Origin of the sequence: Novosphingobium sp. AAP1, from assembly GCF_001295765.1 — a bacterium.
Lineage (GTDB): Bacteria > Pseudomonadota > Alphaproteobacteria > Sphingomonadales > Sphingomonadaceae > Novosphingobium > Novosphingobium capsulatum.
Genome location: NZ_LJHO01000005.1, coordinates 112,761 through 228,103, shown reverse-complemented (window position 1 = coordinate 228,103; position 115,343 = coordinate 112,761). Strand labels below are relative to the sequence as shown.

The 115,343-nt window shown below is 66.2% G+C and carries 92 protein-coding genes (2 of these 92 cut by a window edge); 61 read left to right on the top strand and 31 right to left on the bottom strand.

All coding sequences use genetic code 11. The features are described 5' to 3' along the window. Together pobA and IP65_RS12805 are read left to right on the top strand one after the other, a co-directional pair. A protein-coding gene (pobA, locus tag IP65_RS12810) for a 4-hydroxybenzoate 3-monooxygenase (RefSeq protein ID WP_022677390.1) crosses the window boundary here: on the top strand, nucleotides 1-570 show its final stretch. The gene continues 600 nt to the left of window position 1, outside the view; 570 of the gene's 1,170 nt are visible here — the last part of the coding sequence; its start codon lies beyond the left edge, outside the window; it ends in the stop codon at nucleotides 568-570. A 172-nt stretch (nucleotides 571-742) separates the two neighbouring features. Further along, on the top strand, nucleotides 743-1,414 hold the full coding sequence (locus tag IP65_RS12805) for a response regulator transcription factor (RefSeq protein WP_022677389.1): 672 nt from the start codon (nucleotides 743-745) through the stop codon (nucleotides 1,412-1,414). 159 nt (nucleotides 1,415-1,573) lie between these two features. Here IP65_RS12805 and IP65_RS12800 read toward each other — a convergent pair whose 3' ends face one another. Together IP65_RS12800 and IP65_RS12795 are read right to left on the bottom strand one after the other, a co-directional pair. Further along, nucleotides 1,574-4,120: a TonB-dependent receptor gene (locus IP65_RS12800; protein WP_022677388.1), complete on the bottom strand. Its 2,547-nt coding sequence runs from the start codon at nucleotides 4,118-4,120 to the stop codon at nucleotides 1,574-1,576. 128 nt (nucleotides 4,121-4,248) lie between these two features. After that, nucleotides 4,249-5,850 carry a sulfotransferase gene (locus IP65_RS12795; RefSeq protein WP_054131970.1) on the bottom strand — a complete coding sequence of 534 codons (1,602 nt, stop codon included), beginning with the start codon at nucleotides 5,848-5,850 and terminating at the stop codon, nucleotides 4,249-4,251. An 81-nt stretch (nucleotides 5,851-5,931) separates the two neighbouring features. Here IP65_RS12795 and IP65_RS12790 point away from each other — a divergent pair, with 81 nt between their 5' ends. Next, nucleotides 5,932-7,233, top strand: coding sequence for an APC family permease (locus IP65_RS12790; RefSeq protein WP_028658156.1), 1,302 nt, complete (start codon nucleotides 5,932-5,934; stop codon nucleotides 7,231-7,233). Between the two features lie 91 nt (nucleotides 7,234-7,324). Here the strand turns inward: IP65_RS12790 and IP65_RS12785 are convergent, their stop codons facing one another. Together IP65_RS12785 and IP65_RS12780 are read right to left on the bottom strand one after the other, a co-directional pair. Continuing rightward, nucleotides 7,325-8,935 (bottom strand): NAD(P)/FAD-dependent oxidoreductase, encoded by a 1,611-nt coding sequence (locus IP65_RS12785; RefSeq protein ID WP_022677385.1) that lies wholly within the window; start codon nucleotides 8,933-8,935, stop codon nucleotides 7,325-7,327. 146 nt (nucleotides 8,936-9,081) lie between these two features. Continuing rightward, nucleotides 9,082-10,266, bottom strand: coding sequence for an aromatic ring-hydroxylating dioxygenase subunit alpha (locus IP65_RS12780; RefSeq protein ID WP_054132003.1), 1,185 nt, complete (start codon nucleotides 10,264-10,266; stop codon nucleotides 9,082-9,084). A 100-nt stretch (nucleotides 10,267-10,366) separates the two neighbouring features. On the opposite strand from IP65_RS12780, the gene betI reads away from it, so the two are divergent. Continuing rightward, nucleotides 10,367-11,041: a transcriptional regulator BetI gene (betI, locus tag IP65_RS12775; RefSeq protein ID WP_082350123.1), complete on the top strand. Its 675-nt coding sequence runs from the start codon at nucleotides 10,367-10,369 to the stop codon at nucleotides 11,039-11,041. A 564-nt stretch (nucleotides 11,042-11,605) separates the two neighbouring features. On the opposite strand, the gene IP65_RS12770 is transcribed toward betI, so the two are convergent. From IP65_RS12770 to IP65_RS12760, 3 genes are all read right to left on the bottom strand, one after another. Beyond that, nucleotides 11,606-13,024: a M20/M25/M40 family metallo-hydrolase gene (locus IP65_RS12770; protein WP_054131969.1), complete on the bottom strand. Its 1,419-nt coding sequence runs from the start codon at nucleotides 13,022-13,024 to the stop codon at nucleotides 11,606-11,608. 135 nt (nucleotides 13,025-13,159) lie between these two features. Further along, nucleotides 13,160-14,011, bottom strand: coding sequence for a p-hydroxycinnamoyl CoA hydratase/lyase (locus IP65_RS12765; protein ID WP_054131968.1), 852 nt, complete (start codon nucleotides 14,009-14,011; stop codon nucleotides 13,160-13,162). Nucleotides 14,012-14,163: 152 nt separating this feature from the next. Beyond that, nucleotides 14,164-15,564 carry an aldehyde dehydrogenase gene (locus tag IP65_RS12760; RefSeq protein ID WP_054131967.1) on the bottom strand — a complete coding sequence of 467 codons (1,401 nt, stop codon included), beginning with the start codon at nucleotides 15,562-15,564 and terminating at the stop codon, nucleotides 14,164-14,166. Nucleotides 15,565-16,223: 659 nt separating this feature from the next. On the opposite strand from IP65_RS12760, the gene IP65_RS12755 reads away from it, so the two are divergent. From IP65_RS12755 to glgX, 7 genes are all read left to right on the top strand, one after another. Next, nucleotides 16,224-18,302, top strand: a complete 2,079-nt coding sequence (locus tag IP65_RS12755; protein WP_231627682.1) for a TonB-dependent siderophore receptor — start codon at nucleotides 16,224-16,226, stop codon at nucleotides 18,300-18,302. Nucleotides 18,303-18,866: 564 nt separating this feature from the next. Next, on the top strand, nucleotides 18,867-21,278 hold the full coding sequence (locus IP65_RS12750) for a glycogen/starch/alpha-glucan phosphorylase (protein WP_022677378.1): 2,412 nt from the start codon (nucleotides 18,867-18,869) through the stop codon (nucleotides 21,276-21,278). A 10-nt stretch (nucleotides 21,279-21,288) separates the two neighbouring features. Then, a complete protein-coding gene (glgB, locus tag IP65_RS12745; protein ID WP_054132001.1) occupies nucleotides 21,289-23,475 on the top strand; it encodes a 1,4-alpha-glucan branching protein GlgB in 2,187 nt (728 codons plus the stop codon). A 17-nt stretch (nucleotides 23,476-23,492) separates the two neighbouring features. Further along, entirely contained in the window at nucleotides 23,493-24,752 is a 1,260-nt protein-coding gene (glgC, locus tag IP65_RS12740; protein WP_028658151.1) for a glucose-1-phosphate adenylyltransferase, read from the top strand. Nucleotides 24,753-24,922: 170 nt separating this feature from the next. Continuing rightward, nucleotides 24,923-26,371: a glycogen synthase GlgA gene (gene glgA / locus IP65_RS12735; RefSeq protein WP_022677375.1), complete on the top strand. Its 1,449-nt coding sequence runs from the start codon at nucleotides 24,923-24,925 to the stop codon at nucleotides 26,369-26,371. Continuing rightward, nucleotides 26,368-27,999 (top strand): alpha-D-glucose phosphate-specific phosphoglucomutase, encoded by a 1,632-nt coding sequence (locus tag IP65_RS12730; protein WP_022677374.1) that lies wholly within the window; start codon nucleotides 26,368-26,370, stop codon nucleotides 27,997-27,999. Before glgA ends, IP65_RS12730 begins: the two co-directional genes overlap by 4 nt. Beyond that, nucleotides 27,999-29,780 (top strand): glycogen debranching protein GlgX, encoded by a 1,782-nt coding sequence (gene glgX, locus IP65_RS12725; protein ID WP_054131965.1) that lies wholly within the window; start codon nucleotides 27,999-28,001, stop codon nucleotides 29,778-29,780. Before IP65_RS12730 ends, glgX begins: the two co-directional genes overlap by 1 nt. A 155-nt stretch (nucleotides 29,781-29,935) precedes the next feature. On the opposite strand, the gene IP65_RS12720 is transcribed toward glgX, so the two are convergent. After that, a complete protein-coding gene (locus IP65_RS12720; protein WP_022677372.1) occupies nucleotides 29,936-30,616 on the bottom strand; it encodes an alpha/beta hydrolase in 681 nt (226 codons plus the stop codon). A gap of 234 nt (nucleotides 30,617-30,850) precedes the next feature. Here IP65_RS12720 and IP65_RS12715 point away from each other — a divergent pair, with 234 nt between their 5' ends. The 6 genes from IP65_RS12715 to IP65_RS12695 are packed head-to-tail and all read left to right on the top strand — an operon-like array spanning nucleotide 30,851 to nucleotide 35,491. After that, entirely contained in the window at nucleotides 30,851-31,630 is a 780-nt protein-coding gene (locus tag IP65_RS12715; protein WP_022677371.1) for a DUF2334 domain-containing protein, read from the top strand. Between the two features lie 20 nt (nucleotides 31,631-31,650). Continuing rightward, on the top strand, nucleotides 31,651-32,763 hold the full coding sequence (locus IP65_RS12710) for a glycosyltransferase (protein ID WP_169041255.1): 1,113 nt from the start codon (nucleotides 31,651-31,653) through the stop codon (nucleotides 32,761-32,763). After that, nucleotides 32,756-32,878 carry a hypothetical protein gene (locus IP65_RS22125; RefSeq protein ID WP_255352205.1) on the top strand — a complete coding sequence of 41 codons (123 nt, stop codon included), beginning with the start codon at nucleotides 32,756-32,758 and terminating at the stop codon, nucleotides 32,876-32,878. Before IP65_RS12710 ends, IP65_RS22125 begins: the two co-directional genes overlap by 8 nt. After that, nucleotides 32,875-33,774, top strand: coding sequence for a hypothetical protein (locus IP65_RS12705; protein ID WP_054131963.1), 900 nt, complete (start codon nucleotides 32,875-32,877; stop codon nucleotides 33,772-33,774). Before IP65_RS22125 ends, IP65_RS12705 begins: the two co-directional genes overlap by 4 nt. Next, complete coding sequence (locus tag IP65_RS12700; RefSeq protein ID WP_022677370.1) at nucleotides 33,771-34,319, top strand: DUF2141 domain-containing protein; 549 nt, start codon at nucleotides 33,771-33,773, stop codon at nucleotides 34,317-34,319. Before IP65_RS12705 ends, IP65_RS12700 begins: the two co-directional genes overlap by 4 nt. Continuing rightward, nucleotides 34,319-35,491 carry a glycosyltransferase gene (locus IP65_RS12695; RefSeq protein ID WP_022677369.1) on the top strand — a complete coding sequence of 391 codons (1,173 nt, stop codon included), beginning with the start codon at nucleotides 34,319-34,321 and terminating at the stop codon, nucleotides 35,489-35,491. The genes IP65_RS12700 and IP65_RS12695 overlap by 1 nt, the downstream gene beginning before the upstream one ends. A 184-nt stretch (nucleotides 35,492-35,675) precedes the next feature. Here IP65_RS12695 and IP65_RS12690 read toward each other — a convergent pair whose 3' ends face one another. From IP65_RS12690 to IP65_RS12680, 3 genes are all read right to left on the bottom strand, one after another. Beyond that, nucleotides 35,676-38,090: a TonB-dependent receptor gene (locus tag IP65_RS12690; protein WP_022677368.1), complete on the bottom strand. Its 2,415-nt coding sequence runs from the start codon at nucleotides 38,088-38,090 to the stop codon at nucleotides 35,676-35,678. 268 nt (nucleotides 38,091-38,358) lie between these two features. Further along, complete coding sequence (locus IP65_RS12685) at nucleotides 38,359-40,662, bottom strand: TonB-dependent receptor (protein WP_022677367.1); 2,304 nt, start codon at nucleotides 40,660-40,662, stop codon at nucleotides 38,359-38,361. A 109-nt stretch (nucleotides 40,663-40,771) separates the two neighbouring features. Beyond that, complete coding sequence (locus IP65_RS12680; protein ID WP_054131962.1) at nucleotides 40,772-41,716, bottom strand: LysR family transcriptional regulator; 945 nt, start codon at nucleotides 41,714-41,716, stop codon at nucleotides 40,772-40,774. A 130-nt stretch (nucleotides 41,717-41,846) separates the two neighbouring features. Here IP65_RS12680 and IP65_RS12675 point away from each other — a divergent pair, with 130 nt between their 5' ends. The 11 genes from IP65_RS12675 to IP65_RS12620 all read left to right on the top strand — a co-directional run bounded on the left by IP65_RS12675 (nucleotide 41,847) and on the right by IP65_RS12620 (nucleotide 58,078). After that, complete coding sequence (locus IP65_RS12675) at nucleotides 41,847-42,440, top strand: nitroreductase family protein (RefSeq protein WP_022677365.1); 594 nt, start codon at nucleotides 41,847-41,849, stop codon at nucleotides 42,438-42,440. Nucleotides 42,441-42,598: 158 nt separating this feature from the next. After that, nucleotides 42,599-43,276 carry a murein L,D-transpeptidase catalytic domain-containing protein gene (locus IP65_RS20870; protein ID WP_022677364.1) on the top strand — a complete coding sequence of 226 codons (678 nt, stop codon included), beginning with the start codon at nucleotides 42,599-42,601 and terminating at the stop codon, nucleotides 43,274-43,276. 280 nt (nucleotides 43,277-43,556) lie between these two features. Beyond that, on the top strand, nucleotides 43,557-44,804 hold the full coding sequence (locus IP65_RS12665) for an efflux RND transporter periplasmic adaptor subunit (RefSeq protein WP_054131961.1): 1,248 nt from the start codon (nucleotides 43,557-43,559) through the stop codon (nucleotides 44,802-44,804). Between the two features lie 6 nt (nucleotides 44,805-44,810). Beyond that, nucleotides 44,811-47,966 carry an efflux RND transporter permease subunit gene (locus IP65_RS12660; protein WP_054131960.1) on the top strand — a complete coding sequence of 1,052 codons (3,156 nt, stop codon included), beginning with the start codon at nucleotides 44,811-44,813 and terminating at the stop codon, nucleotides 47,964-47,966. After that, nucleotides 47,963-49,366 (top strand): efflux transporter outer membrane subunit, encoded by a 1,404-nt coding sequence (locus IP65_RS12655; protein WP_054131959.1) that lies wholly within the window; start codon nucleotides 47,963-47,965, stop codon nucleotides 49,364-49,366. The genes IP65_RS12660 and IP65_RS12655 overlap by 4 nt, the downstream gene beginning before the upstream one ends. A 206-nt stretch (nucleotides 49,367-49,572) precedes the next feature. Continuing rightward, nucleotides 49,573-50,952, top strand: coding sequence for a polysaccharide pyruvyl transferase family protein (locus IP65_RS12650; RefSeq protein ID WP_231627681.1), 1,380 nt, complete (start codon nucleotides 49,573-49,575; stop codon nucleotides 50,950-50,952). After that, complete coding sequence (locus IP65_RS12645) at nucleotides 50,952-52,373, top strand: glycosyltransferase family 4 protein (protein WP_082350122.1); 1,422 nt, start codon at nucleotides 50,952-50,954, stop codon at nucleotides 52,371-52,373. Before IP65_RS12650 ends, IP65_RS12645 begins: the two co-directional genes overlap by 1 nt. A 736-nt stretch (nucleotides 52,374-53,109) precedes the next feature. Continuing rightward, complete coding sequence (locus tag IP65_RS12635) at nucleotides 53,110-54,363, top strand: outer membrane beta-barrel protein (protein WP_022677175.1); 1,254 nt, start codon at nucleotides 53,110-53,112, stop codon at nucleotides 54,361-54,363. Between the two features lie 14 nt (nucleotides 54,364-54,377). Continuing rightward, nucleotides 54,378-55,721: a cell wall hydrolase gene (locus IP65_RS12630; RefSeq protein WP_054131958.1), complete on the top strand. Its 1,344-nt coding sequence runs from the start codon at nucleotides 54,378-54,380 to the stop codon at nucleotides 55,719-55,721. A 93-nt stretch (nucleotides 55,722-55,814) separates the two neighbouring features. After that, nucleotides 55,815-57,431 (top strand): SulP family inorganic anion transporter, encoded by a 1,617-nt coding sequence (locus IP65_RS12625; RefSeq protein ID WP_082350121.1) that lies wholly within the window; start codon nucleotides 55,815-55,817, stop codon nucleotides 57,429-57,431. Nucleotides 57,432-57,448: 17 nt separating this feature from the next. Then, the gene (locus tag IP65_RS12620) at nucleotides 57,449-58,078 is read left to right on the top strand and encodes a ParB-like protein (RefSeq protein ID WP_022674855.1); all 630 of its coding nucleotides are present in this window, start codon (nucleotides 57,449-57,451) and stop codon (nucleotides 58,076-58,078) included. Nucleotides 58,079-58,096: 18 nt separating this feature from the next. Here IP65_RS12620 and IP65_RS12615 read toward each other — a convergent pair whose 3' ends face one another. The 3 genes from IP65_RS12615 to IP65_RS12605 all read right to left on the bottom strand — a co-directional run bounded on the left by IP65_RS12615 (nucleotide 58,097) and on the right by IP65_RS12605 (nucleotide 61,990). Next, entirely contained in the window at nucleotides 58,097-58,963 is an 867-nt protein-coding gene (locus tag IP65_RS12615; protein WP_022674854.1) for an SMP-30/gluconolactonase/LRE family protein, read from the bottom strand. 84 nt (nucleotides 58,964-59,047) lie between these two features. Then, nucleotides 59,048-60,844: an IlvD/Edd family dehydratase gene (locus IP65_RS12610; protein WP_022674853.1), complete on the bottom strand. Its 1,797-nt coding sequence runs from the start codon at nucleotides 60,842-60,844 to the stop codon at nucleotides 59,048-59,050. Nucleotides 60,845-60,853: 9 nt separating this feature from the next. After that, complete coding sequence (locus IP65_RS12605) at nucleotides 60,854-61,990, bottom strand: galactose-1-epimerase (RefSeq protein WP_022674852.1); 1,137 nt, start codon at nucleotides 61,988-61,990, stop codon at nucleotides 60,854-60,856. A gap of 192 nt (nucleotides 61,991-62,182) precedes the next feature. On the opposite strand from IP65_RS12605, the gene IP65_RS12600 reads away from it, so the two are divergent. After that, nucleotides 62,183-63,478 (top strand): sugar MFS transporter, encoded by a 1,296-nt coding sequence (locus tag IP65_RS12600; protein WP_028657472.1) that lies wholly within the window; start codon nucleotides 62,183-62,185, stop codon nucleotides 63,476-63,478. A 134-nt stretch (nucleotides 63,479-63,612) separates the two neighbouring features. Here the strand turns inward: IP65_RS12600 and IP65_RS12595 are convergent, their stop codons facing one another. Then, entirely contained in the window at nucleotides 63,613-64,434 is an 822-nt protein-coding gene (locus tag IP65_RS12595; protein WP_022674850.1) for a FadR/GntR family transcriptional regulator, read from the bottom strand. 113 nt (nucleotides 64,435-64,547) lie between these two features. Between IP65_RS12595 and IP65_RS12590 the strand changes: the two genes are divergently transcribed. From IP65_RS12590 to IP65_RS12575, 4 genes are read left to right on the top strand one after another with little or no spacing between them, the layout of a single operon-like run. Beyond that, nucleotides 64,548-66,074 (top strand): aldehyde dehydrogenase (NADP(+)), encoded by a 1,527-nt coding sequence (locus IP65_RS12590; RefSeq protein ID WP_082350120.1) that lies wholly within the window; start codon nucleotides 64,548-64,550, stop codon nucleotides 66,072-66,074. Nucleotides 66,075-66,103: 29 nt separating this feature from the next. Next, on the top strand, nucleotides 66,104-67,102 hold the full coding sequence (araD1, locus tag IP65_RS12585; protein WP_022677876.1) for an AraD1 family protein: 999 nt from the start codon (nucleotides 66,104-66,106) through the stop codon (nucleotides 67,100-67,102). 3 nt (nucleotides 67,103-67,105) lie between these two features. Then, nucleotides 67,106-68,032: a Gfo/Idh/MocA family protein gene (locus IP65_RS12580; protein ID WP_022677875.1), complete on the top strand. Its 927-nt coding sequence runs from the start codon at nucleotides 67,106-67,108 to the stop codon at nucleotides 68,030-68,032. Nucleotides 68,033-68,067: 35 nt separating this feature from the next. Continuing rightward, nucleotides 68,068-69,633 carry an alpha-N-arabinofuranosidase gene (locus tag IP65_RS12575; RefSeq protein ID WP_022677874.1) on the top strand — a complete coding sequence of 522 codons (1,566 nt, stop codon included), beginning with the start codon at nucleotides 68,068-68,070 and terminating at the stop codon, nucleotides 69,631-69,633. 108 nt (nucleotides 69,634-69,741) lie between these two features. Here the strand turns inward: IP65_RS12575 and IP65_RS12570 are convergent, their stop codons facing one another. Next, the gene (locus tag IP65_RS12570) at nucleotides 69,742-71,976 is read right to left on the bottom strand and encodes a TonB-dependent receptor (protein WP_022677873.1); all 2,235 of its coding nucleotides are present in this window, start codon (nucleotides 71,974-71,976) and stop codon (nucleotides 69,742-69,744) included. Nucleotides 71,977-72,414: 438 nt separating this feature from the next. Here IP65_RS12570 and IP65_RS12565 point away from each other — a divergent pair, with 438 nt between their 5' ends. The 6 genes from IP65_RS12565 (at nucleotide 72,415) to IP65_RS12540 (ending at nucleotide 78,501) form a co-directional block, all read left to right on the top strand. Continuing rightward, nucleotides 72,415-73,428 carry a sugar phosphate isomerase/epimerase gene (locus IP65_RS12565; RefSeq protein WP_043610597.1) on the top strand — a complete coding sequence of 338 codons (1,014 nt, stop codon included), beginning with the start codon at nucleotides 72,415-72,417 and terminating at the stop codon, nucleotides 73,426-73,428. Next, nucleotides 73,428-73,817, top strand: coding sequence for a DUF6379 domain-containing protein (locus IP65_RS12560; protein ID WP_022677871.1), 390 nt, complete (start codon nucleotides 73,428-73,430; stop codon nucleotides 73,815-73,817). The genes IP65_RS12565 and IP65_RS12560 overlap by 1 nt, the downstream gene beginning before the upstream one ends. Nucleotides 73,818-73,832: 15 nt before the next feature. After that, nucleotides 73,833-74,333 (top strand): nuclear transport factor 2 family protein, encoded by a 501-nt coding sequence (locus tag IP65_RS12555; RefSeq protein WP_022677870.1) that lies wholly within the window; start codon nucleotides 73,833-73,835, stop codon nucleotides 74,331-74,333. Between the two features lie 171 nt (nucleotides 74,334-74,504). Continuing rightward, entirely contained in the window at nucleotides 74,505-75,608 is a 1,104-nt protein-coding gene (locus IP65_RS12550) for an LLM class flavin-dependent oxidoreductase (RefSeq protein ID WP_022677869.1), read from the top strand. A 5-nt stretch (nucleotides 75,609-75,613) separates the two neighbouring features. Further along, nucleotides 75,614-76,171, top strand: a complete 558-nt coding sequence (locus IP65_RS12545) for an NADPH-dependent FMN reductase (RefSeq protein ID WP_022677868.1) — start codon at nucleotides 75,614-75,616, stop codon at nucleotides 76,169-76,171. Further along, on the top strand, nucleotides 76,168-78,501 hold the full coding sequence (locus IP65_RS12540; RefSeq protein ID WP_054131956.1) for a glycoside hydrolase family 3 C-terminal domain-containing protein: 2,334 nt from the start codon (nucleotides 76,168-76,170) through the stop codon (nucleotides 78,499-78,501). The genes IP65_RS12545 and IP65_RS12540 overlap by 4 nt, the downstream gene beginning before the upstream one ends. 163 nt (nucleotides 78,502-78,664) lie before the next feature. Here IP65_RS12540 and IP65_RS12535 read toward each other — a convergent pair whose 3' ends face one another. The 8 genes from IP65_RS12535 to IP65_RS12500 form a co-directional block, all read right to left on the bottom strand. After that, nucleotides 78,665-79,216 carry an ATP synthase subunit B gene (locus IP65_RS12535; protein ID WP_022677866.1) on the bottom strand — a complete coding sequence of 184 codons (552 nt, stop codon included), beginning with the start codon at nucleotides 79,214-79,216 and terminating at the stop codon, nucleotides 78,665-78,667. Next, nucleotides 79,209-79,703 (bottom strand): H+-transporting two-sector ATPase subunit B/B', encoded by a 495-nt coding sequence (locus IP65_RS12530; protein ID WP_022677865.1) that lies wholly within the window; start codon nucleotides 79,701-79,703, stop codon nucleotides 79,209-79,211. The genes IP65_RS12535 and IP65_RS12530 overlap by 8 nt, the downstream gene beginning before the upstream one ends. Before the next feature lie 86 nt (nucleotides 79,704-79,789). Then, entirely contained in the window at nucleotides 79,790-80,017 is a 228-nt protein-coding gene (locus IP65_RS12525; RefSeq protein WP_022677864.1) for a F0F1 ATP synthase subunit C, read from the bottom strand. 59 nt (nucleotides 80,018-80,076) lie between these two features. Continuing rightward, nucleotides 80,077-80,859 carry a F0F1 ATP synthase subunit A gene (locus IP65_RS12520; RefSeq protein WP_022677863.1) on the bottom strand — a complete coding sequence of 261 codons (783 nt, stop codon included), beginning with the start codon at nucleotides 80,857-80,859 and terminating at the stop codon, nucleotides 80,077-80,079. A 91-nt stretch (nucleotides 80,860-80,950) separates the two neighbouring features. Beyond that, entirely contained in the window at nucleotides 80,951-81,268 is a 318-nt protein-coding gene (locus tag IP65_RS12515; protein WP_022677862.1) for an AtpZ/AtpI family protein, read from the bottom strand. A 209-nt stretch (nucleotides 81,269-81,477) separates the two neighbouring features. After that, a complete protein-coding gene (locus tag IP65_RS12510; RefSeq protein ID WP_022677861.1) occupies nucleotides 81,478-81,870 on the bottom strand; it encodes a YdbL family protein in 393 nt (130 codons plus the stop codon). 1 nt (nucleotide 81,871) lies between these two features. After that, on the bottom strand, nucleotides 81,872-82,060 hold the full coding sequence (locus tag IP65_RS12505) for a YnbE family lipoprotein (RefSeq protein WP_231627680.1): 189 nt from the start codon (nucleotides 82,058-82,060) through the stop codon (nucleotides 81,872-81,874). 86 nt (nucleotides 82,061-82,146) lie between these two features. Continuing rightward, the gene (locus tag IP65_RS12500) at nucleotides 82,147-85,359 is read right to left on the bottom strand and encodes a YdbH domain-containing protein (RefSeq protein WP_054131955.1); all 3,213 of its coding nucleotides are present in this window, start codon (nucleotides 85,357-85,359) and stop codon (nucleotides 82,147-82,149) included. A gap of 128 nt (nucleotides 85,360-85,487) precedes the next feature. On the opposite strand from IP65_RS12500, the gene radC reads away from it, so the two are divergent. Then, nucleotides 85,488-86,237: a DNA repair protein RadC gene (gene radC, locus IP65_RS12495; protein ID WP_054131954.1), complete on the top strand. Its 750-nt coding sequence runs from the start codon at nucleotides 85,488-85,490 to the stop codon at nucleotides 86,235-86,237. Nucleotides 86,238-86,361: 124 nt separating this feature from the next. On the opposite strand, the gene dapA is transcribed toward radC, so the two are convergent. After that, the gene (gene dapA, locus IP65_RS12490; RefSeq protein WP_022674870.1) at nucleotides 86,362-87,243 is read right to left on the bottom strand and encodes a 4-hydroxy-tetrahydrodipicolinate synthase; all 882 of its coding nucleotides are present in this window, start codon (nucleotides 87,241-87,243) and stop codon (nucleotides 86,362-86,364) included. Nucleotides 87,244-87,410: 167 nt separating this feature from the next. Between dapA and IP65_RS12485 the strand changes: the two genes are divergently transcribed. Genes IP65_RS12485 through IP65_RS12460 form a run of 6 tightly spaced genes read left to right on the top strand, consistent with a single transcriptional unit; the run spans nucleotide 87,411 to nucleotide 91,526 of the window. Next, nucleotides 87,411-89,456 carry a lytic transglycosylase domain-containing protein gene (locus IP65_RS12485; protein ID WP_082350119.1) on the top strand — a complete coding sequence of 682 codons (2,046 nt, stop codon included), beginning with the start codon at nucleotides 87,411-87,413 and terminating at the stop codon, nucleotides 89,454-89,456. A gap of 40 nt (nucleotides 89,457-89,496) precedes the next feature. After that, the gene (gene greB / locus IP65_RS12480; RefSeq protein ID WP_022675979.1) at nucleotides 89,497-89,985 is read left to right on the top strand and encodes a transcription elongation factor GreB; all 489 of its coding nucleotides are present in this window, start codon (nucleotides 89,497-89,499) and stop codon (nucleotides 89,983-89,985) included. Then, on the top strand, nucleotides 89,982-90,638 hold the full coding sequence (locus IP65_RS12475; protein ID WP_022675980.1) for a histidine phosphatase family protein: 657 nt from the start codon (nucleotides 89,982-89,984) through the stop codon (nucleotides 90,636-90,638). The genes greB and IP65_RS12475 overlap by 4 nt, the downstream gene beginning before the upstream one ends. Next, nucleotides 90,638-90,838 carry a DUF4169 family protein gene (locus tag IP65_RS12470; protein ID WP_022675981.1) on the top strand — a complete coding sequence of 67 codons (201 nt, stop codon included), beginning with the start codon at nucleotides 90,638-90,640 and terminating at the stop codon, nucleotides 90,836-90,838. Before IP65_RS12475 ends, IP65_RS12470 begins: the two co-directional genes overlap by 1 nt. Further along, complete coding sequence (locus IP65_RS12465) at nucleotides 90,838-91,041, top strand: hypothetical protein (protein ID WP_022675982.1); 204 nt, start codon at nucleotides 90,838-90,840, stop codon at nucleotides 91,039-91,041. Before IP65_RS12470 ends, IP65_RS12465 begins: the two co-directional genes overlap by 1 nt. Beyond that, on the top strand, nucleotides 91,017-91,526 hold the full coding sequence (locus IP65_RS12460; RefSeq protein ID WP_022675983.1) for a hypothetical protein: 510 nt from the start codon (nucleotides 91,017-91,019) through the stop codon (nucleotides 91,524-91,526). Before IP65_RS12465 ends, IP65_RS12460 begins: the two co-directional genes overlap by 25 nt. A 55-nt stretch (nucleotides 91,527-91,581) precedes the next feature. Here IP65_RS12460 and IP65_RS12455 read toward each other — a convergent pair whose 3' ends face one another. Beyond that, nucleotides 91,582-92,259 carry an outer membrane protein gene (locus IP65_RS12455; RefSeq protein WP_022675984.1) on the bottom strand — a complete coding sequence of 226 codons (678 nt, stop codon included), beginning with the start codon at nucleotides 92,257-92,259 and terminating at the stop codon, nucleotides 91,582-91,584. Nucleotides 92,260-92,459: 200 nt separating this feature from the next. Here IP65_RS12455 and IP65_RS12450 point away from each other — a divergent pair, with 200 nt between their 5' ends. Beyond that, the gene (locus IP65_RS12450) at nucleotides 92,460-93,179 is read left to right on the top strand and encodes a 2OG-Fe(II) oxygenase family protein (RefSeq protein ID WP_022675985.1); all 720 of its coding nucleotides are present in this window, start codon (nucleotides 92,460-92,462) and stop codon (nucleotides 93,177-93,179) included. Nucleotides 93,180-93,237: 58 nt separating this feature from the next. Further along, nucleotides 93,238-94,515 (top strand): 23S rRNA (adenine(2503)-C(2))-methyltransferase RlmN, encoded by a 1,278-nt coding sequence (gene rlmN / locus IP65_RS12445; protein ID WP_022675986.1) that lies wholly within the window; start codon nucleotides 93,238-93,240, stop codon nucleotides 94,513-94,515. 117 nt (nucleotides 94,516-94,632) lie between these two features. Here rlmN and IP65_RS12440 read toward each other — a convergent pair whose 3' ends face one another. Beyond that, nucleotides 94,633-95,469: a PhzF family phenazine biosynthesis protein gene (locus tag IP65_RS12440; RefSeq protein WP_022675987.1), complete on the bottom strand. Its 837-nt coding sequence runs from the start codon at nucleotides 95,467-95,469 to the stop codon at nucleotides 94,633-94,635. 181 nt (nucleotides 95,470-95,650) lie between these two features. Between IP65_RS12440 and IP65_RS12435 the strand changes: the two genes are divergently transcribed. Together IP65_RS12435 and IP65_RS12430 are read left to right on the top strand one after the other, a co-directional pair. Then, nucleotides 95,651-96,007, top strand: coding sequence for a glycine zipper 2TM domain-containing protein (locus IP65_RS12435; protein ID WP_022675988.1), 357 nt, complete (start codon nucleotides 95,651-95,653; stop codon nucleotides 96,005-96,007). 121 nt (nucleotides 96,008-96,128) lie between these two features. Further along, nucleotides 96,129-97,448, top strand: a complete 1,320-nt coding sequence (locus IP65_RS12430; protein WP_082350118.1) for a cyclopropane-fatty-acyl-phospholipid synthase family protein — start codon at nucleotides 96,129-96,131, stop codon at nucleotides 97,446-97,448. On the opposite strand, the gene IP65_RS12425 is transcribed toward IP65_RS12430, so the two are convergent. Then, entirely contained in the window at nucleotides 97,406-99,478 is a 2,073-nt protein-coding gene (locus IP65_RS12425; protein WP_022675990.1) for a S46 family peptidase, read from the bottom strand. The genes IP65_RS12430 and IP65_RS12425 overlap by 43 nt on opposite strands. Before the next feature lie 848 nt (nucleotides 99,479-100,326). Beyond that, complete coding sequence (locus IP65_RS12420) at nucleotides 100,327-102,735, bottom strand: TonB-dependent receptor (protein ID WP_054131953.1); 2,409 nt, start codon at nucleotides 102,733-102,735, stop codon at nucleotides 100,327-100,329. A gap of 168 nt (nucleotides 102,736-102,903) precedes the next feature. Here IP65_RS12420 and IP65_RS12415 point away from each other — a divergent pair, with 168 nt between their 5' ends. From IP65_RS12415 to IP65_RS12385, 7 genes are all read left to right on the top strand, one after another. Next, nucleotides 102,904-103,647: a DUF2490 domain-containing protein gene (locus IP65_RS12415; RefSeq protein WP_369801290.1), complete on the top strand. Its 744-nt coding sequence runs from the start codon at nucleotides 102,904-102,906 to the stop codon at nucleotides 103,645-103,647. A gap of 209 nt (nucleotides 103,648-103,856) precedes the next feature. Continuing rightward, nucleotides 103,857-105,170 carry an adenylosuccinate lyase gene (purB, locus tag IP65_RS12410; protein ID WP_054131951.1) on the top strand — a complete coding sequence of 438 codons (1,314 nt, stop codon included), beginning with the start codon at nucleotides 103,857-103,859 and terminating at the stop codon, nucleotides 105,168-105,170. A gap of 87 nt (nucleotides 105,171-105,257) precedes the next feature. Continuing rightward, on the top strand, nucleotides 105,258-105,575 hold the full coding sequence (locus tag IP65_RS12405; protein WP_054131950.1) for a LapA family protein: 318 nt from the start codon (nucleotides 105,258-105,260) through the stop codon (nucleotides 105,573-105,575). Continuing rightward, entirely contained in the window at nucleotides 105,572-106,255 is a 684-nt protein-coding gene (pyrF, locus tag IP65_RS12400) for an orotidine-5'-phosphate decarboxylase (protein ID WP_054131949.1), read from the top strand. The genes IP65_RS12405 and pyrF overlap by 4 nt, the downstream gene beginning before the upstream one ends. 6 nt (nucleotides 106,256-106,261) lie before the next feature. Next, nucleotides 106,262-106,786, top strand: a complete 525-nt coding sequence (locus IP65_RS12395) for a GNAT family N-acetyltransferase (RefSeq protein WP_054131948.1) — start codon at nucleotides 106,262-106,264, stop codon at nucleotides 106,784-106,786. An 80-nt stretch (nucleotides 106,787-106,866) separates the two neighbouring features. Further along, nucleotides 106,867-107,628 (top strand): SIMPL domain-containing protein, encoded by a 762-nt coding sequence (locus IP65_RS12390; protein WP_022675997.1) that lies wholly within the window; start codon nucleotides 106,867-106,869, stop codon nucleotides 107,626-107,628. A 23-nt stretch (nucleotides 107,629-107,651) separates the two neighbouring features. Continuing rightward, nucleotides 107,652-108,296 carry a phosphoribosylanthranilate isomerase gene (locus IP65_RS12385; RefSeq protein ID WP_054131947.1) on the top strand — a complete coding sequence of 215 codons (645 nt, stop codon included), beginning with the start codon at nucleotides 107,652-107,654 and terminating at the stop codon, nucleotides 108,294-108,296. A 118-nt stretch (nucleotides 108,297-108,414) separates the two neighbouring features. Here the strand turns inward: IP65_RS12385 and IP65_RS12380 are convergent, their stop codons facing one another. Then, nucleotides 108,415-108,876: a hypothetical protein gene (locus IP65_RS12380; protein ID WP_022675999.1), complete on the bottom strand. Its 462-nt coding sequence runs from the start codon at nucleotides 108,874-108,876 to the stop codon at nucleotides 108,415-108,417. Nucleotides 108,877-109,322: 446 nt separating this feature from the next. On the opposite strand from IP65_RS12380, the gene trpB reads away from it, so the two are divergent. From trpB to IP65_RS12360, 4 genes are all read left to right on the top strand, one after another. Next, nucleotides 109,323-110,558: a tryptophan synthase subunit beta gene (trpB, locus tag IP65_RS12375; protein WP_022676000.1), complete on the top strand. Its 1,236-nt coding sequence runs from the start codon at nucleotides 109,323-109,325 to the stop codon at nucleotides 110,556-110,558. A 273-nt stretch (nucleotides 110,559-110,831) separates the two neighbouring features. Then, entirely contained in the window at nucleotides 110,832-111,632 is an 801-nt protein-coding gene (trpA, locus tag IP65_RS12370; protein WP_022676001.1) for a tryptophan synthase subunit alpha, read from the top strand. Next, on the top strand, nucleotides 111,629-112,477 hold the full coding sequence (accD, locus tag IP65_RS12365) for an acetyl-CoA carboxylase, carboxyltransferase subunit beta (RefSeq protein WP_022676002.1): 849 nt from the start codon (nucleotides 111,629-111,631) through the stop codon (nucleotides 112,475-112,477). Before trpA ends, accD begins: the two co-directional genes overlap by 4 nt. 57 nt (nucleotides 112,478-112,534) lie before the next feature. Then, entirely contained in the window at nucleotides 112,535-113,857 is a 1,323-nt protein-coding gene (locus tag IP65_RS12360) for a folylpolyglutamate synthase/dihydrofolate synthase family protein (protein WP_054131946.1), read from the top strand. A gap of 64 nt (nucleotides 113,858-113,921) precedes the next feature. On the opposite strand, the gene IP65_RS12355 is transcribed toward IP65_RS12360, so the two are convergent. Further along, nucleotides 113,922-115,343 carry the 3' portion of an MFS transporter gene (locus tag IP65_RS12355; RefSeq protein WP_022675265.1) on the bottom strand. Its footprint extends 291 nt past the window's final position, so 1,422 of the gene's 1,713 nt are visible here — the last part of the coding sequence; its start codon lies beyond the right edge, outside the window — the gene reads right to left on this strand; the stop codon is at nucleotides 113,922-113,924.

Genomic DNA, 115,343 nt, shown 5'->3' with positions numbered 1-115,343 from the left:
GCCAACCACGAGCGCGGCTTTGCCCTGGCCTCGATGCGCAGCCACACCCGCAGCCGCTATTACGTGGACGTGCCGCTGACCGAAAAGATCGAGGACTGGAGCGACGCGCGCATCTGGGACGAACTCGCCATTCGCCTGGGCCCCGATGCCGCCGCGCAGATGACGCGCGGCCCCTCGATCGAAAAGTCGATCGCGCCGCTGCGCTCCTATGTGTTCGAGCCGATGCGCCATGGCAGCCTGCTGCTGTGCGGCGATGCCGCGCACATCGTGCCGCCCACCGGCGCCAAGGGCCTGAACCTGGCGGCGAGCGACGTGCACTATGCCGCCCAGGCCCTGAGCGGCTTTTTCAAGCACAACGATGCCGATGCGATCGCCGGCTATTCGGCCAAGGCGCTGGCGCGGGTGTGGAAATCGGAACGCTTCAGCTGGTCCTTGACCAAGCTGATGCACCGCTTCCCCGAAGACGGCCCGTTTGAGCGGGCAATGCAGGTGGCCGAGCTGGACTATATCTCCACCAGCCGCGCCGCGCAGACCAGCATTGCCGAAAACTATGTAGGCCTGCCGGTCTGACCGAGGTTCCGACGCGGGGTGGCTGGCCTCTCTCCGCCACCCCGCGCCGGACAAACATGACCATCGCGACACGAATTTTCCCCGGAATGTGACAGATCGCCGCCTATCGTCACAAGGCCGTCACATACCATGGACACAAGGCCACTGTTGTTTCCCCCCAACAGGCAGGCCCATGCGCCAGATCGACATTCTGCTGACCAACCCGCTGGACGGCGGCCTTGACCCCTTCGCCCATGGCGATCTCAAGGTGGTGTTTCACCCTTGGCACGGGTCGGGCCCCCTGCCCCTGCTCGACGGGCGGCCATGGGCGTTCGTCGACTGGCTGCTGCCCGAGCTTTCTGGCCTGGAACTGTGCCGCCGCCTGCGCGCCGACATGCAGACCGAAGCCGCCCATGTGACCATGGTGCTGGAAGAAGACGATGCCGAGGCCAAGCGCCGCGCGCTGCGCGCCGGGGCAGATGACTATATCCTCGGCCCGATCGACCGTGGCACCGTGCTGGATCGCGTGCTGTCGGTGCAGTTGCCCGAACGTGAGGCCGTGGCGCGCACGCTGCGCCTGGGCGAACTGAGCCTGGACCTGACAGCCCTACAGGCGCGGTGGAAGGACAAGGCAATTGCCCTGATGCCCAATGAACTGCGCCTGCTGCGCTATCTGATGGAACAGCCGGGCCAGGTGTTTTCGCGCCAGCAGCTGATTGCCGCGCTGGGCAAGCAGGGCCAGCCGATCGACGAGCGCACCGTGGATGCCTGGGTCAGCCGTCTGCGCCGGGCGCTGCGCGATGCCGGCGCGGGCTATCCGCTGCGCACCGTGCGCGCATTGGGATATGTGCTGGACAAGCCGTGATGGTCGGGGGCTTTGCCGCCGGTGAGCGGGGGCGGATTATCTGATCACGCTTCCGTTCGGGCTGAGCTTGTCGAAGCCGCCCGGCACCGCTGTGCAAGGCTTCGCACCACCCCCAAACCCCCTCCTCTGAAGAGGAGGGGGCTTTTTGCGGGGCTTGGCTTAGAACTTCGCGCCGGCGCGGATGCCGATCGTGCGCGGCTGGTTCGGCACGATGTAGACGCGGTTGTAGCACGAACCGCAGGCGACATAGCGTGACAGCTGGCCGCGTTCGTCGAACACGTTGGTCGCGAACAGTTCGAGCGAGTACTTGTCCCACTCGCTGCCGATGGCCAGGTTGAACTGCGTGAACGCATCGAGGCGTCCGAGCAGCTGCGCAGGATTGATGGTTTTGCCTGTGCCAGCCTGGATCACCGCCGTGCGCAGATCGGACGCGGCCGAGCTTTGATAGGTGGCATTGATCTGGCCATAGACCTTGGCTGCACCGACCGGCACGCTGTAGCGCGCCGTGCTGGCCAGCTTCCACTGCGGGGTGATCGGCAGGCGCGTGCCAGCCGGGGCAGCAATCATGTTGCCATCGCCGGTGCAGGTGTAGGTGGGGTCATCGATCGCGCACAGGTTCTTGCGCATCTTGGCGTCGGTGTAAGCGCCGCCGAAGTTGAACGAGAAGCCGCCCTTGACCACGTTGGCATCGAATTCCACGCCGCGAATGCGGGCGTCGGGGCCGTTGTGAATTTCGGTGAAGCTGTTGGCGCCGAGGTACGAGAACTGGAAGTTCTTCCAGTTCTGCTGATAGACCGCCACGTTGAAACGCAGCAGGCCATCGAACAGCGTGGTCTTGAGGCCCAGCTCGAAGTTGGTCAGGTAATCGGGCTTGTAGGCTGCCACGTCGGCGCGGCGGTTGATGCCGCCCGGGCGGAACCCGCGCGAAACCGTGGCATAGGCCGTGATGTCGCGATCGGGCTTCCACGTCAGGTTGAAGCGGTAGGTGCCGCCATCGCCCTTGGCGCGCTTGGGCACGACCGAGCCGTTCACGTAATCACCCAGGTTGGTGCACGGGCTGTCACCCACCGCCGGCGGCAGCAGGGTGATGTTGGTTTCGTCGGCCAGCTGCGCATTGCGCAGAGTGAGACCATCGGAGGTGTAGCAGCCCGCCACGCCAGTGCGGCTGGAGCCGGCGGCGTTGGGCGGCGGGTTGCCATCGGCACCCTGGTAGAACGCCGGATTGCGACCGAAACCGAAGAAGCCGATCAGCGAGTTGTCATACTTGAAATAACGGCCGCCTGCCGTTGCCGTCAGATTGGGCAGAATGTCGTAGCTGACTTCCCCGAACGCGGCATAGTCCTTGTCGACGCGGTGCTGCTGCGTCAGCCACAGCGTGCCGGGCTTGCCATTGACCGAGAGCAGATCGGCCAGACCGGCGACCTGGTAATCCTGGTGGATCAGGTTCGACTGGCGCTGATAGAACAGGCCGCCCACGAAGCGCAGCGGCTCGCTGCTGGGCGAGGCAATGCGCAGTTCCTGGCTCATCTTCTTGAAGTGATCCTGGCCGATCACCTGCTGGATCGGCTTGATCTGGTTGCCGGCATTGTCCTTGTAATAGAAATAGCCGGCCAGGCCGCCGACGCCGGAATAGAGAGAGTCATACGCTTCGGCGTAGTCGGTATAGTCGCTGGACGAGAAGGTCTTGCGATCGAGATAGGCACCGGCATAGGTGAGATCCCAGCTACCGATCTTGCCTTCGATGGTGAGCGAGGCCTGCGCAAAGATATCTCGGCGGTATTCGGGCAGGAAATGCTGCACCTGAAGATCGCCCAGCGAGGTATCATAGCCATAGGAACCGTGGCTGCGCGTGTCCTGGTACATGATCCCGGGCGTGACGGTCCAATTGTCGTCAAGATCGACCTTGAGCAGGGCGCGGCCGCCCGAAATCTCGGTGTCGTTATAGTTCTTCTTGACGAACTGGTTGTTGTTGATGGTGATGCCACCGGGCTGCGGCAGGAAGCTGCGCGTGCCGGGCACGTTGTCGATAAAGCCGGCATCCTTTTCATAGAAGCCGACGATGCGCAGCGCCGCCTTCTGCGACAGCGGGATGTTGACCATCCCTTCCACCTTGCCGCCGGTGCCGCCCTTGTGGACCTTGTTCAGCTCCACATCCATGCGGCCGTAATAGCCCGAGGTATCGGGCTTGTTGGTGATGATGCGGATCGTGCCCGCTTCCGACGAAGCGCCATAAAGCGTGCCCTGCGGGCCGGCGAGGCTTTCGATGCGGGCGATGTCGTAGACATGCACGTCAAGGTTGCCGCCGATCGTGGTCACCGGCTGTTCATCGAGATAGACGCCGACCGAGGGCAGCGAGCCCGAGTGGTTGCCATCCCCGCCCGAAGCGACGCCGCGCATATAGATGATGTTGGTGCCCGGCGTGCCCGAGCTTTGCGCGACGACAGTCGGCAGCTGCTGGGTATAGCCGTTGAAGTTCGAGACGTTGAGCTGGTCAAGCTTTTGCGTGCCCAGTGCCTGGATCGAAATCGGCACGTTCTGCAGGTTTTCCGAACGCTTTTGCGCGGTCACGATGATGACGTTGCCACCGCCTTGATCGGCCGATGCCTGGGGCGCGGCATCCTGCGCCATCGCGATGCTGGCCGGAGCCAGGAGCGCGGTGCTGGTCATCAGCAGAAAACGCGGGAAACCCGCCGTGGCAATACGCATGCTTAACCCACCCTGTTGCAATTCTTGTGCGTTGGGTGTGCGCTGCGACACGATCGTGCGTCAAGCGGTTACAAACTCCACCAATCGATCACAGATGACCGTGGCAGTTTTGCAACGCATTGCCGGTTTCAGACATAAGTTTGCGGCGCGTCAGGATAGGCATCGAGCACCGGCCCCAGCGCGGCCTTGAGCGGATCGAGCCATGGCTCGAACGGCTGCCAGGCCTGGGTGCCTTCGCGGAAAATCGGCTGTCGCACTTGTTCGGAACTGGCGGTGCGCACGGCGCGCTCGGTCTGGTAGAAGGCCAGGCACGCCGGCTCGAACGGCAGGCCGCAGGCGTCGAGCAGCGCGCGCACCTGCGCCTCGGTATCATCGACCATGCGTTCATAGATCACGCGGTGCACGGCGCCGGGCTGCACCGCATCGACATGGGCCATGAGGCGTACGTAATCGGCGTAATAGCGGCCCATGTCCGCCAGATCGTACGAGAAGCCCTGCCCCCGCGCGAAATGCTGCTTGAAGTTGGAAAAGCAGCAACCGAGCGGATGGCGGCGCGCGTCGATGATCCGCGCGCGCGGCAGGATCAGGCGGATCAGCGGCACATGCACCCAGTTGTTGGGCATCTTGTCGATGAACAGCGGCCGGTCGGTGTGGCGCTGGATGCGCGTGCTGTGCAGATAGCTTTCGCCCATCGCGCGCAATTCATCGGGCGCCAGCGTGGCAAGCCCGGCAGGATAATCGGGCACCTTGCGCGCCAGCTGCGCGATATCGGGCAATTCGCTGGTGCCCTCGACCTGGCTGTGGCTGGCCAGGATCTGTTCGACCAGGGTAGAGCCGGCGCGCGGCATGCCCAGGATGAAGATCGGATCGGGCGCATCGCACCCGGCCCCGGCGCGCGCGGCAAACAGGTCTGGCGTGGCCGTGGCGATCATCGCATCGACGGTCGCGGTGGTTTCATCGGCCTTGTAGGGAATGCGGCGGCGGCGCAGCGCATTGCCCGCAGCATAGTGGGCAAAGGCATCGGCCGCCTGCTTGCGATCTTCGAACGCCTTGCCCAGTGCGAAATCGAGGTGCCAGCGATCTTCGGCATCGAGCGCGGGATCGTCGAGCGCCTGCTGCATCGCGACAATATCGGCATCATCAAAGCGCACTGTCTTGAGATTGGCCAGGCTCCACCACGCTTCACCCAGCCCCGGCATCAGCGCCAGGGCACGGCGATAGGCGGCAATGCCATCGGCCTGGCGGCCCACGGTCTTGAGCATGTGCCCATAGCTCATCCAAACGCGCGGCTGATCGGGCGCTTCGGCAAGCACGCGTTCGTAGAGGGCGAGCGCGGCATCGAACGCGCCGATGCGGCCATTGGCGGCGGCAGCGAGATTGGCATGGCCGAGGTTTTCGGGGTCTTCCTGCGTCACTTGCGCCAGCTGATCCAGCGCCTCTGCCGCGCGGTTGGTGCGATAGAGCACCAGCGCCAGATTGGCGCGCGCCGGGGTGAACGCCGGGTCCAGCTCGATCGCGCGGCGCAGCAGGTTTTCCGCATCGGCATAGCGGCCGATGCGGCCGGCCAGTTCGGCAAACAGCCGGATCGCGCGCACATCGAAGGGATCATCCTTGAGCAGCGCACGCAGCAGCGGTTCTGCCCGGGGCAGGTCATTGGCGTTCATCGCTGCGGCGGCAGCGACAAGGCGCGGATCATAGGCGGGGCGCGGGGCCAAGGTCACGGTGCTCATCAGACCGCACAACAAACATGGTGACGCCGCGCGATCAAGCGTTAGTCTCTGTTGCTACCAGACCCCGGAGGATTTTACGGCGTGAACGAGAAAGCAAAACGTGGTCTTGGTTTCTGGATGACGCTGGCCCTGGTGGTGGGCAACCTGATCGGTTCGGGGATTTACCTGCTGCCGGCAACGCTGGCCCCGCTCGGCGCCAACCAGCTGGCTGGATGGATGGTCACGATTGGCGGATCGCTGTGCATGGCCACGGTCTTTGCCCGCCTTTCCGCCCGCCAGCCGCTGCCGGGCGGGCCGTTTGCCTATGTCATGCAGCAATTCGGGCCGGGCGCGGGTTTTGCCGCAGCCTGGGCCTATTGGACGATGCTGTGGGCGGGCAACGGCGCGGTGGCGGTGGCGGTGGTGTCGAACCTCAGCCTGCTGGTGCCGTGGTTGAGCCACACCCCCGGCGCGCCGGCGGCCGTCGCAGTGGGCGCGGTATGGCTGCTGACGGCGGTCAACATTCGCGGCGTGCGCGGCGCGGGCGATGTGCAGGTGATCACCACGGTGCTCAAGCTTGTGCCGCTGGTCGGGCTGATCGGTCTGGCGCTATGGCTGTTCGTCACCGGCACGCCGCATGTGGCGCAGCCGCCCGTGCCGCTTTCGCCCACGCTCATTGCCAGTGCGGCGGGCCTCACCTTCTGGGGGTTCCTCGGGCTGGAATCGGCCACCGTGCCATCGGACAAGGTGGAGAACGCCGGCAGCGTGGTGCCGCGCGCCACCTTGTGGGGCGTGGCGCTGGCCGGCGCGGTGTACCTGGGCATCGCACTGGCGTTCCAGGCCTATATGCCACAGGGCGCAGCGGCGGCCTCCCCCTCGCCCGTCGCGGAATTCCTGGGCCGGCGGCTGGGCGGCGATATTTCGGGCGTAGTGGCGATCTTTGCCGCGATCAGCGCGTTCGGCACGCTCAATGGCTTTATCCTGGTCCAGGGCGAAGTTCCCTGGGCCATGGCGCGCGACGGGCTGTTTCCCGCCTGGTTCGGCAAGGAAACCAAGGCCGGCACGCCGATCAACGCGCATCTGGTGTCGTCGGGCCTGCTGACGGTGATCACGCTGCTCAACTATGGCCGCGACATGGGCAACCTGTTCACCTTCATCGCCTCGATCAGCCTGGCGGCGGGCATGCTGACCTATATCGCCACGATGGCCTCGGCGATGCGCCTGCTACGCGATGAACCCTGGGTGGTAGTGCTGGCCGTGCTGGCCGCAGCATTCAACGTCTGGGCGCTGTGGGGCCTGGGGCTGGAAGCGATTGCCTATGGCCTGGTGCTGGTGGCGCTGGGGCTGCCGGTCTACCTGGCAGTGCGGTGGCGGAAGGGTAAGATGGCGTCAGCCGGGGCTTGATGAGGGGTCCTACTTTTCAATGATTTGCGCGAGACATCTCACCACCCCCAACCCCCTCCTCTGAAGAGGAGGGGGCCTTTTTGTTGCGCGCTTACCGGTGCAGCATTTTCCACAGCAGCGAGCGGTCGCGGATGATTTCGGCCGCAGCATTGTGGCCCGGTGCGCCGGTCACGCCGCCGCCCGGGTGCGTGCCCGATCCGCACATGTAGAGGCCCTTGATCGGGGCGCGATAATCGCCGTGGCCCAGCACCGGGCGCGCGGCCCACAGCTGTTCCAGGCTCATCCGGCCGTGGAAGATATCGCCGCCAATCAGGCCGAATTTGCGTTCCAGATCGAGCGGCGAGTGAATCTGGCGGGCGATGACCGCGTTCTTGAAGTTGGGCGCGTGTTCGGTGATCGTGTTGATCACGTGATCGGCCACGTCCTCGCGCACATCGTCCCAGCTGCGGCCGTCGGGCAACTGCGGGCTGAACTGCTGGCAGAACAGGCTGGCGACATGGGCGCCTTCGGGGGCCAGGGTCTTGTCCACCGTGCTGGGGATCTTGATTTCGACGATCGGCTTTTTCGACCAGCCATGCACGCGCGCATCGTCATAGGCCTGGTCCATATAGTCCATGCCCGGCGCGATGATGATGCCGGCGGTGTGGTGTTCGGCCTGCTGCTTGCCCGGCAGCACGGTGAAATCGGGCAGTTCCGACAGCGCCACGTTCATGCGGAACGTGCCCGAGCCGGTCTTGTACCCGTCCATGGCGCGGGCAAAATCGGGCGCCAGGTCGCTGCGATCGACCAACTGGCGATAGAGCAGCGCGGGGCCGACGTTGGCGGCCACGATCGGGGCATAAAGCTCCTCGCCGCCCGCCAGCTTGACCCCGGCGGCCTTGCCGTTGTTGATCAGAACCTTGTCGACCGGGCTTTCCAGGCTGATTTCCACCCCGGCGAGCGCGCAGGCCTTGGCCATGGCCTGGGTAATCGCGCCCATGCCGCCGACCGCGTGGCCCCAGGCGCCCAGCTTGCCGTTAACCTCGCCAAACACGTGGTGGAGCAGGACATAGGCCGAGCCGGGCGTGGACACGCCGGCAAAATTGCCGACCACGGCATCGAATCCGAAGGCGGACTTGACGTGGTCATCCTCGAACCAGCTATCGAGGAAATCGCGCGCGGAACGGGTGAAGATGTTGAGCAGGTCGCGCTGCGCCACCACGTCCATCTTGGCCAGCGGCCAGCCCTGCTTGGCAGCGGCGGCCAAGGCATGCAGCCCGCCACCCACGTTGGGAGGGCATTGCAGCGAGAGATCGCGCAGCACCTGTGCGACCTTTTCCAGCGCGGCGTCATAGTGCGGGTAGGCCGCCGCATCCTTTTGCGAAAAGCGCGCAAATTCGGCCTGCGTACGCTCCGCGCCGCCACCCAGCTTGAGATAGGTATCGGCAAACGGGAAGAAGTTGCTGATCTGGCGTTCGAGCACGCGATAGCCGTGATCGGCCAGCTTCATGTCGGCAATCACCTGCGGGCGCAGCAGGCTGACGGTGTAGCTGGCGGTGGAATTGCGGAAGCCAGGATGAAATTCCTCGGTCACGCAGGCGCCGCCAACAATGTCGCGCCGCTCCAGCACGCGCACTTTCATGCCGGCCTTGGCGAGGTAGAATGCACAGACCAGGCCGTTGTGGCCGCCGCCGATGATCAGGGCGTCGTAGCGGTTGCTCATCGTGTGGGTTCCTTCGTGGGATCAAAAGATACTGTTGTTGATGGCATCGTCACCCCGGACTTGATCCGGGGTCCAGCTGGAATGCTGGCACAGCGCCGGAAAAGAAGCGGGACCCCGGATCAAGTCCGGGGTGACGACGAAAAGGTTTAGCGCCTGCTCCACCCTTCGGCAGGCTGATGATGCAGCCGTGCCTCGGGAATCAAGGTGCGGATCTTGCGGGCAAAGCTGCGCAGACACACTTCGCTGCGGCCGATCGGACCGGCGCCATAGCGGGCCGATTGCATGCCCTGCTGCACGTTGGTGATCAGCCAGGTATCCTCGGCATTGACCACGCGGTTGATCCGCCAGTTGGCATAGCGCACCAGCTTCATCGTGCGCCGCTGTTCGGGCGGGGTTTCGCTGTCGGGCAAGGCGAAGACCATTTCGCGCAAGGTGCAGGTGGTTGGCGATGTCGGCAGCCACTGCATGAAATCGACCTGATCGGCATAGATGTCGAACGCCATGTTGGGCCACAGCTTGTAATAGAGCCAGCGCCGCTGCGCCACATCGGGCAGATGCGGCACGCGCGGCAGGTGCGTCTGATAGAACCGCTCCCAGAAATGCGGACTGGGCGCATCGACCAGATCGCCCTTCATGCGATCGACCCAGGGCTCTGCCGAAATCTCGTAGGATTTGCCAAAGATGCGCGAGAGGCCGTCGTGCGCCACGGGAATGTGCAGGTTATCCGAATAGTTATCGCCGACGTTCTTCCAGTTCACGGCGCGGCTGCGTTCGCGCACATCGCCCATGCGGCGCATGTCGGCCAGGCGATAGGGCGCCACTTCGGCTTCATAGGGCGCCATCATCTCGGCCACCGAGGGGAAGCCGTGATCCTCCAGCCGCACGAAGACGAAGCCGTGCCACACTTCCAGATCGACCGGCACCAGTCCGTTCTGCGCCAGATCGAGCGCGGGATAATCGCGCTTCATCGGCACACCGGTCAGCCGCCCATCGGTTTCATAGGTCCAGGCGTGATAAGGGCACACCAGCTTGCGCGCGCAGCCCGCTGCGCCATCGACCAGGCGCATGGCGCGGTGGCGGCACAGGTTGTGAAATGCGCGCAGGCCGCCGTCCTCGCCCCGGATGACGATGACGTTCTCGCCGCAATAGGCCAGGCTGCGCCAGGCGCCGGGTTGGTCCAGATCGCTGGCGTGGCACACGATCTGCCATGAGGGGCGAATGATCCGCTCCATCTCCAGCGCGGCAAATTCAGGATCGCGATAGATCCAGCCCGGCAAGCTCCAATCGGCATCGGGATCGGGCGCGGCGCCGTCACCGGCGCATTGCGCCATGGTCAAATGGCGGTGTTCATCAAGGGCAAGATCGGCCATGGGTGACTCCCCGCGTGATTTCTTATTGAACGATCGTACAACAACCATCGGGAAGTGCAAGATGCAAGGTGCCGATCCCCGGCCTGGGCGCGTTCCGCGTGCCGCCACCCCCGCCCGTGCCGCCGCCACAGATCGCGCGCTGCCACGCCGGGCCGAACCCGATGCGCGCCGCCACAGCCTGATCGAGGCGGCGATGCGCGTGCTGGCCCGCGCCGGGGCCAATGGCGCCAGCGTGCGCGCGATTGCACAGGAGGCTGGCGTATCGCCTGGGCTGGTGGGACACTATTTCAGCGGGATCGATGCGCTGATCGCCGAAACCTATACCCACGTCGATGCCATGGTGACGCAGGCACTCAATGCGGCGGTGGCGGCCGCGCCCAGCGATCCACGCGCCCAGCTTGAGGCATTCGTCACCGCCAGCTTTACCGCGCCGATTGCCCAGCCGGCCTTGCTGGCCACGTGGATCGCGTTCTGGAGCCTGGTGACCAGCCAGCCACAGATCGCCCGCCAGCACGACGAGCAATATGCCGGCTATCGCGCCCGGCTGGAGCAGTTGCTGCGCGAGGCCGGCGTGGCCGAGGGTGACTTGCGCCACGCCGCCATTGCGGTGACGGCGTTGGTGGACGGGTTGTGGCTGGAACTGTGCCTGTCGCCGCAGTGCTTTTCCAGCGAGGAAGCCGGGGCGATTGCGCGGCGGTTTCTGGGGACGGTGTGTGGAGATATGGTGGGCGAGTAACGCCCACCAACGTCCAAGCGGGCCCCCGGATCAAGTCCGGGGTGACGTTAAATATCTGCAGTTTAATTATTTCTTCGTCACCCCGGACTTGATCCGGGGTCCCGCTTAGTGTCGTGTCCTAAGTCCTCACCAAAGCGCGCTGAGTTGCTGGGTCAATCTGGCAATTCGTCGGATTTGCTCCCGGCGAGGGAGTTTGCGGATTAATGCCCGCTGCTTTGCTTCTATCGCCATCCTGCGCATGTCTTTCCAAACTTGGAGGACGCGAGGGGAACTGAATGCCCGATAGGTAGGTTGCCCGCCGTTGAGCAACACACGGCGCATCGCCCGAATTTGTGAAATGTGGCGCTGCGCGAACCAATGCGCCTGCGGGCTGTGGCACTTCATAAGTCGCGCGTAGTTCGCTTGCCGGCTAGCCCGGTATTCGTTCCACCTGGGCTCTTGTTCGCGCAACCTCCGGCTCATGTAAATCTTCCTGAGCTACCTCGTTGACAGCTACAGTAGCGCTCTCGCTCCACCATCCCCAACCCCCTCCTCTGAAGAGGAGGGGGCTTTTTGGTCAGATGTTTACTTCGACAGGTCGGTTAACAGGCTGGTGAAGTACACCACGCCGGGCGCGACGTTTGACAGCGGCACGCGTTCATTCAGGCCGTGGGCGAATTCTTCGCTGTCCTTGATCAGCACGGGGCTGGCGCCATAGGCATCCACGCCGTTGACGCGATACCACATCGAGTCCGAGGCGCCCGAGGCCTGGGCCGGGATCACCGCGATGCCGGGATAAGCGAGGTGAATGGCCTTGTTCGCCGCATTGACGAAATCGGGGCGCATCGGGCTGGCCGGTGACGGGGTGGAGCCTTCGGTCACGTCGCTGAACTTGACCACCGGCATGTTAGCCACCTTGGCCAGTTCGGCCATGATGTCTTCGCGCTTGTGGCCGGGGAAGATGCGGCAGTTGATGTTGGCCGTGGCGCGCTGCGGCAGCGCGTTCAAGGCGTGGCCGCCGTTGACCATGGTGGGCACGCAGGTGGTTTCGATGCGGCCAATGAATTCGGGCAAGGACCGCAGCGTGGCGATGGCATCGGCATCGGTGGGGTCGGCCGCGAACGAACGCATCGCGCCGGCAACCTTGGGATCAGGCGTGATCTTGGCGGCGCTTTCGAAGAACGCCTTGGTCAGCGGGCTCTGTTCCGGGGTGAAGTGATAGGCGCCGATATTGACCAGCGCCTGGCTGAGCTGGACAATCGCATTGTCCTTGCGCGGGGCGGAACTGTGGCCGCCGGGGTTGGTCACTTCCAGCTGGAAATCGGCATAGTTCTTTTCCGCGCCGTCCCAGGTCCAGGCCAGCGGCTTGCCGGTATCTTCGGCCAGCATGCCGCCACCACCATCGACGTTGATGACCAGGCCCGCCTGGCCCTTGAGCCGTTCGGCAATCAGGCGGCTGGTCTTCATCGTGGTTTCTTCATCGCCAGAAAAGGCGATGATGATCGTGCGCTTGGGCTTGTAGCCCTTGTGGCGCATCTCGATGAGCGTGGAGACCGCGAGCGCGGCGTTGAACTTCATGTCGAGCGCGCCGCGCCCGAACAGATAGCCGTGTTCGACCACCGGCACGAAGGGATCGCGCTGCCAATCGGCGCGCTTGGCCTCGACCACGTCCATGTGGCCCGACAGCACCAGCGGCTTGAGGCTGGGATCGCTGCCCTTCCAGGTGGCGATCAGATAGGCGGTATCGTCAACGGGCACGATGTCGATGTCGGACGCCGCCCAGCCGGCCTTGACCAGCGCGTCGCGATAGAGTGCCGCCACCTTGGGCGTTTCGTTGCCCGGCCCCTGGACCGAGCGCATGGCGATGCTCTGCTTGGACAGCTCGAGAGTCTGGGCTTCGGCCTCGGCATGGGAATTGCCGGCGGCAAGCGCGGGCGTGCTGGCAAGCGCCACGGCGGCAACGCTCAGAATGGCAGGCGAAACCAGGTGCAACGTCAGTTTCATGTGGGGGGCACTCCTTCTGGGCGCGGAACCTGATACCGATCGGTTTCGCACACAACCTTTTTTGCGATGCCAGATGTGCAAAACCCCGGCGCCCATGGGGCACCGGGGCTTGCGCCTGCCGCAGCAGAGTGTGGATCAGCCCTTGACCTTGGACGTATCGAACGTGCCGAGACCGGGCTTGAAGCTCTTTTCATCGAGGAACTGGCGCGTGGCTTCCTTGCGGGCGGCCACGCCACCATAGCTGTGCAGCGCTTCCTGGGCGCGGATCAGATAGTCTTCGGCGTTTTCATAGGTCATGTCGATCATGCGACGCACGGCCCACTTGGTGGCGCGCAGGGCATGGCCGTCCTTCTTGAGCAGCGCCTCGGCAATCTCGGTCACGCGGGCCTTGAGCTGGGCGTGGGGCACGGATTCGGTAACCAGCCCTTGCGCCGCCGCCTGCGGACCGGTGAGGTTTTCACCCATCATGGCGTGATAGATCGCCTTGCGCAGCGGCATGAGATCGGCCGCCACCTTGGACGCGCCGCCGCCCGGCAGGATGCCCCAGTTGATTTCCGACAGGCCGAACTGCGCATCGTCGGAAGCGACGGCGATATCGCACGCATAGAGCGGGCCATAGCCGCCGCCAAAGCACCAGCCGTTGACCATGGCGATCGTTGGCTTTTCATACCAGCGCAGGCGGTTCCACCAGCGATAGGCTTCGCGCTGCGACTTGCGGATCGCCCACAGGCCCTGCGCTTCGGTTTCGCGGAAGTATTCCTTGAGATCCATGCCGGCCGACCAGGCATCGCCCTCGCCCGACAGCACCAGCACGCCCACGTCATCGCGGAATTCGAGTTCCTCGATCACCTTGAGCATCTGGCGGTTGAGCTTGGGGCTCATGCAGTTGCGCTTTTCCGGGCGATTGAAACGCACCCAGGCGATGCGGTTCTCGATCGTGACGGCAACGGTATCCTCTTCCGCGCGAACGGCCTGTTCGTCTGCCATGCTCTTGTCCTTTCTGGTTATGTTTCGGAAATATGGGAAATTTGAATTTCTCACTTCGTCACCCCGGACTTGATCCGGGGTCCCACTTTGGTGGTCGCAAAGAAAGAAGCGGGATCCCGGGTCAAGCCCGGGATGACGAGGGGATGGAACTGTTAAATCGGGAAGTGACCGGGCTGGGTTTCCATGGTGATCCAGCGCAGTTCGGTGAAGCTGTCGATGCCGGCCTTGCCGCCAAAGCGGCCGTAGCCCGAGGCGCCGACGCCGCCGAAGGGCATCTGTGCTTCATCGTGCACGGTGGGGCCGTTGACGTGGCAGATGCCCGAATGGATCTGGCGCGCCACGCGCAGGCCGCGCGCGGTATCGCGGGTAAAGACCGCGGCCGAGAGGCCATATTCGCTGTCGTTGGCCAGTTCGATGGCATGCGCTTCATCGCGGGCATGGATCACGCCAACCACCGGGCCAAAGCTTTCATCGCGGAACAGCTTCATGTCCTGCGTCACGCCATCGACGACATGGGCGGGCATCAGCACGTTGTGCGTGGTGTCGCCACCGGCCAGCAGCGTGGCGCCATGGTCGAGCGCATCCTGCACCAGGCTTTGGCAGTGGGCCACGGTCTTGGCATCGACCACCGCGCCCAGCGGGGTCTTGCCCTCGCGCGGGTCACCCACGGCCAGGGTTTCGACCTTGGCCTTGAACCGCTTGGCAAATTCGGCGGCGACGGCCTCGACCACGATGATCCGCTCGGTGCTCATGCAGATCTGGCCCTGGTTCATGAAGGCGCCGAACGCAGCGGCCTTGACCGCTTCATCCAGATCAGCATCTTCCAGCACGATCAGGGGCGCCTTGCCGCCCAGTTCGAGCAGGCAGGGCTTGAGATGGCCGGCCGCGCGCGTGGCGATGATCTTGCCCACGGCGGTGGAGCCGGTGAAGTTGATACGCTTGACCTGCGGCGCATCGATCAGCGCGCCAACCACGGCGCCGGCATCGGCCGGGGCATTGGTGACGACCTGCACCACGCCTTCGGGGAAGCCGGCCTCGGCAAAGGCCTCGATGATCAGGGCGTGGGTGCGCGGGCACTGTTCCGATGCCTTGAGGATCACGGCGTTGCCACAGGCCAGCGGCACGGCGATGGCGCGCACGCCCAGGATGATCGGCGCGTTCCACGGGGCGATGCCCAGGATCGTGCCGACCGGTTCGCGCAGCGCCATGGCCAGGCAGCCGGGCTTGTCGGACGGGATCACTTCGCCAGCGATCTGCGTGGTAAGGGCCGCCGCTTCGCGCACCATGCTGGCCGCCAGGCCCAGGTTGAACAGCGCCCAGCCCTTGGTCGCGCCGATTTCGCCCATCATCGCCTCGACAAAGGCATCGGCGCGCGCTTCGAGCGCGCTGGCCGCCTTCATCAGCACGGCGCGGCGGGCATTGGGGCCCAGCGCAGCCCACGCGGGAAAGGCAGCGGCCGCCTTCGCCGTGATCGCGGGAATGTCGGCCGCCTGCATGGCCTGCGCCGAGGAGGCCACCGTACCATCAAGGGGATTGCGCCGTTCGAACTGCATCGTGAGTCTCCCAATTATGTTATGGTTTATAGCAATCATCCCGGGAGCCTGCAACACGGGACTGTCAGCAGTGGCCAAGTCGTGCCCGAAAGGGTAAGCCCCCACCCTGTCATTTCGCCTAGGCGAACGGGCTTAGCAGTTTGCAAATTGCGCATCGCCGCCAACCGGTTGCGGATGTTTCAATCGGCTTTTTCTGTTTATTTCCATAATTTTAACCCTAATCCATGGTTCCATGGGGGAAACAGCGTTTCCTGCAAGCGTGTTAACAATTGCATTCTATGCAACTGTATACCAAATTTTCGCACTTGCGCTTTTGCGCTGCGGCAGACAAAAGGGACGGGCCTTTCAGGCATCCTCTCCCAAACTATCCAAGGGCCGCCCATCTGGTGCGGCCTTTTTTTTCGTCTGGTTTTGCCGAGCAAGGAGCCGCGTATTGTTCCTAGGATCAATGGCGCGCGGGCGGGCAAACGACCATCGTGGCGAGGCCGAGCCGGGGGGCATGTGGCAGCAAAGCCGCATGGTTCAGACCCAAGCCGAAAAAGATAACGAACGCGGATGACGGCGCCATACGGCCCGATCATAAGGGCGACCGGCCCTGGACCGTCACGAGAGGATAAAGCCAAGTGCACGTGAGAGTTGCAAAATCCCGTTCCGTTCTGTTGGCGTCGCTTGCGCCTGCCGCGCTGGTTTCGGCCGCACTCGTGCAGGCCCTGCCGAGTGCAGCCTGGGCGGCCGAGGCACCTGATGCGGGTGATGGCGGCGCGACCATCGTGGTGACGGGTGAAGGCCTGGGGCAAAGCCCGGCGGCTCCGGCCTATGACACCCAGACGATTTCCGCCGCGCAGCTTCAGGCTACGGCATCGGGGCGAATCGATGATGCGCTGCTCTCGGCCGCCGGCGTGCAACAGTTTCGCCGGTCAGACAGCCGCGCGTCCAACCCTTCGGCGCAGGGCATCACGCTGCGCGCGCTGGGTGGCAATGCCACCAGCCGCACGCTGGTGCTGCTCGATGGCGTACCGATGGCCGACCCGTTCTTTGGCTATATCCCGATGACCGCGATCGATCCCGAACGGTTGGCCAGCGTGCGCGTGCAGCGCGGCGGCGGCTCGGGCGCGTTCGGCGCCGGCGCGGTGGCCGGTACCGTGGACATGACCAGTGCGGGGGCGCAGAGCCTGGGCCTGCTCAATGCGCAGGGCATGGTCGATGATCGGGGTGAGACGTCGCTTTCGGCAGCGCTTGCCCCCACGCTCGGCCAGGGCTTTGCCGTCGTCACCGGCCGGTGGGACCGGGGCCAGGGGTTCTGGACCACGCCGGAAAGCCAGCGCGTGCCGGCCAGCGTGCGGGCGCGCTATGACAGTTGGTCAACCGGCGTGCGCGCCGTGGCGCCCTTGACGCCGGACGTCGAATTGCAGGCCCGCGTCGCTGCATTCGAGGACAACCGCACGCTGCGCTTTGCCGGCGCCGACAATGGTATCAGCGGGCAGGACGCCAGCCTGCGCCTGGTGGGCCGTGGGGCGTGGCAGTTCGATGCGCTGGCCTATGTCCAGACGCGCGGTTTCCACGCCGTGACGGTCAGCTCCACCAGCTTCAAGAAGACGCTGGACCAATATGCCACGCCATCCACTGGCCTGGGCGGCAAGCTCGAACTGCGGCCGCCGGTCGGTGGTGGCCACGTGCTCAAGCTCGGCACCGACTGGCGCCGGGCCGAGGGCGAGACCAAGGAAAATGCGCTGTCGGCGGCAACCGGCCTGGTCACCGCGCGGCGCCGCGCCGGCGGGCACACCGACGACGTGGGCTTTTTCATCGAGGACGACTGGACGCTGGGGCCGCTGGTGCTGACCGCCGGCGGGCGCGCCGATCGCTGGGCGATCACCCAGGGCCATTACGAAGAACGCAACGCTGCCGGCACGGTGACCAGCACATCGGCAGCCGATCCGGCCGTTGCCGCGCGCAGCGGCTGGCAGGGCAGCTGGCGCGCTGGCGCGGTGCTCAATGCTGCATCATGGGCGGCGCTGCGCGGCGCGGCCTATACCGGGCTGCGCCTGCCCACGCTCAACGAACTGTATCGTTCGTTCACGCTGGCCGCCCCCAATGGCAATGGCGGCGTGTCGCTGACCACCACCCAGCGCAATCCGACGCTCAGGAACGAGCGCCTGCTGGGCTTTGAAGCAGGCATCGACCTGACCCCGGCCAAGGGCGTGATGCTGTCGGTCACCGCGTTCGACAACAAGGTGAAGGATGCGATCGCCAACGTGACGCTGTCGTCCACCGGCAATACCACGGTGCGCCAGCGCCAGAACGTGGCGGCCGTGCATGCGCGCGGCGTGGAACTGGGCGCCGAGGTGACTGCAGGCACGGTGTCATTCAACGGCAGCCTGGCATGGACCGACGCCAAGGTTGAGGCGCCGGGCACCGCGCTCGATGGCATGCGCCCGGCGCAGACGCCGCGCATTGCCGCCAGCGGCACGCTCGCCTGGCACCCCGCCCCGCACTGGACCGGGGCGCTGACCCTGCGGCACGTGGGCCTGGCCTATGAAGACGATCTGCAAACCGCGCCGCTGCGCGCGGCCACCACGCTCGATGCCTTTGCCCAGGTCCCGCTGACCAGCTGGGCCAGCCTGGTGCTGCGCGGCGAAAACCTGTTCGATACCACGATCGTCACGCGCAATTCGGGCGGCACGATCGATATCGGCACGCCGCGCACGCTGTGGGCCGGCCTGCGAATTGGGATGCGGTAAGCGCGCCGGGCCAGCGCTTTCACGAAAGGCCCTTCGACAGGCTCGGGGCGAACGGGGTTCTGGACTATCAGACCGTTCAGGCTGAGCCTGTCGCAGCCCGGCTGCTGCACATCCAGCCTGCAATCGTATTCTATCCTGCGACGGGCAGACACATGCAGGATTTGCGCCTAGCGTTCCAGCCGTGGGCAGACGCGCAAGGGCAGCGCGCACGGCCTTGGGGGATGGGCTTTTGCACCGGGCGATCATACGCAAGACCAGGGCCGCAGGCGGCCATGACGAAGGCCAGCGGGCCGGCGCGATTTCCACCAATCTGGTGATGGGCAAAACTCTGCGCTTGTCGGCGGGGGCAAGGCTGGCTTACCCCTGGCAACGGGAGGTCGCAGCCGGTGCATGCCAGGCTGCGGCAACAAGCCGCTGGCCGGGGGCCGCGTGTCGCAAGGGGGCGGCGCCGGATCTGCGCGACACGGGGGCAGGAGCCACAGGAAGGCCGGGATAACCGGCCTGGTCCATGTTGCGCCCGCAAGCGCGCAGCACGGCACGGCCCAAGCAGGTGGAGCAATAGCCATGAGCCTCGAAATCACGTCCAAGGTTGCCGAGATCGACGCCCACATCATCGATGTGCTGCGGCACCGCGTGGGCAAGGATGAACGGGCCGCCAAGCCCCACGACTGGTACACCGCCACCTGCCTGGCGCTGCGCGACGTGATCATCGATCGCTGGATGGAATCCACCCGCAAGACCTATGACCAGGGCGGCAAGCGGGTTTACTATCTCAGCCTGGAATTCCTCATCGGCCGGCTGCTGCGCGACGCGCTGTCGAACCTGGGCCTGACGCGCGAAATGGAAAAGGCGCTGGCCAGCCATGGTTTTGACCTGGCCGCGCTGGAAGAGCTGGAACCCGATGCGGCGCTGGGCAACGGCGGCCTTGGCCGCCTGGCTGCCTGCTTCATGGAAAGCCTGGCGAGCCTGGACATAGCCGCCTACGGCTATGGCATCCGCTATGTGAACGGCATGTTCCGCCAGCGCATCGACGATGGCTGGCAGGTGGAACTGCCCGAAACCTGGCTGAGCCACGGCAACCCGTGGGAGTTCGACCGCCGCGAAAGCGCCTATATGATCGGCTTTGGCGGCGAGGTGATCGACAACGGCGATGGCGTGGAATGGCGCCCGCATGAAAAGGTCGAGGCAAGCGCCGTCGATACGCCGGTAGTGGGCTACAAGGGCAAGCGGGTGAACACCCTGCGCCTGTGGACGGCCAACCCGCTCGATCCCATCCGCCTCGACGCGTTCAACGCCGGTGACCACGCTGGCGCACTGGCCGAGCAGGTGCGCGCCGATGCCCTGGTGCGCGTGCTCTATCCGGCCGACAGCACGCCGGCGGGCCAGGAACTGCGCCTGCGCCAGGAATACTTCTTCACCTCCGCCAGTATCCAGGACATCGTGCGCCGCCACGCGCAATACCATGGCGACGTGCGCACCCTGCCCGACAAGGCCGCCATCCAGCTCAACGACACGCACCCCAGCGTGGCCGTGGCCGAGCTGATGCGCATTCTGGTGGATATGTACGGGCTTGAGTTCAACGAGGCCTGGGACGTGACCAAGCGCACGGTGGGCTATACCAACCACACCCTGCTGCCCGAAGCGCTGGAAAGCTGGCCGCTGCCGCTGTTCGAACGCCTGCTGCCGCGCCACATGCAGATCATCTATGCGATCAACAGCCGCGTGTTGCGCGAAGCGCGCAAGGCCGGGCTGGATGACCGTGCGATCGCCGCGATCAGCCTGATCGACGAGGGCGGCGAGCGGCGCGTGCGCATGGCCAACCTGGCCTTCGTGGGCGCGCATTCGATCAACGGCGTGGCCGCGCTGCATACCGAGCTGATGAAGACCACGGTGTTTGCCGATCTTCACGCCCTTTATCCCACGCGCATCAACAACAAGACCAACGGCGTCACCCCGCGCCGCTGGTTGCAGCAGTGCAACCCGCGGCTGGTGGGCGTGATCAAGGACGCAATCGGCGATGCGTTCCTCGACGATGCCGAAAAGCTGTCCGATCTCAACGCGATGGCCGATGACGCGCAGCTTGGCGAACGCATTGCCGAGGTAAAGCGCGCCAACAAGGTGGCGCTGGCCGGGCATATCAAGCAGCTGACCGGCGTCCGTCTCGATCCCGATGCCCTGTTCGACGTGCAGATCAAGCGCATCCACGAATACAAGCGCCAGCTGCTCAACCTGATCGAGACGGTGGCGCTCTATGATCAAATTCGCAGCCACCCGGAACGCGACTGGACCCCGCGCGTAAAGATCTTTGGGGGCAAGGCGGCGTCGAGCTATCACAACGCCAAGCTGGTCATCAAACTGGCCAACGACATTGCCCGCCGCGTCAACTCCGATCCTTCGGTCGGGGGCCTGCTCAAGGTGGTGTTCGTGCCCAACTACAACGTGACCCTGGCCGAACGCATCATCCCTGCCGCCGATCTGTCGGAACAGATTTCCACGGCCGGGATGGAAGCATCGGGCACCGGCAACATGAAGTTCGCGCTTAACGGCGCGCTGACGATCGGCACGCTCGATGGCGCCAACATCGAGATCAAGGACCGGGTCGGCGATGACAACATCGTGATCTTCGGCAAAACCGCCGAGGAAGTGGCGGCGATCCGCGCCGATGGCTATAACCCGCGCGCCGTGATCGAAGGCAGCCGGGAATTGCAGCAGGCGATCTCGGCCATTGCCAGCGGCGTGTTCTCGCCCGACGATCCGCACCGCTATGCCGGGCTGATGGGCGGGCTCTATGACAGCGACTGGTTCCTGGTTGCGGCCGATTTCGACGCCTATCACGCCGCGCAGCGCGGGGTCGACGCGCGCTGGGCCAACCAGCCGGCGTGGCGCGCCAGCGCCATCCGCAACATCGCCAACGTGGGCTGGTTCTCGTCCGATCGCACGATCGGCGAATATGCCCGCGACATCTGGGGAGTGTGACATCCTGAGCCTGCACCCCCCGGCCGAGGCGATTACGGCGCTGCTTGACGGCACCCATGCCGATCCGTTTTCCCTGCTGGGGGTGCATCCCGGCCCGCAAGGTGCCTTTGCCCGCGCCATTCTGCCCGGCGCCGAACGGGCAGAAGCGTTCGCCCTTGACGGCACGCCGCTGGGCGTTCTGAAACGTGTCGATCCGCGCGGCCTGTTCGAAGGGCCAGTGGCCGGGTCACCGCAGCCGGTGCGCTATGCCTGCCAGGCCGGGCAACATAGCTGGCAGGTGACCGATCCCTATTCGTTCGGGCCGGTGCTGGGCCCGGTGGATGATTTCCTGATCGGCCAGGGCACCCACCACCGCCTGTTCGACAAGCTGGGCGCCCACGTGATCGATCACGAAGGCGCACGCGGCGTGCACTTTGCCGTCTGGGCGCCCAATGCCCGGCTGGTGAGCGTGGTGGGCGATTTCAACGATTGGGACGGTGCCCGCCACCCGATGCGTCGCCGCAGCGACACCGGCATCTGGGAACTGTTCCTGCCCGACATCGGCGGTGGGCGGCCCTACAAGTATCGCATCGTGGCGAGCGACGGCACGGTGCAGCCGTACAAGGCCGATCCCTATGCCCTGGCGGCAGAACTGCGCCCGCATACCGCCTCAATCACGCTTGACGCCCCGCCCCACGCCTGGGGCGATGCTGAACACCGCGCGTTCTGGGAAAAGGCCGATCCGCGCCACCAGCCGATCTCGATCTATGAGGTGCACGCCGGATCGTGGCGCAAGCCGGGCGACGGGCGCGAGTTCTACAGCTGGGACGAACTCGCCGACCAGTTGATCCCCTATGCCGTCGACATGGGCTTTACCCATATCGAGTTCCTGCCGGTGTCAGAGCATCCCTATGACCCGAGCTGGGGCTATCAGACCACCGGGCTCTATGCCCCGTCGGCCCGATTTGGCGAGCCGATGGGCTTCGCCCGCTTTGTCGATGGCGCCCACCGCGCCGGGTTGGGCGTGCTGATCGATTGGGTGCCGGCGCATTTTCCCACCGACGCGCATGGCCTGTCGCGGTTCGATGGCACGGCGCTCTATGAACATGAAGACCCGCGCCAAGGGTTCCACCCCGATTGGAACACCGCGATCTACAATTTCGGCCGGCGCGAGGTGCGCGATTTCCTGATCAACAATGCGCTGTTCTGGGCCGAACGCTATCACGTCGACGGGCTGCGCGTGGATGCTGTCGCCTCGATGCTGTACCGCGATTATTCGCGCAAGAGCGGCGAATGGATTCCCAATGCCCAGGGCGGGCGCGAGAACTGGGAAGCGGTCGATTTCCTGCGGGCGATGAACCAGGCGGTCTATGGCACCTGCCCCGGCGTGATGACCATGGCCGAGGAATCGACCAGCTGGCCCGGCGTCACCCAGCCCGCGCTGGACGAAGGCGAGCGGCCGAGCAGCCTGGGCTTCGGCTTCAAGTGGAACATGGGGTTCATGAACGATACCCTGCGCTATATGGCGCGGGACCCGGTGCATCGCCGCTATCACCACAACGAGATCACCTTCGGCCTGGTCTATGCCTTTACCGAAAACTTCGTGCTGCCGATCAGCCATGACGAAGTGGTGCACGGCAAGGGCAGCATGCTGGGCAAGATGGCCGGCGATGACTGGCACAAGTTTGCCAACCTGCGCGCCTATTACGGGATGATGTGGGGCTATCCCGGCAAGAAGCTGTTGTTCATGGGCCAGGAATTTGCCCAGCGCCGCGAATGGAGCGAGGCGCGCGCGCTCGATTGGGACATGCTCGACCATGCTCCCCACGCCGGCATGCAGGCCTGGGTGCGCGATCTGAACCGCGCCTATGCCGCCCTGCCCGCACTGCACGCGCGCGATTGCGAGGGCGAAGGATTTGAATGGCTGGTGGTGGACGATGCGCTGGCCAGCGTGTTTGCCTGGGTGCGCCGCGCGCCCGGCCATGCGCCGGTGGTGGTGGTGGTGGTGTGCAACATGACGCCCGCCTTGCACGACCATTATCGCCTGCCCCTGCCGCACGACGGGGAATGGCGCGAAGTGCTCAACTCTGACGCGGCGCACTATGGCGGCAGCGGCCAGGGCAATGCCGGAAAGATCGTGGCGGAAGACGGGGCGGCGTTTGTCATCCTGCCGCCGCTTTCAACGATGATGTTTGAATATCAGAGCAAGGCCGAATGAACGGCCAGGAGGAACGGATGCGCAAAACCTATGGGCAACCCCTGGCTCGCGATGCCATGGCCTATGTCCTGGCTGGCGGACGCGGCAGCCGGTTGAAGGAACTGACCGACAACCGCGCCAAGCCGGCCGTCTATTTCGGCGGGGTCAGCCGGATCATCGACTTTGCCCTGTCGAACGCGATCAATTCGGGCATTCGCCGCATCGGCGTAGCGACGCAATACAAGGCGCACTCGCTGATCCGGCACATGAACCGCGCGTGGAACTTCATGCGCCCGGAACGCAACGAAAGCTTTGACATCCTGCCCGCCTCGCAGCGCATTTCCGAGCTGTTGTGGTATGAAGGCACGGCCGACGCGGTCTATCAGAACATCGACATCATCCAGGCCCATGCGCCCAAGCACATGGTGATCCTGGCGGGCGACCACATCTACAAGATGGACTACGAATTGATGCTGCAGCAGCACGTCAATTCGGGGGCCGATGTGACCGTGGGCTGCCTGGTGGTGCCCAAGGCCGAGGCGACCGGCTTTGGCGTGATGGGCGTGGACGAAGACAGCGTGATCACCAGCTTTGTCGAAAAGCCGGCCGATCCGCCGACCATCCCCGGCGATCCGGACCATGCCCTGGCATCGATGGGCATCTATGTGTTCGAGACCGAATTCCTGTTCGACCAGTTGCGCCGCGATGCGGCAACGCCAGGCTCGAACCGCGATTTCGGCGGCGATATCATCCCCTACATCGTCAAGCACGGCAAGGCGGTGGCCCACCGCTTCAGTAACAGCTGCATCCGCGCGGCCGACGAGATCGAGGAATACTGGCGCGACGTGGGCACGCTCGACGCCTATTTCGAGGCTAACCTCGACCTGACCGACACGGTGCCCAAGCTCAACATGTACGATCGCGAGTGGCCGATCTGGACCGACCAGATCATCGCCGCCCCGGCCAAGTTCGTGCACGACGAGGAAGGCCGGCGCGGCATGGCGATTTCCTCGCTGATCAGCCAGGATTGCATCGTTTCGGGCGCGCTGGCCAAGCGCAGCCTGCTGTTCACCGGGGTCAAGATGGGGTCATTCTCCAGCGTGGAGGAAGGCGTGATCCTGCCCTATTGCAACATCGGCCGCGGTGCCAAGCTTAGCCGGGTGATCCTGGATTCGGGCGTGCGCATTCCCGAAGGGCTGGTAGTGGGCGAAGATCCCGAACTGGACGCGCGGCGGTTTCGCCGCACCGACAACGGTGTCTGCCTCATCACCAAGGCGATGATCGACAAGCTGGTTTAGCGCCAACAACGGTAACACAACCTGTCGTCGCCCCGAACTTGATCCGGGGCCCCGCTTCTTTCCGCTTGTTCCGGCAAAGGCCGCAAGCTGGACCTCGGAACAGGTCCGGGGGTGACGAAGGACAGGACCAAAGATGCCTTAAGACCGGCTGGCTGGCCGGGGAGACTGGAATGACCTTGCGCGTTCTTTCCATTGCATCCGAAGCGGTGCCACTGATCAAAACCGGGGGGCTGGCCGATGTGGCGGGCGCCCTGCCCGATGCCGTGGCGCCGCATGGCGTGGCGATGACCACGATCCTGCCGGGCTATCCCGCCGTGACCAAGGCGCTGGGCAAGGCCAAGGCGATCCACCAGTGGGACAGCCTGCTGGGCGAGCCGGCCCGGCTGCTGGCGGGCAAGCTGGGCAGCCATCCGCTGCTGGTGGTCGACAGCCCCAACCTGTTTGCCCGCGACGGCGGCCCCTATGCCGATCTCGCCGGGCGCGACTGGGGTGACAACTGGCGCCGCTTTGCCGCGTTTGGCCGCGCGGCTGCCGATGTGGCGGGCGGCGCGGTGAAAGGCCTGGCCTTCGATCTTGCCCACGCGCACGATTGGCAGGCGGCGATGGCCCCGGCCTATATGCGCTTTGCCCCCGCCGGCACGGCGATCCCTTCGGTCATGACCATCCACAACATGGCGTTCCAGGGCTATTATGGCGCCGATATCTTTGCCCTGATGGGGCTGCCCTCGTGGGCCTGGGCGATCGACGGCGTGGAATACCACGGCGGCGTGGGCTTCCTCAAAGCCGGGCTGGAAAGCGCCAGCGCGATCACCACGGTGAGCCCGACCTATGCCCGCGAGATCCGCGATCCTGCCTTTGGCATGGGGCTGGAAGGCCTGATCGCCACCAAGGGCGATCGCGTGCACGGCATCGTCAACGGCATCGATCCGGCGGTGTGGAACCCTGAAACCGACCAGCACCTGCTGCAGACCTATTCCTGGCGCTCGCTCGCCCGGCGTGCCGCCAACAAGCGCGCGCTGGAGCGGGAGTTCCATCTGGAACAGGGCGATGGGCCGCTGTTCGTGTGCGTCACCCGGCTGACCTGGCAGAAGGGCATCGACGTGCTGCTGGAAGTGATCGACCATCTGGTCGGCCTGGGCGGGCGGCTGGCGCTGCTTGGCGCGGGCGATCCGGCGATGGAGGCCGGCCTGCATGCCGCCGCTGCGCGCCATCCCGGGCGCGTCAGCTTGCGCATCGGCTATGACGAGGCGCTATCGCACCGCATGCAGGGCGGCGGCGACGCGATCCTGGTGCCCAGCCGGTTCGAACCTTGCGGCCTCACGCAGCTTTATGGCCTGGCCTATGGCTGCGTGCCGGTGGTGGCGCATACCGGGGGCCTGGCCGATACCGTGGTGGATGCCAACCTGGCGGCGATCAACGGCCAGGCGGCCACTGGGGTGACGTTCCACGGCGTCACCTATCCTTCTTTCGCAGATGCGATAACGCGCACGATTGCCCTTTATGGCCAGCGTGATGTCTGGACGCAGATGCAGCGAACAGGCATGAAGACGGACTTTTCATGGAAGCGCAGCGGGCACGCCTATGCTGCGCTCTATCGCCAACTTGCGGGGGCAGAATGACGATCACCACCCACCAGACCACGCCCTATGCCGGGCAGAAGCCGGGCACATCGGGCCTGCGCAAGAAAGTGCGCGTGTTTGCTCAGCCCAACTATGCCGAAAACTTCATCCAGGCGGTGTTCGATGTGGTGGAGCGTGCGCCCGGCAGCACCTTGGTGATCGGTGGCGACGGGCGCTACCACAACCGCACGGTGATCCAGCAGGCGATCCGCATGGCCGCCGCCAATGGCTATGGCCAGGTGCTGGTCGGCCAGGGCGGCATCCTCTCCACGCCGGCCGCAAGCAACGTGATCCGCCGCTACAAGGCAAGCGGCGGCCTGATCCTTTCGGCCAGCCACAACCCCGGCGGGCCGGACGAGGATTTCGGCATCAAGTACAACATCGCCAATGGCGGCCCGGCGCCCGAAGGCGTGACCGAGGCGATCTATGCCCGCACGCAGACGATCGACCGCTGGCTGGCGGTGGACGCCGCTGACATCGACCTCGACACCTGCGGCAGCGTCGACGTGGGCGGGTGCCAGGTCTCGGTGATCGATCCGGTGGCTGACTATGCCGACCTGATGGAAACGCTGTTCGATTTTGCCGCGATCCGCGCTGCCGTGGCCGATGGCCTGACCATGGCATTCGATGCCATGCATGCCGTGACCGGCCCCTATGCCACGGAAATCCTGGAAAAGCGGCTGGGCTTTGCGCCCGGCACGGTGCGCCACGGCGTGCCGCTGGAGGATTTCGGCGGGCATCACCCTGATCCCAACATGGTCCATGCCAAGGCGCTGTTCGATGCCATGTTCGGCCCCGATGCGCCCGATTTCGGCGCGGCATCGGATGGCGATGGCGATCGCAACCTGATCGTCGGCAAGGGCCGTTTCATCACCCCGTCCGACAGCCTGGCCATGCTGGCCGCCAATGCCCACCTCGCGCCTGGCTATGCCCGGGGCCTGGCCGGGATCGCCCGCTCGATGCCGACCAGCGCGGCGGCCGATCGCGTGGCCGAGGCGCTTGGCATCCCCGCCTATGAGACCCCCACGGGCTGGAAGTTCTTCGGCAACCTGCTCGACGCCGGCATGGCGACGATCTGCGGCGAGGAAAGCGCTGGCACCGGATCGGACCATGTGCGCGAGAAGGACGGCCTGTGGGCCGTGCTGCTGTGGCTCAATATCCTGGCCGTGCGTAAGATCAGCGTGGACGAACTGGCACGCGAGCACTGGGCCAAGTATGGCCGCAACTATTATGCCCGCCACGATTATGAAGGGCTGCCGACCGAGCAGGCCGATGCCCTGATGGCGGCGCTGAACGGCAAGCTCGCCAGCCTGCCGGGGCAAAGCTTTGGCCCGCTGACTGTCGCCACGGCAGACAGCTTTTCCTATCTCGATCCCGTCGATGGCAGCACCAGCGCCAACCAGGGCCTGCGCGTGCTGTTCGAAGGCGGATCGCGCATCGTCTTCCGCCTGTCGGGCACCGGCACCGAAGGGGCGACGCTGCGCGTCTATCTCGAACGCTATGAGCCGGCGGACGGCTATCTTGACCGTGAAACCAGCGACATGCTGGCCGACCTGATTGCCGCAGCCGATGCCGTGGCCGGCATCGTCGCCCACACCGGCCGCACCGCCCCCGACGTGATCACCTGATGGACCACGGCGCGCACCCTGTCCCTGCCGGCACGGCCTGGCGGGTGCGCGCGCCGCTGGCCGATGCGGTGTGGCTGTGCCTGTTCGATGCGCAAGGCGCCGAAACGCGCCATGCCATGGTACGCGCGGGCGACGATTGGACGCTGACCCTGGCGGGCAATCACGCCGGCACGCGCTATGGCTATCGTGCCGATGGGGAATGGGCGCCCGAACGCGGGCTGTGGTTCGATCAAGCCAAGCTGCTGGTTGATCCCCATGCCGTCGAACTGGACCAGCGCTTTGTCTATGATCCGGCCCTTTCCACCTTTGGCGCCGATACCGCCGCGCTGGTGCCAAAGGCGATCGTGACGGGAGACCTGCCTACCGTGCCCCCTGCCCCGCCGCTGTTTGCGCCGGGCGGGCTGATCTATGAACTGAACGTGCGCGCCTTTACCATGCTGCACCCCGATGTGCCGGCGCATCTGCGCGGCACGGTGGCCGCGCTGGCGCAGCCCGCCGTGCTGGCGCACCTCGTCAAGCTGGGCATCAACGCGGTGGAACTGATGCCGATCGTGGCATGGATAGACGAGCGCCACCTGCCCCCACTCGGCCTGCGCAATGCCTGGGGCTATAACCCGGTGGCATTCATGGCGCTCGATCCGGGGCTGTGCCCGGGCGGGATCGCCGAACTGCGCGACACCGTCGCCGCTCTGCGCGCCGCAGGCATCGGCACAATCCTTGACCTGGTGTTCAACCACACTGGCGAAAGCGACGTGGCCGGGCCGATTGTCAGCCTGCGCGGGCTAGACAACGCCGCCTATGGCCATGCTGCGGATGGCAGCCTGATCAACGATACCGGCTGCGGCAACACGCTCGATTTCGCGCAGCCCCACGTCCGCCAGTTGACGATCGATACGCTGCGCCATTTCGTGGCCCATGCCGGCGTCGATGGCTTCCGCTTCGATCTGGCGCCGATCATGGCGCGCGGTCCCGGCTTTGCCGCCGATGCCCCGATCTTTGCCGAGATCGCCGCCGATCCGCTGCTGGCAGACCGCGTGCTGATTGCCGAACCGTGGGACATCGGGCCGGGCGGCTATCAACTCGGCCAGTTTCCGGCCAACTGGCTGGAATGGAACGACCGCTTTCGCGATGATGTGCGGCGGTTCTGGCGCGGCGATGGAACACTGGGCGCCCTCGCCACGCGGCTGGCCGGCTCGGCCGACGTGTTTGGCCCGTGTGAAAGCATGCCGTGCCGCAGCGTCAATTTCCTGGCGGCGCACGATGGCTTTACCCTGGCCGACTGCGTCGCCTTTGCCCACAAGCACAACGAGGCCAACGGCGAAAACAACCGCGACGGGCACGACGACAACTATTCGTGGAACAATGGCGTTGAAGGCCCAAGCGACGATCCCGCCGTGCTGGCGCGGCGCCAGGCGGCCCAGCGCGCGCTGCTGGGCACGCTGTTTGCGTCAACAGGCACGATCATGCTGACCGCCGGTGACGAGTTTGGCCGCAGCCAGCAAGGCAACAACAATGCCTATTCCCAGGACAATCCGCTGTCATGGATCGACTGGCAGGCGCGCGATCGGGATCTTGAGGATTTCGTAGCGCGGCTTTCTGCCGCCAGGCAGGGCGACATGGCGCGCTTTCCCGAAGACGGGCAATGGCTGGCGCTCGACGGCGCGGCGATGGACGGCGGGCGATGGGAAGACCCGGCGACGCCGGGGGGGCAATGGCGTGCGCCCGATCATGCGCGGCCCGGTTTTCGGGTGAGCCGGACCGAGGGGGTAGCGTTGGGCTGAGGGGCCCTTCGACAAGCTCAGGGCGAACGGATCATAGAAATTTGTCCTCCCCATCCTCTTTAGAGGAGGGGGTCGGGGGGTGGTGGACACCTTGCACAAGGCTTCGCACCACCCCCAACCCCTCCTCTGAAGAGGAGGGGAGATTGAACGCCTTGTCAGGCCCCCAGGCGGCGCAAGGCCGGATCGACGAAGCGGCGCGGCGTGGGCACATAAGTGGCCCGGCCATCATCAAGCGACAGCGCGCGGGGCAGCAGGCGGTTGAGCAGCAGGCGGCCGAACGCCCACTCACCCAGGCCCGATTGCGCATTGATATGCCCGGCAGCGCCGGCATCGGCAAAGCGCGCGCCCCAGCGTTGGGCCAGGCGGCGCGTGGCCCCGGGTGTGGCATAGCGATCATCGCGGCTGCCCACCACGATCGCGGGGAACGGCAGTTCGGTTTCGGGCACCGGGGCAAAGCGGGTCAGGCGGCGGTCTTTCACCCCGTCTTCCACATCGGGCGGCGCCACCAGCAAAGCGCCAATCACCGGCATCTGGCGCGGGCCATTGGCCAAGCGTTCATATTCCGCCCACCAGGCCACGGCCAGGCAACCCAGGCTGTGCGCCACCAGCACGACGGGGCGCCCGGCCCCTTCGTGGGCCCGCTGTATCGCCAGGGCCAGCTTGTTGACCCAGGTGTTGCGGTGCGGATCGTTCCACAGCCCGAGGTCAACCCGGTGGCAATCGGGAAGTGTCTGTTCCCAAATGGTTTGCCAGTGATCAGGACCGGAATTGTCCAGCCCCGGCACGGTCAGGATGATCGGATCGGCAGTGCGGCTAAAGGCATGTTCATGGGCCATACAAGTTCTCCCACCAAGGAAGCGGCCGGTCGACTCGGTTTACGTCCCGACATGAACAAGAGATAACTCAATCTTCGCGATAGACAATAACCTGGCGATGAAGCGACAGCGTTTTGCGCCCGGTGGCAAAGCACCGGAACCCGGTTGCATTTTCCCGCCATTTGCGACAGGCCCATGGGCCGGTGCAAGGGGGGCCTTGGCGCCGAGACAAAAGGGATCACGAGCGTTTCCGGCATGACAACACCAGCGATTCCCGATGCGCCGCGCAAGCGCCTGCTGGCCTCGATCCACGATGTCAGCCCGCGTTTCGAAGCGCAGGTCGATGCCCTGGCAGAGCGCCTGTCCGGCCATCTCGGCACGGGCAAGTTTGCCATGCTGGTGATCCCGGATCACTGGCGCAGCGCGCCGCTCGCGGGCAATGCCGCGTTCCAGGCGCGGCTGCGGCAATGGGCCGACATGGGCATCGAGATGTTCCTGCACGGCTGGTGCCACAAGGACGAAACCCCTGCAGAGCAAGGCCTGGCCGGCTTCAAGGGCAAGCACATGACCGCCGGCGAGGGTGAATTCCTCAACCTGCCCTATGCCGAGGCGCTGGCCCGCATGGCGCAGGGCAAGGCTCTGGTCGAAGACATTCTCGGCCGCCCGGTAACCGGCTTCATCGCGCCGGCCTGGCTCTATGGCCCCGGCGCGCACCAGGCCATGGCCGACCTGGGCTTTGCCCTGGCCGAAGACCACATGAAGGTGTGGCGCCCGCAAAGCGGCGAAGTACTGGCCAAGGGGCCCGTGATCACCTGGGCCAGCCGCAGCAAGGCGCGCATCCGCTCTTCGCTGTGGTTTTCCGCCCTGGCCCGCCAGGCACTGCCGCTGACGCGGACGGTGCGCGTGGCGGTGCATCCCGGCGATACTACGGTGCCTGCCCTGCTGCGCTCGATCGATGCCACGCTGGCACGCTTTGCCAAGAGCCACGAACCCGCGCGCTATGCCAGCCTGACCGGCCCGACGAGCCTGTTTTGACCGCGACCACGCAACGACCCTTGCGCGTTCTGACCTTCCTGCACAGCTTCGAGCCGGGCGGGGTGGAGCGCGTGGCGCTGCGCCTGCACCGCGCCTGGCTGGCGCAGGGCGTCGATGCGCGCCTGGTGCTGGGCCGCACTCAGGGCGCGATGCGCGGCGAATGGCCGGGGCTTGAGGCCGATGTGTTCGATAGCCATGGCGTCCCCACCGCCGCCTGGGAAACGCTGTGGATGATGCTGCGCCTGCCGGGCGCGATCCGCCGCCACCGCCCCGATGTGCTGTTTTGCGCGGGCAATTCCTATACCGTGGTGGCCGTGACCATGCGGCTGCTGCTGGGCAAGCGCTGCCCGCCGATCCTGGCCAAGATCAGCAACGATCTGTCGCGGGCCGATCTGCCCGCCCCGGCGCGGCCGTTCTATCGCCTGTGGCTCAAGATCCAGGGCCGCATGCTCGATCGCCTGGTGGGCATGGCCGCGCCGATGCGGGCCGAACTGGAAACGCTGATGCGCGCGCCGCCCGAACGCGTCGCGATCATCGATGACCCCGCGCTCGACGAAGCGCAGATCGCCCACCTCGAAGCCCTGCCCCGCCCGCCGCGCGATGCGGCCGGCGGGCGCCGCTTCCTGGCGATCGGCCGGCTGGCGGCGCAAAAGAACTTTCCGCTGCTGCTGCGCGCCTTTGCCCAGATCGCGCGGGGCGATGATCGGTTGACCATCCTGGGCGAAGGATCGGCGCGCAAGACCCTGGAAGCCCTCGCCCGCAGTCTGGGCATTGCCGATCGGGTCGATCTGCCCGGCCATGTCAATCCGGTGTCCGCCGCGCTGCTTGGCGCCGATGCGCTGGTCATGTCATCCGATTATGAAGGTGTGCCCGCCGTGGTGCCCGAGGCGCTGGCCGCCGGGCTGCCGGTGGTAGCGACGACATGCAGCGTGAGCATGGGCGATCTGCTCGGCCAGGGCCGCTTTGGCCTGCTCGTGCCGGTGCGCGATGCCGCGGCGCTGGCCGCGGCGATGGATCGCATCACCAGCCTGCCGTTCGATTCGGCCGCCGCCCGCGCCCAGGCGCGCCGTTTTACTGTGGAAATTGCCGCCCAAAGCTATGTCGTTGAAATGCAGCGACTGGCCCATGGCTGATCACCCGCTGCCCGGCACGGGCGAACCCGTCGCGCACGCCAACCCGCAGAAAGCGGATAGCGCGGCGACCATGTTCGCTGTAACGCCGCGCCCGGGCCTGAACGAGAAACGATGACGACACCCGCGATTCCCGAGACCGCTCCCCAAGCCAGCGGCCTGCGCAAATGGAGCGCCTATCTGGGCCCCGCCGTTTCGGTGGCGATCCTGTGCGCCGTGCTGTGGCAGCTGCGCCAGCTCAACTGGCTGATGGTGGTATCGATCATCCCGCGCTCCCCGCTGATCTGGCTGGTGCTGGCCGCCAGCTATTTCGCCGGGCCGGTGGCCGACTGGGTGATCTTCCGCAAGCTGTGGGGCATCCCGTTTTCGGGCCTGGCGCCGCTGCTCAAGAAGCTGGTCGGCAACGAACTGCTGCTGGGCTATGTCGGGGAAGTCTATTTCTACGACTGGGCGCGCCGCCATGTGAAGATGGAGGGCTCGCCCTTTGGCGCGGTGAAGGACGTGGCGATCCTTTCGGCGCTGGCCGGCAACATCATCACGATTCTGATGATGGGCATTACCTGGTATGTCAGCGGGCGGGTCGATTTCGGCCAGAACACCTGGCTGATCGTTTCGGCCATCGCCTTTGCCCTGGCGACGTCGCTGGTCATCACGTTCCTGCGCAAGGGCATTTTCAGCCTTTCGGGCCGCTCGTTGTGGTTCGTCTTCATGGTCCACTGCCTGCGCATCGCCGCCGGCATGGGCTTTACCGCCTTGTCCTGGCACCTGATCCTGCCCGAGGTGTCGATCGGCACCTGGATCCTCTTTTCCACCATCCGCCTGCTGGTGGCACGCCTTCCCTTCATCCCCAATAAGGATATCGCGTTTGCCGGCATCACGCCGCTGATCGTGGGCAAGGGAGTTCAGACTGATGTCATGATCGCGATGATATCGATGCTGATCGTTGCCACACACGTGATCCTGTTCATCGGTCTGATGCTGCTGGATCTCGTGCAGAAGGAGAAGAACGCGTGAAGAAGCTGGCCCTGCTGGCACCTGTCGCAGTCATTCCCGCCGCCCTGCTGCTGGGGGGCGCCGGCCCGCTGCCGCCGTCCACCCCCGATCTCGGCAAGGCCGAAGGCCAATGCCGCCCTGGCGAGCATGGCCCCTCGTTCATGGTCGATATCCTGGGCCTGAAGGACCACACCGGCAAGCTCAAGCTGGAAGTCTATCCGGCCAACGACAGCGATTTCCTGGCCGACGACAACGTGCTGGTCGGCGCGGGCAAGACGTTTCGCCGCGTGGAGGTCAACACCCCGGCCGAACCCACGCCACGCCTGTGCGTGCGCCTGCCCGGCCCTGGCCAATACACCGTTTCGGTGCTGCATGACCGCGACGGCAACCGCAAGTTCAACTGGCAGCGCGACGGCATCGGCTTTTCCGGCAACCCCCGCCTGGGCTGGTCCAAGCCCAAGGCGGCCAGCGCCACCGTTTCGGCTGGAAACGGACCGACCACGTTGCGGATCGTGATGAACTACCGTAACGGTCTGATGTCGGTGGGGCCACTCAAGGGCGCGTGATGAAGCTTGTCGATGTTAGCGCATTCTACGCCCCCAAGGGCGGCGGGGTGCGCACCTATGTCGATCGCAAGCTCAAGGCAGCGGCGGCGCTGGGGCATGACATTACCGTCATCGCCCCTGGCCAGCGCGACCATGTCGAAGAGCGCGGCCCCAATGGCCGCATCCGCTGGCTGAAGAGCCAGCTGTTCCCGCTCGATTTCAACTATCGCTGGTTTTCCGACATCCCCGCGCTCTATGCCGCGCTGGACGAGGAAAAGCCGGATTTCGTCGAGGCATCGTCGCCCTGGCGCAGCGCCAGCGTGATTGCCGATTGGCCCGGCCACGCGCCGCGTGCGCTGATCATGCATGCCGATCCGCTCTCGGCCTATGCCTATCGCTGGTTCGATCCGGTGGCCACGCGGCCCACGATCGACAAGGCTTTCGAGCGCTATTGGCGGCATCTGCGCCGCCTGGACGAGCGCTATGACATGATCGTCAGCGCCAGCGCCAGCCTGTCTGACCGGCTCACTGCCGGTGGCCTGACGCGGGTGGTCACCAACCCGATGGGCGTCGACCCCGGCATTTTCTCGCCCGAATTCCGCGATCTGGCGCTGCGCAAGGGCATGCTCGAGCTGTGCGAGCTGCCAGAGGATGCCACGCTGCTGCTGGGCGTCGGGCGCTTTGCCCCGGAAAAGCGCTGGCCCATGCTGGTCGATGCCGTCACCGCCGCGGGAAACCGCCGCCCGGTGGGCATGGTGCTGGCCGGCCAGGGGCGCGAGCGCAAGGCGATCGAGCGGCGCATTGGCGGAAATCCGCATATCCGCGTGCTCGCCCCGATCACCAAGCGCCACGAACTGGCCCGCGTGATGGCCAGCACCGATGCCCTGCTGCATGGCTGTGAGGCCGAGACATTCTGCATGGTCGCCGCCGAAGCCAGAGCGAGCGGCCTGCCGCTGATCGCGCCCGACCAGGGCGGCGCCAGCGACCAGGCGCGCGCGTCGAACGGGTGGATTTACGAATCCGCCAACGCCGCTGCCGCGACCGAAGCCGTGGCGCAATATGCCCTGGCGCGCGAAAGCGGGCTGGATGGCCCCCGCGCCGACCTGCCGCCGCCGCGCACGATGGACGATCACTTCCGCGAGCTGTTCGCCAGCTATGAAGCGGTGCTGGCAGGCGCGCGCCAGGCGGCCTGATCTGGCGGTTTGCGCCGGGTTTGCGCAAGGTTTCCACCACCCCCAACCCCCTCCTCTGAAGAGGAGGGGGCTTTTTTATGCCTGCTCCCCCTCCTGGGGTCGGGGGGTGGTGGAAACCTTGCACCGTAACGAAAAGGGGCGGCAGGTTTCCCCGCCGCCCCTTTTGTTTCGTGTGCTGGCGCGATCAGAAGTTGATCGTGGCATCCAGGCCATAGGTGCGCGGCGCGTTGAAGTTGCCGTAGTCACCCAGCACGCCGCCGATCTTGCCCGTGGTGCCAACCGCGAAGGCAGGCAGCGAGTTCGACGGATCGCGGCGATAGACATAGGCGGTGTTGAACAGGTTGCGACCCCACAGACCCACCGTCAGCTTCTGGCCAGTGCTCGACACCGGAATGTCGGCCAGGGCCAGGCGGCCGTTGAATACCACCGAAGCGTCGTTCTTGGTGGCATACTGGTCAAACGTCTGGGTGGCCTGCGAATAGTTGCCATCCAAGTGCAGGCGCACTTCGGCGCCGTTGGTGCCGATCGGGTGGGCATAGTCGATCGAGCCCGACGCCGCGTTGCGCGGGGTGAACACCACATAGACGTTCTGGGTGATGCCGGTGAACGGGTTCGTCACCTGCGGCAGCTTGGTGTAGGTATAGGCGTAGGAGGCGTTCAGCGTCAGGCCTTCCACCGGCTTGACCGTCAGATCGGCTTCGATGCCGCGGATCTTGGTCACACCGGGGACATTGACCGTTTCCAGCACGTTGACGTTGGACGAACCCGACACGTAGATCGCGTTGAAGTCCACCTGGCTGTTCTTGCGGTCCATGATGTAGCCGGCGATGTTGAACCGGGCGCGGTGATCCCAGAAGTCGCTCTTGAGGCCGACTTCATAGGACTTCACGTTTTCCGGATCGAACCCGCGATACGTGGGCGAGCGCGAGGATGCACCGCCAGCGCGATAGCCGGTGGCATACTTAGCATAGACATGCAGGCCATCGTTCACGTCATAGGCGATGGTCGCCATCGGATTGAACTTGTTCCAGGTCTTGTCCAGCGTGTTGCCATTGGCAGCATTGCGGAACGTGACCAGCGTGCCCTTCTTTTCGTCGTGGGTGTAGCGGCCGCCCACGGTGATGTGCAGTGCCTCGGTCGGGTTGACGGTCGCCTGGGCGTAGCCGGCCAGGCTCTTGGAATTGGCCACCGATGCACGGTCGATCGAGGCGAACGGATTTTGCAACGCGGCGGTGTTGATGGTGTAGCCGGTGCCGTCAGCGTTCCAGATGTTGGAGTTGGGCGTGGCGGCGTTATCCGACACGTGCTCGTTGAAGTAGAACACGCCCGCAACGTAATCGACGATGCCGACCGAGCCGACAGCCTGCAGTTCCTGGCTGAACTGGTGCTGCCACAGGTTGGCCAGCGAATAGCGGCTGAATGGCGCATTGGCGGCATAGACCGGCACGCGGTGCGCGCCGCCCGAGTTATCCCACTGTTCGCTGGTCACGCCGCGCCATGCGGTGATCGAGCGCAGTTCGAGTTCGGGCGATACCTTCCACTTCAGGGTGTTGGTAAAGCCGTGGGTGCGGTCGATGCTGGGCTGCTGCGGCACGCCGATATCGGCCACCTTCATGCGCGTCTGGCCGTTGACCACGACAATGCTGGGCGGCTGCACGACGGTGCCCGTCAGCGTGGTGAACGCCGTGCCGGGCGCCACGCACTTGCTGTTGGCGGCAACCGGGCCGGCAACGCAGCCGTTGGGGTTCTTGTTGAGCAGCTGGCTGTAGAATGGCGAGTTGCTGTCCCAGCCGTTGTCATAGCTGAAATCGTTGGTGATATCGCTTGTCGGCTTCCAGCGCACGGCGATGCGGCCACCGCGACGGTCGAAATAGTTCCAGCCGGTCTGGCCCGCCAGCGGGTTCTTGACCGTGGCGCCCTGGTACTGGGCCACGCCATCGAGCTTGACCGAGAAGTTGTGGTATTCGGGCAGGTCGAGGTGGATTTCACCGTTGTACGAGCCGTAGTTGCCAAAGCCGCCGCTGATGCGGCCACCGAACTGGCCCGAGGGCGCCTTGGACACGAGGCTGAGCGCGCCGCCTTCGGTGTTGCGGCCGAACAGGGTGCCCTGCGGGCCCTTGAGCACTTCGACGCGTTCCATGTCGAACAGCGCGGCGTTGAGGCCATGCTGGCGGCCCATGTAGACGCCATCGATATAGACGCCCACGCCCTGCTCGCGCGCCGGCTGGTTGGCGTCGAGCGGCACGATGCCGCGAATGCCGATAGTCAGCGCGGTCTGGCGCGCTTCGAAGGTGGCCACGCGCAGCGACGGCACGGCGCCATCGGCCAGGTCGAGCAGGCTCTGGACGTGGCGGTCCTTGATCGTTTCAGCCGAAACGACGTTGATCGAGATCGGCGTCTTCTGAAGGTTGGTTTCCCGCTTGGTGGCGGTGACCACGATTTCGGTCAGGCCCTTTTCACCCGCAGAAGCATCGCTTGCCGGTGCTTCTGCCGCAGCATCGGCAGCCGGTGCAGTGTCGGCCGCGAAAGCCGGCATGGCGTTCAGCGCAAGCGCGCCCGCCCCGGCCAGAAGGCCGGCACGAACAGTGTTCTTCAACATCGGATTTCCCTCACTGGTGAGGCTCAAACGCCCCTTCGCGCCACCCCCTAGGTGGGCATGGCTGCACTTTTGTGACGCGCGCATGTCAGGAATTGTCACATTTGACCAAAACCTGACATTTTCCGCAGCAAAATCGGCGGATTACCGCGATTTCCTGCAGTTCATGGCAAAATGTGTCCGCACAAAAAAAGCCCCGCTCCGGGCAAACCGAAGCGGGGCCGATCAGGCGAATCGCGCGGGGGCACACGGCCCCCGCGCGCAGGGTGGATCAGAAGCCGGCCTTGAGCGTCACGAAGACCTGACGCGGCGCACCGGCCAGCAGGGTCTGGTTGTCGCCCGAGAAGCCGAAGCCGTTGGAACCAATCGTGGCGATGTAGCTCTTGTCGAACAGGTTGGTGCCATTGACCTGGATTTCGAGCGGCGTGCGCTGGCCCACGTCGATGCGATAGCCCAGCGTGGCATCGACCAGGGCACGGCCCGGCACCGACTGGTCGTTGAGGTAGGTGAAATAGCGCTTGGACATATAGTTGACCGCAACGCGCCCGAAGAACGAATTGCTGTCATACGAGATTTCGCCGCGCGCCAGGTGCTTGGGCGTGTCGACCACGGTCTTGCCGGCGGTGAGCGCCGTCCCGTTGGCGGTCACCACGTTGTCGCGATAGGTGTTGTTGTTGTAGCTGTAGGAAGCGAACAGCGCGAAGCCGTAGGGCAGCTTGTAGTTCACCACCGCTTCCAGGCCATAGGCGCGGACGTTGCCCACGTTCTGCACGAGGTTGGCCGCGCCGACGATGCCGACCGAGGTGGGGATCGTCAGCAGGCGATTGCGGAAGTTGACGAGGTAACCGCCGAGCACGGCGTTGAGCGGCCCGTTGTTGACGCGCAGGCCGCCTTCATAGGTATCGGACTGTTCGGGCTTGAGGCCATTGGCGGCGATCTGGTTGAAGCCGGCCTGGGTGGTGGAGAACGGGCTGGAGGTGGCGTCTGCCGTGAAGGCCCGCGTCACCTGGGTGAAGCCGGCAAAGACTTCGGCGCCGCCGCCCAGCTTGTAGGTGAGGCCAGCGTGCGGCTGGAACCAGTCGCGCGCTTCGAGGCGGCCCACCGCTAGGTTGCTCTGCGCCGCCAGCTTGGACGCGCGATTGATCACGTCAAAGCCCTTCCAGCCGAGATTGATCTTTAGCGCGCCCAGATCGATATCGTCCATCACGTAGTACTGCACCGTGGTGGTGTTGTACGCCATGTACCACTGCGTGGCGAACGGATCGGTCAGGAAGTGGTGGAAGTCGATCCCGGGAACGGTGCGGCTGGTCAGCCCATAAAACCGGCGTGCCTGGTTGAAATCGTTGTTTTCGGCCCAGCCACCCACGGTGAGCTTGTTCTTGTTCAGATCGACCACGAAATCGCCGAACACGCCTTCGCGCTTGATGTCGTATTCGGTGGTGCGCACCGACATCGGCACGCCGCTGGGGCTGGCGAGATAGGGCGTGCCCCACAGGCCCTGGCCGCGATTGTGGTGATAGTAGGACTTGATGTTGAACGAGATCGTATCGTTCAGCGGGCCGCTGGCGCCAAAGGCATAGACCCAGTCACGGCGCAGGCCGGCAGCGTCGTAATAGGCATCATCGGCGTTGATCATGTTGTCGGGATAGGTGGTGCCGGCGGCCGGGTTGGTCGGCTTGACGCCGGTATAGCCGGTGTTGGCGCCAACGTCGGCGGCAAGCACGGCCGTGGCATACTGGTGCGGGCCGAAGTTGTCCCAGTTGTAGCCATGGCGCGCGATCAGCGCGAGCGAGAGATCCTGGTAGTCCTGCTCGACGCGGTCGGAATAGCTGTACCAGCCTTCCAGGTTGATGCGGCCGGCAGGCGCAATGAACTTGAAGTTGGTCATCAGCGTGCGCTGCTGGCCATCGCCCTTCCACTTGTTGCCGTTCTGGTACTGCAACGACCCGAACGCGCGCACGCCATCGGGCGTGCCCACGGCCAGACGGCCGAAGCCGCGCCAGGTTTCCGACGAACCATAGGAACCGCTGGCATCGATGGCGACGTGGTGATCGCGCAGCAGTTCGGCCGGATCGATCGACTTGAATTCCAGCGTGCCGCCCAGGTTGCTGGTCGACTGCGTGTCGATCGCGCCCGAACCCTGGCTGACGGCGGTGACGCCGATGTTTTCCGGGCTGATCGCGCGGCTGACATGCAGGCCGTTGTTGTTGCCATAGCTCATGTTGCCGAGCGGGATGCCGTCGAGCGTGAAGCCCAGCTGGTTCTGGTTGAAACCGCGAATGGTGACGCGGGTGGACCATTCATAGTTACCGAACGCGTCAGCCGACTGGAAGTTGACGCTGGGCAGCTTTTCAATGGCCTTGAGCGGGCTGGTGCCCGACGCCAGGATCGCCAGGTCGGCGGCCTTGATTTCCTGCGTCTGGCGGGTCTGCCCGGTGCCCAGCACCACGATTTCCGGGCCATTGGCGGCGGCATCGGGCGCGGATTCAGGCGCGGGCGCGGCAGCGTCGGCGGCAAAGGCGGGGCAGGAGAAAAGCACGGCGCAGCCGGCAAGCAGGGCAGAAACGCGACGCATGGTAATCCCTCATGGATTTTGCCCCCGTGCAAAAGGGGGAATGGTGCGACGCGCCGGCTAGCCCCGTGCGGTTTCAGATTGATGCCGTTTCGATGACAGTTTGGCGGCACTACCCCAGATTATGCGTCATCAAACCGTCATGGATGGCGCCGGCCTGCCGCGCGCAGTCGAGCGCCAGCAGCCGTTCCAGCAACCAGCTGCGCGCCGGCCCGGCCGGGCTGTCACGCCGCCATTGCGCGTGGATCGGATAGGTGATGCAATCGCCTTCCGGCATGGCGAGGTGGACCAGACGGCCACTGGCCAGGTCATCGGCCACGACATGGCGGGGCATGTTGCCCCAGCCGATGCCCTGGCGCAGCAGGGCATGCTTGGCGCCCAGATCGCCCAGCCGCCAGGTGCGCGCCGCCAGGACCGAGAAATCGCGTCCCTGGGTCAGCGCGGAACGATCGGTGAGGACGAGCTGGAGATATTGCCGCCCCGTGCCCGGCGCCACCGCGCTCATCCTTGCCAGCGCGTGGCCGGGGGCGGCCACCGGCACCAGCTCGACCGCGCCGATGGCGATGCGATCGAGTGCGGGATCATCGACCAGCACCGCGCCGGTGATCGCCAGGTCTGCCTGGCCATCGAGCAGTTGCCCGGGCACGGCCCCGAGTGCCTCGACGTGCAGGCGCAGATCGACGGTGGGGAACGCCACCAGGAATTCCTGCAACAGATGGGCCAAGGCCTCGGTCGGGAACATGACGTCCACCGCCAGGGTCAATTCGGCCTCGAGCCCCTGGTTATGCCCGCGCACGCGGGCCATCAGCGCATCGACATCGTCGGCCACGGCACGCGCGCTGGCCAGCACGGCGCGGCCGGCATCGGTCAACTGCGGCTTGCGCGATCCCTCGCGGTCGAACAACACGACACCCAACTGCGCCTCAAGATTGGCAATGCCATAGCTGACCACCGAGATCGCCCGGCCCAGCCGGCGCGCGGCGCCGTTGAACGTCCCCTCATCGACAACCGCCAGAAAGATGCGGATCTGGTCAATGCTGGGCTGGCCCACATCCATGCCGCGCTACTCCATTCAACGAAACTGAACATTCTTATCCGAAATATGGGGATTTTAGAAAAGGACAAAAGCCGCCAGACAGCACGCGACGCATTCCCCCACCGCTTTTGCCCCAGAAGGATTCGATCCCATGACCACCCGCACTGCCGATCCCCGCGTACTGCCCCTGATCGTGGACCGCTGGTCGCCGCGCGCGTTTGACGGCGCCGCCGTTCCGGCTGAAGACCTTGCGGTGATATTCGAGGCAGCGGGCCTGGCGCCTTCGGCATTCAACTATCAGCCCTGGCGGTTTCTCTATGCCGTGCCCGGTGATGCCAACTGGGCCGCGTTCCTCGACATCCTGATCCCGTTCAACCAGGGCTGGGCCAAGGATGCCGGCGCACTGGTGTTCATCGTGTCGGACGAATCGATGCGCAAGGACGATGGTACCGCCAATCCCAATCACAGCCACAGCTTTGACGCTGGCGCGGCCTGGGCCATGCTGGCGTTGCAGGCCACTGCGCTGGGCTATCACACCCATGGCATGACCGGGATCGATTTTGCCAAGGCACGCGACGTGCTGGGCGTGCCCGAAGGCTGGCGCGTGGAAGCGGCCGTGGCCATCGGCCGCCAGGATAGCCCGGAAAAGCTGCCCGATTTCCTCAAGGAACGCGAAGCGCCGAGCGGGCGCAAGCCGGTGGCCGAAGTGGCCGTTGCCGGAACCTTCGCCAGCCTGCCCGCCTGATACGCCAAGGCGAAACGGTTCCCGCTGCGGCAACGGCCAGTGGGATGTAGAGCACATTTCGTCGCATTGGCCGGGGCGCGCCCTTGGCAGCGGCGGGAACCGACGCCACGTTGGACCCCATAGCATAACGCAATTGTTTGTTTCGGGGTCTCGCAATCATGACATTTGGCAGGCGCCAGTTCCTTGGCGCACTTGCCGGATCGGCGGCCTCGGCGCTGTTTCCGCGCGCGGCGGCAGAAGCGATTGCGCCTATCCAGGGTTCGAACGGTGCCTGGGCACCCGGCCTTGGCCCCGGCGCAGCCACGCTTCCTCCCCCCTCGCCCGCGGCAGACAGCCCGGCTCTGCTGACCCGCGCTCTTGGTGCACTGCGCGAACATGGCAACCATGTTGCCGCGCAAGACGTGATCGGCATCGTCGATTTTTCCGCCCCCTCGCGGGAGGCGCGCTTCCAACTGGTCGATGTGGCCAGCGGCCGGGTCTTGTCCTCCCACCTCGTGGCGCATGGCCGGGGTTCCGATCCTGCCAACAAAGGCTGGGTGGAACGGCTTTCGAACGAATACGGTTCGGAAGCATCGTGCAGCGGCAGCTTCCTGACCGGCGACACCTATTACGGGCGGCATGGTCGTTCGCGCCGGCTGATCGGCCTCGATCCGGAAAACAATCTGGCGCAGATGCGCGGTATCGTGATCCACGCCGCCAGCTATGTTGGCCCCGACATTGCCAACATGCAGGGCCGCGTTGGCCGCAGCCAGGGCTGCTTTGCCGTGTCGAACACCGATATCGATCGTGTGCTGGGGCTGCTCGGCCCTGGCCGGCTGCTCTACGCCGCGCGCTGAGCCAGCGCGTGGCGGTGCCGCGAATTGCCGCCTGCGCCACGACCAGAACAACCCACCAAAACGCGGCACACGCGCATCGGTTCCCATGATCACCCGAAAGGGCTCTAACGTGGGTTAATGCTTGCCTCGCAAGCCTTTCTGTGATCCCGACAGACATTCTCCCGCGGGTTGCTGCTACTTGTCACAAAGTGTCGCAGGGCGTTGCCAAATCGGCTTTCGTCCACTTTGGCCGACAAGGCTGTGCTACGCGGCCCTGCGAATCATACATGTCGGTGAAATAATGTTGCACAGTCTTCCGGTTGCTCCCTCCTTCCGGTTCCCGGCCCTTCGCCTGGCGGCCACACGCGCGCTCACGCCCCTCGCCCTGGCTGCCTTGCCCCTGGGTGCCACGCTGATGCTGGGTGGTTGCGGCAAGGGCCAGGAAGGCCCGCCCAAGCAAGACGCGCAGGTTGGCTATATCGTGGCCACGCCCACGGCCGTGCCGGTGTCCACCGAACTGTCCGGCCGCACCGTGGCCAGCCAGATCGCCGAGGTGCGCCCGCAGGTGACCGGCATCATCATGGACCGCCTGTTCACCGAAGGCAGCATGGTGCGCGCCGGCCAGCCGCTCTACCAGATCGACTCCCGCAGCTATGCCGCCACGGCAAGCCAGGCCGCCGGCAACCTCGCTGCCACCCGCGCGACGGTGGAATCGCTGCGCCTCAAGGCCGAACGCTATAAAGTGCTGGCTGACCAGGGCGGCATTTCCCGCCAGGACGCCGCCGATGCCCTGGCTGCCTACAACCAGGCGCGCGGCCAGGTCATGGCCTATCAAGGCGCGTTGCAGGCCGCCAAGGTCAACCTGGGCTTTACCCGCATTCTCGCGCCGATCAGCGGCCGCATCGGTGTGTCCAGCGTGACCAAGGGCGCGCTCGTCACCTCCAGCCAGACCGATGCGCTGGCCAAGATTCAAAAGCTGGACCCGATGTGGGTCAACATCCAGCAATCGAGCAACGATTACATGGCGCTGCGCCGCGCGCTGCAGTCGGGCAAGCTGTCGGCCGATGGATCGGCCCCGGTCAAGGTGATCCTGGCCGATGGAACCGAGTGGCCGGTGGAAGGCCGCCTCAACTTTGCCGACGTCGATGTCAACAGCCAGACCGGCACGGTGATTCTGCGCGTGACGGTGCCCAATCCCAAGGGTGACCTGCTGCCCGGCCTGTTCGTCAAGGCGCGGCTGGTCCAGGGCATCGTGCCCAACGGCATCCTGGTGCCGCAGGGCGCGGTCAGCCGCACCCCGCGTGGCACGGCCACGGTTCTGGTGATCAACGCCAAGGGCCAGGCGGAAACCCGCGACGTGACCGCCGAAACGCCCGTGGGCAACAACTGGCTGGTGACCAGCGGCCTGGCCGCCGGTGACAAGGTGATCACCGAAGGGCTGATCAAGGCCAAGCCAGGCGCCAAGGTCAAGGGCACGCCTGCGACGGCTCCTGCCGCTGCGCCTGCTGCTGATGCCACCCCCGCCCCGGCCAGCGCGGGGGCAAAGTAACGCTCCATGCTGTCGCGCTTCTTTGCCAATCGCCCGATCTTTGCCTGGGTCATCGCTATTGTGGTGATGGCTGCGGGCGCCTTTTCCATCACCACCATGGGGGTGGAACAATACCCCGACATTGCCCCGCCAACCGTTTCGATCAGCGCCACCTACAACGGGGCTGATGCGCAGGCGGTGGAAAACAGCGTGACGCAGGTGCTTGAGCAGCAGCTCAAGGGCATCGACGGCATGCTCTATTTCACCTCGACCAGCAGCAATGGCTCGGCCAACATCACCACCACGTTCGAGAAGGGCACCAACCCCGATACGGCGCAGGTGCAGGTGCAGAACGCCATTTCGCGCGCGACCAGCCGCCTGCCCACCGTGGTGCAGCAGCAGGGCGTGACGGTGACCAAGGCGCAGAATGACCAGCTCTTGGTCATGGCGCTTTATGACACCACCGGCCGCAGCACCAATGCCGACATCGCCGACTATCTGACCACGCGCATCCAGGACCCGCTCTCGCGCGTCGAAGGCGTGGGCTCGGCCGACGTCTATGGTTCGTCCTATGCCATGCGCATCTGGCTCGATCCGGCCAAGCTTGCCGCGGTCAACCTGATGCCGTCCGACGTGAACGCCGCGCTGACCGCGCAGAACACCCAGGTCGCCGCCGGCGAAGTGGGTGCCCTGCCCGCGCCGCAAGGCCAACGTCTGGACGCTACGGTCACCGCGCGTTCGCGCCTGCAGACGGTGGATGATTTCAAGAAGGTCATTCTCAAAACCAGCGCCGATGGCGGCGAAGTGCGTCTGTCCGACGTGGCGCGCGTGGAGATGGGCCAGGAAAGCTATTCCTCGATCAATACGCTCAATGGCAGTGCGGCCACCGGGATCGCGGTCAGCCTTGCCTCGGGCGCGAACGCGATGAAGACGGCACAGCTGGTCAAGGCCAAGATCGACGAGCTGGCCAAGTCCATGCCCGAAGGCTACCAGATCTCCTACCCGCGCGATTCCAGCACCTTCGTCAAAATCTCGATCGAGGAAGTGGTCAAGGCCCTGCTCGAAGCGATCGCGCTGGTCGTGGTCGTGATGTTCCTGTTCCTGCAGAACTGGCGCGCCACGCTGATTCCGGCGATCGCGGTTCCGGTGGTGCTGCTCGGCACGTTCGGCATCCTGGCGCTGCTGGGCTATACCATCAACACGCTGACCATGTTCGGCTTGGTGCTGGCGATCGGCCTGCTGGTCGACGATGCCATTGTCGTGGTCGAAAACGTCGAGCGTGTGATGCACGAGGAGCATCTTTCGCCGCTCGATGCCACGGTCAAGTCGATGGGCGAAATCACCTCGGCCCTGATCGGCATCACCCTGGTGCTGACCGCCGTGTTCATCCCCATGGCGTTCTTTGGCGGATCGACTGGTGCGATCTATCGCCAGTTCTCGATCACCATCGTTTCGGCGATGGGGCTTTCGGTGCTGGTTGCACTGATCCTGACCCCGGCACTGTGCGCCACGCTGCTCAAGGCGGAGGAAAAGCCGCACGGCCGCTTCTTCACCGGCTTCAACCGTCGCTATGATCGGTTGCAGGAAGGCTATCAGAACCGCCTGGGCGGGATCGTGGGCCGCCCCTTGCCATGGATGCTCGCCTTCGTGGCGATCATCGGCGCGATGGTGTTCCTCTATACCCGCCTGCCCACCAGCTTCCTGCCCGACGAGGACCAGGGCCAGCTGATGATGAGCTACACCCTGCCGGTCGGCTCCACCATGGAGCAGACCCAGGCCGTGGCCAAGCAGGCGCAGGACATTATCCAGCAGACCGAAGGCAACAATATCCGCGCGGTGTTCATCATCGCCGGGCGCGGCCAGGGTGGCTCGGGCCAGAATACCGGCCAGGGCTTCATCCTGCTCAAGGATTGGGACGAGCGCGCCGGCAGCGACAACAGCGCTGCGGGCATTTCCGCCCGCCTCAACAAGCTGTTTGCCCAGAAGCTGGGCAGCAAGGCGCAGATCTTCGTGCTGTCGCCGCCGGCTATTCGCGGCTTGGGCAACTCGGCCGGGTTCGACATGTATCTCCAGGACAGCGCCGGCCAAGGCCGCACCGCGCTGACCGCAGCGCGCAAGCAGCTGGTCGACGATGCCAACGGTAGTGGCCGCGTGGCGCAAGCCCGCCTGCAGGGCCTGGAAGATACGCCGCAGCTCAACGTGGCGCTCAACGACGAGGCGATCACCGCCTTCCAGATCGCGCCGGCAGACGTGAACTCCACGCTGTCGACTGCCTGGGGCGGCACCTATGTCAACGACTTCGTCGACCGTGGCCGCGTGAAGAAGGTATTCGTCCAGGGCGATGCACCCTATCGCAGCAAGCCGCAGGATCTGGGCCAGTGGTATGTGCGCGGGTCTGACGGGCAGATGGCGCCGTTTGCCGCCTTTGCCCAGACCAACTGGACGGTTGGTGCCCCGGTGCTGCCGCGCTTCAACGGCATCGCGGCGCAGGAAGTGGTGGGCAACCCGGCGGGCGGCATCAGTTCGGGCCAGGCGATGCAGACCATGGAAGACCTCGCCGGCAAGCTCAATGGCGGCTATAGCGTGGCGTGGGCGGGCCTGTCGTATCAGGAACGCGCCGCCAGCAGCCAGACCGGCCTGCTCTATGGCGCGTCGATCTTCTTCATCTTCCTGTGCCTGGCGGCGCTTTATGAAAGCTGGTCGGTGCCGGTGTCGGTGCTGCTGGTCATTCCGCTCGGCGTGATCGGCGCCGTGCTGGCCGTGACGCTGCGCGGGTTCAACAACGACATCTATTTCCAGGTGGCGCTGCTCACCACCATCGGGCTGTCGGCCAAGAACGCGATCCTGATCGTGGAATTTGCCGAGGCGGCGCTGCATCGTGGCGTTGCCCCGATGGAAGCCGCTCTGGAAGCGGCACGGCTGCGTTTCCGCCCGATCATCATGACTTCGGTGGCGTTTATCGCCGGCGTCATTCCGCTGGCGGTGGCGAGTGGGGCCGGCGCCAATGGTCGCCGCGCGATCGGCACCGGCGTGCTGGGCGGCATGCTGTCTGCCACGCTGCTGGCGATCTTCCTGGTGCCGCTGTTCTTCGTGCTGGTGAAGCGCGTCTTCGCTCGCGGCAAGAACGGCAAGGACACTCCCCCGGCCGATAGCCACGCCATGGAAAAGGAGCCGCAGGCATGACCGCGCCCATCGTGAAAACCGCCCGGGCCGCGCTGTGCGGCGTGGCCGTGATGGCGCTTGGCGCCTGCAACCTGGCGCCCAAGTACGTGCGCCCCGATCTGCCGGTGGCGCCCAGCCTGCCGCAGGGCGCCAGCTATCCGACGCTGGCCGATGGCGCCGGCGGGGTGGATGCGATCGGCTGGCAGGCGTTCTTTACCGATCAACAGCTGCGCGACACGATTGCCCTGGCGCTGTCGAGCAACCGCGACCTGCGCAGCGCGGTAGCTGCCGTGGCGCAGGCGCGCGCGACCTATCGCGTGGACCGTGCCGCGCTGGTGCCCACGGTCACTGCCGGCCCCAGCGCCTCGATCTCGCGCAACAGCACGATCCGCAGCGAAAACTACGAGGTAAGCGGCAACGTGTCGGCCTATCAGGTCGATCTGTTCGGCAAGCTGCGCAACACCAGCAAGGCCGCGTTCGAGGCCTATCTGGCCAGCGACGAAGGGCGCAAGGCCACCCAGATCACCGTGGTTTCGGAAACCGCCACGGCCTGGCTGACCCTGGCCGCCGATCGCGACGCGCTCGCCGTGGCCCAGGCCACGTTCGCCTCGCGCAGCAAGACCCTGCAATTGACCCAGCAACTGGAAGCCAATGGCGTGGGCACCAAGCTGGCCATCGCCCAAGCCCAAACCGCGCTGGACACCGCGCGCGCCGATGTGGCGGACTATACCACCTATGTGGCGCAGGATCGCAACGCGCTGGAACTGCTGGTGGGCGCCCCCGTGCCCGAAACACTGTTGCCCAAGACCCTGGGTGACGGGCGCCAGACCCTGGCCAGCCTGCCGGTGGGCCTGGGGTCTGACGTACTGCTGCGCCGGCCCGATGTGCTGCAGGCAGAGCATACCTTGAAAGCCGCCAACGCGCGCATTGGCGCGGCCCGTGCAGCGTTCTTCCCGTCGATCTCGCTGACCGGCCTGCTCGGCCTCGCCAGTTCGAGCCTGTCGGGGCTGTTCAACGGCGGCACCTTTGCCTGGTCGGCCAGCGGCAGCGCCACGCAGACGCTGTTCGATGGCGGCGCCAATGCCGGCAACCTCGCCTATGCCAAGGCGAGCCGCGATGCGGCGGTGGCGGCCTATGAAAAGTCGATCCAGACCGCATTTCGCGAAGTGGCCGATGCCCTGGCCCGGCGCGGCACGATCGACGACAAGGTGGCCGCGCAGGAAAGCAATCTTGCCAACGCCGAAAAGGCGGCACGCATCACCCAGTCGCTCTATCAGAACGGCATCAACACGTTCCTGGAACCGCTCGATGCCGAACGTACCGCCTACACGGCGCGGCAGGCGCTGGTCACCGCGCGGCTGGCGCGAGCGACCAACATGGTCACGCTGTATGAAGTGCTCGGCGGCGGGCTGACGCCCTGATCGGGGTGCCGATCGGTCCGTAACGGTCGGGTTGTGGCTGCATCGATCCTTGCCGCAGCGCAGCAGGACAGGAACACTAAGGGCATCGGGACAAGGCCGCGCGCGGCCGTTCCGGTGCCCTTTTCTGTTCCGGTCCAAGGACGCTACCCGCGATGCCGCTCTCATCCGCTTCCCCTGCCCCGCTTGCCGCAGACTCACCGGCCGGCATGTCGGCAGCGCGGCGGCCGTTGCGCGTGGCGCTACTCAACGTGAAGTACAGCCCCAACCTGGGCGATGGGCTGCTGGCCGAATGCCTTGAGCGCGAACTGGCCCATGCGCTGGGCGGGGCCGATGTCTATTCGATCGACATTGCCGGGCGCCATGGCTGGTCGGCCGCATCGGCGGGGCGGCGGCGGCGCATGCTGGCCGTGCTGGAAGCGGTGCCGCCGGCGCTGCGCCGCGTGATGGCTGGCGTTGCACTGATGGCGTTGAGCCGGCTGGCGCTGCGCCGGCATGTCGCCCGCGCCCTGCACGGGGCCGATGCCGTGGTGATCGGTGGCGGCAACCTATTGACCGATGCCGATCTCAATTTCCCGATCAAACTGCGCAGCGCCGCCGCAGAGGTTTCCCGGCGTGGGTTGCCGCTGGCGGTCCATGCCGTGGGCGCCAGTGCGCACTGGTCGCCGCGCGGGCGGGCGCTGTTTGCCCGCGCGCTGGCCCGCCGCCCGCTGGCCCATGCCGCCGTTCGCGATGAAGCCAGCCGCCTGGCCTGGGCTGGCCAGTTGGAAAACCGTGGCGCCGTCGCGGCAGAGGTGGTGGGTGATCCTGGCCTGCTCGCCAGCCTGCACTATCCGCGCGGGCCATCTGCCCCTGCCGAGGCAGCCCCGGCCACCGGCGCCCCGCGCGAACGCCGCGTGGGGCTGTGCATCACCGATCCACTGGCGCTGCGCTATCACGTGGGGCAGCATCACGGCGCAGCGGCGCAGGCTGCTGGCGCCTTGCACGATGCGGCGGTGATCGACTGGTACGGCGCGCTCGCCACCGCCCTGGCTCAGCAGGGGCTGCACGTGATCCTGTTCACCAACGGCAGCCCGGAAGACCGCGCTTGCCTTACCCGCCACGCGCCGCGCTGGACGGCAGAACGCGCCGCTGCAGAGTGGCGCGGCGGTGTGCCGCGCCAGGGCCATGGGCGTGTCAGCATAGCCGCACCTTTTGCCGCGCCGGCCGATCTGGCGGGGTTCGTTGCCGGGTGCGACCTGGTCATCGCCCACCGCATGCATGCCTGCATCGCCGCCCATTCGTTTGCCGTGCCCACCATCGGGCTGACCTGGGATGACAAGCTCGCCAGCTTCTTTGCCTTGGCCGGGCGCGCCGCCTATGCCGTCGATGGCCCGGCGATGACGGCGGCCGCGATGGTCAACCTCGCGCACGCAGCCCTGGCCGAAGGGGTGGACCGCGCGGCGCTCGCCAGCCTGATCAGCCGCACTCGCGCCGATGTGGCACGGTTGGCCCGGCGCCTGGCCCATGCAGCGCAGCCTCGCCTTGCCAAGGGCCAAACGCCGCACCCGCGCGCAACGGCAAGTGCCACCGCAGTGGTGCCGGCCTGATGCGCGGGACGACGATCGACCGTATCGTGGTAATCAACGATCTGGCGCGGCCGATGGGCGGCGCCAGTGCGCTGGCGCTGTCCTCGGCCCGCGCATTCCGCGCGCTGGGGCATGACGTGACGCTACTGGTCGGCGATGCCGGCGACGATGGCAGCCTGGCGGCAGAGGGCATCGCATGCGTTGCGCTGGGCCAGGGACGGCTGCTTTCCCGCCCCCGGATGGAAGCCGCGCTGGCCGCCTTGTGGAACCGCAGCGCAGTGCGGATGGTGGCGCGCTGGATTGCGCAGCATGATACGCCGCGCACAGTCTATCACCTGCATGGCTGGCTGCAGATCCTTTCACCCGCCGTGTTCCATGCGCTGGCTCCGGTGCGCGATCGCCTGGTGATTTCCGCGCATGATTTCTTCCTCGCCTGTCCCAACGGGGCCTTTGCCGATCTGCGCACCGGGCAGCCCTGCCCGCTGGTGCCGCTTTCGCGCGCCTGCATCACCGCCAATTGCGACCGCCACAGCCGCAGCCACAAGCTGTTGCGGGTGCTGCGTCATACAATCCAGACGCGGGTGTTCGATCCCGCGCATGCGCCGCCGGTGCTGGCGATCCATGCCGCCATGGCGCCGCTGCTGATGCGCACCGGCATTCCCGCGCAGGCGATCCACGCGCTGCCCAACCCGGTGGTGCCATGGTCGCCCACGCGCATCGCCGCCGAAGCCAACCGCGAGGTGCTGTTCGTCGGCCGGCTGGAGGAAACCAAGGGGCCAGACCTGGCCGCTGCCGCTGCCCGCGCTGCCGGCGTGCCGTTGCGCCTGGTGGGCAGCGGCGCGCTGGAGGCGACGCTGCGCGCCCGCCATCCCGAGGCGCGGTTCAGCGGGCGCCTTTCCCCGGCGGAGATCGCCCGCGTGGCGCAGCGCGCGCGGCTGCTGGTGATGCCCAGCCGCTATCCCGAACCCTATGGCCTGGTGGCGATGGAAGCGGCGCGCTCGGGCATTCCGGTGATCCTGCCGCCCACCGCGCTGCTGGCGGGCGATCTGGTGCGCCATGGCGCGGGCTTGGCCATCGACCCGCGCGATACTCCAGGCTTTGCCGCGCAACTGGCGGCATTGGCGCAAGACCACGCCCGCATCCGCGCGATGAGCGAGGCAGCCTTTGCTCTGCCCGACGACCTCGCGCTATCCCCCGATGCGTGGGTTGCGCGGCTGCTCGATTTCTATGCCGCGCGGCTGGCCGCCCGATCCGTGGCAGAACACGCCCAGACGCAGGGTCAGCCGTGCGACGAGCGGCGCCAGCGTACCGCTGATGGGCCAGACGCATCGCCACCATCGGCCGGTTGGCCCGGCCTTGGCCGCACTGGCCGCACCCGGCCATTGAGCACGGCCGAACTGGCCAGCGGCGCGCGCCGTTCGAGATCGCGCAGTGGCGAATAGGGATGGCTGCGCGCCAGGCTGCGCCAGTGCTGGATCTTGACGGACATCAGCACCACCGCCAGCGCCGCGACCGATACCGCCCAGCGCCACACCTGCATCTGCCCCGATTGCGCGGCAGCCAGGAATTCGGCCACGCTCATCCACACCGCCTGCGCGCCGAGCAATTCCGAACTCGGCTGGTCCGGCACGGCCAAAAGGATCAGCAGCCCTAAAACATAGGCCATGATCGCCGTACTCTCGGCCGATGCCCAGCCGGTGACATAGCCGGCGGTCATCAGCGTGGCCATGGCGAGCGCCAAGGCGCGGCCAAGGCGGACGAGTTGCACAGGAGCAAGGCGGGCAAGCAGGTGGTTCACCCTGCCATGGGTGGCACAGCAGCCCTCAACGAATGCTTGCGCGCGATCGTTAATGGCCAGGCATATGCGCTACGCACAACGCCTGAGGGGGACTATCCCGGCTTTGGCAGCAATCTGCCCCACGCCTTCGGCATACCAGACCGCTGAATCGCTTGGATTTGACCTGATCGCTTGATCCCCAACATGCCGTGACCGCCAGGATGCCGCGCCAAGTGCCTCGGCAATGGGGGCGATTGCTGCCGCGAGGGACGCGCCCCGGTGATACCAGACAGCCCATGGCGATGGTGGCAGGAGGCATGGTGCAACAGCAGCGACAGGGGGGTGGCGCGCTGGCGCGTGGGACGGCGGCCGGTCGGAGGCACCGGGCGCGCTGGGCACGAATGGCGGCGCGGTGGGGTTCGCTCGCTGGGGCGCTGTCGTGGCCGATGCTCGCCGCCGGGCAAAACGCGCCAGAGCGCCGCGCCGGGCCCGAAACCGTGGAGAACCGCATTCGGCCGGGCATGGAGGGCACCGGGCTCGTGGCCGGATCGCTGCGCATCCTGCCCACGGTGGCGTTCGGCGTGGTGGCGACCGACGATCTCTATGCCCGCCGCGTGCCGCGCGTGGCCGATGTCGGGGCCAACCTGGCCCCGGCCGTGACCGTGCAATCGCAATGGAACCGCCATTCCCTGACGCTGCGTGCCGATGGCCTGTTCGAACGCTATGCCCGCCATGGCGCCGAAGGCACCGATCGCTATGGCGCCGGCGCTGCCGGGCGGATCGACATCGGGCGCGATACGCGGGTGAACCTCGACGCTGCGATCGATCGCCGGATCGAGGCGCGCGGCACCACCGGCGACACGCTGTTCGGCGTCAAGCCGATCGCCTATCGCCAGGTAAGCCTGGGCGGCAGCGTGGAGCAAGCCGTGGGCGCCACCCGCCTGGCGTTCGACCTGCGGTTCGATCGCTTCCACTATTTCAACCGGCACGATGGCAACACCACCATCGTGCTTGCCCCGCGCGACTATCAGGCGCTGGCTGGTGGAGCCAAGGTGGTCCGCCCGATCTCCTCGGCGGTGGCGGTGTCGGTCGCCCTGCGCCTCAACAGCACGCGCTATCCCCATGAAGACCGCACGCAGCCCAGCCGGCGCGGCCATGGCTATGCCGTGATGGCCGGCATTGCCTTTGGCCAGGATCGCCTGCTCGAAGGGCAAGTGGCGCTGGGCTATCTGCACCAGCGCTTTGCCAGCCGGGCCTATCCCACCATCGCCGGGCTGGCTTACGATGCCAATGTCCAATGGCACGTCACGCCGCTGACCACCGTGTCGCTCGCGGCCGACAAGACTATCCAGCGCTCCCCAATCATCGATGTCGCCGGGATCGAGCAACAGCAGTTCAGCCTGGGCGCCGCGCACGAATTGCTGCGCACGCTGATCCTGCGCCCGAGCGTGAGCTATACCATCAACCGCTTTCGCGGCGGGGCGCGGGTCGATCGCTATGCCAGTGCCGGGCTTGCGGCGACGTGGCAGGCCGCGCCCCATGTCATGGTGGAAGGGGCGCTGCGCCATGCCCTGGGCCGCACCAGCGCGCCCGTGGCCAAGCCGCGCGAATATGACCAGAACCGCGCGACCATCACTTTGAAATATGTGTTTTGAACGGGCGGAATGCGATGGCCAGCCTGCCGCTTGATCCGCATCTGACGCCCGATCACCACGGCCCTGACGGCGCCGATGATCCCGCAGCGCGGCGCGCCGAACTCGCGCTGCGGGCGGCCATCGCCTTGCTGTTTCTGGTGGCGCTGGCGGCGGCGTTGCGCCTCTTCGCGCCGGGCCCGGATCATGCCGCGCTGCGCCTCGATCTGGCTGGCGCGCCGGCCGCGCTGCATGGCCCACCGCCCCCCGCGCTGCCCGATCCGGCTGCGCTGCTGGACGTAAGCGCCCAGGATGCCCGCGCGTCCAATGCGGCCGTGCCGATTGCGGTAGCGCCAGTGGCCGCCGCGCCCTTTGCAGTGGGCGAGGCAGCGCCCGCAGCACTGGAACGGGCACGAGATTGCCTGGCCGCCGCCGCCTGGTACGAGGCGGGGGATGATCCTTCGGGAGAGCGGGCCGTGGTGCAGGTCGTGCTCAACCGCGCGCGCCATCCCGCCTTTGCCGGCCCCGGCGGCATGGCCAGCGTGTGCGGCGTGGTGTTCCAGGGATCGCAGCGCCAGACCGGTTGCCAGTTTTCCTTCACCTGCGATGGCAGCCTGGCGCGCCGCCATCCCGGTCTTGCCGCCTGGGCGCGCGCACGCGCCATTGCCGGGGCGGCGCTTGCTGGTGCGGTGGACCCGCGCGTGGGCTGGGCAACGCATTACCATGCCGATTACGTCGTGCCGAAATGGCGCGACGGGCTGGCCAAGCTGGCGCAAGTGGGCGCGCACCTGTTCTATCGCTGGCCGGGTTGGTGGGGCACCGGCCCGGCGTTTCGGCTGAGCGGCACCAATCTCGCGGGAGAGCCGGTGGAGCCAAGCCTCGCCGCCCTGTCTCCAGCGCATGACGGCACGCTCGCTGCGGCTGACCCCACCCTCCTCGCCGGCCTGACAGACACTGACGACGCGGTGACGGTCGACACCCGCCTGGCTGCTATAAACCAGTTGCCGGGTACCGCTCTGCGCGATGCCGGCCCCGCGGCAGCGCTGGCGCCCGGCCGCGCCGCGTTGATGGCGCTGCATGGCGGCGGCGATGACACGCCGCTCGACGGCGCGCCGATCCGCATCACCTTTGACGCCGCGCTGTTTCCCGGCCGCTATGCCATCCAGGCGCTGGAGGCCTGTGGGCACCGGCCGCGGTGCACCGTGCTGGGCTGGCGTGGCGCGCCGGGGAGCCTCGATACGCTGGCCTTTGCCTATCGTCGCAATCGCAACAGCGGCGGCGAAGGTGCCTGGTGGGATTGCACCCTCACCCCGCGCACCGATCGCGCGCAGTGCCTGCCGCCCGCTGGACAGCGCCAAGCCCTGCTCTCCAGCGGCGGCTGAGCATACTGGGCGTCGTCAACCCTTGCCCGCCGCGCGGCCCGGCTTCACAAGGCGTTGGGGGCCGCGGCGGCGCAGCTGGCAGGAGAGTGGGCAATGGCGGGACTGGCGCGCAACGCCTTGGCAGGGCTGGCGATGGCCGGGCTCATGCTGCCCGAGGCGGTCGCCTATGCCGGGATTGCCGGGCTGGCACCGGGCCGCGCGCTGATTGCGGCCGTGGTCGGCGGGCTGGCCTATGCCCTGGTCGGGCGCAGCCGCTTTGCCGTGGTTTCGCCCACGTCGTCTTCCGCCGCGATTCTGGCGGCGAGCCTGGCCAGCCTGGCGACGGGCCAGGCCGGAGCAGCGATGCTGGCGGCCAATGCCACGGCGCTGACGCTGCTGGCCGGCGCCCTGTTCCTGGCCCTGGCCGCCGCGCGCCTGGGCAGCCTGGCCGGGTTTGTCGCGCGGCCGGTGCTGCGCGGCTTTGCCCTTGGGCTGGCGCTGACCATCATCATCCGCCAGTTGCCGGCCTTGACCGGGCTGCCCGCGCCGCAAGGCAGCGTGGGTGTGGTTGGCTGGACCATCCTGCGCCAGGCAGGGCAGTGGCACGGCGCCACGCTCGCCTGTGGCCTGGGCGCGCTGGCGCTGCTGTTGCTGCTGCGCCGCTGGCCCGGCGTGCCTGGCGCGCTGATCGTGCTGGTCCTGGGCATTGCCGCGGCCAGCCTGCCGGGCTTTGCCGCGTTGGGCGTAGCGCAGGCCGGCCCCGCCCCCCTGCTGCTCGCCGCGCCAGTGCTGCCCGGTGATCCGGCGCAATGGCTGCGCCTGGTGCCGCTGGCCGCGCCGCTGGTACTGATCCTGTTTGCCGAAAGCTGGGGCACGATGCGCAGCCTGGCCCTGGCGCGCGGCGATACGCTGGATGCCAATCGCGAGCTGGCCGGGCTGGGCCTGGCCAATGCCGCCGCCGCGCTGGCGCAGGGCATGCCGGTGGGTGCGGGCTTTTCCGCCGGATCGGCCAATGCCGCCAGCGGCGCCAACAGCCGCGTGGCCGGCGTGTTTGCCGCGCTGGCCCTGCTTGCCCTGGCACTATGGGCCGGGCCGCTGACCGCGCGCCTGCCGCAGCCGGTGCTGGCCGCTGTGGTCGTCGCGGCGCTGACCCACGCCCTGTCACCCGCGCCGTTGCTGCGCCCGTGGAAAGTGGGGCGCGACCGCTGGACCGCCCCGGCCGCCGCGCTGGGGGTGTTGAGCCTGGGCGTGCTCGATGGGCTGCTGGTGGCCGTGGGCCTCAGCCTGGCGCAACTGCTCTATCGCCTGGCCCATCCCTCGCTCAGCAAGTTGGGGCAACTGGGCACCAGCCACGATTATGTCGACATGGCCGCCCACGATACCGCGCGCGCAGTGGGCGGGCTGGCTATCTTCCGGCCCAATGCCCCCCTGTTCTTTGCCAATGCCGAAACCGTGCTGGGCCTGGTGGCGCGCCGCGCGCAAGGGCTGGGCGTGCCGGTGGTGGTCTTGAGCCTGGAAGAGAGTGACGATCTCGATACCACCGCCGCAGAGGCGATCGGCGAATTGCACGCCACGCTGGCACGGCGCGGCGGACGCCTGATCCTGGCGCGCACGCATGATCGCGCGCGCGCGGTGCTAGCGGCATCGGGCCTGGGTGATCTGGCACGCGATGCCACCTTCAGCGTTGCCGATGCCGTGGCATTGGCGCAGACTGCGCCGCGGCAGGCGTGAAGCATGGAGCGTGAGTCATGGGGCTGGCCGGTCCGATCCAACCGATTCTCAAGACCGTGGCGATTGCCGACCTGCGCCCCACGCAGATGACCGTTGGCCTGCGCGAGGTGGAGCGCAAGCGCCGCGACTGGGCGCGCCGCAACGAAGCCAGCGCCGCCGGCGAATTTCTGGGTGCACACATGATCCCGGCCGTGATCGGTCCCGATGACCAGCTGTGGATGCTCGATCACCATCACCTCGCCCTGGCGCTGCATCTGGAAGGGGTGGAAGAAGTGCTGGTGTCGGTGGTGGCGCGGCTGGCGCACCTGCCGCGCAAGCGGTTCCTGGCGTTTCTCGACGCCAACAACTGGCTGCACCCCTATGATGCGCGCGGCCGCCGCCGCGAATGGAAGGCGCTGCCCCATCAGGTGGGCAAGCTGGAGGACGATCCCTGGCGCTCGCTGGCCGGCGATGTGCGCCGCGCCGGCGGCTATGCCAAGACGACGCGGCCCTATGCCGAATTCCTGTGGGCCGATTTCTTTCGCGATCACATCGGCCCGCGCAAGCTGGCCAACAAGTTTGACCAGGCCCTGCGCGAGGCGATCGAACTGGCCCGTGGCCACGGCGCGCGACACTTGCCCGGCTATGCCGGGGTGGAAAGCGATTAAGCGCGCGGCTGACCTGCGTTAGCCGTAGACACCCGGCGCAAACCCGGTGGCGCCGCTTTCCACCTCGAACAGGGCGCCATCATATTCGCCCGGATCGGCAAGGCCAACGCGCGCGCTGGTCACGAACATGCGATCATGCCGTTCGCCGGCAAAGGCGATGTTGGTGATACGCCGCGCCGGCAGGGCAATCGCGCGGTCGAGCCGGCCATCGGGGGCGAAGCGGCTGATCCGCCCACCATCCCAATGCGCCTGCCACAGAAAACCCTGCGCGTCACAGGTCATGCCATCGGGATAGCCATCATCCTCGGCCAGGCGAACGAACACCTCGCGCGGGCCAACCCCCTCGTCGGTCAGCGCGAAGCGATAGATCACCCGGCGCGCGCTGTCGGCGTGATAGAGCCATTGCCCACATGGCGAGAACGCCGGCCCATTGGGTACGCCATAGCCGCTGTCGATAACCTGGAACGTGCCATCGTGCGCCAGGCGATAGAGCGTGCCGTTGTCCTGCTCTTCGGCCATGTCCATCGTGCCGCACCAGATCGCGCCGTGGGCATCGGCCTTGCCATCGTTCATGCGGTTGCCGGGCAGATGCGGCTCTGGCCCACTGCGCGGCCCGATCACCGGCGCGCCCGACGCGGGATCGAAGGCGATCGAGGCGACGCCGCCGCGAAAACCGCCGATCAGGCCACCCACTTTGGCCTCAGCCACCCAGCCGAGCGGCTCGGGCATGGTCCAGCGGCTGATCGCGCCGCTTGCCAGATCCATGCGGTTGAGCGCGGGGGCGAGGATGTCGGTCCAATAGAGCGCGCCGTCGCGTGGGCACCACAGCGTGCCCTCGCCCAGGATATCGGCCACGTCGCGGTCGATCTTGCGCCACAAAGCCATCGCGCTCCGGTCCTCTCTATCGCGCCAGGTGGGAAAGTGCGGTGTGCGCCACGCTTTCCCATGCCGGTCATTGCCGTGTTCCGATCAATGATTGTCGCGCGGCAGGCCCATGGTCTGGGCAATCCGCTGATACTTCTCCGCGCCTTCCAGAATGGCGCCCGTGTTGAGCTGGCCGACCACGGCGCGCTGGATTTCCTGCCACGGCGTCTGGCTGGCGGGATAGGGATAGCCACCCTTGGCCGCCAGCGCGGCACGGCGCGCTTCCAGTACGTCGTCGGCCACCAGCACGTTGACCGTGCCGGCCTTGAGGTCGATGCGCACGCGATCGCCGGTTTCGAGCAGGGCCAGGCCGCCCATCGCCGCCGCTTCCGGGCTGGCGTTGAGGATCGACGGGCTGCCCGAGGTGCCCGACTGGCGCCCGTCGCCGATGCACGGCAGCGCGCTCACGCCCTCGGTGATGAGGTAGGACGGCGGCCGCATGTTGACCACTTCGGCCGCGCCGGGATAGCCGATCGGCCCGGCGCCGCGCATGAACAGCAGGGTTTCGGGCGTGATCCCGACGGCAGGATCATCGATGCGGTGGTGATAGTCTTCCGGCCCGTCGAACACCACGCAGGGGCCTTCGAATGCTTCGGGATCGGCCGGGTTGGACAGATAGCGCGCGCGGAATTCCTCGCTGATCACGCTGGTCTTCATGATCGCTGCGTCGAACAGGTTGCCCTTGAGCACCAGGAACCCGGCTTCTTCCACCAGCGGCTGGGCGAACGGGCGGATTACGCGTTCGTCCTCGATTTCCACGCCACGGCAGTTTTCGCCCATGGTGCGGCCGTTGACGGTCATCGCGCCTTCGCGGATCAGGCCCTGGCCAATCAACTGGCCCACCACCGCCGGAACCCCACCAGCGCGATAATAATCCTCGCCCAGGTATTCGCCGGCCGGCTGCAGGTTGACCAGCAGCGGCACCTTGTGGCCCAGGCGCTGCCAATCATCGAGCGGCAGGTCCACGCCGACATGGCGGGCGATGGCGGCCAGGTGGATCGGCGCGTTGGTCGATCCGCCAATCGCGGAATTGACGACGATGGCGTTGTGGAACGCATCGAGCGTGAGGATATCAGACGGCTTGAGGTCTTCACGCACCATGTCGACGATGCGCTTGCCGGTGTGATAGGCGCATTCCTGGCGATCGCGATAGGGCGCGGGGATCGCCGCCGAACCAGGCAGCATCATGCCCAGCGCCTCGGCCAGCGAGTTCATCGTCGTGGCCGTGCCCATGGTGTTGCAATAGCCGGTGGACGGCGCCGACGAGGCGACGAGCTTGATGAAGCCATCGGCATCGAGTTCGCCGGCGGCCATCATCTGGCGGCCCTTCCACACGATGGTGCCCGAACCGGTACGCTCGCCCTTGTGCCAGCCATTAAGCATCGGGCCCACCGACAGGGCGATGGCCGGGATGTTGACGGTGGCTGCCGCCATCAGCAGCGCGGGCGTGGTCTTGTCGCAACCAGTGGTCAACACCACGCCATCGATGGGATAGCCATAGAGCGCCTCGACCAGGCCAAGATAGGCCAGATTGCGATCGAGCCCGGCGGTGGGCCGCTTGCCGGTTTCCTGGATCGGGTGCACCGGAAATTCCAGCACGATGCCGCCCGCTTCGCGCACGCCTTCGCGGATGCGCTCGGCCAGCACGAGGTGGTGGCGGTTGCACGGGGAGAGGTCGCTGCCGGTCTGGGCGATGCCGATGATCGGCTTGCCGCTGCGCAGTTCTTCCAGGCTCAACCCGAAGTTCAGATACCGCTCGAGATAGAGCGAGGTCATGTCGATGTTATCGGGATTGTCGAACCAGGCGCGGCTGCGCAGCTTCGGGGTCTGGTGCTCGGTCATAAGGGCCTATCAGCGCGAGGTGGAAACGCGATAGACCATGACATGCCGATAGGGCTTGCCAGGATCGACGCGCGCGGAAACGAACGACGGGTGGTTGGGCGCATCGGGGAACTTCTGTGGTTCCAGCGCGATGCCATCGCCCATGCGATAGAGGTGGCCCTGCTTGCCGACCAGAGTGCCATCGAGGAAATTGCCGGCATAGAACTGCACGCCCGGCTCGGTGGTGAGCACTTCGAGCACGCGGCCCGAGGCAGGATCTTCCAGCCGCGCGGCAAGGCCCGGCTGCGCCGTCACGCCCTTGTCGAGCGCGAAGTTGTGGTCATAGCCACGGCCATAGACGATCTGCTGGTCGCGCCCATCGCGCAGGCCATCGGCGACGCGGCGCGCTTGCGTGAAATCGAACACGGTGCCGGCCACCGGGCGCAATTCACCGGTGGGGATCAGCGTGGCGTCGATGGGCGTAAACGCCTTGGCCGGAATGGTCAGCACATGATCCATCGCGCCCTGCGACGATCCTTCGCCAGCGAGGTTGAAGATGGCGTGGTTGGTCATGTTGATGATCGTGGGCTTGTCGGTGGTCGCTTCGAACGCGATCGTCAGATTGCCCGCCTCGTCCAGCGAATAGGTCACCGTGGCCTTGACCGTGCCGGGATAGCCGGCGTCGCCATCGGGGCTGACATGGCTGAGCACGACGCTGGCCACTGCGCCGGATTTCACCGACACCACTTGCCACACCTGCTTGTCAAAGCCCTTGCCTCCACCATGCAGGCTGGCGGCCTTTTCATTGAGCGGTAGTTGATAGGCCTTGCCATCGAGCGTGAACTTGCCGCCTGCAATGCGGTTGGCATAGCGGCCCACGGTGACCCCGAAATAGTTGGGGTGATCGACATAGCCAGCGAGGTCGTCATAGCCGAGCAGCACGTCGGCCGGCTTGCCGGCGCGATCAGGCACGACCAGCGCCTGCAGCGTGGCGCCATAGCTGAGGATGCGGGCCGAAACGCCATTGGCGGCCTTGAGCGTAACGGCAACAACCTTCTGACCATCGGCCAGCGAACCTGCCGCCTCCTGGCTTGCCTGGGCAGCATGGGCACCGGAAAACGGCACAAGCGCCAGCAGCGCGGCAAGGGAAGCGGCCTTGGTGTTCATCCTGGTCTCCATGGTCGGCCTTTCTTGCCCGCTGGGCGGCACGTGAAAACACGTGCGCAGCCATTGACGTGGCCGTACCCGAGCATATAGTCCGACAAATAGAAAGAGCGCAAGCCGGTTCGCAAGCATCATGACGGGATGGCGAGGCCGCGCATTGCCGTTGCACACACACCCCTTCGAGAGAGGATGGACATGCCCCCAGTTGCTTCTTCGGCTGCGGCTTCCGCTGCCCCTGGCGAGGGCTTGCCGCCCGGCGCCAGCTATGGCCGCGCGCTGGCGCTCCTGGCCACGCTGTTCTTCATGTGGGGCTTCATCACGGTCATCAACAACACCCTGCTGCCGCATTTGCGCGCGGTGTTCGACCTCAACTATACCCAGACCACGCTGATCGAATCCGTGTGGTTCATTGCCTATTTCGTCGCCTCGATCCCCTCGGCCAAGCTGATCGAGAAGATCGGCTACAAGATGGCGATGGTCACCGGCCTGCTGATCATGGCCGCTGGCGCGCTGGGCATGATGGTGGCCGCCTCGATTCCGTCCTATGGCGTCACGCTGGTCATGCTGTTTGTCATCGCCAGCGGCATCACCCTGCTGCAAGTCGCGGCCAATCCCTATGTCGCCGTCGTCGGCCCGGCCGAAACCGCGTCGTCGCGGCTCACCCTGGTGCAGGCGCTCAACTCGGCCGGCACGATGCTGGCCCCGCTGTTCGGCGCCTATCTGATCCTGGGCCGCTCCAAAAGCGGCACGGCCAGCGCCACCACCGTGCTCACCCCGGCCGAGCGCCTGGCCGATGCGCATTCGGTGATCCTGCCTTATGGCCTGGTTGCTGCCGTGCTGGTGGTGCTGGCCGTGGTGATCGCGCGCTATCCCCTGCCCGCCATGGGCAGCGCCACCAGCCGCATGGCGGCAGACGAGCGCAAGCACCATTCGCTGTGGGCACATCGCAACCTGGTGTTCGGCATTCCGGCGATCTTCATCTACCTGATCGCTGAAATCGGCGTGGCCAACCTGTTCGTCAACTTCGTCAGCCAGGGTGATATCGCCAACCTGACGCACGAGGAAGCCGGCCGCTATCTGACCTTCCTGTGGGGCGGGATGATGGTGGGCCGCTTTGCCGGCGGGGCGATCATGCAGAGGGTGCGCGCCGAAACCGTGCTGGCCCTGGCCGCCGTGGGTGCATTCGTGGTGATGATGATTACCGTGTTCACCCACGGGCCCGTGGCGATGTGGGCACTGATCAGCGTGGGGCTGTTCCACTCGATCATGTTCCCCACGATCTTTACCCTCGGGATCAAGGGCCTTGGCCCGCTGACCGAGGAAGCATCGGGCCTGCTGATCATGGCGATTGCCGGCGGCGCGCTGGTGGTGGTGCAGGGCAAGCTGGCCGATGCCTTTGGCCTACAGACCTCGTTCCTGCTGACCGCCGCGTGCGAACTTTACATCATCTTCTACGCGCTGTGGGGTGCGAAGACCAAGGCAACAGACTGATCGGCTCCTCCCCGAAACGGGGAGGGGGACCGCGCGAAGCGTGGTGGAGGGGATTGGCCGCCTGAAACGGCGTGCAAGGCGGAAGCTCCCCTCCACCAGCCTGCGGCTTGTCCCCCTCCCCGTACCGGGGAGGATCAGCGGTTTACGGCAGCTTCGATCGCGCTGGCGGTGTCTTCCAGGGCCAGTTGCACCAGAACGCCCATCGCCTGGGAGGCTGCCTCGCCATCGCCTTCGGCAATCGCGTCATAGACGCGCGCATGATCGGGAATGGGATTGCGCGGCAGTTCCCGGCTGCGCTGCTTGAACCGGGTGGTCCAGTGCACCGCCGCGCCGATGCTGGCTGACAGCACCATGAGCGCGGCATTGTGGCTGGCGCGCAGCACCGCATCGTGGAAATCACGGTCAGCCGCGCGGCCGGCATCGTTGGTCAGCGTGTGCCGCCGCATCGCCGAAAGGGCATCACGGATCGCCTTGAGATCGGCCTTGTCGCGGCGCTGGGCCGCCAGGCGCGCGGCGGCCGGTTCCACCACGGCGCGCAGTTCGAACAGATCGCGCACGAATTGCAGATCGGGTTCGCCGGCAAAGGCCCAGGCGAGCACTTCAGGATCGAGCAGATTCCAGCGGTCGCGCTCCAGCACGCGGGTGCCGGCCTTGGGGCGGCTTGCCACCAGGCCCTTGGCGGTCAGTACCTGGATCGCCTCGCGATAGGCGCTGCGCGACACTTTGAGTTCTTCGGCAAAGGCCACCTCGCCCGACAGGATATCGCCTGGCTGGTATTGGCCCGACAGGATCGCCGTGCCCAGCTTGTGGGCGATGGCCCCATGCAGGCGCCGGCCAGGGCCGCGCGCCGGGCTATCGCGCTCCTCGGCCGCGACACTGTCCGGCGCCGCGCTGTCGGCGGCGCTTTCCATTGCCTTGCCCTTGCGCGATTTGTCCGGGAACTGCCGTTGCGTCACTGTCTCGATCGCCTCCTGTCAAACGTGGGTAGCAGGGAGCGACACGGGGTGAAACGACTATTATTGCGTTTGTCATGCTGGCGGAATATGTCGGAGTAAATAGGGAGAATCCGATGACCGAATTCCGCTCGACCGACGCCCACACCGGGCAGCCCCATGGGCCCGCCCTGACGGTGCACGGCCTTGACGATGTGGCCCGGCTGTGTGCCGCGGCCGAGGCGGCGTTCGACATCTATCGCGCCACGAGCCGCGAAGCGCGTGCCCGCTTCCTCGAAACCATCGCCGAGGAAATCCTTGCCATCGGCGATCCCTTGATCGTGGCCGCCATGCGCGAAAGCGGGTTGCCGCGCGCGCGGCTGGAGGGCGAGCGCGGCCGCACGGTGGGCCAGTTACGCCTGTTTGCCGGCGTGGTGCGTGCAGGCGCATGGCAGCAGTTGCGCATCGACCCGGCCCTGCCCGATCGCCAGCCCCTGCCCCGCCCCGATCTGCGTCTGCGGATGATCCCGCTTGGCCCGGTGGCGGTGTTCGGTGCGTCCAACTTCCCCTTGGCGTTCTCTACCGCCGGGGGTGATACCGCCTCGGCGCTTGCGGCGGGGTGCCCGGTGGTCGTCAAGGGCCACCCGGCCCATCCCGACACCGGCGCGCTGATCGCGGGCGCGATTGCCCGCGCGGTGGCCGCATGCGGCCTGCCCGAGGGCGTGTTCGGCCATCTCGTTGGCCCCGGCAACGAACTGGGCGCAGCGCTGGTGGCCGATCCGCGCATGGCCGCTGTCGGTTTTACCGGATCGCGCGGGGGCGGCCTGGCGCTGGCCCGCATTGCGCAACAGCGCGAGGTGCCGATCCCGGTCTATGCCGAAATGTCGAGCATCAACCCGGTCGTGCTGATGCCGGCAGCGCTCGCTGCACGCGGCGCGGCGCTCGGCCAGGCGTTCGTCGCCTCGCTCACCATGGGCGCCGGGCAGTTCTGCACCAACCCCGGCCTGGTCCTGGCGATCGCCGGCGAGGGCCTCGACGCCTTCCTGGCCGCCGCGCGCGAGGGCGTGGGCCAGGCCCAGCCGCAGACCATGCTGACCAGCGGCATCCACGCTGCCTATGAAGCCGGGGTCAAGGCGCTGGTCACGGCCCCCGGCGTGGAAGCCGTGGCGACCGGCCCAATGGGCGAAGGCCCCTGTGGCCAGGCCGCGCTGTTCGTCACCACGGCCCAGGCCTTCCTGGCCGACAAGGCGCTCGGCCACGAAGTGTTCGGCGCCAGTTCGATCGTGGTGACCTGCGCCGATGCGGCGGAACTGGCCACGGTGCTCAAGGGCTTGGAAGGCCAGCTGACCGCCACCCTGCACATGGACGCTGCTGACGAGGCATTGGCAAGCGAGCTGCTGCCAATCCTGGAACGCAAGGTTGGCCGCATCCTGGCCAATGGCTGGCCCACCGGCGTCGAAGTGTGCCATGCCATGGTGCACGGTGGGCCGTTCCCGGCCACGTCCGATCCGCGCACCACCTCGGTCGGCAGCCTGGCGATCGATCGCTTCCTGCGCCCGGTCAGCTACCAGAACCTGAGCCAGGCGGTGTTGCCAGCCGAACTGACCGATGCCGTACGCGGCGATGGCGCGCCGCGCCTGATCGACGGCACGCTCACGCTCTGATCCCCTTCTCTCGCGAAAGATCCTCTTCCATGGCAACCCGCCTTCTTCAGCATCGCAGCGCCGATGGCACGCGTCGCGTGATCCTGGCCACCGATGACAGCGCCGTGTTCCTCGACAGCCCCGCGACGGTGCGCGAGCTGGCCCAGGCGGCGATCGCCGCCGGGCACAGCCTGGCCGATGCCGCTGCCGCCCGAGCCGGCAGCCAGGCGGTGGACATCGCCGCCGAGCTCGCCGCCGGCACGCTGCTGCCCGCGATCGACCATGATGACACCGCGCGCGTCTGGTTGACTGGCACCGGGCTTACCCATCTTGGTTCAGCCGAAGGGCGCGACAAGATGCACCGCGATGCCGCGCAGGCCGAAAAGCAGACCGATTCCATGCGCATGTTCCTGGAAGGGCTGGAGGGTGGCAAGCCCGCCGCTGGCAGCGAAGGGCAACAACCGGAATGGTTCTACAAGGGCGATGGCACGCAGCTGGTCGGCCCGGGCCAGCCGCTGACGATGCCGGCATTTGCCAAGGATGGCGGCGAGGAACCGGAACTGGCCGGGATCTATCTGATCGGTGCCGATGGCACGCCCTGGCGCCTGGGGCTGGCACTGGCCAACGAGTTTTCCGACCATGTGACCGAGCGCCACAACTATCTGTGGCTGGCCCATTCCAAGCTGCGCCAGGCCGCGCTGGGCGCCGAACTGCTGCTGGGCAACCCGCCCGCCGACGTTCGCGGCACCAGCCGCGTGCTGCGCGATGGCGCCACGCTGTGGGAAAAGCCGTTCCTTTCGGGCGAAGACAACATGTCGCACAGCCTGGCCAACCTGGAACACCATCACTTCAAATACGGGCTGTTCCGCCGGCCTGGCGACATTCACGTGCACTTCTTCGGCACGGCCACGCTTTCATTCAGCGACGGGATCAAGACGCAGGAAGGGGACGCCTTTGAAATCGCGGCTGCGCCCTTTGCCCTGCCGTTGCACAATCCGCTGGCGCGCGCAGCGGCCGGCCCCGTGCCGTTCGCAGTCAAGGCGCTCTAAACCATGGGCCCGATCCGCATTGCCGTGGTCGGCATGGGCAAGATCGCCCATGACCAGCACCTGCCCGCGATTGCCGGCAACCCGGCCTTTACCCTGGCCGCAACGGTCAGCCGCAGCGACAGCGGCGTCGACGGCGTGCCGCATTTCCACACGCTTCAGGCTTTGGTCGATAGCGATGTGGCGATCGATGCCGTGGCGCTCTGCACTCCGCCGCAGGCGCGCTATGATCTGGCGGCGCTGGCGCTGGACAAGGGCCTGCACGTGTTCCTGGAAAAGCCGCCGGGCGCCACCCTGGCCGAAGTCGATGCGCTTGTGGCCCATGCCGCCAAGGCCGGCACCACGCTGTTTGCCTCGTGGCATTCGCGCTATGCCGCAGGGGTGGCGTCGGCGCGCGCCTGGCTCGCCGACCGGCAGATCACCGGCGTCAAGGTGATCTGGCGCGAGGATGTGCGCGTGTGGCATCCGGGCCAGGCGTGGATCTGGGAGCCAGGCGGCCTGGGCGTGTTCGATCCGGGGATCAATGCGCTCTCGATCATCACCCACATCCTGCCTGATCCGTTCTTCCTGGCCGAAGCCACGCTGGAAGTACCGGAAAACCGCGCTGCCCCGATTGCGGCAGACCTGCATTTCCGCGATTCTCGCGGCACGGCCATCCACATGGATCTCGATTGGCGCCAGACCGGCCCGCAGAGCTGGGACATCGTGGTGGAGACCGCCGATGGCACGCTGCGCCTTGCCAACGGCGGTGCGGTCCTGACCCTGCCGGGCGAAACCCTGCGCCACGACGACCACGAATATCCTGGCCTCTATGCCCGCTTTGCCGATCTCGTCGCGCAGGGGCAAAGCGATGTCGACACCCGCCCCCTTACCCTGGTGGCCGATGCATTCTTGCGCGGCAAACGGCTGGTGACAGACGCCTTTTTCGATTGATCCCGCCCCCTTCGCAAACAAGGACGCGCCCTCGCATGATCAAGATGCTTCGTTCCGCCGCCGCCGCGCTGCTCGCCGCCACTGCCCTGGCCACGCCGGCGCTGGCCGATACCGGGGGCACGCCCACCACCGCCACGCTGCACGCTGACAAGCCCGGCCCGACCTATGACCGGCATATCTTCACCCAGTTTGCCGAGCATCTCGGCAACGGCATCTATGGCGGGCTGTGGGTAGGCAACGACAAGTCCATCCCCAACACCAACGGCTTTCGCAACGACGTGGTCGGCGCGCTGCGTGATCTCAAGGTGCCGATGGTGCGCTGGCCGGGCGGCTGCTTTGCCGATGAATATCACTGGCGCGAAGGGATCGGCCCGCAGGCCAAGCGCCCGGTCAAGGTCAATACCAACTGGGGCGGCGTGACCGAGCCCAACAGCGTGGGCACGCACGAATACTTCGAACTGCTCCGCCAGATCGGGGCGGAGGCCTATATCTCGGGCAACGTGGGCAACGGCACCCCGCGCGAAATGGCCGAATGGATCGAATATGTCACCGCGCCAGCCGGCAGCTTGGCCGACGAGCGCGCCCGCAATGGCCACAAGCAGCCTTGGGCCCTGCCCTATTTCGGTATCGGCAACGAGTTGTGGGGTTGTGGCGGCAACATGCGCGCCGAATACGCGGTGGACGAAACGCGCCGCTATTCCGCGTTCATCAAGCCTGTGGCCGGCACGCAGATCCTGCGCGTGGCCTCTGGCGCCAATGCGGATGACACCAACTGGACCGAAACCATGATGCGCGGGGCCCGCGACCAGGTCGATGGTCTGTCACTGCATTATTATACCGTGCCTGGCCGTGGCACCTGGCCGCCCAAGGCGCAGCCGGTTGGTTTTGACGAGCACGACTGGGCCGATGCCCTCGCAGGGGCGCGCCGGATCGACGATCTGCTCGCCCGGCACACGGCGATCATGGACAAGTATGATCCGCAAAAGCGCGTGTTCCTGGCAGTGGACGAATGGGGCGCCTGGTATGCCCAGGATGCCGGCACGCACCCCGGCTTCCTGCGTCAGCAGAACAGCCTGCGCGATGCGCTGATCGCCTCGACCACGCTGGACATCTTTGCCCACTATGCCGATCGCGTGCGGCTTTCGGCGATCGCGCAGATGGTCAACGTGCTGCAGGCCATGATCCTGACCGACGGCAAGAAGATGGTGCTGACGCCCACCTATCATGTCTTCATGATGTACCGCCCGTGGCAGGATGCCACCGTGCTGCCGATCGACATCGTCACGCCATGGTATGCCAAGGACCAGTTCACGATGCCGGCGGTGAGCGGCTCTGCCGTGCGCGACAAGGCTGGCGTGGTGCACGTGGCCCTGTCCAACCGCGATCCATCCCAGGCCAATACGGTGACGATCAAGCTGGATGGCATCGCCGCCGCCAGCGCGAGCGGCCAGGTGCTGACCGGCGCTGCGATCGATGCGCACAATACCTTTGCTGCGCCCGATACCGTGCACCCGATGCCGTTCAGCGCGGCAACGATCCAGAACGGCGTGCTCAGCGTCACGCTGCCCGCCAAGTCGGTCGTGGTGCTCGACCTGCGCTGATCTCCAGCGCGCCTGCTTAAACAAATGGTGCCGGGCCGCTGTCCCGGCCCGGCACCTGGAAGGCCAGCCCGGCATGCGCCGGGCTGGCCTTTTTCCGTTGTGTGGCGATCAGATCTTGAAGCCGAAGCGCACGCCATAGGTGCGCGGCGGCTGGAACTGATAGGTATTGAGGCGCGAGTTGAAGTTCTGCGCCGCGTAGGCGAGCACGACCTTGTCACCCACGTTGCGCACGAACGCCTGGAGCGTCCAGCGCGCCCCCTCGGGAGCATACTGCAGCGACAGGTTGCCGGTCACATAAGGACGCGACTGCGTGTCGTAGGTGTTGAACACCGAGTAGTAGAACGAGGAGCTGTACTTGGCATCGGCGCGCGGGGTCAGCGTGCCACCGAAAGCCGGGATGGCATATTCGATGCCGCCCGAGACAGACAGCTTGGGCGCGTTGGGCAGCTGGTGGCCACCGATGCTCTGCGGCGTGCCACCACCATCGTTGACGGTGATGTTGTCGCCAAACCGGGTGTGCAGCCACGCGGCGTTGAGGTCGATCCGCCCGCCTTGGCCGAACAGGGCCACGGCCTGCGCTTCGGCGCCATAGATCTTGGCCGTACCGACGTTGAACGTGCCGGCCGCGCCATTGAGCGAGTCTGCCGTCTGCGAAGCCTGGTAACCGCGATAGTTGAAGTAGAACGCCGAGGCGTTGAGCTGCAGGCGGTTGCCCATGAAGCGGTTCTTGGTGCCCACTTCGAACGCGTCGAGGGTTTCGGGGCCATAGGGGATCGAGGCTGCCGAACCGTTGGAGTTGAACCCGCCCGACTTGTAGCCGCGATCATACTTGGCATAGACGAGCGAATTGCTGGCGGGGGTATAGTCCAGGCCCACGTGCCAGGTCGGCTGCGACTTGGTCATGCGGCCCGCACCATCGGTGAAACCCTTGGTGAAGGGGAAGACAAAGCCCCATTCCGGGAAAGCCAGCGCCGGATAATTGAGCGTGGCGCCGCCGGTGCGCACCTTTTCATCGCGGGTATAGCGCCCGCCGACGGTGAGCTTCCACTGATCGCCCAGCTTGTAGGCGATCTGGCCGAACACCGCGTCAGACTTGGTCTTGACGTTGTAATCGAAGTGGATGCCGTAGGTGTTGGAAAAATCCAGGAACGACAGCGGGCCGCCGGGCGCATAAGGGCCGGTCATCGCCAGGTTATAGATCCCGGAATTGATCGTGTTGGTTTCCTGGAAGTGGAACAGGCCAACCTGGAAGAACAGCGGGTTGTTCGACCCGTTGGACAGGCGCACTTCATGGTTCCAGGTGGTGGGTGCCTCGTGCTGGATGAAATTGCGGATCGCCGGATAGGCCGGGCCCGTGGCATCGAGCTTGTGCGCCCAGGTCTGCTTGTCCCATCCGCCAGCATAGGTCAGCGTCAGGTCACCGGCAAAGTTGGCCACGGTGCCTTCCCAGCGGATACGATCGCCCTTTACCCGGTTAGACGTGAGCGCCTGGTTGGGAAAGCTGCGCGCGTCGCCGAAATCGGGGCGTGTGCCCAGCGCCGCAACCATCGCCACGTCGCCCACGTTGCGGATGTCGTCATGCTGGTACGACGCCCAGAGCTTGACGTTGTCGGTCGGCTTCCACTGCAGCTGTACGCGGCCGGACGAGGTATTTTCATCATCCCCGTCCAGGTTGATGCCGGTGAGGTGGCGATAGCCGTCGTGCTGGCGATGGATGCCCGAGAAGCGCACGGCCAGCGTGTCGGTCAGCGGCACGTTGCCGCCGGCTTCCACGTTGAGCGCGCGATAGTTGCCAACCTCGAACGAGCCATAGGCGCCCGCGGTGTCGCTGGGCCGGTTGGTGATCAGCGAGATCAGGCCACCGGTGGAGTTACGGCCGTTGAGCGTGCCCTGCGGGCCCTTGAGCACTTCGATGCGGGCGATGTCGTACATCGAGGTGCCGATGGAGAACGAGCGGTTGGTATAGAACCCGTCGCGCGCGATCGGCACGGAAGGATCGCCGATTTCGGTCACGTCGGTCGACGCGATGCCGCGCACGGCGACATAGGCCGAACCCGAGCTGGTGCTGAGATTGACGCTGGGATCGACCGTGGCGAGCGACTGCACGTTGCTGATGCCCTTCTGGGCCAGATCCGCACCGGTATAGACGGTCAAGGCCACAGCAGTCTTCTGCGCCGAGCTCTCGGTGCGGTTGGCCGTGACGACGATTTCAGCAAGGCCATCATTATTGCCGCCCGTGCTGCTGGCAGCATCTTGCGGCGCGGCGCCATCCTGCGCGTGCGCAACCGTGGCAATCGTGGGCATGCTGGCACCGATCAACAGTGCCGCGATCAGGCGGTTCATCCGACGTCCTCCCCTTTTGAGCATAGCGAGATCGTGACTCGCCATTTATAAAATCAAAATGCTGGTTCTTATTATGGCGGATGGAATTTCCGGTCAAGATGGTTTGACGCAGATCAACCGCGCGGCATTTTACCGTTATTTTCCAACAGTTTGATCCATAAAAAACCACATCTTGACAGAGCGGCCGGGGAAAGCGATACGAAGATCAATAAGAACTAAAGTTCTAATTATGGCGTGGCGCCTGCCCGCCGCTGGGGAGAGCCATGATCACCACCGCCTTCGTTCCGCGCCACGCCACCGGGCCGGCCACAACGGCGCCGGCAGTGTCCCGCAGCCGCCAGCGCGCGGGCCTCGCGCCGGCCGCGCCAGTTCCATCCCGTTTCCTTTCCCAGCGTGCAGCCCGTCGCTGCCGCCCCTCCTGACGGAGCCATGAAAGCCATGTCCAAGATCCAACGGGGCGTCAGCCTCTACTCGTTTCAGGAAGAGCTCTTCCTGGGCACCATGAGCGTGGAGGACTGCATCGCGTTTGGCAGTTCGATCGGCGCCAAGGGCATCGAAATCCTGCCCGAGCAGAACATGCCCGAATTCCCCAACCTGAGCGATGCCGACGTGGCGCGCTGGCAGGACATGCTGGCCCGCCATGGCGCGCATTTCACCTGCTATGACATGTTCCTCGATACCAAGCTGCGCAAGGATCGCCCGATGAGCGATGCCGAGCAGGTGGAAAGCATCGTGCGCGACATCAAGCTGGCCAACCGGCTGGGCATTCGCAACATGCGCGTGCTGGTGTTCGTGCGGCCCGATATCCTGGCGGCCTGCGTGCCCTATGCCGAGCAGTATGACGTGCACCTGGGCGTGGAAGTGCACGCGCCGTGGCATCTCGAACATGCCTGGATCCTGCGCACGATCGACGAAGCAGACCGCCTGGGCACCCGTCACCTGGGCATCCTGCCCGATATGGGCATCTTCATGAAGCATTATCCGCCGGCCTTCCGCGCGCGCTTTGAACGCCAAGGCGCGCGGCCCGAGGTGACGCAGTTCATCGTGGACAGCCACGAGGCCAAGATCATGGCCGAATACACGATCTACGAAGTGGCCGTGAAGATGGGCGGCAACAAGGCCGAGGTGGCCATGGCCGAGACCCTGCGCCACGCGCCCTATGCCAACCCCAAGCGGATCGGCAATTACGCCCCCTATTTCCGGCACATCCAGGCCAAGTTCTATGAAATGGACGAGGACTGCACCGACCCGTCGATCGCCTATGACGAGGTCATCCCCGAACTCGTCAAGTGCGGCTGGGAAGGAACCCTGTCGAGCGAATACGAAGGCAATCGCTGGATCCAGGACGTGCACCCGGTGGACAGCCGCGAGCAGGTGCGCCGCCAGCATGTGATGTTCGAGCGCCTGATCGACCAGGCAGAAGCCGCATTCGGCGCCAAGGAGACCGTGTGATGTTCGACAAGTACCTGATCGATGCCGCCACGGTGCGCAACATCGGCCCGGCGGAGGCGCCGACCGGCTTCGCGTTCGAGGCCAAGCTGGGCTATTACCGCGGCCTGACCCTGTCGATGATCGAAGAACTGGCGATCACGCTCGATGGCGTGGAACTGCCGCGTGAAGCGGTGCAGTTCGATGAGGGCCAGGGCCCGATCACGCTGGATGCCATGGAAACCGCCTATGACCGGCGCTGGGCATTCGGCACGCCGGCCACGATCATCGTCAACCATCCCGGCGGCTTGCCGGCGGGCGAACACACCCTCGCGCTGCGTCAAAAGCTGCGCGTGTCCTACCTGCCCTTCCCCGCCTTCAACACCGACGAAAAGACGGTGCAAACGGCCTGAAAGGATAACGACGCCATGCATGCTGCCATCAAATCTGCGCTGGCCCTGGCCCTGTTCACCGGTGCGATGGCAGCATCGCATGCCGTTAACGCCAAGCCCACAGCGCCGCACCACATCGCCACGACCACCGCTGCTGCGCGCGAAACCGCCCGCAACCGGGCGATCATCACTGACTTTGCCCGCCGCTTCTATACCCTGCGGCAAGTACGCACCGCGTTCGAAGCCTATGTCGCGCCGGATTATATCCAGCACAATCCCGGGCTTGGCGATGGGCGCGAGGCGGCCATCGCGGCGCTCACACCGATGTTTTCCGACCCCGGGCACAGCTTTTCGATCCGCCACATCGTGGTCGATGGCGATCTGGCGGCGATCCACATCTTCGTTAAGCCCGACCCGGCAGCGCGCGGCGCGGCCGTTGCCGATTTCTATCGCCTGAAAGATGGAAAGATCGTCGAGCACTGGGACGTGATCCAGCCCATCCCCGAAAAGGCCGCCAACCCTCATCCGATGTTTTAATCGCCAGGCAGGCAAACGCGGCGCCGGCGCACCCCGCGCCGCCCGGAAATGCGGCTAGACAAACAATAATAATAGTTCTAATTCTAAATAGCATCAGCCGCAGCGCGATCGGGGGGCACGGGCGTGTTCCGAAAGTCCACGCCGGCTGCGCCGACTTCTTGGGGAGAGATCATGCGTTTTTCCGTGTTCCTGAATGCCCGTTCGATGAGCCCGGCCGAGGATGGCCGGTTGATCACCGACCTGATCGACCACGCCGAACAGGCCGCCGCCAACGGGTTCGAGGCGATCTTCATGCCCGACCACCACTTCAACGGCTATATGCCGGTGGCGAGCGACAGCTTCATCCTGGCCGGCTATCTCGCCGCGCGCCTGCCGCAGATGCACTTTGGCTTTTCGGTGGTCTCGGTGCCGCTGCACCATCCCGTGCGCTTTACCGAGCGCGTCAACGTGCTCGATCATCTCACCAAGGGCAAGCTGCTGGTCGGCGTCGGTTCGGGCACCACGCCCGAGGAAATGATCGGCTTCAACGTCAACTACAAGGACGCCGGCCCGCTCGCCGAAGCCAATCTTGCCGTGGCCGAGGAGCTGTGGGCCAAGCGCATGGATGATCCTGCGGTGCGGATCGACAACGGGCCCTACCAGGGCCGCGTGCTGCAACGCATCACGCCCTCGCCCTATGGCGAACAGCATGCCCGGCTGATGCCGGTGGCGATGAAGGAAAGCAGTGCCCGACGCGCCGCCCGCCATGGCTGGCCGGCCTTCATCCCCGCGTTCACCCCGCCCAAGATCGGCGGCACCGAACCGTTCACGCATGTGAAAAAGTACTTCGACATCTACAAGGGCCTGCTGCTGGAAGCCGGTCACAGCGATGACGTGGTCAAGGATGCGCTGTCGTGGACGACGCACACCTATCAGGCGGTGCACGTGGCCGAGACCGACGAGCAGGCGCGCGAGGAACTCATGGTGATCCTGCGTTCCTACCAGGACGCGATCGAGCGCGAGGCCGAATTCAACGCCCGCGCCGAAAACGATGAAGCCAATACCAAGACCGACCGCACCCCCAACGCGCTGACCGACGACTGGATCGGCACATGGTGTCTCTATGGCTCGCCCGAAACGGTGATCGAGCATCTGCGCCCCTATGCCGAACTGGGCATCGGCAACGTGCTGTGCGGCACCACCACCGGGCCGCTGACCGCCGAGCGCCTGCGCCTGGGCAAGCAGACGCTTGACCTGATGGGCAGCAAGGTCATCCCGGCCCTCAAGGGAGCGTGAACGCCATGAAGATCGTGGGGATCGGCGGAACCCTGCGCGATGGCTCCAGCACCGAACGCCTGGTGGCGGCGGTGCTGGACGCGTGCGCAAGCATGGGCGCCCAGACGCAGATGTTCGGTGGCAGCGCCTTGAAGGCCCTGCCCCATTTCAACCCGGAAAGCACCGAACGCACCACGGGCGAGCGCGCCCTGGTCGATGCCGTGCGTGATGCCGACGCGGTGGTGATCGGTTCACCCGGCTATCACGGCGGGGTATCGGGCCTGGTCAAGAACGCGATCGACCTGCTCGAAGACTTGGCGCGCGACGCACGCCCCTATTTCGATGGCCGCCCGGTCGGGCTGGTGGTGAGCGCCGCCGGCTGGCAGGCCACTGGCGTGACCCTGGCCGCGCTGCGCGGCATTACCCATGCCATGCGCGGCTGGCCCACCCCATTGGGCATTGCCGTCAACACCGTGGCGCAAAAACCATTCGCCGCCGATGGCAGCCTGGCTGATCCCGAAATCGCCGCAGCTGTTGCCATGCAGGCCCGTCAGATCATGCAATTTGCCAAAGGTGCCGCATGACGCTTTCCCTTGCCGACGCCGCCCGCCTCACGGCCGGCGCCACGATGTGGACCACCGGCGCCGTTCCCGAACGCAACGCCCGCAGCCTGATGCTGGCCGATGGCCCGATGGGCGTGGCCAGCGGCCGGGTGGACGAACGCGACGTTTCCGTGCTCACCCCCGCCCCGGTGGCGCAGGGCGCCAGCTGGGATCTCGATCTCGTGGCGCAGATGGGCGCGCTGGTGGGCAACGATGCCATCACCATGGGTGTCGATGCGCTGCTTGCACCCAACGTCAACATGGCGCGCAGCCCGCTCGCCGGGCGGGCGTTCGAATACTATTCGGAAGATCCGCTGCTTACCGGGCTGTGCGGCGCGGCCTGGGTGCGGGGCATCCAGTCCACCGGCACCGCTGCCGTGGCCAAGCACTTTGTCTGCAACGACAGCGAGACCCAGCGCGACACGATGAACTGCGTGGTGGACGATGCCACGCTGCGCCAGGTCTATCTGCTGCCATTCGAAATGGCCTGCACCGCCGGCTGCGGCGGCATCATGACCGCCTACAACCACGTCAACGGCGATTGGTGTGCCGAGGCTTCGGGCCCGCTGACCATCGTGCGCGATGAATGGGCCTATGGCGGCGTGCTGATGAGCGATTTCTTCGCCACGCATTCCACCGCTGCCACGCTCAACGCCGGGCTGGACCTGGAAATGCCCGGCCCCGCCCGCTTCCTGGGCGCCAAGGCGGAAGATGCCGTGGCCCAAGGCCTGGTCAGTGCAGACCGTGTGCAGGACGCCGCCGAACGGGTGATCCGCTTCAACCAGCGTTTTGGCGGCGCCAAGACACCCGCCACGCTCGATAGCGAGGAACTGCTCACCGCCGGCGCGGCGGCAGGCTTCGTGCTGCTGCGCAACGATGGCCTGCTGCCGCTCGCGCCGACGATCCGCACGCTGGCGGTGATCGGCCCCAATGCCACGGCGCCGTGCTATCAGGGCGGCACCTTTGCCCGCATCGCCGTGACCCCGGATGCGCTCACGCCGCTCGAAGCGATCACCGCCACGCTGGGTCAGCACATGGCGATCGTCCACGAACCGGGCGTCGACCCCCAGCCACGCCTTCCCGCCATGCCGGTGACCCCGGCGCTGGACCTCGGTGATGGCTGCACGACCGGCCTGACCGTGGAATACTTCGCCGGACACGATCTGACGGCGCCGCCACTTTCGCGTGAGACGCGGGCGACCAATTCGCTGGTGTGGTTCCATGGCGTGCACGATCAGGGTCGCTTCAACGAGACCGGCGCCGTGCGTGCCAGCGGCTGGTATGTCGCGTCTGGCGATGGCGCGCATCGCTTCTATGCCGGGGCAACCGGCCCAGTGGTGCTCAAGGTCGATGGCGTCGAAATCATCCGCCGCGATGTCCAGCCGGCGGCGTCCGACATCATGGGCGTGCTCAAGGCCGGCGATGCCGACGAAGGCGTGGTGACGCTCCGCGCCGGGCAGCGCGTGCTGGTCGAAGTGGAACTGCGTTACGCCCCGGCCCGCGTGCAAGGCCTATGGTATGGCGTGCGGGCGCCCGATACGCCCGATGCCATGCTCGCCCGCGCCATTGCCGCGGCAGCCCAGGCCGATGCCGTGGTGCTGATGCTGGGCGAAACCGCCGATGCCAGCGTGGAAAGCAAGGACCGCAGCGATACCCGGCTCGATCCGGCGCAGTTGCACCTGGCCCAGGCCGTGCGCGCGGCCAATCCGCGCACGGCGATCGTTGTCAACGTCGGCCACGCGTTTGACGCCAGCTTTGCCACGGATGCCGCCGCGTTGCTGGTGGCCTGGTATCCGGGGCAGAACTTCGGCAAGGCCCTGGCCGACGTGCTGATCGGCACGCGCGAACCCGGTGGCCGCCTGCCGATGACCCTGGCGGCGCAAGAGGCCGATTATCCCGCCTATGGCCTGACGCCTGATGACGGGGGTGACCTGCGCTATGATGACGGGTTGCTGGTTGGCTATCGCGGCTTCAAGGCGCAGGGCAAGGCCGCGCTGTTTCCGCTTGGTGCCGGCATGGGCTATACCAGCTTTGCCCTGGGCGAGGCCCGCGTCGCCGATGGCCGGATCGTGGTGGAGGTGACCAACACCGGCACCCGCGCCGGCAGCGAGGTGATCCAGGCCTATCTGGCGCAAAGCCCCTATGCCCTGGTCGGCTTTGCCAAGCTGCACCTGGCGCCGGGCGAAAGCGCGACCGCCACGATCGAGCCCAGCCCCTATATCCTGCGCAGCGTGCCGGGCAGCGATGCCGTGCCGCTGGTGATAGGGCGCAACGCACAGGACGCCGCTGTCACGCTACGCCTGCCGCGCTAGGCACAGCCAGCAGCGGCAGCAGATAGGCCCGGAATGCCCATGTGGCGTTCCGGGCCTTTTGCCGTGGTGCCCATCCGCGCCAAGGCGCTTTCAAGGCGGACGCAAAAAGGCCCCGTCCGGTTTCCCGGCGGGGCCTTGTTTGATGCGCCTGGCGCAGGACTGCTTAGTGGGTCAGTCCGGCAATCGCGTTGTCGACCAGCGCGCGGTCAGCATCGGCGCCGTGGCGGGCGGCGATGATCTGGCCAGCCGCCGAAGCAGCAGCGGCAGCGGCCGTGGCGCGCAGATCGTCAACCGCGGCCCGTTCGGCAGCGGCGATCTTGTCCGAAGCCATCTTCTCGCGGCGGGCAATGACCTCGCGGGTATCGGCTTCGGCCTTGGCCACGATCGCGGCGGATTCGGTGCGCGCATGCTCGAGCATGGCGGCCGCGTCCTTTTCCGCGTTGGCGATGCGTGCGGCGTATTCGGCGCGCAGCGCTTCGGCTTCGGCACGCAGCGCCTTGGCATCGGCCAGTTCGCGGCGGATCGCGGCGATCTGGTTGTCGAGGCCCTTGGTGATCGTGCCAGGCACCTTCTTCCACGCCAGGATCAGCAGGAAGACGAACATGGCAGCGGCAACGATCGCGCCGGCACCGATGCCGTGGATGGTGGGTTCGGCTGCTTCATGGCCGCCGGCGTGCTGTTCGACCGTGGCGGTCGTGGCGGTCGCGTTAGCCATGAGCGAGCACTCCCTGCACCGCACCGCGCGCGTCTTCGGCCGAAACCGAAAGGCCCGCCAGGCGGCTGACGATATCCTGCGCGGCCTGGGCGGCCACGTCTTGCACTTCCCCCTGCGCGGCGGCGCGGGCGGCGGCAATGCGCGCCTCTGCTGCGGCAGTGGTTTCCTCGATCCGCGCCGATGCGGCATCGAGAGCAGCCTGCGTGTTGCGGGCAGCCTCGGCCTTGGCGGCGGCGATCAGGTCATGCGCCTGGGCGCGCTGTTTGCCTTCGGCAATGCGCCAGGCCTGTTCTTCGGCGTCGGCGGCGGCCCGGGCGGCTTCTGCCGCGCCAAGATCGTCGGCGATCTGCTTGTTGCGCTGGTCGATCGTCGACACCACGCCCGGGAGCATGCCCCGGCCGATGACGAAGAAGACCAGGCCAAAGCACACCAGCAGCCAGAAGATCTGGCTGGCATAGGTAGCGGCGAGTTGGGCTATCTGGGGCATCGCGTTGGTCCGCGCTTCCTGTCTGTCGTTCTGGCCGGCCGGGGGTCACCCCGGCCGGATGTCAATCAATGGTCCGCTTCGCTGCCTCAGGCAACGAAGATCAGGATCATCGCGACGACGAACGAGAGCAGGCCCAGAAGTTCGGCGGCGGCGAAGCCGATGAACAGACGGCCCTGCTGGCCATCAGCGGCGCCCGGATTGCGCAGCGCGCCTTCGAGGAACTTGGCGAAGACGTTGCCCACGCCCAGCGAGGCCAGACCGGCGCCGATGGCAGCGAGACCAGCGCCGAGAAGCTTTGCGCTCTGTGCGTCCATGATAAAAACTCCCTCTTTGTCGTAAACCGGTGTGAAGCGGTATCAGGTGGTGGTGACGGTCAGTGAAGGTTTTCCGCGTCGTTGAGATAGACGCAGGTAAGCAGGGCAAAAACGTAGGCCTGGATGCCGGCAACCAGCAGTTCCAGGGCGCAGATGCCGATCATCAGCAGGAAGCTGGGCACGCCGGCCAGGAAGAAGGTGCCCACGCCCGCATTGGTGCCCGAGATGACGAAGCCCGAGAGCACTTCGAGGAGCACGTGGCCGGCCATCATCGCGACGAACAGTCGCAGGCCAAGCGAGAACGGGCGCACCAGGAACGAGATCAGCTCGATCGGGAAGATCACCGGCACCATCACCGCCGGCGTGCCATGCGGCACGAACAGCGAGAAGAAGTGGAAGCCGTGCTTGGCAAAGCCCACGATCAGCACGATCGCAAAGCTCATGATCGCCAGCACACCGGTCACGGTAAAGTGGCTGGTGGCGGTAAAGGGATGGATGCCGACCAGGGCCAGCGGCAGCAGGCCGAGCAGGTTGGCAAACAGGATGAACGTGAACAGCGAGAACACGTAAGGCAGGTACTTGCGGCCCGCGTCACCGATGTTGGACTGCAGCAGCGTGTCGACAAAGCCGGTCAGCCCTTCGACAGCCATCTGCCAGCGGCCCGGAACCTGGGCCTTCTTGGCGCCACCACCCACGAACACGATCAGCACCAGGGTGGTGATGACCATCCACAGCGCCGAGTTGGTGAAAGCAATGTTATGACCGGCAATCGCCCAATGATCGGTGCCAAACAGCGGCTCGATCGTAAATTGGTGTACCGGATCGACCTTTCCTTCGGCCACAGTGCTTGTCCCCGTTACGCGCAAAAACACCAAGGCGCCCCCTGCTCCGGCCAGTGTAATGGCCGGAAACCCATCGGATGCAAAGACCCGATCAGGAACGCCCGTTCGAGATCCTGATGATATTGCGGAAGGCCACGCCCATCCCCACAAACAGCATCACCAGAAGCCCCCATGGTCGCGTTCCGGCAAACTGGTCGATGACCCAGCCAATGAACGCGCCGCCCGCAAGCCCGCCGATCAGGTCGGCCAAGACCCGGTTGCCCATGCGATAGTTCGCGTCGGACTTTGCCTGGTCTGGCGTTGGCCTGCGCACCTGTTCCTTCTGGCGTGCAGCATCAAGCCGCGCGTTCAGGTTGGAAAGGCGTGCATCCTCACCGATGGGCTCTGCGTCGGTCTGTTCGTCACTCATGCCATGCTCCGCCAAAGGATCGGACAGGGTATGTCCGTTCACCCAACAGGGCATATCATGCGCAACGGCATCCCGCCGAGGGCGCCTGCCCCTTAGGCGGGGGGTTTTCCCGAGTCAACCGCCGTGCGCCGAACTTGCCACAGTTGCACGCATACGTTTGCGTCAATCTTGCGACATACCAATCGCAAGGCACTGGAAAGACGATGTTTTCACAGACAGCGCGAATCCCGCTGCGGCGGCGCGCTGGTGCGGGTCTGCCAGGTACCATTGGGCGCCTGATACTTCTCGCCAGGCTGGGTCTGGGCAATCAGCAGACAGCCCGAGGTAAAGGCATATTCCTCCACCGTCGCCTTCTGGGCCTGGGCCTTTTCGGAATAGACCGCGCGGCGCTTGAGATTGATATCCTCGACCACCGCCTTGAGCGCGGGGCTCGGCGGGGTGACATAGCCGAGATAGCCATCCATCTTCTCGCCCACCTGGCCGGCGGAACGCGCGGCGGCATAGGCCGGATCGCGCTGCGCCAGCGCGGCCACGGGGGCGATCGCCAGCGGCAAAGCCACGGCGGCGGCAATGAGGGCGGAAAAAGCAGTGGTGCGTGCCATCTCAGAAGATGTCCTTGTTCTTGTCGATCGTCTGGCTGGCATCCCCGGCCAGGCGATAGACGACTTCCTGCTTGATATTGATATTCAGCTCGATGACGATCGGCTTGTCTGGCGCCTTGACCGATATGCATCCGCACAGCGTTGCGGCAAACCCTGCCAGCGCGCCTGCGGCCAGAACCTTGCGCCTCACGTCAGCACCCCCCTTTTGGCCGTTGCACCCGGCAATCGTTGCAGTGCCATGATGCACGGTCAAGAGAGGGCAGTGCGATTTGCGGCTCATGGCATGTTTCCACTTGCTGAAGGCTGAATGGCGGGCTGGCCGGCCGGCGAGGCGGCCGATGCTGGCGTGCGTGGCACGACGCGCCCCTTGGCATCGAGCAGGCCCACGGTGCGGGGATCGGCCACAACCGAGGGGTCATACATCGACTTGTAGGTGCCCAGCAGGCTGTAGAACGGCGCCCGGACGTTGAGATTGAACTGGATCGGCAGACCTTCGATCTGGCGCGTGAAGAAGTTGCGGCTGGCCCCTGCCCCCTGGCTCACCCCGCCGAACTGCACCTGCGTAACGAAATCGCCGGCGATATCGCCGCGCAGCGCTATGGTCATGTGCTTGTAGTTCAACGACCGCAGCGCCTGGAATGCATAGTTGGCCATGAACGAGAGGTCTTTGTAGGTCAGCGCGCCGACATACGAGACATTGCCGCCCCCGCGCGAGGCCAGCGCGCCGCCGACGATGTGCCCGCCCGTGGCATCGAACACCACCGGCAGGCGCCCATCGAACGTGCCGGTGGCCGAAATGTTGGCCATTTCCATGTGCGAGACAAACTGCGCCGCATCCAGCCCTTCGATCACCAGAGCAAAGCGGCGTTCCTCGGCCAGGGCAAAGCGCAGCGTGGTCGGCTCGAGCGACAGGCGCCCGCCCATGAACGGCCACTGCGCGCCGTTGAGCTGCACCACCTGGCCCGCCTTGAGCTGCAGATCGACCTTGCCGTCGGTCACTTCCACACCGGGATTGATCGAGGCCACCTTGAGAATCTGGTGCGGGGCGGTTTCCATCGCCAGCAGGTCGGTAAAGTCCAGCGTGCCGGAAAGGCCCTTCACCGGGCCGAACGCAGCGGCAAAATCCAGGCCCTGGCTGCCGAATCGGCCAGACGAGGTAACCTTGTCGCCCTGCCAGTCGATCCGCCCCTTGCCGGTGATCGCGCCATTGGCATTGGCGATCAGGCCCAGCGCCAGCGGCGTCAACTGCGCGGGCTGGAGATCCTTGTCGAACACCAGCTTGTCCACCACCAGATCGGCATGGCCGGTGGCGCGGGCCAGGTCATGGTCGACATTGACGGTGGTGACCGGGCGGCCGCTGCGTGCATCGCGCAGCACGGCTTGCGCGGCGATTCGCCCGTCGGCCAGGGTCAGCGTGGCATCGCGCGCGGCCAGCTTGGCAAAGCGGGCCGGGCTGGCGCGATCGGTCAGGTCAAACACGGTGTTGGCCAGGGCCAACTTGCCATCGGCAAAGCGCCAGGTTCCGTTGGCGCCCGTGATATCAAGCGGCACGGCGGCCATGCGCGCCTCAACGCCGGCAAAGCTGCCGGTGAAATCCTTGCCCAGCCGCGCGGTAAGGTCGGCCAGGGTCAGGCGGGTGGCGGTGGCCTCTGGTCCCAGCGCCACGTTGACGCCGCGCGCGGTGAGCGTGCCGGGCCAGGCCAGGCCCACGGCCCCGGTTTCCAGGCGCAGCGGGGTTTCGCCCATGCGCCCGGTCATGCGCAAGGCCGATGTGCCCAGCGCCACGCGCAGCGGCGTGCTTCCGGCAGAAACGATCGCCTGCCCGCCCACCGGGCACACCGTGAGCGTCTGCCCGTCGATCGCCATCTGGCCCAGCTCCAGCGAATCGAACGCGGGCTGAATGCAGCGCCGCCACAGCGCCAGCGCGCCATGGCGGCCATAGGCGCCGTTGATCGGCAGGCGCAGGTTCTCCACCCGCCCGCCGGGAATGGCGCCAGTCAGGCGAGTCTGCCCCGAAAAGCCCAGCGCGCCGTCGGGCATCTGCACCACGACCAGTTCCGGCACGGCCAGGTGCCCGCCACCCACGGCATAGTCCGCCATGGTCAGGTGAAACTGCGCGCCGGTGTTGCCCAGCCGCTCCATCGTGCCCGACAGGCGCGGCAGGCCATTGCCTCCGGTCACGAAATTGCCGGCAAAGCGGGGCGTCGCCGCGCTGCTGCCAAACACGCGCACCTTGTTGAGGCCGAGCAGCGCCTGCCCGCTGCCGCCGCGCAACGCGCCTTGAGCCACGACCACGTCCCAGGCGCCATCATGGCCGTGGCGCAGCGTAAGATCGGCGGCAAAGCGGCTGCCGCGCTCTTCCTCGTGCAGGCGGCGGCGCACCTGTGCCACCATCGGGGCGGCCAGCGTGCCAGACACCGCGGCCTGGGCCGAGGCGAGCGCCTGGTCGAGCATCGGCCCACGGCGCAACCCGCGCGCATCGATCGTGCCGCGAAATTCGGCATCGGGCACGCCGCCTGCAGCCGCCGCCGGCCGCGCCTTGACCAGGCCATCCAGTTCCAGCAGGCCCACCCCGCCCTGCGCGGTGCGCACGCCGCCGGCCGTCGCCGCCACGCGCCCGCGCAGCGCGCCGCCGCGCCAGGCCAATGCCGTATCGAGGCCCAATGTTTCGCCAGAGACGGCGCCGGCGCGAAAGGCGCTGGAGCGCAACTGCCCCTTGACGCTCAGCCCGGCAAGATCGCGATCGGCCAGCGCATCGAGATTGAGGTCAGCACCGCGCACCGCCAGGCCGGCGCTGCCACAGGCCAGGTTGGCCACACGCACCGGGCCGACAAAGCGCGGCTGTTCGTTGCGGATCGTCACGCGGCCAAACGCGGTTGCCCGCCCGGTGCTGCAGGCGCCCAGCGCCAGGCGCGGCGCCACCGCCGCCAGCGTGCCGGCAAACCCGTCGCGCAAGGCCCCCGCCCCGTCGGCCTTGAACGCCACCCGCCCCTGATCGGCATCGACCAAGCCGCGCCCATCGATGATCGTCAGCCGCCAATCGGGCAGGCGAAACGGTTGCTTGGAGGAAGACGGCGCATAGATCACCTTGTCGAGCGCGCCAAAGCTCGCGCGCCCACCATGGACCGTGCCATAGAGCCGCGGCCGCACCAGCGTGACCTGGCCAATGCGCGGACCGGTCAGGCTCCACGCCAGGCTCAATTCGGCCCGCTCGATCACCAGATCGGGGCGCGCCGGATCACCCACCACCACATTGGCGAGCACTTCACGGCCAGGCCCGATCGACACGATGGTATAGCGCGCCGGCAGGCCCAGCGCCGCCAGTTCGCGCGCGATTACGCCATCGGCGATGCGGTTGCGCGCCAGCCACAGGCCGCCACCCGCCACCAGCACCGCCGCGCCGGTGGCCCACAGTGCCACACGCCAATGCCGCCGCCGCCCTTTGGGCACCGGACCATCGGGTTCCGCCAAATCGGTCGTATCCGCCATTCGCCCCCTTCTTGCGCATGGCCCGCGCTTGGGCAATGCAAATCGCCGTAACATTCTTCCCGCCAACGCGTGCCGGTCGGTCCGGTGCCGTGCTTTTTGCGCCCACACCTTCTTGCCCGCACGAGGTCATGCCGGACGAACCCCGACTCTTTCCTGAACGATCGGCGCCCACGGCCGATCTCGTGCCGGATCGGGTGCGCGAGGCGGCGCACGATCCATCCGGCCACCGCGCCCGCCTGCGCCGCCGCCTGCTGAGCGGCAGCGACGATGCCCTGGCCGATCACGAGGTGATCGAGGCCCTGCTGATGACCGTGATCCCGCGCATGGACGTAAAGCCGCTGGCGCGCATGCTGCTGCAGCGCTTCGGCTCGTTGCCCGGCGTGTTCAACGCCGATCCGCGCGCGTTGCAGGCGGTGCCCGGCATCAAGGAGGCCGCCGCTGCCGCGCTGCGCATCGCCGGCGTTGCCGCGCGGCGCCTGGCCCGCGCGCAAGTGCAGGAAATGCCCGTGCTTTCCAGCTGGCAGGCACTGATCGACTATCTCACCATCGACATGGCGCACCTGAACCACGAACGCGTGCGCGTGCTCTATCTCAACACCCAGAACCGCCTGCTGCTCGACCAGATCGTGAGTGATGGCACGCTGGACGAAAGCGCGATCTACACGCGCGAGATCATTGCCAAGGCCCTGGCAATCGGCGCGGCCGCGCTGATCCTGGTGCACAACCATCCCTCGGGCAGCACCCAGCCGAGCCGCGCCGACATTCAGATCACCCACAAGATCATGGAGGCCGCGCGGCTTTTGGGCGTGACCGTGCACGATCACGTGATCATCGGCCGCGAAGGCCACACCTCGCTCAAGGCCAAAGGCTTGATCTGAAAAGAAACTCCCCCTCCTCTTCAGAGGAGGGGGTCGGGGGGTGGTGGAAAAATGGCGTAAGGGCCAGCACCACCCCCGGCCCCTCCTCTGACGAGGAGGGGAGAAATTACTTCAATCCAGCCGCTTACACCAGGCCAGCATGCTCCAGCGCGGCATCCACCGCCTGGCGCGCGGCGTCGCTGCACGGAACCATCGGCAGGCGCAGTTCCTCGCCCATCCATTCGTGCACGCGCGACAGCGCATACTTGACCGGCCCCGGCGAGGCATCTTCGAACATGGCGTAGTGCAGCGGATAGAGCTTGTCGTTCAACTCGCGCGCCAGGGCGAGGTCGTTGGCCGCGCAGGCCGCCTGGAATTCGGCGCAGAGCTTGGGCGCGACATTCGCCGTCACCGAAATGCAGCCCACCGCCCCGGCGGCATTGGCCGGCAGGGCCAGTTCATCATCGCCCGAAAGCTGGCAGAAATGCTTGCCGATACCCATGCGGTGGTCGGTCACGCGCGAAAGATCGCCACTGGCGTCCTTGATGCCGACGATCTTGTCGGGATAGCGCTTGGCCAACTCGCACACCGTTTCGGGCAGGATGTCGGTCACCGTGCGGCCCGGAACGTTGTAAAGAATGATCGGCAGGTCGTTGTTTTCCGCCAGATAGCTGAAATGCGCGATCAGGCCGGCCTGGCTCGGGCGGTTGTAATAGGGCGCCACGCACAGCGCCGCCTGGGCGCCGCACTTCTTGGAAAAGGTCATGTGCAGCAGCGCGTTCATCGTGTCGTTGCTGCCGCACCCGGCGATCACCGGCACGCGGCCGGCGGCCTGTTCCACGCACAGCTCGATCACGCGGTGGTGCTCGGCGTTCGACAGGGTCGATGCTTCACCGGTGGTGCCACAGGGCACCAGCGCGGACGAACCGTTTTCGATCTGCCAGTCGACCAGACGGCGAAATGCTTTCTCGTCAACGGCTCCATCGCGAAACGGTGTCACCAATGCCGGAATGGAGCCGGAAAACATGGACATTATCCCTCGTCTTGTCGCACAATGCGGTTCTGGGCAGGTCTCGACGCTTGCCGTGGGGCGCTTACCCCGGCAAATATGGGTCCGTCAAACATCGGCCCAGCAAACTTTGCTTTGCCACGGCAAAAAGACATTCAGCGCCGGATAAGGAGGCCACAACGACGATGTCCACCATGGACATGCCCCGAATCCCCGTCTCCCACGCCCTGCGCAATGGCTTGTGTGGGCTGGCCGCGCTGGTGGCGCTGTCAATGCCCACGCACGCCAGCGATGCCGGGCCCGACACGGATGGCAGCGCCTGGGACCGCGCCCGCGCGCAACTGGTCGCCGGGCAGCAGGGGCCGATGGCCCTGGCCATATCGCGCTGGGAACTGCTCACTTCTTCCAACCGCTTTGCCTTTTCCGATTATGCCGGCTTCCTGCTGACCTACCCGGGTTTCCCCGAGGAAGAGCGCCTGCGCCGCTATGCCGAAGGCGCGCTCGATCGCGAGGTTGGCGCGGGCGGCGGTGGCGACGTGCGCGCCACGGTGGCCTATTTCGATCGGCAGCCGCCGCTGACCAATCCCGGCCGCGCGCGCTATGCCTTGGCGCTCAAGGCGCTAGGCCGGCCCGATGCCGATGCCATGGCCAAGGCCGCCTGGCGCGGCGGGCCGATGAACGATGCCGACGAGGCCGCGATCCAGGCGACCTGGGGCGCCACGTTCACGCCCGACGATGCCGATGCGCGGATGGACGCGCTGCTGTGGGCCGGCGCCACCGATCAGGCCAACCGCGCCTTTGCCGCCGTCTCTCCGCAGCGGCGCGGCATCGATGGCGCGCGGCTGATGGCGCTGCAAGGGCTCGATCCCTTTGCCGCGGCCGCCGGCACCCCGGCCGACCAGCTCAACAGCGATCCGGGCTTTCTCTATGCCCGCGCGCGCGAATTGCGCAAACAGGGCCAGGGCATTGCCGCGCAGGCGCTGCTCGCCAACCGCCCGCTGCTGCGCGCCCGCCCGCTGCTGCGTGGCAAGTGGATCGATGAACTGCTCGCCAATGCGCAAGGCGCGGCATCGATGGGCGATGCACGCAGCGCCGTGGCCATTGCCCGCGGCGTGGACGATGCCTTTGCCCCTGGCGAAGATATCAGCCAGATGCCGTACGATCTGCGCGATGACTACACCTCGCTGGTGTGGCTGGGCGGCACGCAATCGCTGTGGCGCCTGGGCGATGGCGCCGGCGCGGCTCCGCTGTTCTGGCGCTATGGCAACGCGGCGCAAACCCCCGGCACCAAGGCCAAGGGCTATTACTGGGCCGGCCGCGCCGCCACGCAGGCCGGGCTGACCGGCGATGCGCAGCGCTATTTCGCCATGGCCGCGCGCTATGCCGATCAGTTCTATGGCCTGCTTGCACTGGAACGGCTGGGCCAGCCGGTGCCCAACTTTGCCTATGATTCGCGCGCCATGCCCACGGCAGAGGAGCACGCCCGCTTCAACGCCAGCCCGCTCACGCTCGCCGTGCGCGAAGTGGCGCGCAGCGGGCAATGGCGCACCACCGTGCGCTTTTTCAAGGAAATCGCCGCCCAGCAGCAGACCGAAGGCCAGCACATGCTGGTAGCCGAACTGGCGCGCGAGCTGGGCCGACGCGATCTGGGCGTGATCGTTGGCCAGGCGGCAGGCGCGCGCGGTTATCTCGATTTCCAGCACATCGCCTTTCCGCTGATCCCGGTGCCGCCGGGGACCGAGCAATCCTGGACGATGATCCACGCCATCACCCGGCAGGAAAGCCAGTTTGCCCAGAACGCGATGAGCCACGCGGGCGCGCGCGGGCTGATGCAGTTGATGCCGTCGACCGCCAACGAGCAGGCGGGCAAGCTGGGCCTCGCTTATTCCGCGCAGTCGCTGACCGATGACGCCGGGTTCAACCTGATGCTGGGCAGCGCCTTTTTCGGCCGGCTGATGGATATCTATGGCGGCTCCACCCCGCTGGCCGTGGCCGCCTACAATGCCGGGCCGGGCAACGTGAACAAGTGGCTGCGCGCCAATGGCGATCCGCGCACCGGCGCGGTGGAATGGGTGGACTGGATCGAGCGCATTCCCCTGTCGGAAACCCGCAACTATGTGCAGCGCGTGCTGGAAAACGCCGTGGTCTATGACGCGATGAATCCCGACAAGGCCGAATGGCACGGGCCCAATCCGATGAGCCACATCCTGGGCAAGCCGACGCCGGGTTGAGGTTGCTTGTGGCGGTCACCACCCGCTAAAGGCGGGAGTGATGAAACCCGATGGCAACCCGATCACGCCGGCCGGCCTGGCTGCCCTGCGCGCGCGCTATGACCACCTGCTCGGCACGGAGCGGCCGGCGATCGTCGAGATCGTCAGTTGGGCCGCCGGCAATGGCGATCGGTCGGAAAACGGTGACTATCTCTATGGCCGCAAGCGCATGCGCGAGATCGACCGCGAACTGGCCTGGCTCGCCCGGCGGATGAAGGCGGCGCGCGTGGTCGATCCGGCGCGGCAGGACGACCAGAGCCGCGTGCTGTTCGGCGCGACCGTGGAACTGGCCGACGAAGACGACAACCGCCGCACGCTGACCCTGGTGGGCGATGATGAGCAGGACGCGTCCAAGGGCCTGATCGGCTGGAGCGCGCCGATCGCGCGGGCGCTGCGCGGGGCACGGGTGGGCGATCTGCGCGTGGTGCGGCTACCGGGTGGGGAAAAGGAATGGGAAATCATGGGTATCAGCTATCCGGTGCCGGCATGAGCGACAGCGCGCCCCTTCCACACGCCTTGCCCGGCCGCTTTTTCGTGCTGCGCCATGGCGAAACCGTGTTCAACGCCGCGCGCCGCCTGCAATCCAATGCGATGCATACCCCGCTGACGCGCCAGGGGTTTGAGCAGGCGGTAATGATGGGCCAGGCCCTGCGCGGTGCGCTAGGGGAGCGGCCCGCAGTGCGGCTGCACATTTCCGATACCGGCCGCGCCCTGCAGACCGCCTCGCTGATTGCCGAGGAACTGGGGATCGACTGGTTCGCCGCCAACCGCACGCCCGACCTGTTCGAGATCGACATGGGATCGTGGATCGGGCGCGGCTATGACGATGTGGAGGCCGAACACGGGCCGATCACGCTGGCCGATCACCTGCTACGCCCGGCGCCCGATGGCGAGGATTACCCGGCGATCGCCGCGCGGCTGCAACGCTGGATCGATGCCGTGGGCATCTCCGAGGAAACCCACATCGTGGTGATGCACGGCATTTCCAGCCGGGTGCTGCGTGGCCTGCTGGCCGGGTTGCCACCCCATCCCGATCATGGCGCGCCGATTGCGCCCTCTTTGGTGCAGGGTTCGATCGCGCTGATCGAGAACGGCCGCGAAGAGGTGTTCTTCGGCTCGTCCCGCGGCACGGAGCACGCCTGATGGCGCAGGTGATCAATCTGCGCCAGGCGCGCAAGGCCCGCGACCGCCAGGCCGCACAAGCGCAGGCTGCCGCCAACCGGGCGCGGTTTGGGCGCACCAAGGCGGAAAAGGCCGCTGATCTGGCGCGCGAGGAACAGGCCCGCCGCCAGCTCGATGGGCACCGCCTGGATCATGACGGCAAGGAACAAGGGCAAGACTGATGCGCACCACCTATGAAAGCGCCACCGTGCGGCTCTATCACCTGTCCGATGGCCCGGAAGGCGGCGCGGCGCAAACGCTGTTCTATGGCCCGCTCGACCAGGCCATGGCCCTGGCCGCGCAGCAGAGCGAGGATATCCAGGCCGACCTGTTCATCGCCACCGACAACGATGTGATCGCATGGCTCGACCTGGCCGAAGGCTGAGCGCCGCGCTCTTTGCTGCCGGCCTGGCTCTTGCGGGAGCCGGGCCTGCCGATGCGCGGGACTCGCTGGGCGTGTGGGAGGATTGGGGGGCATTTCGCGATTCCGCCGTACCGCGCTGCTATGCCATCGCCATGCCGCAACCCAGCAGCCGCCCGCGCGACGTGGTGCCCTATATGACGATCGGCACCTGGCCGCGCCGCAATGTGCGTGGCGAGGTGCATTGGCGGCTGTCGCGCCGCATTGCGCCGAACAGCAAGGTTACCGTGTCGGTGGACGGCGAAACCTTTGTGTTGATGGCCAGCGATGCGGTGGCCTGGGCGCAGGACCGCCGCATGGATGCCGCCGTGGTGGCGCGGCTGCGATCGGCGGGAACATTGACGGTCAGCGGCAAGGCCCGCGATGGCCGCACGTTCCGCGACAGCTATCGCCTGGGCGGCGCGGCTTCGGCGATGGACGCCGCCACCGTGGGTTGCGCGGGGCAATAAAGAAACGGGCCGGGGTTTCCCCCGGCCCGCCCTTGCAACAACGGTTCGGCTACGATCAGAAGCGCAGGCCGTAGGTGGCGACGATCTGGTGGCGATCGGTGTCCACGTCGAAACGGTCGCTGGTGTTGCCGTTGAAGTTGAAATTGGCGCGGCTGTAGTTCGAATAGCGATATTCGATCTTGCCGAAGGTCTTGGGGCTGAACGCATATTCCAGACCGCCGCCGACGCGATAGCCATCGGTGGTGATGCGGTAGTCTTCCGAGGTCTGGCCGTCGGTGCCCTGCAGCTTGTAGTGCATGTTGGTGTAGCCGCCCTTCACGAACAGCAGCGCCTTGGGCGAAACGGCATAACCGACGCGCGCACCGACATAGAGGTCACGCCCGGCGCTCACGCGGCCCAGGTTGAACGTGTTGGGCTCGAACGTGTTGGACCACTTGGCCGTGCTGCCGGTCGCTTCACCTTCGACACCAACAACCAGATTGGTTCCCACCGGCACGTCAAAGCCGATTTCACCACCATAGAGCAGGCCATTGATCGACTGCTTCTGGTTACGCGTGTTGTCGTTGTCCACCGAGCTGCCCGAGCGGCTCAGGTCATAGCCCAGAACGGCGCCGACACGCGGGCCGGAGAACGTACGGTTCGGAGCGTCGGGGGTGCCGGCGTCCTGCGCGAAGGCCGGAACGGAAACGGCGAGCGCCGAAACGGCGACAACGCTGGCGAGAATGGTCTTCATAATGGTTCAACTCCATTCGAACTGTTCTTTTTCTGTCGGCTGGCTGCCTGGCCTCTTGTGAGAGGTTCCAGATTGGCAACCTTGCTGCGACCCGACAGACCTGCAACGAACGGAGGGAGAGGCGATCCGGTTTCATGAACGTAGCACAACAAGAAATCTGTGACATTTGCGCCACAGCCATTCGCGGGCTAGAACGCGGCATGGCCACCCCCCTTTCCCCCGCTGTCAGCGCTGCCGCAGCCCAAGCCGCTGCCGCCGAATTTGCCGCTAATGGCCATGTCCGCGTGGAGCCGGCCCTGCCGGCGGCGGGGGCCGACGCCCTGCATCGCTGGCTGGATGGCGAGGCGCCGTTCTCGCGCGTGCTCAACCAAGGGGACAAAGTGTGGGATCTCGATCCCGCCCAGCGCGCCGCGCTCGATCCGCAGGCGCAGGTCGCGCTGCTCGACGCGGTGCACGGCCAGGCGCGCGACGGGTTCCAGTTCCTGTTCGATTCCCTGCGCGTGTCCGACGATGCCGCTGCGCGCACCGCGCGCAATTGGCCGGTGGACCGGCTGGTGTCGGCATTCAACACGCCGCCCTGGCTCGATCTGTTTCGCGCGCTGACCGGGGAACCGGCGATCTCCATGGTCGATGGCCAGGCCACGCGCTATCTGCCCGGCCATTTCCTCACCGGCCATGATGACAATGTCGCGGGAAAGAACCGCGTTGCCGCCTATGTCCTCAACCTGACGCCGCGCTGGCGGGTGGAATGGGGCGGGCTGCTGATGTTCCACGATGGCGCGGGTGACGTGCACCGCGCCCTGGCGCCACGGCACAATGCGCTGCACCTGTTCCGCGTGCCGCAAGCGCATTCGGTCTCGCTGGTGGCGCCCTTTGCCGGGGCACCGCGCCTGGCGATCACCGGGTGGTTGCGCCGCTAAACCGCAGGGTCACTCGCGCCCACTGGCGATTTTCCCATAAATGCGTATATGGCGGCGCATGAACGCCCCCACCTCGCTTCCCGTGTCCATGCCGATTCCCGGCCATGTCGATCCTGTGCCCGTGCCCCGCCCGGTTACCCCGCGCGAAGATGGCCGCACCGATCTGATCGGCCTGCCCCGCCCGCAGATTGCCGCGCTGTTCCAGGAAGCCGGCCTTGATGCCAAGGCGGCCAAGCTGCGCGCCAAGCAGGTGTTCCACTGGCTGTATCATCGCGGCGTGACCACGTTCGAGGCGATGACCGACATTGCCAAGACCATGCGCCCGTGGCTGGCCGAACGCTTTGTCATCGGCCGTCCCCAGGTGGTGGAAGCCCAGGTTTCCACCGATGGCACGCGCAAGTGGCTGCTGCGCACGGCCGATGGCCATGACTTTGAAATGGTGTTCATTCCCGACGCCGATCGCGGCACTTTGTGCGTATCGAGCCAGGTGGGCTGCACGCTCAATTGCCGGTTCTGCCACACCGGCACGATGAAGCTGGTGCGCAACCTGACGCCGGGCGAGATCGTTGGCCAAGTCATGCTGGCCCGCGATGCGCTGGGCGAATGGCCCAAGGGATCGATGGCGGGGCTGGACCTCACCGACGAGGTGGAAGAAGACGCCGACGAAGGCAGCTACACCGCCGACGGGCGACTGCTGACCAACATCGTGATGATGGGCATGGGCGAGCCGCTCTACAACTTCGACAACGTGCGCGATGCGCTCAAGCTCGTGATGGATGGCGATGGCCTGGCGCTGTCCAAGCGCCGCATCACGCTCTCCACCGCTGGCGTGGTGCCGATGATGGCCCGCGCGGGCGAGGAAATCGGCGTGAACCTGGCGGTTTCGCTCCACGCCGTGACCAAGGACGTGCGCGACGAGATCGTGCCGATCAACCGCAAGTTCGGCCTGGAAGAACTGCTCCAGGCCTGCGCCGATTACCCCGGCGCCAGCAACGCGCGGCGCATCACGTTTGAATATGTGATGCTCAAGGACCGCAACGACAGCGATGACGATGCACGCGAACTCGTGCGCCTGCTCAAGCAGTACAAGCTGCCGGCCAAGGTGAACCTGATCCCGTTCAACCCCTGGCCGGGTGCGCCCTATGAATGCTCCACCCCGGAACGGGTCAAGCGCTTTGCCGAGATCGTGTTCGAGGCCGGCATCTCCGCCCCGGTGCGCACCCCGCGCGGACGCGATATCGATGCGGCCTGTGGCCAGCTCAAGACCGCCGCCGAACGCCGCAGCCGCGCCGAGTTGGACCGCCTGGCTGCCGAGAAGCAGGCGGCTTTGGGCTGAGGCGCAGCGCAAGGTTTCACACCACCCCCAACCCCCTCCTGAAGAAGAGGGGGCTTTCTTTTACACTACTCCCCATCCTCTTTAGAGGAGGGGGTCGGGGGGGGGGTGGTGCCGGGCCTAGCGCAGCACCCCGCCCTGGCTGACCATCTCCACAGCCCCGGCCACCCACACCGCGCCATCAGCATCGCGGGTCAAGACCACGCGGCCATTGGCGCCGGTGCAGCGGCCTTGCGCGGCAACATACTGGTCCTGCGCCAGCCCTGCGGCAAAGAGGTACTGCGCGGCGGCGGCATTGAGGCTGCCGGTCACGGGATCTTCCACGATCTTGCCCTGTGGATCGGCAAAAAATGCGCGCAGTTCGAAGTCGGCAGGATCGCCCTCTTCGCAAGGACCGATCAGGCCCACGTCGGTGGGCACCGGCGCCTCGGCCACTGGCCTCGCGGAAAGGACATCGGCCGCGCTGCGCAGGCGCAGCAGGCGCCAGCCGGGGCCGTTGCAGGCATGAATGGCATCGACCACGGCATCGGCTGAAACGCCGGCCACACGGATAGCCTCGGCCCGCTCGGCCGCATCGAGTGGCCCGCCGCGCAGCAGCGGCGGCGCGCGAAACGCCAAGGTTTCGTCTTCCATCCGCACCTCGACCAGGCCCACGCCGCATTCCTGCACCAGGCGGCCAGGCGTGCGCGGCACGCCACCGGCCATCAGCCAGGCCTTGGCTGTGCCCAGCGTGGGGTGCCCGGCAAAGGGCAGTTCGCCTGCCGGATAGAAAATGCGCACGCGATAATCGGCGCCGGGAACGCTGGGCGGCAGGAGAAACGTGGTTTCGGAAAAACCCAGCCAGCGGGTCAGCGCGAGCATGGCCGGCGTATCGAGCCCGTCACCGCCGCGCACCACGGCCAGCGGGTTTCCCGAAAGCGGGCCAGAGGCGAATACATCGACGAGATCAAGCAGCATGGCGCCATGCCTATCGGGCGGGCGCGTCAGGGGCAAGCGTCGGCCGGTCGCACACCAGGCGCGGTTCATCGCGGAACGCGCAACACAACGAGACGTTCATCGGGGGTTGTGGATCGGATCGCTCAAAACCGTGTTCACCGTCACGATATTCTCGGGACCCAATAAGCAGGGAACAGTAGCTATGAAGAAGACCATCCTTGCCGCCGTGATGGCGGCCATCGTTCTCCCCGCAGCGCCCGCCATGGCCGATCCGGGTCACGGCCGTGGCCATGGCTGGGGCCGTTACGACGATCGCGGCCGCTATCGCGAACCGCGCCCGATCGGTGCCAACGAGCGCATCTGGCGCGGCCGCGATGGCCGTTACTATTGCAAGCGCAGCAATGGCACGACTGGCCTGATCATCGGTGCGGCCGGCGGCGCCCTGGTGGGCCGCGCGATCGACACGCGTGGTGACCGCACCATGGGCACCCTGCTCGGCGCCGTGGGTGGTGGCCTGCTCGGCCGCGAAATCGATCGTGGCGGCGCGCGCTGCCGCTGATCTGCATTTCCTGAAAAATCAGGATAATCAATAAAAGGCGCGGTCCGCTTGCAGGCGGGCCGCGCTTGTGCATAGTGGCCGGACACGGGACGGGACCGTCGGAGCTTTTTGAACGATGTCCATGCTTATCCTGGGTCCGGTGCTCAAGCGCCTGATCCGCCACGGTACTTTGACGGTAATTGAAGCTGATGGCCGCAGCCGCGTTTTCGGCACCAAGGAACAAGGCTGGCCCGATCTTACGCTGCGCTTGATGGACAAGAAGGTGCCGGGTTTCCTGGCGCGCAACCCCAGCCTGGGCCTGGGCGAAGCATTCATGGATGATCGCGTTCGCATCGAAGGCGGCGATATCATGGATTTCATCAGCTTCGTGCGGGCCAACAACCCATGGGAGCGTGCCGGCGATATCGACAACCCCGGCCCGCTGCGCAAGCTGTGGCTCAACATCGTCGGCCGGGTCGACCGGGTCAACGCCCGCGCCGCCTCGCGCCGCAACGTGGCGCACCACTACGATCTTGATGATCGGCTCTACGATCTGTTTCTCGACCCGCTGCGCCAGTATTCCTGCGCCTATTGGGCCGATGGCGTCACCACGCTGGAAGAAGCGCAACACGCCAAGGTTGAGCATATCGCCGCCAAGCTGGCGCTGCGCCCGGGACACCGCGTGCTCGATATCGGCTGCGGCTGGGGCGGTCTTGCCATCCAGTTGCACAAGCTGACCGGCGCGAGCGTGCATGGCATCACCCTGTCCAAGGAACAGCTCGCCTATGCCAAGGGCTGGGCCGCGCGCGAAGGCGTGGACGGGCATGTCACTTTCAGCCTGACCGACTATCGCGACGTGACCGACCACTATGATCGCATCGTCTCGGTGGGCATGTTCGAGCATGTCGGCGTGCCCAATTTCGGCGCCTATTTCCAGAAGTGCCACGATATCCTGGCCGAGGATGGCGTGATGCTGATGCACACGATCGGCCGCGTCGGCCCGCCCTCGGTCACCGATGACTTCACGCGCAAGTACATCTTCCCCGGCGGCTATATCCCGGCGATGAGCGAAACCGTTGCCGCGATCGAGCCCAACCGCCTGATGGTCACCGATGTGGAAGTGCTGCGTCGCCATTATGCGCCCACGCTGCGCGCCTGGTACGAACGCTGCGTGGCCAACAAGGACAAGATCGAGGCGCTGTTCGACGCGCGCTTCTATCGCATGTGGCTGTTCTATCTGTCAGGCGCGGCGACCGCGTTCGAGCATGCCGACATGGTCAATTTCCAGTTCCAGCTGGTGCGTCACCGCGATTCCCTGCCGCTTACCCGCGATTACATCGGCACTGAAGAGGCCAGTCTGCGCGCGCGCCGCCTGGCTGCCGCCGGCGCCGATAACGACGCCGACGGGACCAAGGTCTTTCAGTTCGATGCCAATTCGCGCACCAGCGCCGGCGCCGGATAGATCTTTTCCAGCGCCTGCTGCACGGCGGCGGTGCTGACCACCACGGTGCGGTTCACATCGCCCTGGTAGCCATAGTTGCCACCCAGCGAGTGGATGTTGCCGTCAAAGGCGGCGCCGATCACGGCGCCGTTTTTGTCCACCACGGGTGAGCCGGAATTGCCGCCGATGATATCGTTGGTGGTGACGAAATCGAACGGCGTGGCCTTGTCGATCTGGGCGGCGTGGTCGGTAAACTGCTTGGCCAGCAGGAACGGCTGCGCCCCGGTGGCGCGATCGAACGCGCCGCCCATGGTGGTCACCGGCGCCACATCGGCGCCGCGTTCCTTCCACCCGGCCACCTTGCCATAGCTGATGCGCAGGGTGAACGTGGCATCGGGATAGAGCGTGGCGCCATAGGCGGCAAAGCGCGCATCGGCGAGCTTGGCCCCGGCAGCAGCCAACGGACCCTGATACTGCGAATCCACCGCCTTTTGCAGTTCGCGCTGGCGCGGCTCAAGGCTGCGGGCATAGACGATCATCGGATCGGTGCTGGCCGCAATCGCGGCAGCGCCCCCTTCCCACAGCGCCTTGCGCACCGCCGGATCGCCCAGCTTGGTGCCGGTCACCAGCCGCGCCGAAAGGTCTTCGGGGCTTTCCTTGCCCAGCAGCAGGCGCGTGTCGGGATCATCGGCGCCCAGGTATTCGCGGGCCTTGGACAGGCTCCATTCCATTTCCAGCTGTTCCAGCCAGGGATAGATCGGCTTGGCATCGAGCACTTGCTTTTCCAGCAGCGGCAGCGCGCTGTCGGTATAGCCGGGCAAGCGCTCGCCATTGGGCTTGGCCTTTTCGATCGCGGCCTTCACCAGCGTTTCGGCATAACCATAGAGATCGCCCATCGGCTGGGTAAAGCGATAGGCGGGATAGATGTTGCGATAGGCGGCCACCGCCCCGCTCACCTGGCTCCACGGATCGCCGATCGCGGCATTGCCGGCGACCTTGGCCTTGAGCGTGGCTTCGTTGTCGGCCAGCATCTTGACGAACGCCGGGTCGTTCAGCGCCTTTTGCCGGCCGATATAGACCTTGAGCGCGTTTTCAAAGCCGAACAGGCTGTCGCCACCTTCACGCTTGCGCTGCGGGCTTTGCTCCATCGCGGTGATCAGGCGGCCGCGCAGTTCCGACAGAACGGTGTTGGTGATCGGCAGGGAGACTTCGCGCTGGAACGCGATCTGCGACATCGTGAACAGGCGCTGGGTGGAACCGGGATTGCCGACCACGAACGTTGCCTCGCCCGGCTGCGGCGCGCGCGGGCTCCACTTGAGGTGCGCGGCCACCTTCACCGGCTTGCCGTTTTCATAGGCGCGCAGGAACGCCGCATCGAGGGCATAGCGCGGATAGTTGAAGTTGTCGGGATCGCCACCAAAGAACGCCGCCTGGAATTCCGGCGCCCAGACCAGCCGCACATCGGAATACTTGCGATAGGTATAGAGCTTGTACTGCCCGCCACCGAATAGGGTGACGACCTGGCAGCGCGTGGTGGCCAGATCCTTGCAGCCGGCTTTTTCGATCTCGGCGATCTTGGCGTCGCGCGCCTTGACCAGTGCCTCGCCAGCCAAACTGCCGATCGCGCCCTTCACCGCCGCGGTCACGTCGGTGATGGCGGTGACCACTTCGGCCTGCTGGCCCGGGCACTTGCGCTCGTCCTCGCGCCGCGCGGCAACAAAGCCGTTGGCCACGAGGTCTTCCTTTTCGCTCGACAGGTTCTGCGCGCATTCCACCACGCAGTGATGGTTGGTGAGGATCAGGCCCTCGGCCGACACGAAGCTGGCCGAACAGCCGCCGGTCAGCCGCACGGCCGAGGCGCGCACGCGATCGAGCCAGGCCTGGTCGGGCGCCCAGCCATAGTCCTGCTTCATCTTCGCGGCGGGAAAGGCATCGAACGTCCACATGCCCTCGTCGGCCTGCGCCGGAGCGGCAAGGGCAAAGGGCGTGGCCAGCATGGCGCCGGCCATCATGGCCTGGCGCAGACGCGAAAGCGCGGGTGAAGACAGCATGATAGGCATCCTCTTGCAGGGCATTGCGATGCGCGCAGGGGTGCCATGGACCGCGGCGCGCCGCAAACCGAAACGAAGGCAAAGAATGGAAATCTTGGGCCACGCCAATCGGTCCGAAACCGACAGAATGCCGCAGCACGGTAAGCACTGAACCGCGCTGAACATTTTTACGGTTCTTTGCAAACCACGCCGCAACAAACGGCAATGTCGCTCGGAACCCAAACTATCGCGGGATGACTTTGCCGCCCGATTGAGGCCCAACGCTACAGGTCTTCACTTAGCAGGGGGTATAAGGGAAGCGACATTGGCATTGATGGAACAAGGCCGGATGCAGGCGGATTGGCCATAGCTCCGGAGGGTTGCCAACGGCTGGGGAAGTCGTGGCATCTGCTATCCGTCGGGCGGTGTCGCTGCCCGACCCGCCCACCCACGCGCCCGGCCACCCGGCATGGCGCGGCCGTTTCTGCCTGCTCCATCGGCAGCCATTGAACCATGCCTTGTGCCCCCTGCCTTGCGGGGATGATAGAGCCGCAAAAGTGCAATGGCGCCGGCTCTCCGGCCTCCTTAGGCCCGATGGCGTGGCGCCGTCACCTGCCTGGCCTGTCACCTGCCTGGCTTGTCGCCTGCCCAGCGTCACCTACCTGGCCCGGCGCCTGCCAGCCTCGGTAGGAGGAGCGCAGCGGCGGATCACAATGAGGTAATTGGGCAGCGGGGACGGCCCGCCCCGCGCCATCACGTCGTTCCGCGCCTCATCCGCGGCCCGGCGATGGCGCGGCCGATCAATTCCCATCCATCGGCGTCACCATCCGAACCGGCGCTGGCGCAGTCGTGCAGGGCCGCGCGTCATCTCACTGCCAGGCGCGGAACGTCACGCCCAAGGTGCGCGGGTCGCTCGGCGTGCCCAGGATCAGGCCGGAATTGCCGGCCTGGATCGTCAGGTTCTGGATATTGTTGGCCTTGAACAGGTTGCGTGCAAACACGCCCAGTTCCACGCCCGGCCCGCCATCGCGGCGGCTGCGCCAGGCCAGGCTGGCGTTGGTCAGCGCATAGCCATCGATCCAGGTATAGCGCGACAGCGAGGGATCGCCGTTATAGCTGCTGCGCCACGCGGTATCGCTGTGCAGCACCCATTCGCCCCGGGCCATGGGCAGGCGATAGTCCACGCCCAGCGTCTCGCTCCAGCGCGACAGGCCGGTCAGCGCCTTGCCGGTCAGGTTGCACGCGGTGGTCGCGGCGGTCTGCACCTCCAGCGGGCACGGCCCCTTGGGATAATCCGTATAGCGCCCATCGGCATAGGCCAGGCCCGCCGTCAGCACGAGGCCGCCCCAGTGCAGTGCGGCATCGGCCTCCACCCCCTGCACCCGCACGCGCGGAATGTTGGATAGGTAGCCGCGCAGCGCCACGGTCTGGCTGGAATCAACCACCGTCGCCTGGAAATCGCGCACTGTGGTGCGATAGGCAGCCAGGTTGAGCAGCAGGTGCCGATCCCACCACTGGCTTTTGATGCCGCCTTCCCAGGTGATGTTGCGTTCGGGCCGGATCACGGCCGTGGCCAGGACCGGCTGGTTGGCGCTGTCGAGTGGCAGGCCCGACATATTGATCCCACCCGATTTGAACCCCTGGGAATAGGCGCCATAGGCCATCACCGTATCGCTCACCTGCCAGGCCAGGTTGGCGCGTCCAGACAGGCTGGAATCGCGGGTGCTGGCGGCATAGGCCTGCGGCCGCAGCACCGACAGCTGCGCGGCGAGCAGCGCGGCGTTGGTCACCTGCGGGCCACCGAACACGCTGGTGTTGTAGCTGCCCTGCTTGTCTTCCCAGGTCTGGCGCAGGCCGCCGGTCAGCGTCAGGCGCGGCACGATCGTCCAGTTCGCCTCGGCAAAGGCGGCATAGCTGTTGACGGCAAAGCGCGTGTCGCCGCCCTGGCCATAGCCATCGAGCAGGTTGGTCGGGATCGCCGTGCCATTGCTGGTGGTCCTGCCGAGCAGCCACGGCGCACCATAGGGGCCATAGATCGAGATCGGATGCCCGGTGATGACCTGGCGGAAATAATAGAGCCCGGCCACGTAAGACAGGGCGCGCTGCCCATCAGAGGCAAGGCGCAGTTCCTGGCTCACCTGGTCCTGGCGCGAGGGGATATGCTGCGTGGTCTGGATCGGCAGCCCGGTATAGTCGCGGTCATTTGCCGCGTCCCAGTTCCAGAAGCGCCAGGCGCTGATCGCCGTCAGCGTGGCCCCGCCCAGATGCCAATCGAGCGTGGCGGCAATGCCGCCCTCGTTGGTGTTCACGCCCAGCCCGGCGTCGATGTCGGTCAGCCGGTCATAGGGGTTGGTGCTGGGCGGCGCATAGTGCGCGGCTGCCGCCAGCGCGGCGTATTGGCGTGCCGGGCTGCGCAGGCTGGTGCCGACGCGCAGATAGACCTGGGTGCAGCAGTCCCCGCCAAAGCGGGCATAATCGGCCACCACGCGCAACTGCACGCTGGCAGACGGGGTGAACAGCAACTGGCCGCGCAGCGCCTGGTTATCGACGCTGTTCTGATCAGCCCCGGTGCGCACGTTATGGATCACGCCATCGCGCCGCGTCAGCAGGCCCGAAAGGCGATAGGCCAGCACGTCATCGATCAGCGGCCCTGTGGCCATGGCTTTGGCCTGCACCAGGCGGCGTTCGCCCACGCTCACCTCTTCGCTCGCCGCCGGGGTGAACGAGGGCAGGCGCGAGGTGATGGCAATGGCGCCGGCCGTGGTGTTCTTGCCAAACAGCGTGCCTTGCGGCCCGCGCAAGACCTCCACCCGCTCCACATCGGCAAAGTCGAACGCCGCCGTGGCCGGCCGTGCATGATAGACGCCATCGACATAGAACCCCACGCCCGGCTCAAGCCCGTCATTGGCCTGGCTGACCGCCACCACGCTCGATCCCAGGCCGCGGATGGTAAAGGCGGTGTTGCGCGGGTTCGCCGAGGAATAGGTGAGCGCCGGCACCAGCGTGGTGAGCGCCTGGGTGTTCACCGCCAGCGACCGATCGAGCCACGCGCCATCGACCACGCTGAGCGCGGCTGGCACCGATTGCGCCGGTTCAGGGCGTTGGCGCGCCGTCACCACGATATCGCCGGCCGTGCGCAGGGCATCCGTGCCCGCGACCGGAACACTGGCGGCGTCGGGCGAATCAGCCCAGGCTGGGTTCGCTATGCCGAGGCTGGTTGCCAGCGCCAAGGCGCACGGCACAGCCCGCCGCCACCGGCGATCGATCACGTTTTGCATGGAATGTCTTGCCCCTGCACCAACGGCCTGCCCGGCAGACCGTCATAAAATGTCACTTCAAGCTATATTCACTGAAACATAGCATGGCGCAAGAGCGGATCGAAGCTGCGGAAATGGCAGCACAATCACCATCAAATCCGTCTATTTCACGTCAATCCTTTGTCACGAATGTGTCATCAAAACGTCATAGGGGCAGCCAACAGCCCTCAACGGACACCCTTTCCCATGCGTATCCTGCCCTCTCTCTGCAGTGCCGTTGCCCTGGCAGCAGTCCTGTTTGCCCCGGTCGCTGCGCGGGCCGATACCGATACCCAGGGATGGGGAACGCTGCTGGTCACAGCCAAGGCTGGAAAGAACTGGCGCCTGTCCAACGAAACCATCCTGCGCACCGGCAATGCGCGCGGTTTCTACGAACTCGAAAACAACTTCATGGTTGGCTACAACCTCGACAAGACGTTCACCGTCTGGCTGGGCTACACCCATGACCCCAACTACCTGCACGGCGATTTCGCGGTGATGGAGCGGCGCTTTCGCCAGCAGGTGAGCTTTGACAACTTTGCCCATCTCGGCCCGGTGCGCTTTAACGGGCGGATGCGGCTGGAACAGCGCTGGCGCGACAACATGCCCGGCACCGCGTGGCGCCTGCGCCCGTTCCTCAAGGCCAGCCTGCCCGTGGCGCAGGGCAGCAAGGTGATGATCGTGGCCAGCCACGAAAGCTTCATCGATCTCAACAAGACCGTGTTCCAGACCGTGAACGGCGAGGAGCGCATGCGCAATTTCATCGGCATCAATGCGCCGATCGCCAAGAAGCTGACGATCGAGGCCGGCTATCTCAACCAGCACGGCGTGCGCCCCGGCAAGCTCGATACCAGCGACCATGTCGCCTCGGTGGCGCTCAACATCGCGCTCTAAGCGTCTGAAAGGCCGCTGCCTCCCTCACCCCGCGCCCCGCCTGGCGGCGCGTGCGGGGCAGGCCCGCCCTGCTGTGCCGAACCGGGGGGAACGGCGCCGTGGGGCGGGCCGATCCGCGCGGGGCCAATCCGCGCAGGGCTTGCCTTAGCGGCCGTGCGCCCCTAGCGGGCGGGGCACAGCCGAGCAAACCGCAAACCCGGAGTCGAACCATGGTCCCCCGTTATGCCCGCCCCGCGATGACCGCGATCTGGGAACCCGAAGCGCGCTATCGCATCTGGTTCGAGATCGAGGCCCACGCCACGCAGAAGCTGGGCGACCTGGGCGTGGTGCCCGCAAGCGGCGCCAAGGCGCTGTGGGACTGGTGGGCGACCAACCCCGCCATCGACGTGGCCGCGATCGACGCGATCGAAGCAGTGACCAAGCATGACGTGATCGCGTTCCTCGATTGGGTGGCGCAGCAGGTGGGCCCCGAGGCGCGCTTCATGCACCAGGGCATGACCAGCTCTGACGTGCTCGACACCACGCTGGCCGTGCAACTGGCCCGTGCCGCCGACATCCTGCTCGAAGATATCGACGCGCTGCTCGCCGCGATCAAGCGCCGCGCGCTGGAGCACAAGTACACGCCCACCATCGGCCGCAGCCACGGCATCCATGCCGAACCGACCACGTTCGGCAAGAAGCTGGCCGAAGCCTATGCCGAGTTTTCGCGCTGCCGCGCGCGCCTGGTCAATGCCCGCGCCGAAATCGCCACCTGCGCCATTTCCGGTGCGGTCGGCACCTTTGCCAATATCGATCCGGCGGTGGAAGAATACGTGGCCGAGCAGCTTGGCCTGAGCGTGGAGCCGGTGTCCACCCAGGTGATCCCGCGCGATCGCCATGCCATGTTCTTTGCCACGCTGGGCGTGATCGCCAGCTCGATCGAGCGCCTGGCCACCGAAGTGCGCCACCTGCAGCGTACCGAAGTGCTCGAAGCGGAAGAATACTTCTCGCCGGGGCAGAAGGGTTCGTCGGCCATGCCGCACAAGCGCAACCCGATCCTGACCGAAAACCTCACTGGCCTGGCCCGCGTGGTGCGTTCGGCCGTCACCCCTGCGCTGGAAAACGTGGCGCTGTGGCATGAACGCGATATCTCGCACTCCTCGGTGGAGCGCTTCATCGGCCCCGACGCCACGATCACGCTCGACTTCGCGCTGGCGCGCCTCACCTCGGTGGTCGACAAGCTGGTGATCTATCCCGAGCGCATGCAGAAGAACCTCGATCGCATGGGCGGCCTGGTCCATTCGCAGCGCGTGCTGCTGGCGCTGACCCAGGCTGGCGTGACCCGCGACGAAGCCTATCGCCTGGTCCAGCGCAACGCGATGAAGGTGTGGGAATCCGATGGCCAGCTCTCGCTGCTCGAACTGCTCAAGGCCGATGCCGACGTGACCAAGGCACTGAGCCCGCAGACGATCGAGGAAAAGTTCAACCTCGATTACCATTTCAAGGCTGTGGATACCATCTTCGCCCGGGTGTTTGGCGAATAATGCAAGTGCTGGCGCTTCGTCTGCAATCTGCCTAATGTCCGCCACCCGTGTGTTTGGCACGGCAGGTTGAAGGGTGAAGCGCCGCACATGAAGCAGATCCGCATCGTCTTGTGGCTGGCCCTGATTGCGGCCTTTGCCGCGTTCATCGCCATGAACGCGGACACCGCCCGCGTGAATTTCTGGCCATATGGCGCGGGCTATCTGCACTTCGATTGGCCGGTGGGCTTTGTCGCCCTGGTCTTTTTCCTGGCCGGTTTCGTGCCGCCGTGGGCGGCAGGCCGGCTGCGTCGCTGGCGCCTCAAGCGCCGCATCGCCACCCTGGAGTCGAGCCTGGTGAGCCAGGCCGGCGCCTTTCCTGCCACCGAAGCCGCCAGCGATGCGGCCCAGACGGATATCCACCCGTGAGCAACCCGATCTTTCTTGCCGTCGATCTTCCCCGTCTCGATGCCGCCGTGGCGCTGGGGCAAAAGGTGAAAGGCCACGTCGGTGGGTTGAAGCTGGGGCTGGAATTCTTCTGCGCGCATGGCCACCACGGCGTGCATGAAATGGCCAAGATCGGCATGCCGATCTTCCTCGATCTCAAGCTGCACGACATTCCCAACACGGTGGCAGCGGCGATGCAGTCGATCCACGTGCTGCAGCCGGCGATCGTCACCATTCACGCCTCGGGCGGGCGCGCGATGATGGAAGACGCCAAGGCGGCCGCCGGTGAAGGCTGCAAGGTGGTGGCGGTAACCGTGCTGACCAGCCTGGACGATGCCGATCTGGCGCGCGGCGGGGTCAGCGGTTCGTCGCACGACCAGGTCCTGCGCCTGGCAGACCTGGCGCAGGAAGCCGGCCTTGATGGCATCGTCTGTTCCGGGCACGAGGTGGGCGAAGTGCACCGCCGCTGGAAGAACGGCTATTTCGTGGTGCCGGGCCTGCGCCCTGCCGAAGGCCGGGGTTCAGCGCTCGGTGACCAGAAGCGTGCGGTGACCCCGCGCGCGGCGCGCGATGCCGGCGCTTCGTGCCTGGTCATCGGCCGCCCGATCAGCCGCGCCGAAGATCCCCTGGCCGCCGCCCGCGCCATCGAAGCCACGCTCTGATCCATCATGCCCGGCGTTGCACCCGCGCTCACGTTCAGGCTGGCCACGCCCACCGATCTGCCGGCGCTGCGCCGCCTGGTCGAACGCGCCTATCGCGGCGACACAGCACGCCAGGGCTGGACGCACGAGGCTGACCTGCTGGATGACGAGCGCACGTCTGACGCAGAACTCGCCGCTGCCATCACCGCGCCGGACCGCTGCGTAATCGTGGCGCAGTCCGCCGATGGCGCGCTGATCGGCACCGTTACCCTGACGGCGCTGCCGCAGGGCAAGGCCTACCTCGGCATGTTGTGCGTCGATCCCGATGTGCAGGCCGGTGGCCTGGGCCGCGCGCTGCTGGCGCAATGCGATGCGATGGCCCAAAGCGAGCTGGGCGCCCGCGCAATCGAAATGACGGTGATCGATCGCCGCCCCGAACTGATCGCCTGGTACGAGCGGCGCGGCTATGTTCGGACCGGCGAAACCCGGCCTTTCCCTGGCGCCACGCCGGTCGACTTCGCCATGGTCGTACTGGAACGGATGGTTTCCTGAACGGTTACCCTGGCAACGGTTCAGCGCGCTGCAAGCTCGCTTCGGCCATTCCCCAGCCGTCACATACGGAGACCGTCCCGATGAAGCGCCTTATCCTCGCCGCCAGTCTTTCCGCCCTGCCCCTGGCCGCGCTGGTCACCCCAGCCATGGCCCAGCAGGCCGTGCAGACCGCCCCGGTCGTCAGCCCCGGCGCCACGGTGCTGACCGTGCAGGCCGAAGGCCGCAGCACCCGCGTGCCCGATCTGGCAGTCTTCACCGCCGGCGTTACCACCCAGGGCCAGACGGCGAGCGAGGCGCTGGCAGCCAACGCCCGCGCGATGAACGCCACGATGGCGGCCCTCAAGTCGAGCGGAGTGGCTGCCCGCGACATGCAGACCAGCAACCTGTCGGTCAGCCCGGTCTATGGCGAGCAGAAGCGCCTGGCCGATGGCAGCACGCAGGGTGATCCGGTGATCGTGGGCTATCGCGCCACCAACCAGGTGCAGGTCAAGCAGCGTGACCTTGCGCGCTATGGCCAGGTGATCGATACGCTGGTCAAGGCCGGCGCCAACGAAGTCAACGGCCCCAGCTTCCAGATCGACAAGCCCGAGGCGGCAATGGACGAGGCGCGCATCGATGCCGTGGCCAAGGCCCGCGCCCGCGCTGATCTCTATGCCCGCGCCGCCGGCCTCAAGGTGGTGCGGATGCTGACCATCAGCGAAACCGGTGGTTGGTCGCCGCAGCCGCCGATGCTCTATGCCCGCGCCGACAAGATGATGATGGCCGCGCCCAGCCCGGTTGCGGCCGGCGAACTGGACGTCAACGCCAACGTCACCATCACGTTCGAGCTTGCACCGCAGTAAGCAAGACGCCACATGGGCTGGCCATGCCAGCCCCAGCCATCAAGATCTGCGGAATCAACACGAGTGCCGCGCTCGACGCCACGCTTGCCGCGCGCGCCGATTATGCCGGCCTCGTGTTCTTTCCCCCTTCCCCACGCCACGTCACCATCCGCGACGCCGCGCTGCTTGGCGCGCGCAATGCCGGGCGCAGCCGCCTGGTCGGCCTCTTCGTGGATGCCGATGACGCCACCATTGGCGAGGCGATTGCCGCGGCCCACCTCGATGTGCTGCAACTCCACGGCCACGAACCCCCCGACCGCGCCGCGCAGTTGAAAGCCCAGTTTGGCCTGCCGGTGTGGAAGGCGCTGTCGGTGGCCGCGCCTGCCGATGTCGCAGCCGCTGCCCGCTATGCCGGGGCGGCTGATCTCTTGCTGTTCGATGCCAAGGCACCCAAGGGCGCGGCCATTCCCGGCGGCCTGGGCCTGGTGTTCGATTGGGCGCTGCTCAACGCCTACCGCGGTCCCACGCCATGGGGCCTGGCCGGCGGCCTGGGCCCCGACAATGTTGCCGATGCCGTGCGCCAGACCGGCGCCGAACTCGTCGACGTATCATCCGGCGTGGAAAGCGCGCCGGGCGTCAAGGACGAAAGTCGCATCCAGGCGTTTTGCCGCGCGGCCCGATCGGCCTGAACGCCAACGCCGGCCGCAGCCGCGCAACCCGCAGCCCCGCAAAAGACAACGGGCGACGCTTTCGCGCCGCCCGCTGCTTTTCCTGGGTCGGAAATTGTCCTGTCGAAACAGGGTCCGATCAGAACTTCAGGCCAACGCCAGCGGTCACCGCATCGCGGTTGCCCAGGCCTTCGTCGGCGATGTAGTGGCGGTATTCCACCTTGCCGTAGAACTTCTGCATGAACGACTTCTGCACGCCGGCGCCAAAGTTCCACGCGCCGCCGCAATCGGTGCAGGGCGTGGTGGCATAGCCGCCCACGGCATAAAGCTTGGTGCCGGCCAGGTTCGCACCCAGGCGGCCGCTCACGCCAACCGACACGCGCTTGGCATAGCTGTTAAGAATCTTGTCAGCCGAGACTTCGACGCCGCCGAAGGCTGCCGGGCCAAGATCGTAGTCATAGCCTGCCGCAACGCCAGCCGTGGCATCGGTGGCATCGTGATTCCAGAGCACACCGCTGTGCGCTTCGACGCGGACCTCGTTGGCCATGGCCGGGGCGGCTGCAGCCAGGGTACCGGCGAGCGCGAGAAGAACGAGACGCATAATAAACCTCCTTGCATTCAAGCCGCCGTTTGGTGCGGCGGTCGATCGGGCAAGTAGGCCGCACGCCAATCGTCAACAAGTCATAACTGTAAGATTTCTGACTCTAACATAGTACGCATGGCATTTTTGCCACAGTTTCTGTCAATTTAGAAAGGTTTATCCCTATCTGAACAAATAGACAGAAAGTATCGTTGCAGTAATGTAAAACGCAAAAAGGCGGCCCCATTACGGGACCGCCTTCACGACGTTGCAAGACGCCATCTAGCGCCCAGACATTACGCCAGGATGAACGCGCAATCGTGCAAATTGCTGAAATGCGATTGCAAAAATGCAAACTACGGCAAAATGCCTTGACCATGCCCGGCGCCGGGCGGGCGCCACTGGCCCGCCGCCCCTTTGGCCATGAATCTGGACAACCGCCCCGCCCTCTGCCAAGCGGCTGGACCATGACTGCCCAGAACCCGAACAGCTTCCGCAACCAGCCCGACGATCGTGGCCACTTCGGCCAGTTCGGCGGTCGCTATGTCGCCGAAACGCTGATGCCGCTGATCCTCGATCTCGAAACGGAATACCGCAAGGCCAAGGCCGATGCCGCGTTCCAGGCCGAATTCGATGACTTGCTCGAACACTATGTCGGCCGGCCCAGCCCGCTCTATTTCGCGCCGCGGCTGACCCAGGAGCTGGCCAAGAACGCGCCGGCAGGCAAGGGCGCGCAAGTCTGGTTCAAGCGCGACGAGCTCAATCACACCGGCGCGCACAAGATCAACAACTGCATCGGCCAGATCCTGCTGGCGATGCGCATGGGCAAGACCCGGATCATCGCCGAAACCGGCGCGGGCCAGCATGGCGTGGCCACGGCCACCGTCTGCGCGCGCTTTGGCCTGCCCTGCGTGGTCTATATGGGCGCCACCGACGTCGCCCGCCAGGCGCCCAATGTGTTCCGCATGAAGCTGCTCGGCGCCGAAGTGGTGCCGGTCACGGCTGGCGCCGGCACGCTCAAGGACGCGATGAACGAGGCGCTGCGCGACTGGGTGGCGAACGTGCATGACACGTTCTACATCATCGGCACCGCCGCCGGCCCGCATCCCTATCCCGAGCTGGTGCGCGATTTCCAAAGCGTGATCGGCAAGGAAGCCCGCGCCCAGATGCTCGCCCGCACCGGCCGCCTGCCCGACGTGCTGGTTGCCGCGATCGGTGGCGGGTCCAACGCCATCGGCCTGTTCCACCCGTTCCTCGATGATCCCGACGTCAAGATGCTGGGTGTCGAGGCGGCTGGCCATGGCCTTGACAAGGAACACGCCGCTTCGCTCGCGGGCGGGCGCCCCGGCGTTCTCCACGGCAACAAGACCTACCTGTTGCAGGACGAGGACGGCCAGATCACCGAAGGCCACTCGATCAGCGCGGGCCTGGATTACCCCGGCATCGGGCCAGAGCATGCCTGGCTCAGGGATGTCGGCCGCGTCGACTATACCTCGGTCACCGATACCGAGGCGCTCGAAGGCTTCCAGCTGCTCTGCCGCACCGAAGGGATCATCCCCGCACTCGAGCCGGCCCATGCGATTGCCGCCGTGACCAAGCTGGCGCCGACCATGGACAAGGACCAGATCATCCTCGCCAACCTGTGTGGCCGGGGCGACAAGGACATCTTCTCGGTGGCCGAGCACCTGGGGGTGAAGCTGTAAAATCAATCGGCAAGCAGGCCTTTCCACTCCCCACGCGTCACCCCGGACGTGATCCGGTGTCCAGCTGAATGCCTGGAGCCAAGGGAGAGGCCGCAAGCTGGACCCCGGATCACGTCCGGGGTGACGATGAGGGCAAAAGGCAGGGCTCTTTGCATCTCGGCGCAAATCACGTAGTGCGCAGCCCGGAACCTTGAAGATCATGGAAGGTGTGTTGGAAATGATGTCCTTGCCGCTGGCGATCGCGAGCGTGACATGCGGTGGAGTTGTCGGCTGATGACCCGCCTTTCCAATGCCTTTGCCAAGGGCCATGCTGCCCTCGTGTGCTTCGTCACCGGCGGTGATCCCACGCCCGAGGCGACGCCCGCGATCCTTGACGCACTGGTGGCCGGTGGCGCCGACGTGATCGAGCTGGGCATGCCGTTCACCGATCCCATGGCCGATGGCCCGGCGATCCAGAACGCCAACCTGCGCGCGCTCACCGCCGGCACCAAGACCGCGCATATCCTGGCCATCGCCAAGGGCTTCCGCGCGCGCCATCCCGATGTGCCGCTGGTGCTGATGGGCTATGCCAATCCGATGATCACCCGCGGCGCGGAATGGTTTGCCGATGCCTGCGCCGATGCCGGCATCGATGGCGTGATCTGCGTCGATATTCCCAGCGAGGAAGACCCCGAACTGGGCCCGGCGCTGCGCGCACACGGCATTTCGCCCATTCGCCTCGCCACCCCCACCACCGATGCCGCGCGCCTGCCCGCCGTGCTCGAAGGGTCGGGCGGGTTCCTCTATTATGTTTCGGTTGCCGGCATCACCGGCAAGCAATCGGCCGCGCTCGCCTCGATCCAAGAGGCAGTGGCGCGGATCAAGCAGACCGCCACGATCCCCGTTGCCGTGGGCTTTGGCGTGCGCACGCCCGAACAGGCCGGTGGGATTGCCGCCGTGGCCGATGGCGTCGTCGTCGGCTCGGCTCTGGTGGATCTCGTGGCCCAACACGGCGCTGATGCCGCCGGCCCGGTACGCGATCTTGTCGCGTCGCTGAGCGCGGCCGTGCATGCGGCGCGAAAGGATATCGCATGAGCTGGATCAACCGCGTTCGCAACGCGCTGCCCTTCACCCCCAAGCGCGACACGCCCGACAACCTGTGGATCAAGTGCCCCGGGTGCAGCGAAATGCTGTTCACCAAGGAGTATGAAGAAAACCAGTCGGTCTGCCCGCGCTGCGATCATCATGGCCGCATCGGCGCCGATGCGCGCCTGGCGCAGCTGATGGACCCGGGCTTCACCCTGCTGCCTGCGCCCAAGGTCAAGGAAGACCCGCTCAAGTTCCGCGACACCAAGAAATATGGCGATCGCATCAAGGCCGCTCGTGCTGCCAACCCGCATCCCGATGCGCTGACCAACGCGGTGGGCCGCATCGAAGGTAAGAAGGCCGTCGTTGGCGTGCAGGAATTTGCCTTCATGGGCGGATCGATGGGCATGGCCGTGGGCAATGCCTTCATTGCCGGCACCGAGCGCGCGATCCGTGAAAAGTGCCCTTATATCGCCGTCACCGCTGCTGGCGGCGCGCGCATGCAGGAAGGCATCCTCAGCCTCATGCAGATGCCGCGCTCGACCGTAGCAATCAGCCGCCTGCATGCCGCGGGCCTGCCCTATATCGTGGTCTTGACCGATCCCACCACCGGTGGCGTCACGGCCAGCTACGCCATGCTGGGTGACGTGCAGATTGCCGAGCCGGGCGCGCTCATCGGTTTTGCCGGCCAGCGCGTGATCCAGGACACGATCCGCGAAAAGCTGCCCGAAGGTTTCCAGCGGGCTGAATACCTGCACGCTCATGGCATGATCGACATGGTGGTGCACCGCCACAACCTGCGCGCCACGCTGGCCGAAACCATCGACTACCTGATGGCCGCCAAGGCCGCCTGACGCGAATGCGCCCTGCCCCCGCCTGCGCGCGGGGGCCAGATGGGGGGAGGGGTTTTCGTGAAGGACTTCGCGATTTCCGAGGATCCGGCCGTGCAGGCCCAGCTCGATCGGCTGGGGGCACTGTCGCTGCCGCAGGGACGGCTGGGCCTCGACACCGTGCGCGAACTCTGCGCCCGGCTGGGCAACCCGCAGGACCGCCTGCCCCCGGTGTTCCACGTTGCGGGCACCAACGGCAAGGGCTCTACCTGCACCTATCTGCGCTACATGCTCGAGGCGCAGGGCCTGCGTGTGCACACCGCCACCAAGCCGCACCTGGTGCGCTATAACGAGCGCATCCGCCTTGCCGGGCAGTTGATCGACGATGCCACGCTGGCCGCCCTGCTCAAGCAGGCGCTCGATGCGGCGCAGCCCGATCTTACCCCAAGCTTTTTCGAAGTGACCACCGCCGCGCTGTTCCTGGCCTTTGCCAGCGTGCCGGCCGATGCCTGCGTGATCGAGACCGGGCTGGGCGGGCGGCTTGATGCCACCAATATCCTGCCCACCGCAGCGGCCACGGGTCTTGCCACGCTGGGCCTGGATCACGAGGCGTTCCTACTGTCGCCCGACGAGACGATTCCCGATGCGGCCGTGCACGATCCGCTGGTGCGCATCGCGTTTGAAAAGGCCAGCATCGCCAAGGCGGGCGTGCCGCTGGTCACGCTGCGCTATCCGGCCCGCGCCGCGCAGATGGTGGCGGAAACCGCCACAGCGCACGGCGCCCCCGTGCTGGCGCGCGGCACAGCCTGGGACGCCGCCATCGGCCAAGACATCGCCTATCGCGATGCCATGGGCGCGCTCACCCTGCCCCTGCCCGCCCTTGCCGGGCTGCATCAGGCGGAAAACGCTGCACTCGCCGTGGCGATGCTGCGCCACCAGACCGTGATGACGATTGATGAAGCGGCCATGGCTGCGGGCATCCGTGCAGCGCGTTGGCCCGCCCGCCTGCAGCGGCTGGGCCATGGCCCGCTGACCGCGCAAGTGCCGGGACGCACAGTGTGGCTCGATGGCGGGCACAATCCCGACGCCGGGCTGGCGATCGCCCGCCACCTGGCCGCGCAGCCGCCCGTGCACGTGATCATCGGCATGCTGGCCAACAAGGACCCCGGCGCCATCCTGGCCCCGCTGGGCGGCCATGCCCTGTCGATCTCGGTCGTGCCCGCACCGGGCCACGATGCCCACCGGCCCGAGGATTTCGCCGCGCACAGCGCCTTGCCCGTGCGCAGCTTCGCCGACGTGGCGCAGGCGCTGGCCGCGCTGCCACCGGGTGGCGACGTGCTGATCGTGGGCTCGCTCTATCTCGCTGGCGACGTGCTGCGGCGGAATGGGGAAGTGCCGGATTGAGCCGTTCGGGCAAGGCCTCTCACCACCCCCAACCCCCTCCTCTGAAGAGGAGGGGGCTTCATTTTTAGCGCTTTACCTCCCCCTCCTCTTCAGAGGAGGGGGTCGGGGGGTGGTGTGCGGCCAAACGCGACACGCGCACCCATTCCAGCAGCACGAACACCACCGCCAGTCCACCGGCGGCCGCAGCATAGCGGAACACCGTGGCATAGCCGTAAAGGTCGAACGCCTCGCCGGCGATGCCTCGCCCCAGCGAGCCGATCAGGAACGTGAGCGAAGAGAGCAGCGCATATTGCACGGCGGTATAGCTGCGGCTGACAATTGTGGAAATATAGGCGACAAACGCTGCGCCAGCGATGCCGGTCGATATGTTTTCAAAGCCGATCGTCAGCAGCAGGCGCACCATGCGATCGTCGAACCCGAAGGCGCCCAGCAGGGCCTGTAGGCCCACTCCATGGGCCACGCGATCGATCATCGCCCCGCCTTCGGCAAGATCAGCATAGACGAAGTTGCCCAGGATGGGCAGCGCCACACCGAGCAGGATCGTGGGCATGCGCCCCACCCGCACGAACAGGAAGCCACCCAGGCCAACCCCCGCCATGCTCATGAAAATGCCGAACAGCTTGGAGGCAAAAGCCACCTCGTCCTTGGAATAATGCAGGAAATCCAGATAGAACGGAAAGGCGAAGCTGGCCCACATATTATAGCACAACGGATAGGTCAGGATCATGCCGATCACGATCAGCACGCCCCAGCGCAGCCGCCCGACCAGTTCCGACAACGGAGAAACAAGCGCCACATAAAGATGGTTGAGCGCAGTGCGCCCCGGGCCATGTGCATCATCAGGCGCCACCAGAACCGCCTGCCCGCGCACCTTGAGCGCATTGACCACTGCCGATACCAGCAAGGGTACACCGACGGTGGCGAGCACGATCCAGGGGCCAGTCTCGCGCGTGAAAGCAGCCACCGACGGATGCTTTGCACCCGGCGCCAGGGGACGAAGCATCTGGACCATGAAGACCACGATCGTGACGATCGCCCAGGTCCAGCTTAACCCCACGACCAGCAGAGCCAGTCCTCGTGCCTTAGGCACCAACTCGCCAGGCTGGCTGAGCGCGGCATGCAGCGCACCCTGCCCTACGCGCGGCGTATCCGGCGCGCGCAGCGTTACCACGATGATCAGCGCGATCAGCCCGGCCATCAGCAGATAGACCAGCGGCCAGCTCATCCGCCCGGCCATGACCAGCGCGAGCGCGCCCCCCACGATCGAGGCGATGCGGTAGGAAAACTGCCCGATCGACGTAAGCAGTTCCACGCTGGTCTGCTCATCGGCCACGTCGATGCGCCACGCATCGATCGCCACGTCTTGCGTTGCCGATGCCAGTGCGCCCAGGAAAGCGAAAAGTGCGAACGAGCCCATAGAGCGGGTCGGATCGGTGGCCGCGAGGCCCATAAAGCTGGCCACCAGCACGCCCTGGCACAGCGCGAT

Coding starts and splice junctions, on each gene's coding strand:
- IP65_RS12805 (WP_022677389.1), top strand. CDS start 743: ATGCGCCAGATCGACATTCTGCTGACCAACCCGCTGGACGGCGGCCTT.
- IP65_RS12800 (WP_022677388.1), bottom strand. CDS start 4,120: ATGCGTATTGCCACGGCGGGTTTCCCGCGTTTTCTGCTGATGACCAGC.
- IP65_RS12795 (WP_054131970.1), bottom strand. CDS start 5,850: ATGAGCACCGTGACCTTGGCCCCGCGCCCCGCCTATGATCCGCGCCTT.
- IP65_RS12785 (WP_022677385.1), bottom strand. CDS start 8,935: ATGAGCAACCGCTACGACGCCCTGATCATCGGCGGCGGCCACAACGGC.
- IP65_RS12780 (WP_054132003.1), bottom strand. CDS start 10,266: ATGGCGCAATGCGCCGGTGACGGCGCCGCGCCCGATCCCGATGCCGAT.
- betI (WP_082350123.1), top strand. CDS start 10,367: ATGCAAGGTGCCGATCCCCGGCCTGGGCGCGTTCCGCGTGCCGCCACC.
- IP65_RS12770 (WP_054131969.1), bottom strand. CDS start 13,024: ATGAAACTGACGTTGCACCTGGTTTCGCCTGCCATTCTGAGCGTTGCC.
- IP65_RS12765 (WP_054131968.1), bottom strand. CDS start 14,011: ATGGCAGACGAACAGGCCGTTCGCGCGGAAGAGGATACCGTTGCCGTC.
- IP65_RS12760 (WP_054131967.1), bottom strand. CDS start 15,564: ATGCAGTTCGAACGGCGCAATCCCCTTGATGGTACGGTGGCCTCCTCG.
- IP65_RS12750 (WP_022677378.1), top strand. CDS start 18,867: ATGAGCCTCGAAATCACGTCCAAGGTTGCCGAGATCGACGCCCACATC.
- glgC (WP_028658151.1), top strand. CDS start 23,493: ATGCGCAAAACCTATGGGCAACCCCTGGCTCGCGATGCCATGGCCTAT.
- glgA (WP_022677375.1), top strand. CDS start 24,923: ATGACCTTGCGCGTTCTTTCCATTGCATCCGAAGCGGTGCCACTGATC.
- IP65_RS12730 (WP_022677374.1), top strand. CDS start 26,368: ATGACGATCACCACCCACCAGACCACGCCCTATGCCGGGCAGAAGCCG.
- glgX (WP_054131965.1), top strand. CDS start 27,999: ATGGACCACGGCGCGCACCCTGTCCCTGCCGGCACGGCCTGGCGGGTG.
- IP65_RS12720 (WP_022677372.1), bottom strand. CDS start 30,616: ATGGCCCATGAACATGCCTTTAGCCGCACTGCCGATCCGATCATCCTG.
- IP65_RS12715 (WP_022677371.1), top strand. CDS start 30,851: ATGACAACACCAGCGATTCCCGATGCGCCGCGCAAGCGCCTGCTGGCC.
- IP65_RS22125 (WP_255352205.1), top strand. CDS start 32,756: ATGGCTGATCACCCGCTGCCCGGCACGGGCGAACCCGTCGCGCACGCC.
- IP65_RS12705 (WP_054131963.1), top strand. CDS start 32,875: ATGACGACACCCGCGATTCCCGAGACCGCTCCCCAAGCCAGCGGCCTG.
- IP65_RS12695 (WP_022677369.1), top strand. CDS start 34,319: ATGAAGCTTGTCGATGTTAGCGCATTCTACGCCCCCAAGGGCGGCGGG.
- IP65_RS12690 (WP_022677368.1), bottom strand. CDS start 38,090: ATGTTGAAGAACACTGTTCGTGCCGGCCTTCTGGCCGGGGCGGGCGCG.
- IP65_RS12685 (WP_022677367.1), bottom strand. CDS start 40,662: ATGCGTCGCGTTTCTGCCCTGCTTGCCGGCTGCGCCGTGCTTTTCTCC.
- IP65_RS12680 (WP_054131962.1), bottom strand. CDS start 41,716: ATGGATGTGGGCCAGCCCAGCATTGACCAGATCCGCATCTTTCTGGCG.
- IP65_RS12675 (WP_022677365.1), top strand. CDS start 41,847: ATGACCACCCGCACTGCCGATCCCCGCGTACTGCCCCTGATCGTGGAC.
- IP65_RS20870 (WP_022677364.1), top strand. CDS start 42,599: ATGACATTTGGCAGGCGCCAGTTCCTTGGCGCACTTGCCGGATCGGCG.
- IP65_RS12665 (WP_054131961.1), top strand. CDS start 43,557: ATGTTGCACAGTCTTCCGGTTGCTCCCTCCTTCCGGTTCCCGGCCCTT.
- IP65_RS12660 (WP_054131960.1), top strand. CDS start 44,811: ATGCTGTCGCGCTTCTTTGCCAATCGCCCGATCTTTGCCTGGGTCATC.
- IP65_RS12655 (WP_054131959.1), top strand. CDS start 47,963: ATGACCGCGCCCATCGTGAAAACCGCCCGGGCCGCGCTGTGCGGCGTG.
- IP65_RS12650 (WP_231627681.1), top strand. CDS start 49,573: ATGTCGGCAGCGCGGCGGCCGTTGCGCGTGGCGCTACTCAACGTGAAG.
- IP65_RS12645 (WP_082350122.1), top strand. CDS start 50,952: ATGCGCGGGACGACGATCGACCGTATCGTGGTAATCAACGATCTGGCG.
- IP65_RS12635 (WP_022677175.1), top strand. CDS start 53,110: ATGGCGGCGCGGTGGGGTTCGCTCGCTGGGGCGCTGTCGTGGCCGATG.
- IP65_RS12630 (WP_054131958.1), top strand. CDS start 54,378: ATGGCCAGCCTGCCGCTTGATCCGCATCTGACGCCCGATCACCACGGC.
- IP65_RS12625 (WP_082350121.1), top strand. CDS start 55,815: ATGGCGGGACTGGCGCGCAACGCCTTGGCAGGGCTGGCGATGGCCGGG.
- IP65_RS12620 (WP_022674855.1), top strand. CDS start 57,449: ATGGGGCTGGCCGGTCCGATCCAACCGATTCTCAAGACCGTGGCGATT.
- IP65_RS12615 (WP_022674854.1), bottom strand. CDS start 58,963: ATGGCTTTGTGGCGCAAGATCGACCGCGACGTGGCCGATATCCTGGGC.
- IP65_RS12610 (WP_022674853.1), bottom strand. CDS start 60,844: ATGACCGAGCACCAGACCCCGAAGCTGCGCAGCCGCGCCTGGTTCGAC.
- IP65_RS12605 (WP_022674852.1), bottom strand. CDS start 61,990: ATGAACACCAAGGCCGCTTCCCTTGCCGCGCTGCTGGCGCTTGTGCCG.
- IP65_RS12600 (WP_028657472.1), top strand. CDS start 62,183: ATGCCCCCAGTTGCTTCTTCGGCTGCGGCTTCCGCTGCCCCTGGCGAG.
- IP65_RS12590 (WP_082350120.1), top strand. CDS start 64,548: ATGACCGAATTCCGCTCGACCGACGCCCACACCGGGCAGCCCCATGGG.
- araD1 (WP_022677876.1), top strand. CDS start 66,104: ATGGCAACCCGCCTTCTTCAGCATCGCAGCGCCGATGGCACGCGTCGC.
- IP65_RS12580 (WP_022677875.1), top strand. CDS start 67,106: ATGGGCCCGATCCGCATTGCCGTGGTCGGCATGGGCAAGATCGCCCAT.
- IP65_RS12575 (WP_022677874.1), top strand. CDS start 68,068: ATGATCAAGATGCTTCGTTCCGCCGCCGCCGCGCTGCTCGCCGCCACT.
- IP65_RS12570 (WP_022677873.1), bottom strand. CDS start 71,976: ATGAACCGCCTGATCGCGGCACTGTTGATCGGTGCCAGCATGCCCACG.
- IP65_RS12565 (WP_043610597.1), top strand. CDS start 72,415: ATGTCCAAGATCCAACGGGGCGTCAGCCTCTACTCGTTTCAGGAAGAG.
- IP65_RS12560 (WP_022677871.1), top strand. CDS start 73,428: ATGTTCGACAAGTACCTGATCGATGCCGCCACGGTGCGCAACATCGGC.
- IP65_RS12555 (WP_022677870.1), top strand. CDS start 73,833: ATGCATGCTGCCATCAAATCTGCGCTGGCCCTGGCCCTGTTCACCGGT.
- IP65_RS12550 (WP_022677869.1), top strand. CDS start 74,505: ATGCGTTTTTCCGTGTTCCTGAATGCCCGTTCGATGAGCCCGGCCGAG.
- IP65_RS12545 (WP_022677868.1), top strand. CDS start 75,614: ATGAAGATCGTGGGGATCGGCGGAACCCTGCGCGATGGCTCCAGCACC.
- IP65_RS12540 (WP_054131956.1), top strand. CDS start 76,168: ATGACGCTTTCCCTTGCCGACGCCGCCCGCCTCACGGCCGGCGCCACG.
- IP65_RS12535 (WP_022677866.1), bottom strand. CDS start 79,216: ATGGCTAACGCGACCGCCACGACCGCCACGGTCGAACAGCACGCCGGC.
- IP65_RS12530 (WP_022677865.1), bottom strand. CDS start 79,703: ATGCCCCAGATAGCCCAACTCGCCGCTACCTATGCCAGCCAGATCTTC.
- IP65_RS12525 (WP_022677864.1), bottom strand. CDS start 80,017: ATGGACGCACAGAGCGCAAAGCTTCTCGGCGCTGGTCTCGCTGCCATC.
- IP65_RS12515 (WP_022677862.1), bottom strand. CDS start 81,268: ATGAGTGACGAACAGACCGACGCAGAGCCCATCGGTGAGGATGCACGC.
- IP65_RS12510 (WP_022677861.1), bottom strand. CDS start 81,870: ATGGCACGCACCACTGCTTTTTCCGCCCTCATTGCCGCCGCCGTGGCT.
- IP65_RS12500 (WP_054131955.1), bottom strand. CDS start 85,359: ATGGCGGATACGACCGATTTGGCGGAACCCGATGGTCCGGTGCCCAAA.
- radC (WP_054131954.1), top strand. CDS start 85,488: ATGCCGGACGAACCCCGACTCTTTCCTGAACGATCGGCGCCCACGGCC.
- dapA (WP_022674870.1), bottom strand. CDS start 87,243: ATGTTTTCCGGCTCCATTCCGGCATTGGTGACACCGTTTCGCGATGGA.
- IP65_RS12485 (WP_082350119.1), top strand. CDS start 87,411: ATGTCCACCATGGACATGCCCCGAATCCCCGTCTCCCACGCCCTGCGC.
- greB (WP_022675979.1), top strand. CDS start 89,497: ATGAAACCCGATGGCAACCCGATCACGCCGGCCGGCCTGGCTGCCCTG.
- IP65_RS12475 (WP_022675980.1), top strand. CDS start 89,982: ATGAGCGACAGCGCGCCCCTTCCACACGCCTTGCCCGGCCGCTTTTTC.
- IP65_RS12470 (WP_022675981.1), top strand. CDS start 90,638: ATGGCGCAGGTGATCAATCTGCGCCAGGCGCGCAAGGCCCGCGACCGC.
- IP65_RS12465 (WP_022675982.1), top strand. CDS start 90,838: ATGCGCACCACCTATGAAAGCGCCACCGTGCGGCTCTATCACCTGTCC.
- IP65_RS12460 (WP_022675983.1), top strand. CDS start 91,017: ATGGCTCGACCTGGCCGAAGGCTGAGCGCCGCGCTCTTTGCTGCCGGC.
- IP65_RS12455 (WP_022675984.1), bottom strand. CDS start 92,259: ATGAAGACCATTCTCGCCAGCGTTGTCGCCGTTTCGGCGCTCGCCGTT.
- IP65_RS12450 (WP_022675985.1), top strand. CDS start 92,460: ATGGCCACCCCCCTTTCCCCCGCTGTCAGCGCTGCCGCAGCCCAAGCC.
- rlmN (WP_022675986.1), top strand. CDS start 93,238: ATGAACGCCCCCACCTCGCTTCCCGTGTCCATGCCGATTCCCGGCCAT.
- IP65_RS12440 (WP_022675987.1), bottom strand. CDS start 95,469: ATGCTGCTTGATCTCGTCGATGTATTCGCCTCTGGCCCGCTTTCGGGA.
- IP65_RS12435 (WP_022675988.1), top strand. CDS start 95,651: ATGAAGAAGACCATCCTTGCCGCCGTGATGGCGGCCATCGTTCTCCCC.
- IP65_RS12430 (WP_082350118.1), top strand. CDS start 96,129: ATGCTTATCCTGGGTCCGGTGCTCAAGCGCCTGATCCGCCACGGTACT.
- IP65_RS12425 (WP_022675990.1), bottom strand. CDS start 99,478: ATGCTGTCTTCACCCGCGCTTTCGCGTCTGCGCCAGGCCATGATGGCC.
- IP65_RS12420 (WP_054131953.1), bottom strand. CDS start 102,735: ATGCAAAACGTGATCGATCGCCGGTGGCGGCGGGCTGTGCCGTGCGCC.
- IP65_RS12415 (WP_369801290.1), top strand. CDS start 102,904: ATGTGTCATCAAAACGTCATAGGGGCAGCCAACAGCCCTCAACGGACA.
- purB (WP_054131951.1), top strand. CDS start 103,857: ATGGTCCCCCGTTATGCCCGCCCCGCGATGACCGCGATCTGGGAACCC.
- IP65_RS12405 (WP_054131950.1), top strand. CDS start 105,258: ATGAAGCAGATCCGCATCGTCTTGTGGCTGGCCCTGATTGCGGCCTTT.
- IP65_RS12395 (WP_054131948.1), top strand. CDS start 106,262: ATGCCCGGCGTTGCACCCGCGCTCACGTTCAGGCTGGCCACGCCCACC.
- IP65_RS12390 (WP_022675997.1), top strand. CDS start 106,867: ATGAAGCGCCTTATCCTCGCCGCCAGTCTTTCCGCCCTGCCCCTGGCC.
- IP65_RS12385 (WP_054131947.1), top strand. CDS start 107,652: ATGCCAGCCCCAGCCATCAAGATCTGCGGAATCAACACGAGTGCCGCG.
- IP65_RS12380 (WP_022675999.1), bottom strand. CDS start 108,876: ATGCGTCTCGTTCTTCTCGCGCTCGCCGGTACCCTGGCTGCAGCCGCC.
- trpB (WP_022676000.1), top strand. CDS start 109,323: ATGACTGCCCAGAACCCGAACAGCTTCCGCAACCAGCCCGACGATCGT.
- trpA (WP_022676001.1), top strand. CDS start 110,832: ATGACCCGCCTTTCCAATGCCTTTGCCAAGGGCCATGCTGCCCTCGTG.
- accD (WP_022676002.1), top strand. CDS start 111,629: ATGAGCTGGATCAACCGCGTTCGCAACGCGCTGCCCTTCACCCCCAAG.